The organism is Pseudomonas sp. GW823-FHT02E01 (assembly GCF_058797535.1).
Genome location: NZ_JBXAJS010000007.1, coordinates 252031 through 339887 on the forward strand (window position 1 = coordinate 252031; position 87857 = coordinate 339887).

At 59.3% G+C, this 87857-nt stretch carries 84 protein-coding genes, 4 tRNA genes and 1 pseudogene; 48 read left to right on the plus strand and 41 right to left on the minus strand.

The window, feature by feature from the left end; translation table 11 throughout:
- Positions 1 to 179 precede the first annotated feature (179 nt).
- Positions 180 to 2033: an Lnb N-terminal periplasmic domain-containing protein gene (locus AC1RDQ_RS19100; protein WP_492587884.1), complete on the minus strand. Its 1854-nt coding sequence runs from the start codon at positions 2031 to 2033 to the stop codon at positions 180 to 182.
- Positions 2034 to 2265: 232 nt separating this feature from the next.
- Positions 2266 to 2754 (minus strand): DUF3015 domain-containing protein, encoded by a 489-nt coding sequence (locus tag AC1RDQ_RS19105; protein WP_007970900.1) that lies wholly within the window; start codon positions 2752 to 2754, stop codon positions 2266 to 2268.
- Positions 2755 to 3174: 420 nt separating this feature from the next.
- Here AC1RDQ_RS19105 and AC1RDQ_RS19110 point away from each other — a divergent pair, with 420 nt between their 5' ends.
- Together AC1RDQ_RS19110 and AC1RDQ_RS19115 are read left to right on the plus strand one after the other, a co-directional pair.
- Positions 3175 to 5613 carry a Lon protease family protein gene (locus AC1RDQ_RS19110; RefSeq protein WP_057713231.1) on the plus strand — a complete coding sequence of 813 codons (2439 nt, stop codon included), beginning with the start codon at positions 3175 to 3177 and terminating at the stop codon, positions 5611 to 5613.
- Between the two features lie 240 nt (positions 5614 to 5853).
- Positions 5854 to 6195: a PA4575 family protein gene (locus AC1RDQ_RS19115; protein WP_008052055.1), complete on the plus strand. Its 342-nt coding sequence runs from the start codon at positions 5854 to 5856 to the stop codon at positions 6193 to 6195.
- A gap of 6 nt (positions 6196 to 6201) precedes the next feature.
- On the opposite strand, the gene AC1RDQ_RS19120 is transcribed toward AC1RDQ_RS19115, so the two are convergent.
- Complete coding sequence (locus AC1RDQ_RS19120) at positions 6202 to 8031, minus strand: hypothetical protein (protein ID WP_492587885.1); 1830 nt, start codon at positions 8029 to 8031, stop codon at positions 6202 to 6204.
- Between the two features lie 171 nt (positions 8032 to 8202).
- Here AC1RDQ_RS19120 and AC1RDQ_RS19125 point away from each other — a divergent pair, with 171 nt between their 5' ends.
- From AC1RDQ_RS19125 to bamJ, 3 genes are all read left to right on the plus strand, one after another.
- A complete protein-coding gene (locus tag AC1RDQ_RS19125) occupies positions 8203 to 8691 on the plus strand; it encodes a TIGR00645 family protein (protein ID WP_007990463.1) in 489 nt (162 codons plus the stop codon).
- A gap of 220 nt (positions 8692 to 8911) precedes the next feature.
- Positions 8912 to 9202 (plus strand): DUF6482 family protein, encoded by a 291-nt coding sequence (locus AC1RDQ_RS19130; protein ID WP_218497994.1) that lies wholly within the window; start codon positions 8912 to 8914, stop codon positions 9200 to 9202.
- A gap of 121 nt (positions 9203 to 9323) precedes the next feature.
- A complete protein-coding gene (gene bamJ / locus AC1RDQ_RS19135) occupies positions 9324 to 9941 on the plus strand; it encodes a BamJ family beta-barrel-assembly machinery protein (RefSeq protein WP_492587886.1) in 618 nt (205 codons plus the stop codon).
- A gap of 138 nt (positions 9942 to 10079) precedes the next feature.
- Here the strand turns inward: bamJ and AC1RDQ_RS19140 are convergent, their stop codons facing one another.
- The 3 genes from AC1RDQ_RS19140 to AC1RDQ_RS19150 all read right to left on the minus strand — a co-directional run bounded on the left by AC1RDQ_RS19140 (position 10080) and on the right by AC1RDQ_RS19150 (position 12050).
- Entirely contained in the window at positions 10080 to 10337 is a 258-nt protein-coding gene (locus tag AC1RDQ_RS19140) for a PA4570 family protein (protein WP_008052059.1), read from the minus strand.
- A 199-nt stretch (positions 10338 to 10536) separates the two neighbouring features.
- Positions 10537 to 10878, minus strand: coding sequence for a zinc ribbon domain-containing protein YjdM (locus AC1RDQ_RS19145; RefSeq protein ID WP_008154270.1), 342 nt, complete (start codon positions 10876 to 10878; stop codon positions 10537 to 10539).
- 203 nt (positions 10879 to 11081) lie between these two features.
- The gene (locus AC1RDQ_RS19150; protein WP_492587887.1) at positions 11082 to 12050 is read right to left on the minus strand and encodes a polyprenyl synthetase family protein; all 969 of its coding nucleotides are present in this window, start codon (positions 12048 to 12050) and stop codon (positions 11082 to 11084) included.
- A gap of 239 nt (positions 12051 to 12289) precedes the next feature.
- Between AC1RDQ_RS19150 and rplU the strand changes: the two genes are divergently transcribed.
- The 5 genes from rplU to AC1RDQ_RS19175 all read left to right on the plus strand — a co-directional run bounded on the left by rplU (position 12290) and on the right by AC1RDQ_RS19175 (position 16049).
- A complete protein-coding gene (gene rplU, locus AC1RDQ_RS19155) occupies positions 12290 to 12604 on the plus strand; it encodes a 50S ribosomal protein L21 (RefSeq protein ID WP_003176051.1) in 315 nt (104 codons plus the stop codon).
- 35 nt (positions 12605 to 12639) lie between these two features.
- The gene (gene rpmA / locus AC1RDQ_RS19160) at positions 12640 to 12897 is read left to right on the plus strand and encodes a 50S ribosomal protein L27 (RefSeq protein WP_003281574.1); all 258 of its coding nucleotides are present in this window, start codon (positions 12640 to 12642) and stop codon (positions 12895 to 12897) included.
- Positions 12898 to 13092: 195 nt separating this feature from the next.
- Positions 13093 to 14316 carry an Obg family GTPase CgtA gene (gene cgtA, locus AC1RDQ_RS19165; RefSeq protein WP_008052064.1) on the plus strand — a complete coding sequence of 408 codons (1224 nt, stop codon included), beginning with the start codon at positions 13093 to 13095 and terminating at the stop codon, positions 14314 to 14316.
- Positions 14317 to 14453: 137 nt separating this feature from the next.
- Entirely contained in the window at positions 14454 to 15572 is a 1119-nt protein-coding gene (proB, locus tag AC1RDQ_RS19170) for a glutamate 5-kinase (RefSeq protein WP_057713234.1), read from the plus strand.
- Between the two features lie 12 nt (positions 15573 to 15584).
- Positions 15585 to 16049 (plus strand): CreA family protein, encoded by a 465-nt coding sequence (locus tag AC1RDQ_RS19175; protein ID WP_492587888.1) that lies wholly within the window; start codon positions 15585 to 15587, stop codon positions 16047 to 16049.
- A 184-nt stretch (positions 16050 to 16233) separates the two neighbouring features.
- Here the strand turns inward: AC1RDQ_RS19175 and rpsT are convergent, their stop codons facing one another.
- Positions 16234 to 16512 carry a 30S ribosomal protein S20 gene (gene rpsT, locus AC1RDQ_RS19180; protein WP_007970922.1) on the minus strand — a complete coding sequence of 93 codons (279 nt, stop codon included), beginning with the start codon at positions 16510 to 16512 and terminating at the stop codon, positions 16234 to 16236.
- A 252-nt stretch (positions 16513 to 16764) separates the two neighbouring features.
- Between rpsT and murJ the strand changes: the two genes are divergently transcribed.
- The 6 genes from murJ to ispH all read left to right on the plus strand — a co-directional run bounded on the left by murJ (position 16765) and on the right by ispH (position 24282).
- A complete protein-coding gene (gene murJ / locus AC1RDQ_RS19185; RefSeq protein WP_057713236.1) occupies positions 16765 to 18303 on the plus strand; it encodes a murein biosynthesis integral membrane protein MurJ in 1539 nt (512 codons plus the stop codon).
- A 129-nt stretch (positions 18304 to 18432) separates the two neighbouring features.
- Complete coding sequence (gene ribF, locus AC1RDQ_RS19190) at positions 18433 to 19371, plus strand: bifunctional riboflavin kinase/FAD synthetase (RefSeq protein WP_057713237.1); 939 nt, start codon at positions 18433 to 18435, stop codon at positions 19369 to 19371.
- A 13-nt stretch (positions 19372 to 19384) separates the two neighbouring features.
- Positions 19385 to 22216 (plus strand): isoleucine--tRNA ligase, encoded by a 2832-nt coding sequence (gene ileS / locus AC1RDQ_RS19195; protein ID WP_492587889.1) that lies wholly within the window; start codon positions 19385 to 19387, stop codon positions 22214 to 22216.
- Positions 22209 to 22721: a signal peptidase II gene (gene lspA / locus AC1RDQ_RS19200; protein WP_007970932.1), complete on the plus strand. Its 513-nt coding sequence runs from the start codon at positions 22209 to 22211 to the stop codon at positions 22719 to 22721. Before ileS ends, lspA begins: the two co-directional genes overlap by 8 nt.
- A gap of 7 nt (positions 22722 to 22728) precedes the next feature.
- Positions 22729 to 23166: an FKBP-type peptidyl-prolyl cis-trans isomerase gene (gene fkpB, locus AC1RDQ_RS19205; protein ID WP_191622266.1), complete on the plus strand. Its 438-nt coding sequence runs from the start codon at positions 22729 to 22731 to the stop codon at positions 23164 to 23166.
- A 168-nt stretch (positions 23167 to 23334) separates the two neighbouring features.
- Positions 23335 to 24282: a 4-hydroxy-3-methylbut-2-enyl diphosphate reductase gene (ispH, locus tag AC1RDQ_RS19210; protein ID WP_090451485.1), complete on the plus strand. Its 948-nt coding sequence runs from the start codon at positions 23335 to 23337 to the stop codon at positions 24280 to 24282.
- On the opposite strand, the gene AC1RDQ_RS19215 is transcribed toward ispH, so the two are convergent.
- A complete protein-coding gene (locus tag AC1RDQ_RS19215; protein WP_492587890.1) occupies positions 24251 to 24790 on the minus strand; it encodes a GspH/FimT family pseudopilin in 540 nt (179 codons plus the stop codon). The genes ispH and AC1RDQ_RS19215 overlap by 32 nt on opposite strands.
- Before the next feature lie 130 nt (positions 24791 to 24920).
- On the opposite strand from AC1RDQ_RS19215, the gene AC1RDQ_RS19220 reads away from it, so the two are divergent.
- The 7 genes from AC1RDQ_RS19220 to thiO are packed head-to-tail and all read left to right on the plus strand — an operon-like array spanning position 24921 to position 29007.
- Positions 24921 to 25394, plus strand: coding sequence for a GspH/FimT family pseudopilin (locus AC1RDQ_RS19220; RefSeq protein ID WP_492587891.1), 474 nt, complete (start codon positions 24921 to 24923; stop codon positions 25392 to 25394).
- Positions 25391 to 25840, plus strand: a complete 450-nt coding sequence (pilV, locus tag AC1RDQ_RS19225; protein ID WP_492587892.1) for a type IV pilus modification protein PilV — start codon at positions 25391 to 25393, stop codon at positions 25838 to 25840. The genes AC1RDQ_RS19220 and pilV overlap by 4 nt, the downstream gene beginning before the upstream one ends.
- Positions 25837 to 26544 carry a PilW family protein gene (locus AC1RDQ_RS19230; RefSeq protein ID WP_340314587.1) on the plus strand — a complete coding sequence of 236 codons (708 nt, stop codon included), beginning with the start codon at positions 25837 to 25839 and terminating at the stop codon, positions 26542 to 26544. Before pilV ends, AC1RDQ_RS19230 begins: the two co-directional genes overlap by 4 nt.
- Before the next feature lie 10 nt (positions 26545 to 26554).
- The gene (locus AC1RDQ_RS19235) at positions 26555 to 27034 is read left to right on the plus strand and encodes a pilus assembly PilX family protein (RefSeq protein WP_492587893.1); all 480 of its coding nucleotides are present in this window, start codon (positions 26555 to 26557) and stop codon (positions 27032 to 27034) included.
- Positions 27021 to 27434, plus strand: a complete 414-nt coding sequence (locus tag AC1RDQ_RS19240) for a hypothetical protein (protein WP_492587894.1) — start codon at positions 27021 to 27023, stop codon at positions 27432 to 27434. The genes AC1RDQ_RS19235 and AC1RDQ_RS19240 overlap by 14 nt, the downstream gene beginning before the upstream one ends.
- Positions 27435 to 27448: 14 nt before the next feature.
- Positions 27449 to 27850: a type IV pilin protein gene (locus AC1RDQ_RS19245; protein ID WP_429522104.1), complete on the plus strand. Its 402-nt coding sequence runs from the start codon at positions 27449 to 27451 to the stop codon at positions 27848 to 27850.
- Positions 27851 to 27906: 56 nt separating this feature from the next.
- Positions 27907 to 29007, plus strand: a complete 1101-nt coding sequence (gene thiO, locus AC1RDQ_RS19250) for a glycine oxidase ThiO (RefSeq protein ID WP_090451471.1) — start codon at positions 27907 to 27909, stop codon at positions 29005 to 29007.
- A gap of 128 nt (positions 29008 to 29135) precedes the next feature.
- Here the strand turns inward: thiO and AC1RDQ_RS19255 are convergent, their stop codons facing one another.
- The 4 genes and pseudogenes from AC1RDQ_RS19255 to AC1RDQ_RS19270 all read right to left on the minus strand — a co-directional run bounded on the left by AC1RDQ_RS19255 (position 29136) and on the right by AC1RDQ_RS19270 (position 32195).
- Positions 29136 to 30473 (minus strand): sigma-54-dependent transcriptional regulator, encoded by a 1338-nt coding sequence (locus AC1RDQ_RS19255; RefSeq protein WP_429522102.1) that lies wholly within the window; start codon positions 30471 to 30473, stop codon positions 29136 to 29138.
- A pseudogene (locus AC1RDQ_RS19260) lies at positions 30470 to 30787 on the minus strand (hypothetical protein); the annotation flags it as partial. The pseudogene AC1RDQ_RS19260 and the gene AC1RDQ_RS19255, both read right to left, overlap by 4 nt.
- Positions 30788 to 30813: 26 nt before the next feature.
- A complete protein-coding gene (locus tag AC1RDQ_RS19265; RefSeq protein WP_057713250.1) occupies positions 30814 to 31047 on the minus strand; it encodes a PP0621 family protein in 234 nt (77 codons plus the stop codon).
- A gap of 125 nt (positions 31048 to 31172) precedes the next feature.
- The gene (locus AC1RDQ_RS19270; protein ID WP_057713251.1) at positions 31173 to 32195 is read right to left on the minus strand and encodes an outer membrane protein assembly factor BamD; all 1023 of its coding nucleotides are present in this window, start codon (positions 32193 to 32195) and stop codon (positions 31173 to 31175) included.
- A 151-nt stretch (positions 32196 to 32346) separates the two neighbouring features.
- On the opposite strand from AC1RDQ_RS19270, the gene rluD reads away from it, so the two are divergent.
- The 7 genes from rluD to AC1RDQ_RS19305 all read left to right on the plus strand — a co-directional run bounded on the left by rluD (position 32347) and on the right by AC1RDQ_RS19305 (position 37601).
- Entirely contained in the window at positions 32347 to 33309 is a 963-nt protein-coding gene (gene rluD / locus AC1RDQ_RS19275; RefSeq protein ID WP_008052092.1) for a 23S rRNA pseudouridine(1911/1915/1917) synthase RluD, read from the plus strand.
- Positions 33306 to 34025: a peptidoglycan editing factor PgeF gene (gene pgeF, locus AC1RDQ_RS19280; protein WP_429522101.1), complete on the plus strand. Its 720-nt coding sequence runs from the start codon at positions 33306 to 33308 to the stop codon at positions 34023 to 34025. Before rluD ends, pgeF begins: the two co-directional genes overlap by 4 nt.
- A gap of 296 nt (positions 34026 to 34321) precedes the next feature.
- Complete coding sequence (clpB, locus tag AC1RDQ_RS19285) at positions 34322 to 36886, plus strand: ATP-dependent chaperone ClpB (protein ID WP_349736306.1); 2565 nt, start codon at positions 34322 to 34324, stop codon at positions 36884 to 36886.
- Between the two features lie 300 nt (positions 36887 to 37186).
- A tRNA-Asn gene (locus AC1RDQ_RS19290) sits at positions 37187 to 37262 on the plus strand.
- Positions 37263 to 37271: 9 nt separating this feature from the next.
- Positions 37272 to 37348, plus strand: a tRNA-Pro gene (locus AC1RDQ_RS19295).
- A gap of 5 nt (positions 37349 to 37353) precedes the next feature.
- Positions 37354 to 37429, plus strand: a tRNA-Lys gene (locus tag AC1RDQ_RS19300).
- A 95-nt stretch (positions 37430 to 37524) separates the two neighbouring features.
- Positions 37525 to 37601, plus strand: a tRNA-Pro gene (locus tag AC1RDQ_RS19305).
- Between the two features lie 177 nt (positions 37602 to 37778).
- On the opposite strand, the gene AC1RDQ_RS19310 is transcribed toward AC1RDQ_RS19305, so the two are convergent.
- The 4 genes from AC1RDQ_RS19310 to AC1RDQ_RS19325 are packed head-to-tail and all read right to left on the minus strand — an operon-like array spanning position 37779 to position 40515.
- On the minus strand, positions 37779 to 39077 hold the full coding sequence (locus AC1RDQ_RS19310; RefSeq protein ID WP_090451465.1) for an NAD(P)/FAD-dependent oxidoreductase: 1299 nt from the start codon (positions 39075 to 39077) through the stop codon (positions 37779 to 37781).
- 60 nt (positions 39078 to 39137) lie between these two features.
- On the minus strand, positions 39138 to 39311 hold the full coding sequence (locus AC1RDQ_RS19315; protein ID WP_007970531.1) for a DUF3094 domain-containing protein: 174 nt from the start codon (positions 39309 to 39311) through the stop codon (positions 39138 to 39140).
- A 53-nt stretch (positions 39312 to 39364) separates the two neighbouring features.
- Positions 39365 to 39892: an MOSC domain-containing protein gene (locus tag AC1RDQ_RS19320; protein ID WP_492587895.1), complete on the minus strand. Its 528-nt coding sequence runs from the start codon at positions 39890 to 39892 to the stop codon at positions 39365 to 39367.
- Positions 39889 to 40515, minus strand: a complete 627-nt coding sequence (locus tag AC1RDQ_RS19325; protein ID WP_007970534.1) for a DUF1780 domain-containing protein — start codon at positions 40513 to 40515, stop codon at positions 39889 to 39891. The genes AC1RDQ_RS19320 and AC1RDQ_RS19325 overlap by 4 nt, the downstream gene beginning before the upstream one ends.
- A 219-nt stretch (positions 40516 to 40734) precedes the next feature.
- Between AC1RDQ_RS19325 and AC1RDQ_RS19330 the strand changes: the two genes are divergently transcribed.
- The 3 genes from AC1RDQ_RS19330 to AC1RDQ_RS19340 are packed head-to-tail and all read left to right on the plus strand — an operon-like array spanning position 40735 to position 44587.
- Positions 40735 to 42078, plus strand: a complete 1344-nt coding sequence (locus AC1RDQ_RS19330) for an aromatic acid/H+ symport family MFS transporter (RefSeq protein ID WP_053162496.1) — start codon at positions 40735 to 40737, stop codon at positions 42076 to 42078.
- Positions 42079 to 42081: 3 nt separating this feature from the next.
- Positions 42082 to 43302, plus strand: a complete 1221-nt coding sequence (locus tag AC1RDQ_RS19335; protein WP_492587896.1) for a benzoate/H(+) symporter BenE family transporter — start codon at positions 42082 to 42084, stop codon at positions 43300 to 43302.
- Between the two features lie 16 nt (positions 43303 to 43318).
- Positions 43319 to 44587: an OprD family porin gene (locus tag AC1RDQ_RS19340; protein ID WP_492587897.1), complete on the plus strand. Its 1269-nt coding sequence runs from the start codon at positions 43319 to 43321 to the stop codon at positions 44585 to 44587.
- 9 nt (positions 44588 to 44596) lie between these two features.
- Here the strand turns inward: AC1RDQ_RS19340 and AC1RDQ_RS19345 are convergent, their stop codons facing one another.
- A complete protein-coding gene (locus AC1RDQ_RS19345) occupies positions 44597 to 44839 on the minus strand; it encodes a DUF2790 domain-containing protein (protein ID WP_150813471.1) in 243 nt (80 codons plus the stop codon).
- Positions 44840 to 44960: 121 nt separating this feature from the next.
- Here AC1RDQ_RS19345 and AC1RDQ_RS19350 point away from each other — a divergent pair, with 121 nt between their 5' ends.
- Both AC1RDQ_RS19350 and AC1RDQ_RS19355 read left to right on the plus strand, forming a co-directional pair.
- Positions 44961 to 45893 (plus strand): LysR family transcriptional regulator, encoded by a 933-nt coding sequence (locus AC1RDQ_RS19350; protein ID WP_429522096.1) that lies wholly within the window; start codon positions 44961 to 44963, stop codon positions 45891 to 45893.
- A 71-nt stretch (positions 45894 to 45964) separates the two neighbouring features.
- Positions 45965 to 46654, plus strand: a complete 690-nt coding sequence (locus tag AC1RDQ_RS19355; protein ID WP_007990394.1) for an energy-coupling factor ABC transporter permease — start codon at positions 45965 to 45967, stop codon at positions 46652 to 46654.
- A 35-nt stretch (positions 46655 to 46689) separates the two neighbouring features.
- Here AC1RDQ_RS19355 and yacG read toward each other — a convergent pair whose 3' ends face one another.
- From yacG to AC1RDQ_RS19375, 4 genes are read right to left on the minus strand one after another with little or no spacing between them, the layout of a single operon-like run.
- Complete coding sequence (yacG, locus tag AC1RDQ_RS19360) at positions 46690 to 46890, minus strand: DNA gyrase inhibitor YacG (protein ID WP_102672246.1); 201 nt, start codon at positions 46888 to 46890, stop codon at positions 46690 to 46692.
- Entirely contained in the window at positions 46887 to 47510 is a 624-nt protein-coding gene (gene coaE, locus AC1RDQ_RS19365; protein WP_057713261.1) for a dephospho-CoA kinase, read from the minus strand. Before coaE ends, yacG begins: the two co-directional genes overlap by 4 nt.
- Positions 47507 to 48379 (minus strand): prepilin peptidase, encoded by an 873-nt coding sequence (locus tag AC1RDQ_RS19370; protein ID WP_492587898.1) that lies wholly within the window; start codon positions 48377 to 48379, stop codon positions 47507 to 47509. The genes coaE and AC1RDQ_RS19370 overlap by 4 nt, the downstream gene beginning before the upstream one ends.
- A gap of 1 nt (position 48380) precedes the next feature.
- Positions 48381 to 49598 (minus strand): type II secretion system F family protein, encoded by a 1218-nt coding sequence (locus tag AC1RDQ_RS19375; protein WP_154862184.1) that lies wholly within the window; start codon positions 49596 to 49598, stop codon positions 48381 to 48383.
- Positions 49599 to 49825: 227 nt separating this feature from the next.
- Between AC1RDQ_RS19375 and AC1RDQ_RS19380 the strand changes: the two genes are divergently transcribed.
- Together AC1RDQ_RS19380 and AC1RDQ_RS19385 are read left to right on the plus strand one after the other, a co-directional pair.
- Entirely contained in the window at positions 49826 to 50245 is a 420-nt protein-coding gene (locus tag AC1RDQ_RS19380; RefSeq protein ID WP_057713264.1) for a pilin, read from the plus strand.
- Between the two features lie 300 nt (positions 50246 to 50545).
- Positions 50546 to 50902, plus strand: coding sequence for a BON domain-containing protein (locus AC1RDQ_RS19385; protein WP_057713265.1), 357 nt, complete (start codon positions 50546 to 50548; stop codon positions 50900 to 50902).
- A gap of 199 nt (positions 50903 to 51101) precedes the next feature.
- On the opposite strand, the gene AC1RDQ_RS19390 is transcribed toward AC1RDQ_RS19385, so the two are convergent.
- The 16 genes from AC1RDQ_RS19390 to dksA all read right to left on the minus strand — a co-directional run bounded on the left by AC1RDQ_RS19390 (position 51102) and on the right by dksA (position 72167).
- Positions 51102 to 51395 carry a DUF2845 domain-containing protein gene (locus AC1RDQ_RS19390; protein WP_407516372.1) on the minus strand — a complete coding sequence of 98 codons (294 nt, stop codon included), beginning with the start codon at positions 51393 to 51395 and terminating at the stop codon, positions 51102 to 51104.
- Positions 51395 to 54352: a DUF748 domain-containing protein gene (locus AC1RDQ_RS19395; RefSeq protein WP_492587899.1), complete on the minus strand. Its 2958-nt coding sequence runs from the start codon at positions 54350 to 54352 to the stop codon at positions 51395 to 51397. Before AC1RDQ_RS19395 ends, AC1RDQ_RS19390 begins: the two co-directional genes overlap by 1 nt.
- A 93-nt stretch (positions 54353 to 54445) precedes the next feature.
- Entirely contained in the window at positions 54446 to 55462 is a 1017-nt protein-coding gene (locus tag AC1RDQ_RS19400) for a class I SAM-dependent rRNA methyltransferase (protein WP_492587900.1), read from the minus strand.
- A 193-nt stretch (positions 55463 to 55655) separates the two neighbouring features.
- Positions 55656 to 56528, minus strand: coding sequence for an oxygenase MpaB family protein (locus tag AC1RDQ_RS19405; RefSeq protein WP_492587901.1), 873 nt, complete (start codon positions 56526 to 56528; stop codon positions 55656 to 55658).
- 130 nt (positions 56529 to 56658) lie between these two features.
- Positions 56659 to 58596 (minus strand): acetate--CoA ligase, encoded by a 1938-nt coding sequence (acs, locus tag AC1RDQ_RS19410; RefSeq protein ID WP_492587902.1) that lies wholly within the window; start codon positions 58594 to 58596, stop codon positions 56659 to 56661.
- Between the two features lie 231 nt (positions 58597 to 58827).
- The gene (gene pgi / locus AC1RDQ_RS19415; protein WP_057713271.1) at positions 58828 to 60492 is read right to left on the minus strand and encodes a glucose-6-phosphate isomerase; all 1665 of its coding nucleotides are present in this window, start codon (positions 60490 to 60492) and stop codon (positions 58828 to 58830) included.
- A 224-nt stretch (positions 60493 to 60716) separates the two neighbouring features.
- Positions 60717 to 61097 carry an aspartate 1-decarboxylase gene (gene panD, locus AC1RDQ_RS19420; protein WP_003228271.1) on the minus strand — a complete coding sequence of 127 codons (381 nt, stop codon included), beginning with the start codon at positions 61095 to 61097 and terminating at the stop codon, positions 60717 to 60719.
- 234 nt (positions 61098 to 61331) lie between these two features.
- On the minus strand, positions 61332 to 62192 hold the full coding sequence (gene panC, locus AC1RDQ_RS19425) for a pantoate--beta-alanine ligase (RefSeq protein WP_492587903.1): 861 nt from the start codon (positions 62190 to 62192) through the stop codon (positions 61332 to 61334).
- On the minus strand, positions 62189 to 62989 hold the full coding sequence (gene panB / locus AC1RDQ_RS19430) for a 3-methyl-2-oxobutanoate hydroxymethyltransferase (protein WP_008050167.1): 801 nt from the start codon (positions 62987 to 62989) through the stop codon (positions 62189 to 62191). Before panB ends, panC begins: the two co-directional genes overlap by 4 nt.
- Before the next feature lie 364 nt (positions 62990 to 63353).
- Positions 63354 to 63839 carry a 2-amino-4-hydroxy-6-hydroxymethyldihydropteridine diphosphokinase gene (folK, locus tag AC1RDQ_RS19435; protein WP_492587904.1) on the minus strand — a complete coding sequence of 162 codons (486 nt, stop codon included), beginning with the start codon at positions 63837 to 63839 and terminating at the stop codon, positions 63354 to 63356.
- Between the two features lie 3 nt (positions 63840 to 63842).
- Positions 63843 to 65243, minus strand: coding sequence for a polynucleotide adenylyltransferase PcnB (locus AC1RDQ_RS19440; protein WP_056728631.1), 1401 nt, complete (start codon positions 65241 to 65243; stop codon positions 63843 to 63845).
- Positions 65244 to 65952: 709 nt separating this feature from the next.
- Entirely contained in the window at positions 65953 to 67386 is a 1434-nt protein-coding gene (locus tag AC1RDQ_RS19445) for a sigma-54-dependent transcriptional regulator (protein WP_057713275.1), read from the minus strand.
- A 22-nt stretch (positions 67387 to 67408) separates the two neighbouring features.
- A complete protein-coding gene (locus AC1RDQ_RS19450) occupies positions 67409 to 70363 on the minus strand; it encodes a sensor histidine kinase (RefSeq protein WP_167362842.1) in 2955 nt (984 codons plus the stop codon).
- Positions 70347 to 70523, minus strand: a complete 177-nt coding sequence (locus AC1RDQ_RS19455) for a hypothetical protein (RefSeq protein WP_003176118.1) — start codon at positions 70521 to 70523, stop codon at positions 70347 to 70349. The genes AC1RDQ_RS19450 and AC1RDQ_RS19455 overlap by 17 nt, the downstream gene beginning before the upstream one ends.
- A 77-nt stretch (positions 70524 to 70600) precedes the next feature.
- A complete protein-coding gene (gluQRS, locus tag AC1RDQ_RS19460; RefSeq protein ID WP_492587906.1) occupies positions 70601 to 71497 on the minus strand; it encodes a tRNA glutamyl-Q(34) synthetase GluQRS in 897 nt (298 codons plus the stop codon).
- Between the two features lie 229 nt (positions 71498 to 71726).
- Entirely contained in the window at positions 71727 to 72167 is a 441-nt protein-coding gene (dksA, locus tag AC1RDQ_RS19465) for an RNA polymerase-binding protein DksA (RefSeq protein WP_008053890.1), read from the minus strand.
- A 333-nt stretch (positions 72168 to 72500) separates the two neighbouring features.
- On the opposite strand from dksA, the gene AC1RDQ_RS19470 reads away from it, so the two are divergent.
- Both AC1RDQ_RS19470 and sfsA read left to right on the plus strand, forming a co-directional pair.
- A complete protein-coding gene (locus AC1RDQ_RS19470; RefSeq protein WP_489339233.1) occupies positions 72501 to 73673 on the plus strand; it encodes a pyridoxal phosphate-dependent aminotransferase in 1173 nt (390 codons plus the stop codon).
- A complete protein-coding gene (gene sfsA / locus AC1RDQ_RS19475; RefSeq protein ID WP_492587907.1) occupies positions 73673 to 74386 on the plus strand; it encodes a DNA/RNA nuclease SfsA in 714 nt (237 codons plus the stop codon). The genes AC1RDQ_RS19470 and sfsA overlap by 1 nt, the downstream gene beginning before the upstream one ends.
- Here the strand turns inward: sfsA and AC1RDQ_RS19480 are convergent.
- The 4 genes from AC1RDQ_RS19480 to AC1RDQ_RS19495 all read right to left on the minus strand — a co-directional run bounded on the left by AC1RDQ_RS19480 (position 74383) and on the right by AC1RDQ_RS19495 (position 77695).
- Entirely contained in the window at positions 74383 to 74700 is a 318-nt protein-coding gene (locus tag AC1RDQ_RS19480; protein WP_090451430.1) for a Rieske (2Fe-2S) protein, read from the minus strand. The two genes, sfsA and AC1RDQ_RS19480, sit on opposite strands and share 4 nt — an antisense overlap.
- Positions 74701 to 75181: 481 nt before the next feature.
- Entirely contained in the window at positions 75182 to 75454 is a 273-nt protein-coding gene (locus tag AC1RDQ_RS19485; protein ID WP_057713281.1) for a TfoX/Sxy family protein, read from the minus strand.
- A gap of 249 nt (positions 75455 to 75703) precedes the next feature.
- Positions 75704 to 76048 (minus strand): pentapeptide repeat-containing protein, encoded by a 345-nt coding sequence (locus AC1RDQ_RS19490; RefSeq protein WP_492587908.1) that lies wholly within the window; start codon positions 76046 to 76048, stop codon positions 75704 to 75706.
- A gap of 90 nt (positions 76049 to 76138) precedes the next feature.
- On the minus strand, positions 76139 to 77695 hold the full coding sequence (locus AC1RDQ_RS19495; protein WP_492587909.1) for a bifunctional aminoglycoside phosphotransferase/ATP-binding protein: 1557 nt from the start codon (positions 77693 to 77695) through the stop codon (positions 76139 to 76141).
- 116 nt (positions 77696 to 77811) lie between these two features.
- On the opposite strand from AC1RDQ_RS19495, the gene mrcB reads away from it, so the two are divergent.
- From mrcB to msrQ, 9 genes are all read left to right on the plus strand, one after another.
- Positions 77812 to 80130 carry a penicillin-binding protein 1B gene (mrcB, locus tag AC1RDQ_RS19500; protein ID WP_057713283.1) on the plus strand — a complete coding sequence of 773 codons (2319 nt, stop codon included), beginning with the start codon at positions 77812 to 77814 and terminating at the stop codon, positions 80128 to 80130.
- Positions 80131 to 80146: 16 nt separating this feature from the next.
- Positions 80147 to 80884 (plus strand): tetratricopeptide repeat protein, encoded by a 738-nt coding sequence (locus AC1RDQ_RS19505; RefSeq protein WP_492587911.1) that lies wholly within the window; start codon positions 80147 to 80149, stop codon positions 80882 to 80884.
- The gene (locus AC1RDQ_RS19510; protein ID WP_090451421.1) at positions 80884 to 81219 is read left to right on the plus strand and encodes a YqcC family protein; all 336 of its coding nucleotides are present in this window, start codon (positions 80884 to 80886) and stop codon (positions 81217 to 81219) included. The genes AC1RDQ_RS19505 and AC1RDQ_RS19510 overlap by 1 nt, the downstream gene beginning before the upstream one ends.
- Positions 81220 to 81702: 483 nt before the next feature.
- Complete coding sequence (locus AC1RDQ_RS19515; RefSeq protein WP_057716561.1) at positions 81703 to 83427, plus strand: acetolactate synthase 3 large subunit; 1725 nt, start codon at positions 81703 to 81705, stop codon at positions 83425 to 83427.
- A 2-nt stretch (positions 83428 to 83429) separates the two neighbouring features.
- Positions 83430 to 83921 (plus strand): acetolactate synthase small subunit, encoded by a 492-nt coding sequence (gene ilvN, locus AC1RDQ_RS19520; RefSeq protein WP_003205610.1) that lies wholly within the window; start codon positions 83430 to 83432, stop codon positions 83919 to 83921.
- 45 nt (positions 83922 to 83966) lie between these two features.
- On the plus strand, positions 83967 to 84983 hold the full coding sequence (gene ilvC / locus AC1RDQ_RS19525) for a ketol-acid reductoisomerase (RefSeq protein ID WP_003228216.1): 1017 nt from the start codon (positions 83967 to 83969) through the stop codon (positions 84981 to 84983).
- Between the two features lie 143 nt (positions 84984 to 85126).
- On the plus strand, positions 85127 to 85981 hold the full coding sequence (pssA, locus tag AC1RDQ_RS19530; protein WP_492587913.1) for a CDP-diacylglycerol--serine O-phosphatidyltransferase: 855 nt from the start codon (positions 85127 to 85129) through the stop codon (positions 85979 to 85981).
- A 58-nt stretch (positions 85982 to 86039) separates the two neighbouring features.
- Positions 86040 to 87053 carry a protein-methionine-sulfoxide reductase catalytic subunit MsrP gene (gene msrP / locus AC1RDQ_RS19535; RefSeq protein ID WP_492587914.1) on the plus strand — a complete coding sequence of 338 codons (1014 nt, stop codon included), beginning with the start codon at positions 86040 to 86042 and terminating at the stop codon, positions 87051 to 87053.
- A complete protein-coding gene (gene msrQ / locus AC1RDQ_RS19540) occupies positions 87053 to 87673 on the plus strand; it encodes a protein-methionine-sulfoxide reductase heme-binding subunit MsrQ (RefSeq protein ID WP_492587915.1) in 621 nt (206 codons plus the stop codon). The genes msrP and msrQ overlap by 1 nt, the downstream gene beginning before the upstream one ends.
- The last annotated feature ends 184 nt before the right edge of the window (positions 87674 to 87857 follow it).

Sequence of the window (87857 nt, forward strand, 5' to 3'; positions counted from 1 at the left end):
CATTTGGTTTCACTGGATGTCTGAAAGCGACTTACGGCGAGTGATAGCCTGTCTGCAACCGACGATTCTCAGTGGGAGCGAGCTTGCTCGCGATGAGGGACTGACATTCAACAAGTGTGCTGGCTGAAAGGCCGCCATCGCGAGCAAGCTCGCTCCCACAGGGTGGGAGGTGTGTCAGGTCAGTAGTGATACCACTTCAGCTCAAGCATCACTTCGTTCTCGGCCGTCGCCAAATGGCTGAATTCGCGCTGGGCGCTCAAGCGCAGTCCGAGATTGCGGGATATTTCCCATTGCTGATTCAGGCTCAGGCTACGGCGCACTTCACCATTGGTGAAAAAGTCGCCCTTGGCTTCCAGGCTCAAATTGCCCAGCGGGTTTTTCCACAGCACACCACTGTTGAACCCGGCGGCCGGGGCAATGAAAGCGGCGAAATCGTTGTTGTGCTCGATGCGCACAGTGCCCAGGGCAAATCCGAGCAGGTCATCGCCCAGTTGCCAGGTGCCACCGCCACCGCCGTTGACGTGGCTGACCAGGGTTTGGTCATCGTGCTTACCCGGCACTCGCTCCAGACCACCGGTGACTTGCCATGACAGCGGTTGCAGCAGCTCGTTACGCGGGGTCAGGGAGCGAATCGTTGCCAGGTCCAGTTGTTGCACTTGCCATTCATTGCTTTCGTACTGGCGCAGTTTCAATTGCAGGATTTCGATCTGCGCGCCAAGGGGAAAGCTTTCGTTGTTGTCGTTGAGGTCGTGATAAGCCATGCGCAAGCCGTACTCGCCAAAGGCTTTATCTCCACGGCTGCCGAGGCCGAGCTGCCAGGTGCGGGACTCATGACCGTCTTCAGGCAGGCCCGGTTGCGGGATATCCAGTGACGGCGCCGGGTTCTGGTTGATGGCCCGCAGCAGTTCGAAGCTGCGCTGGGCGCGTGCCGGGTCGCGTTCCTGGCCATTGGCGCGGTAACGCTCCAGACGATAGGCCGCATCGATGATCATTGCCTGACGGTCGCGGGCTTGCGCCTTGAACGCCGGGTCCTGCAATTGTTTCTGATCGGCGCTGACTTTCAGCACCCACTGTTGCTCTTCAGGGTCCAACGGCTCGGCGCGGCTGAGCAACTCGCGCTCCCGGGACGGACGATACTGGATCGATTCCACCAATCCGGCATCTTTCACGGCTTTGACGGTGTCGGTCGGGATGGCGGTGAGTGGGAATTGCTCGGTCAGGCGCAGGCCCGGTCGGGCCACTTGCAGCAGTTCCAGCAAGCGGTATGAGCAGTTTTCGTCGAAGAAGAAATAGTCGAACTTGATCTGCTTCAGCTCCCAGACGTGCTCGACCATGCGCGCGGTTTCCTGTTGGGTCAGGTTCAGGCGGTACTCCCACAGGTCGCGGTTTTCCAGGCTGCGGTATTCCGAGAGCTTTTCCTGATAGGGCACCATCGCGAACAGGCCGGGATAGCCGCCCATCAGGCCTTTCCAGGCATAGATGATGCTGTTGTCCGAGCCCTCGATGTAGGCGCCGAAGTTGATCGCGTAACTGAGCAGCGAAGTCTTGTCGCTCTTCACCTCGGCCTGGTCGATGCGCAACAGGGTATGGCCGAACATCGAGGACGGGCTGTTCAGGTAAGCCGCCGGGAAGATCATCACCGCGCTGTCGGGCGAGACGTCCTTGAACCATTGCTTGAACCCGGCGCAGTCCGGCGTCGGCAGTCCGGCCAGGCCGAGTTGGTCTTTCAGCCAGCGGGTGCGGGCCGGGTAGACGCATTGAGCGTGTGTTTCACCGGCACTGGCCGGGGCGTACAAGGCTTGTACAGTCGCCGCCAGTTCATGGTCTGGATGCTCATTGCCGTCAGCGGCGAGGAAGAACTTGCGGTCACTGACATAGCTGCGCCAGCCGCCGAGCTTGGCGGTTTCGTAATGGCCCAGGGATATCCAGAAAGGGTCGTTGGCCAGTTGCTGCAAACGTTGTGGTTCGATGTGAGGCGCGGCGGATAGCGGGGCGCAGACACACAGCGCCAGCCAGGCAAGGCGTTTGAGCATAGAAGGCAACTTAAACAGGGAAAAATAAAGACCCAACGAGGTTGATGCCGTTTGCCTGTAGGAGCTGGCTTGCCAGCGATGGTTTCAAAGGCGCTGTGTTTATCCAGTAAACACGCGTGATCGTTAACGACCATCGCTGGCAAGCCAGCTCCTACAGTCAGCGACATTACCCAAAGAGGGGCAGGTCCAAAAAACAAAACCCGCTTCCCGAAAGAAGCGGGGCGGGTCGAGCTTAAGCCTGAGTCGCGTACTTGGCCAGACGAGGGTCGGCTTTGAGCACGGCCAGGGTATTGGTATGCACGTCTTCTGCGGTCACGTCAGCCTTGCTGAAGATCTGCTGGAAGTGCTCGTGAGTGACGGCGGCGAAGTGCGCACGGTCTTCCGGCGCCACGCCCAGTACCACGGCATAGGTGGTCAGCGCTTCGCCCTGACCCTTGGCCATGTCTTCGGACAGCTCGTTCATCATGCCATTCATGGCAAACCAGGATTTGCCGCCATAGGTCAGCGACGCATTGGTTGCGCAACCGTTGGTGCCGGAGGTCATGCCGAAGGTTGCGTTGCCGGAGGTGCCGTTGGTGGTGGATGCCAGGAAGTGGGCTGGAGTACCACGCTGGCCTTCGAACAGCATGTTGCCCCAACCGCAATCCGGACCGCCAGGCGCTTGCGCCATGGCATTGATGGATACAGCGGTGAAGAGAGTACCAAGAAGAATCCGTTTCATAGCTTTGTTCTCTTTGTGTGCGTACCAATAGACAAGGGAGTCTGGCCTCGGCTCTGCATGCAAACTGCCTGCGCGACGATCATGCTGCGTTGAAAGCAGGCTCGGAATGCTCATGTAGGCCCCTACACTCCGCTTCCTCGCCTGCTTTCGCCTTGCCTGATCGCCGCTCGGCGAGTTTTCCTGCAGACCCTTCCGGTGCCAGTGGGCCGGTCATTAGTCCAGCCGCGCAGTTTGGAGTTTAGGCACGATCACAGGGTTCCGTGATTTTTTGCAAAACATTCATGGAAAACGGCCGCGCAAGCCCGGCCCGCCTGGGGTTGGCCGGTTGACGGTGATCAGGCCTGCGGCGCTCCTTGCCAGTCGGGCATGGGCGGCGCCAGAATGCTGCCATCTGCCCCGCCTGATTGTTAAGGAAGCCCGATGCCTGATCCTGTTGCTGCCAGCTTGCGTCTAGCGCCCGAAGCGCTGACCCGTCCGTTTTCCGCTGAACAGTTCAGCTTCTCTACCACCAATGATCTGGAGCCCTTTCGCGGTGTGCTTGGCCAGGAACGTGCGGTCGAAGCCTTGCAGTTCGGTGTGGCCATGCCACGCCCCGGTTACAACGTATTCGTCATGGGCGAGCCCGGTACTGGTCGGTTCTCGTTCGTCAAACGCTACCTCAAGGCCGAAGGCAAGCGCCTGCAGACCCCGGCGGACTGGGTCTACGTCAACAACTTCGATGAACCGCGCGAACCACGTGCCCTGGAGTTGCCGTCGGGCACTGCCGGTAACTTCATTGGTGATATCAACGGTTTGATCGACAACCTGCTGGCGACATTTCCGGCAGTATTCGAGCATCCGTCCTACCAGCAGAAGAAAAGCAGTATCGACCGCGCCTTCAACCAGCGCTACGACAAGGCCCTGGACGTCATCGAGCGTCTGGCGCTGGAAAAGGAAGTTGCGCTGTACCGCGACGCCAGCAACATCGCCTTCACCCCGATGAGCGACGGCAAGGCGTTGGACGAAGCTGAGTTCGCCCAGTTGCCGGAAGCCGAGCGCGAGCGCTTTCACGAGGATATTTCGGCACTGGAGGAGCGCCTGAACGAAGAGCTCGCCAGCCTGCCGCAATGGAAACGCGAGTCGAGCAACCAGCTGCGTCATCTGAACGAAGAAACCATTACCCTGGCCTTGCAGCCATTGTTGTCGCCATTGTCGGAGAAGTACGCCGAGAACGCGGCGGTATGCGGTTATCTGCAGGCGATGCAGGTGTACTTGCTCAAGTCCGTGGTCGAGCAGCTGGTAGACGATAGCAAGACCGACGCTGTCGCCCGCAAGTTGCTGGAAGAACAATACGCGCCGAGCCTGGTGGTCGGTCACTCGGCCAGCGGCGGTGCGCCGGTGGTGTTCGAGCCGCACCCGACCTACGAAAACCTTTTTGGCCGGATCGAATACAGCACCGATCAGGGTGCGCTTTACACCACCTACCGCCAACTGCGGCCGGGTGCCTTGCACCGGGCCAATGGCGGTTTCCTGATCCTTGAAGCGGACAAAATGCTCAGCGAGCCGTTCGTGTGGGATGCACTGAAACGCGCCCTGCAATCACGCAAACTGAAAATGGAATCACCGCTGGGTGAACTGGGCCGCCTGGCCACCGTGACCCTGACTCCGCAACACATTCCGTTGCAGGTCAAAGTCGTCATCATCGGTGCCCGTCAGCTGTATTACACGCTGCAAGACCTCGATCCGGACTTCCAGGAGATGTTCCGCGTCCTGGTGGATTTCGACGAAGACATCCCGATGGTCGACGAGAGCCTGGAGCAGTTCGCCCAGTTGCTCAAGACCCGTACTTCCGAAGAAGGCATGGCACCGCTGACCGCTGATGCGGTGGCACGCCTGGCGACCTACAGTGCACGTCTGGCCGAGCACCAGGGGCGCTTGTCGGCGCGTATCGGTGACTTGTTCCAGCTGGTCAGCGAGGCGGACTTCATCCGCCATCTGGCCGGCGATGAAAGGACCGACTCCGGGCACATCGAGCGCGCGCTCAAGGCCAAGGCTACCCGCACCGGTCGTGTGTCGGCGCGGATTCTCGATGACATGCTGGCCGGGATCATCCTGATCGACACCGCGGGCGCGGCGGTCGGCAAGTGCAATGGCTTGACGGTGCTGGAAGTCGGCGACTCGGCCTTTGGTATACCGGCGCGGATTTCCGCCACGGTGTACCCGGGCGGCAGCGGTATCGTCGACATCGAGCGCGAGGTCAACCTCGGGCAGCCGATCCACTCCAAAGGCGTGATGATCCTTACCGGCTATCTGGGCAGCCGTTACGCCCAGGAGTTTCCGCTGGCGATTTCCGCGAGCATCGCCCTGGAGCAATCCTACGGTTATGTCGATGGCGACAGCGCTTCTTTGGGTGAGGCTTGCACCCTGATCTCGGCCTTGTCGAAAACCCCGCTCAAGCAGTGCTTTGCCATCACCGGTTCGATCAACCAGTTCGGCGAAGTGCAGGCGGTCGGCGGAGTCAACGAGAAGATCGAGGGCTTCTTCCGTTTGTGCGAAGCCCGCGGGTTGACCGGCGAGCAGGGGGCAATCATTCCTCACGCCAACGTCGCCACCCTGATGCTCGATGAGAAGGTGCTGGCGGCGGTGCGTGCGGGTCAGTTCCATGTCTACGCGGTCCGTCAGGCCGACGAAGCCTTGAGTCTGCTGGTCGGCGAGCCGGCCGGCGAACCGGACGAGAATGGCGAGTTCCCTGAAGGCAGCGTGAACGCGCGGGTCGTGGAGCGCCTGAGGGTTATCGCGGAAATGATCAGCGAAGATGATCTCAAGGAAGCCGAGAAGGAGTTGGCGCAAGAGGCTTTGGCGGAAACCAAGCCGGCCTGATGCAGTAACTCATGTGGGAGCGAGCAAGCCCGCTCCCACATTTGTTTGTGTGAACCCTGGAAAAGCGTCGTCGAACTGACGTCAATATTCACACTATGACCATTCGGCGCCTTTCGGTCTTGTCTCGGCCTGCAAGGCAGACTTTTCTTCTATTCTCTGCTCAAGGATATCGACGTAATCACAGGATCGAAACAGCCTTCCCATGGGGGCTGAACACCGGATCTACCGAGGGTCGCCGCCATGTCGCGCAACCTCTGCCTCACCCGTCAATGCCTGGGCCTTGTGACCCGTATCGAATGTGCCATCCGTCCATTGGCGGGAGATACGGGCATGTGGACTTTGCTGTTCGCCGCCGGAATGGCCGGTGAACAACCTTCGGCCATCAAGGCCCAAGGCCCGTTCCACGGTCCGTTCGTCGCTGAATCAATCCTCGACACCATCGTTGAAAGCCTGACCCTGCACGGCTACGAGTTGGCCGACGATCCGCAAATCTGGTGCCTGCACCTGCAAGCCCAACTGCGGGAAATCAACGGTGGTCGCTGCCGGAACATGGGCGGCTTCGAGTTTCACCCCGAGCACTGAGTGGCACTATTGATCAAGGCGCGTCATGTCGGCCTTGTCGAGTTTGACTTCGAAACCATATTGCACGGTGGTGAGATCAGTGCGCTGATAGGTTTCCAGGCGCGTAGGCTGCCCGTAGAAGTAATGCACGGCAAACTGCGCCGGCCCCTGTGCGCTCGCGCCATGACTGACCGATAGAATCTCCTTCAAGTAACTACCGCTGTCGTCCTTGGCGAAAAAGCGCCAGTCCTGGGCGGGAAATACCTTCAGGTCCACTACCAGTGCATTGTCTTTGAGCGCGAGGCCCTTGGGCAGTTGACGGGCTTCGACGGTTTGCTTGTCGACCGTGGCCAGGAACATCGGCATCGAGCCCACCGCATAGGCCGGGGTTTGTGGAAACAGATTCATATCGTAAGTGATCGTGCCGCGCAGGGGATCGATCTGGTACGCCTCTGACGGCAGTTCGATCGGCTCGTCGCGATTGCCACGAGTGTCTTCGGTAAAGAAGCTCACCGGACTTTCACCGGGGTTGAACGATGTACCGAGCAGCTCATCGTTGAAGGTACGCAGGTGAGTGAATTCGATTCGCGCAGCGCTGGGGTCGTCGACCGACTGACTGATGCTGACGTTCTTTTTCAGCTGATCCTCACTCAGCGTTGCCCCTTTCAGCCAGCCCGCCGCCTGGTCGTCATAGACCACCACGGACAGGTTCAAGGGCTGGATGGACTTGTCCGTGGTATAGGCATCGAAGCGCCGGATCGGCAGGTCGAGGTCCTTTCGGGTGACCGTGACGGCGGAAAAATCCAGCATGCTGACTTCGAGAGTTTCGATCGTCCCGTTGAAGTACACCTTCGAATAATGTCGAGCCTGCTGTTTCTCAAAGTTGCGTTGTTCTTCATCGAGCTGTTTTTCCAGGGACTCGCTCCAGCTCTTTTGCTGCTGCATCTTGGCCAGTTGCTGCTGATAGAAGGCAATTTGTACCGAGGTTTCGTTGATTGAACCGGCGCGCGCGATGAATTGCCCGTTGCTGTCCCTGGCCTGGACGATCAGCGGGTTGAGCGGTGTTTCACTGACTTCGGAGGCCAGCGGCGTGCTGTTGTTGTATTCGATTTCCGCGTAGTTGTTCGTCAATGTGAGGAGGGTGACGCTCAGGTTGTCATTGGTGCGGGTCTGGCCTACGTCCTTTTTCGTCAGGTCGAAGCTGTAGAGGCGGCGTGGCGCGATGACTTCGACTTTACCTTGCAGGCTCACCGGTTGCGGTTGCTGCTTTCTGTCAATGTCGAGGCCTTCGATGAAGGGGTAGGCCACGGTCAGGTCATCGGGGTTGGTCAGGTTGGAGCTCGATGGGCTGAGCTGAATGCCGGGGTCGGTTTCCGACCATTCCGGCTGGAAGGGAATCACTCGTTTGTTGCTTAGCGTGACCGACTGCCATTCCAGGCCATGGGGAAACAAAAACGCGGCAGGAACGCTGAACGTGAAGGGGAACACTGGCTGCAGATCGATCAGATAGTCGGAACTGGAGTCCTTTTGCAGCACGAACAACCCGTTGATGTAGGTGTCGACCAGGGCCTGCGGGCTCGGGTAGTGCTTGAGCATGGCGAGGGCGTCTTCGCCGTATTCGGTTTCCACCGGCTTGCTGTCGAGCTTGAGTTGCGCGCGTTCGAGCAGCAGCAGTGAGCCACCCAGTTCCGACACGGCATCCTTGAGCTTCGGATCCTGAATGGCGTCCAGCGACTTTTCGAACTGCGCGGTTTTTTCTTCGAGGCTGACCTGGCGTTTTTCTTCGCTGGGTGAGCAGCCGCTCAGCAGCAGCGCCAGGCAAATTCCGGCACTCGTCAAAGGCAATTGCACATCCATTTCCAGTCTTCCTGTCCGACATCACTGAGCAGTCAATGATTTGGACACTAGCAGAAAAACTTTGATACACAGGCGCAGGTGGCGGATTTCTCGACGGTTTCTGGCTGCTTCTGGGTATGGACGGGGGGCTGGTATACTCGCCGCCATTTCCAGTCCAACGTGTGAGATTCAATGGAACGCTTTATCGAAAATACAATGTACGCCTCGCGCTGGCTGCTGGCGCCGATCTATTTCGGCCTGTCCCTCGGGCTGCTGGCGCTGGCACTGAAATTCTTCCAGGAAGTCTTCCACGTCATCCCGAACGTGTTTTCGATGGCCGAATCGGACTTGATCCTGGTGCTGCTGTCGCTGATCGACATGGCCCTGGTGGGCGGTTTGCTGGTGATGGTGATGATTTCCGGCTACGAAAACTTCGTCTCGCAACTGGACATCGACGACAGCAAGGAAAAGCTCAACTGGCTGGGCACCATGGACTCTTCGTCGCTGAAGATGAAGGTGGCCGCATCGATCGTGGCGATCTCGTCCATTCACCTGCTGCGCATCTTCATGGACGCCAAGAACGTCGATCCCGAGCATTTGCAGTGGTATGTGATCATCCACATGACCTTCGTGGTCTCCGCATTTGCCATGGGTTACCTGGATAAAGTCACCAAGCACTGATTTACCCATCTGCTGTAGGAGGGAGCTCGCTCGCGATGGACTCAAGATCGCCGCGGGGTGTCAGGTTTCCCGCGTCATCGTTGGCGACCATCGCGAGCGAGCTCGCTCCTACAGAGGGGCGCGATGAAACAGACGGGCGGCGTCGTTTGTGGCTTGTGCTTTGATGCGCCGAGGCCTATCCCTGTAAGTATGTTGGTTCGCCACTGCGTGAGGTGCGTTCATGACCCTGAATGAGTTGAATGCGTATGCCGTCGCCGGGAAGGTCGATGAGCTGAACCTGATCTCGATGGAGGGGGGCATCTACCTGTTGGAGGCGCGGATGCATGGCGCGGCGTATCCATTGAGCGATACCCACGGACACATGATGAGCCTGCGTTCGGTGGAGCATGCCCGTGATGTGCTGCGCTCCTTTCCCAAGTTGCACTTCAACCTTGTGCACACGGTCGTGCACGACGAAATGTGCGGTCTGGTTGCCGATGTTGAGGAAAACCTGAAGGTGCCGATCGCCTGAGGTCCCTCATCAAAGGCATGACATCTGTGCTAGTCTGCTGGCCCTTTTGGTTCCGGGCGCTCCGGGACGTGCTGTGCACGCATGGCAAGTTCCCGAGCCGTCCGCACAGCGGAGCAGTGTCATGTCCGAAGTAAATCTGTCCACCGACGAAACCCGCGTCAGCTACGGTATTGGCCGTCAGCTGGGCGACCAACTGCGCGACAACCCGCCACCGGGCGTAAGCCTGGACGCGATCCTGGCAGGTCTGACCGACGCATTCGCCGGCAAACCAAGCCGTGTAGGTCAGGAAGAAATGTCCGCCAGCTTCAAAGTCATCCGCGAAATCATGCAGGCCGAAGCTGCAGCCAAGGCTGAAGCGGCTGCTGGCGAAGGCCTGGCCTTCCTGGCTGAAAACGCTAAGCGTGAAGGCATCACCACTCTGGCTTCCGGCCTGCAGTTCGAAGTCCTGACCGCTGGCGAAGGCGCCAAGCCATCCCGTGAAGACTCCGTGCGTACTCATTACCACGGCACCCTGATCGACGGCACAGTGTTCGACAGCTCCTACGAGCGCGGCCAGCCTGCGGAATTCCCGGTTGGCGGCGTGATTGCTGGCTGGACCGAAGCCCTGCAACTGATGAACTCCGGTAGCAAATGGCGCCTGTACGTGCCGAGCGAGCTGGCATACGGCGCTCAAGGCGTTGGCAGCATTCCGCCGCACAGCGTACTGGTATTCGACGTCGAACTGCTCGACGTTCTGTAAGACCCGCTGATTACCTGTACCTGTAGGAGCGAGCTTGCTCGCGATGGGCGTTAACGATAACGCGGCCATCCTGAATGAACGCGGTGTGTTTGAGTTCTTCGCGAGCAAGCTCGCTCCTACAAAGTTTTGCAGCGTTTTTCATATTTCGATCTTGTGGTGCAGTTCACTGTGCGGGCGCAACGCCCGGGCATAGCAGAACAGAAACAGATTACGCACCAGTTCCTTGAGCACCACCGGCTCACTGGAACTCAGGCCATTGAGGTCAAGATCACCTTGGTCCTGCAGTTCGCTCAAGGCTTCTTCTTCAAGCACTGCACAGACTTCCCCGGTTTCCCGATGCAGGATCCTGAGGTAAGGGTGTGGGCGGTCCAGCCAGGCATCGATCAGATAAGTCATGGTTCTCATCTCCATTGAAGGTTTGATGAGAATAATTCTTATTCATAAAATAGCAAGGGCCTATTGGCGGTTTGCGCTTTTTTCCGGGTAAAGATTGCGTCAGGTCAAACCGACCGGCGTTTGGCTATTGCGAGGATTTATTGGGTGAAGCGGGGAGGGAGGGCATCCCGCGCCAGGCGCGGGATGGATAACAGCAGGCTCAGACTTTTCTGACGAACTCGGACTTGAGTTTCATCGGGCCGATGCCGTCGATCTTGCAGTCGATGTCGTGATCGCCATCGCACAGGCGGATGTTCTTGACCTTGGTGCCGACCTTGACCACCAAAGACGTACCCTTGACCTTGAGGTCCTTGATCACGGTGATGGTGTCGCCGTCTTGCAGGACGTTGCCGACCGAATCCTTTTTCACTGTGTCATCGGACACAGCTTCGGCTTCACCGCTGGCGGACCATTCGTGGGCGCACTCGGGGCAGATCAGCTGGGCGCCGTCTTCATAGGTGTATTCGGAATTGCATTTTGGGCAGGGTGGCAACGTGCTCACTAAGGCTCCTTGGATTCAGGATCGCTAAAAAGCGCACATTGTATAGGGTTTTAGCCGGGAGGGGTGCAGCGCAGGAAAACCTGTGGGGAGCAAACCTGTGGGAGCGAGCTTGCTCGCGATGGCGTCCTTTCAGTCAACAACAATGTTGAATGTAAGTGCCTAATCGCGAGCAAGCTCGCTCCCACAGGGGGCTTGCAGTGTTGTCAGTGCGTACGCGCGACCGCAAACTCGCTCAGTTCAACCAGTGCATCGCGGTACTCGCTGGCAGGCAGCGCTTCGAGACACTGGATTGCGCGTGCCACATAGTCGCGTGCCAGTTGCGCGGTGTACTCCAGCGAGCCCGAGGCTTCCACGGCTTCGCGGATGCTTTCCAGGTCTTCGATTCCGCCTTTCTGGATCGCCTTGCGCACCAGGGCGGCCTGTTCCGGCGTACCTTCGCGCATGGTGTAGATCAGTGGCAGGGTCGGCTTGCCTTCGGCCAGATCGTCACCGACGTTCTTGCCCAGGGTTTCGGCGTCGCCTTTGTAGTCGAGCAGGTCGTCGACCAGTTGGAAGGCCACGCCCAGATGATCACCGAATGTACGCAGGGCTTCGGCCTGTTCCGGCGTGGCCTGGCACAGGGCGGCGGCGCTGTGGGTCGAGGCTTCGAAAAGCATCGCGGTCTTGCCGCGGATGACTTCCATGTAGGTTTCTTCGGTGGTGCTGGCGTCCCGCACCTTCGACAGCTGCAATACTTCGCCTTCGGCGATGATGCGCGTGGCTTGCGAAAGGATCTTCATCACCGGCATCGAGCCAAGTTCGACCATCATTTCGAATGAGCGCGAATACAGGAAGTCACCGACCAGTACGCTTGGTGCGTTGCCCCACATGGCGTTGGCGGTCGAGCGGCCACGGCGCATGCCGGACATGTCGACCACATCGTCATGCAGCAGGGTGGCGGTGTGCAGGAATTCAATGGTCGCGGCCAGCAGGCGCAGGTCATCGCCTTCGCGGCCCAGGGCCTTGCCACACAGCAACACCAATAAAGGGCGCAGGCGTTTGCCGCCGGCCGAGGTAATGTAATCGCCGATTTTCGATACCAGCGGCACTCGGGAAGTCAGCTGCTTCTTGATGATGCCGTCGACGGCGCTAAAATCGTCCGCCACCGCGCGGTAGAAAGCTTGGGGTTGCATCAGCGACAGTCGCTCCAGAAGGGTTGCGCGGCATGCTAGGACCCACGCTTGCAGGTGTCAAGGCGCGATGGACGGCCTCTTGCAAGGCTAGCGTGGCTTGCGTACAATCGCGCACCCTGAACTTCCTGGGCAGCACCTGCCTTACGCAATTGCAAGCGGGCCTCCAGCCCCATGCAGCCATGCCAGCCAATACCTCTTCTTATAAAGAGCTGGGTGAGCAGGATTATCGGAGAAATACCATGTCTTATGCAGTAATCGTTACTGGCGGCAAGCAGTACAAAGTCGCCCCAGGTGAATACCTGAAGATCGAAAAACTGGAAATCGCTACCGGCGAATCCGTTACCTTTGATCGCGTTCTGTTGGTTGCCAACGGTGACGACGTGAATATCGGCGCTCCAGTTGTTGCTGGCGCTACCGTTGTGGCTGAAGTGATCTCCCAAGGTCGTCACGATAAAGTCCGCATCATCAAGTTCCGTCGCCGTAAGCACCACATGAAGCGTATGGGCCACCGCCAGTGGTACACCGAGATCAAAATCACCGGTATTCAGGCTTAATTACAGCCTAATTCCTCACTAGGAGAATTGAACTCATGGCACACAAAAAAGCTGGTGGTAGTACCCGTAACGGTCGCGACTCAGAAGCCAAACGCCTTGGCGTGAAGATGTATGGCGGCCAGGCTATCAAAGCAGGCAACATCATCGTGCGTCAGCGCGGCACCCAATTCCACGCTGGCTACGGCGTTGGCATGGGTAAAGATCACACCCTCTTCGCTAAAGTCGAAGGCGTGATCAAGTTCGAAGTAAAAGGCGCCTTCGGTCGTCGTTACGTGAGCGTAGTCGCAGCTTAATTGCGCGATCGCTGGAAAAGCCCTGTCTCGCGACGGGGCTTTTTCGTTTGTGGGGTGAGTCTCTTGCAAAGCTGTTTGTATGGGCTGTCGGCGTACGATGTAGGTATCGTGGTTCAGGGTCGCTGCGCTCATTTTTGCAAGAGTCTTATGTCTTGATTGTTTTTCGGCTCGTCCGTATGGCGAGAGGCGTTTGTTATGAAGTTTGTTGATGAAGTATCGATTCGCGTAAAGGCTGGTGATGGCGGCAATGGCGCCATGAGTTTCCGTCGGGAAAAATTTATCGAGAACGGTGGCCCGAACGGCGGTGATGGCGGCGACGGCGGTTCCATCTACATGATGGCCGACGAAAACCTCAACACCCTGGTGGACTACCGTTACACCCGGCACTTCGATGCCGAGCGTGGCTCCAACGGCGGCAGCACCGACTGCACCGGCAAGAAGGGTGAAGACCTGATCCTGCGTGTTCCGGTCGGCACCACGGTGATCGACTCCGCGACTCAGGAAGTCATCGGCGACCTGACCAAGGCCGGTCAGAAATTGATGGTGGTGCAGGGCGGCTGGCACGGTCTGGGCAACACCCGTTTCAAATCCAGTACCAACCGTGCGCCGCGCCAGACCACTCCGGGCAAGCCGGGCGAGCAGCGCGACCTGAAGCTGGAAATGAAAGTACTGGCTGACGTAGGTCTGCTGGGTTTGCCGAACGCCGGTAAAAGTACCTTTATCCGTTCGGTTTCGGCTGCCAAGCCGAAAGTTGCCGACTACCCGTTCACCACGCTGGTGCCGAACCTGGGTGTGGTCAGCGTCGATCGCTGGAAGAGCTTCGTCATTGCCGATATTCCGGGTTTGATCGAAGGCGCTTCCGAAGGTGCTGGTCTGGGCATTCGCTTCCTCAAGCACTTGGCGCGTACGCGTCTGCTGCTGCACCTCGTGGACATGGCGCCGCTGGATGATGCCAGCGCACCGGATGCTGCTGAAGTGATCGTCAACGAGCTGATCAAGTTCAGCCCGTCCCTGGCGGAGCGTGATCGCTGGTTGGTCCTGAACAAGTGCGACCAGATCCTTGATGAAGAGCATGATGCTCGCGTCAAGGAAATCGTTGATCGCCTGGAATGGACTGGTCCGGTCTACGTGATCTCGGCCATCTCCAAGCTCGGTACCGAGCGTCTGTGCCACGACATCATGCGTTACATGGAAGATCGTGCCGATCGCCTGGCCAATGACCCGGCCTACAAGGAAGAGCTGGCTGATCTCGATCAGCGCATCGAAGACGAAGCTCGCGCGCAACTGCAGGCGCTGGATGATAAGCGTGCCCTGCGTCGCAGCGGCGTGAAGTCGGTCCACGACATCGGCGACGATGACTGGGACGAAGAAGATGTGGATGACGAAGATGGTCCGGAAATCATTTACGTGCGTGACTGATTCGTTGCGATAAACTTAAGCGCCGCTCAATCGAGCGGCGTTTTGGTATCTGGAAATCGATTGTTGGCCACGAGTAACCACGAATAACGTCACGGGCAGTGCTAGGTCGCGCTGCCCTCAAGCTAAGGTTGAAGATGATGCGGAGCAAGGTGACAGGTGCGCAGCGTTGGGTCGTGAAGATCGGCAGCGCTTTGCTGACGGCGGACGGCAAAGGCCTGGATCGCGCGGCAATGGGTGTCTGGGTTGAGCAGATGGTGGCCTTGCATGAGGCGGGCGTCGAGCTGGTGCTGGTGTCCTCCGGGGCGGTGGCGGCCGGCATGAGCCGTTTGGGCTGGACCTCGCGACCCAGTGCGATGCACGAACTTCAGGCTGCCGCCGCAATCGGCCAGATGGGGTTGGTGCAGGCCTGGGAGTCGAGCTTCGCCAAGCATGGCCGGCATACCGCGCAGATTCTCCTGACTCACGATGACTTGTCCGACCGCAAGCGCTACCTGAACGCCCGCAGCACCTTGCGTGCGCTGGTCGAGCTGAAGGTTATCCCGGTGATCAACGAGAATGACACCGTGGTCACCGACGAAATCCGTTTTGGCGACAACGACACCCTGGCGGCGCTGGTGGCGAACCTGGTCGAGGCGGACTTGCTGGTGATCCTGACGGATCGCGACGGCATGTTCGATGCTGATCCGCGCAACAATCCGGATGCCCAGCTGATTTACGAAGCGCGCGCCGATGATCCGGCGCTCGACGCGGTGGCGGGTGGCACCGGTGGTGCGCTGGGACGTGGTGGTATGCAGACCAAATTGCGTGCTGCGCGTCTGGCGGCCCGTTCCGGTGCTCACACCATCATCGTTGGCGGGCGGCTTGAGCGTGTGCTGGATCGCCTCAAGGCGGGCGAGCGCATCGGCACCCTGCTGTCGCCGGAGCGCGGCATGTTGGCGGCGCGCAAGCAGTGGCTGGCCGGTCATCTGCAAACCCGTGGCACTCTGGTGCTGGATGCGGGTGCGGTGACTGCGTTGTCTCAGGGCAACAAGAGCTTGCTGCCGGTTGGGGTCAAATTGGTGCAGGGCAGCTTCCGTCGCGGCGAGATGGTGGTTTGCGTGGCGCCGGACGGTCGCGAGATTGCCCGTGGCCTGGCCAACTACAGTGCGCTGGAGGCGCAAAAAATCATCGGTCAGTCGTCTGAGGCGATTGTCGGTCTGTTGGGTTACATGGCGGAACCGGAGCTGGTTCACCGCGATAACCTGATCCTGGTCTGAAGGAATACCTGAATGCGCGTGGCAAAAGGATTGTTGGGATTGCTGGTGGCGATGCCGCTGCTGGCGTCGGCCGAAGAGATCGGTCAGGTGTCGACGGTGTTCAAGTTCGTCGGGCCGAATGACCGAATCGTGGTCGAGGCCTTTGATGATCCCAAGGTCGACGGCGTGACCTGCTATCTGTCGCGCGCCAAGACCGGCGGGGTGAAGGGTGGTCTTGGTTTGGCCGAGGACCGTGCCGAAGCGTCTATCGCTTGCCGGCAGGTCGGACCGATCAGCTTCAAGGGTGAGCTCAAGGATGGTGACGAGGTGTTCAAGGAGCGCACGTCCCTGGTGTTCAAGACCATGCAGGTGGTGCGCTTCCTCGACAAGAAGCGCAATACGCTGGTGTACCTGGTGTACAGCGATCGCCTGATCGAGGGCAGTCCGCAGAATGCGGTGACGGCGATTCCGATTTTGCCTTGGGCGCACGCTCAGTAATTTCACGCAAGTCAAACTGTGGGAGCGAGCCTGCTCGCGATGACGGATTAACATTCAGCATTTACATTGGCTGGATATCCGCTATCGCTAGCAGGCCCGCTCCCACATTTTTTTGTGTCGCGCTCATCAAATCGCAGGCAATAAAAAACCGACCCTGAGGTCGGTTTTTTAATGAACGAGTCGCTTAGGCAGCAGCGGCAACGTTCAGGGCCTTCACGTGGCCATTCAGGCGGCTCTTATGACGAGCGGCCTTGTTCTTGTGGATGATGCCTTTATCGGCCATACGGTCGATAACTGGCACAGCCAGAACGTAAGCAGCTTGAGCTTTGGCAGCGTCTTTTGCGTCGATGGCCTTAACTACATTCTTGATGTAGGTACGAACCATGGAACGCAGGCTGGCGTTGTGGCTGCGACGCTTCTCAGCCTGTTTTGCACGTTTTTTGGCGGAAGGTGAGTTGGCCACCGTCGAGCTCCTCGAAAGACTTTTTAGGAAATAGCAAACAAAATAGGCCGCGAATCATGCCGATGAGTTGAGGTCTTGTCAAGGGCGGTTGAGACGTTCCGCTAAGTGGTAGGCGCTACACCTCTGGATATTTCTTTCCAGCGTGCGACCTGTAAACTCGCGAGCTTTGGCTCTGTGCTGTTGCGGCGCGGAGTATCGCATAAGTGGGCGCGTAGTTCGCCTGCTGTTTATCGACAGGCACAAACTCTTTCAATGAATCTGCTCAAATCGTTGGCCGCCGTCAGCTCTATCACGATGCTTTCCCGGGTTTTGGGATTTGTTCGTGACACCCTAATTGCACGTGCATTCGGCGCGGGAATGGCGACCGACGCCTTCTTCATCGCCTTCAAACTGCCCAATCTGTTGCGGCGGATTTTTGCCGAAGGGGCGTTTTCCCAGGCATTCGTACCGATTCTTGCCGAATATAAAAGTCAGAAAGGGGATGAGGCGACGCGAACCTTCATTGCCTATGTTTCCGGCCTGCTGACGCTGGTACTGGCGCTCGTCACGGCATTGGGCATGATTGCCGCCCCGTGGGTCATCTGGGTGACCGCGCCGGGTTTCATCGATACGCCCGAGAAGTTCGAGCTGACCACGAGTCTGTTGCGGGTGACCTTTCCTTACATATTGCTGATTTCCCTGTCGTCGCTGGCGGGTGCGATCCTCAACACCTGGAACCGTTTTTCGGTCCCGGCATTCGTGCCGACGCTGCTCAACGTCAGCATGATTATTTTTGCGTTGTTCCTGACACCGTACTTCGATCCGCCCGTAATGGCGCTCGGTTGGGCGGTGCTGGTGGGTGGACTGGCACAGTTGCTCTATCAACTGCCGCACCTGAAAAAGATCGGCATGCTGGTGTTGCCGCGCCTGAACCTGCGCGACAGCGGCGTCTGGCGGGTGATGAAGCAGATGTTGCCGGCGATTCTCGGGGTGTCGGTGAGCCAGATCTCGCTGATCATCAATACCATTTTCGCTTCGTTCCTGGTCGCAGGTTCCGTGTCCTGGATGTACTACGCCGACCGTTTGATGGAGTTGCCATCCGGCGTGCTGGGCGTGGCGCTGGGGACGATTCTGCTACCGACTCTGGCCAAGACTTACGCCAGCAAGGATCGCCACGAATACTCGCGCATCCTCGATTGGGGCCTGCGTCTATGCTTCGTGCTGGTATTGCCTTGCGCCTTCGCGCTGGGGATTCTGGCCGAGCCGTTGACGGTTTCGCTGTTCCAGTACGGCCAGTTTGATGCCCATGATGCGGCCATGACTCAGCGCGCGTTGATCGCATATTCCGTCGGTTTGCTCGGAATTATCGTGATCAAAGTGCTCGCGCCAGGCTTTTATGCGCAACAAAACATCCGTACGCCGGTAAAAATCGCAATTTTCACGTTGGTCGTCACTCAGTTGTTCAACCTGTTGCTGATCGGTCCGCTGGCTCACGCGGGCCTGGCGCTCGCCATCAGCGCCGGTGCCTGCCTCAATGCAGGGCTGCTCTTCTATCAGCTGCGTAAACAGCAGATGTACCAGCCGCAACCGGGCTGGGCAAAGTTCGGCTTCAAGCTGGTGGTTGCGGTAGCGGTGATGTCTGGCGTGTTGCTGGCAGGGATGCATTTCATGCCGGCCTGGGGCGAGGGGCAGATGCTTGAGCGTTTCCTGCGTCTGGGTGCCTTGGTCGTTGCCGGTGTGGTGGCTTATTTCGGCATGTTAGTGTTGATGGGCTTCCGTTTGCGTGACTTCAATCGCAAGGCGCTGGGCTGAGGTTCTGGCCTTGATAAACACGGGCGAGCCGGCGGTTTTGTCGGCTCGATCACTTTGGGTTACGGTGTTGCCTGTCGTCGGCCGCCGGGTGTGGTTATAATCGACCACTTTATGAGCAAGAAGCGCGTTATGCAGCTGGTTCGAGGCCTCCACAATCTGCGCCCCCGGCATCGGGGCTGTGTCGCCACTATTGGCAACTTTGACGGTGTACACCGCGGCCACCAGGCTATCCTGGCGCGCCTGCGTGAGCGTGCGCTCGAGTTGGGCGTGCCCAGCTGCGTGGTGATTTTCGAGCCGCAACCGCGAGAGTTCTTCGCTCCGGACACCGCGCCGGCCCGTCTGGCCCGTCTGCGGGACAAGCTGCAATTGCTGGCTGCCGAAGGCGTCGACCGTGTTCTGTGCCTGGCTTTCAACCAGCGCCTGAGCAAGCTCAGTGCCAGTGAGTTCGTCGATACCATTCTGGTCGATGGTCTTGGCGTCCAGCACCTGGAGGTCGGGGATGACTTCCGTTTCGGCTGTGACCGCGCGGGAGATTTCGATTTCCTGCAACAGGCCGGCATCGTTCAGGGTTTTACCGTCGAGGCGGCGCAAACCGTTGAGCTGGATGGTCTTCGCGTCAGCAGCACTCAGGTCCGCAATGCCCTGGCCGCAGCTGATTTTGCCTTGGCCGAGCGACTGCTAGGTCGCCCGTTCCAGATTACCGGGCGGGTACTCCACGGCCAGAAGCTGGCTCGCCAGTTGGGTACGCCCACGGCCAACATACAACTCAAGCGCCGTCGCGTTCCGCTTTCCGGGGTTTACCTGGTCAACGTCGACATCGACGGCAAGACCTGGCCAGGCGTCGCCAATATCGGCGTGCGGCCTACGGTACAAGGTGATGGCAAGGCCCACCTCGAAATACATCTTTTAGATTTTGCCGGCGATCTGTATGACCGGCGTTTAACGGTGGTTTTCCACCACAAGCTGCGTGAAGAGCAGCGTTTCGCCTCTCTGGAGGCGTTGAAAACGGCGATCAACGCGGATGTCGCCGCCGCCCGTGCACTAGCCGCACCTAGCGCCCATCGCTAATGAAGAGCCTTAAATGACCGACTATAAAGCCACGCTAAACCTTCCGGACACCGCCTTCCCAATGAAGGCCGGCCTGCCACAGCGCGAACCGCAGATCCTGCAGCGCTGGGACAGTATTGGCCTGTACGGAAAGTTGCGCGAGATTGGCAAGGATCGTCCGAAGTTCGTATTGCACGACGGCCCTCCGTACGCCAACGGCTCGATTCACATCGGTCATGCGCTGAACAAGATTCTCAAGGACATGATCATCCGCTCGAAGACCCTGTCGGGCTTCGACGCGCCTTATGTTCCGGGCTGGGACTGCCACGGCCTGCCGATCGAGCACAAGGTCGAAGTGACCCACGGCAAGAACCTGGGCGCGGACAAGACCCGCGAACTGTGCCGGGCCTACGCCACCGAGCAGATCGAAGGGCAGAAGTCCGAGTTCATCCGCCTGGGTGTGCTGGGTGACTTCGCCAACCCGTACAAGACCATGGACTTCAAGAACGAGGCCGGTGAAATCCGTGCCTTGGCCGAAATCGTCAAGGGCGGTTTCGTGTTCAAGGGCTTGAAGCCTGTGAACTGGTGCTTCGACTGTGGTTCGGCCCTGGCCGAAGCGGAAGTCGAGTACGAAAACAAGAAGTCCTCGACCATCGACGTGGCCTTCCCGATTGCCGATGAAACCAAACTGGCTGCCGCTTTCGGTCTGCCATCGCTGGCCAAGCCTGCCTCGATCGTGATCTGGACCACCACCCCGTGGACCATCCCGGCCAACCAGGCGCTGAACGTTCACCCGGAATTCAACTACGCCCTGGTCGACGTCGGCGACAAACTGCTGGTGCTGGCTGAAGAGCTGGTCGAGTCGTGCCTGGCGCGCTACTCGCTGGAAGGCTCGGTCGTTGCGACCACCACCGGTAAAGCGCTGGAACTGATCAACTTCCGTCACCCGTTCTACGACCGTCTGTCGCCGGTATACCTGGCCGACTACGTTGAACTGGGCGCCGGCACCGGTGTGGTTCACTCATCTCCGGCCTACGGCGTGGACGACTTCGTGACCTGCAAGAAGTACGGCATGGTCAACGATGACATCCTCAACCCGGTACAAAGCAACGGCGTTTACGTGCCGTCGCTGGAGTTCTTCGGCGGCCAGTTCATCTGGAAGGCCAACCCGGCCATCGTCGACAAGCTGACCGAAGTCGGTGCGCTGCTGCACACCACCGTCATCGAACACAGCTACATGCACTGCTGGCGCCACAAGACCCCGCTGATCTATCGCGCTACCGCGCAGTGGTTCATCGGCATGGACAAGCAGCCGACCACCGGCGACACCCTGCGTCAGCGCTCGCTCAAGGCCATCGAAGAGACCCAGTTCGTCCCGGCCTGGGGCCAGGCGCGCCTGCACTCGATGATCGCCAACCGTCCGGACTGGTGCATTTCCCGTCAGCGCAACTGGGGCGTGCCGATCCCGTTCTTCCTGAACAAGGAAAGCGGCGAACTGCACCCACGTACCGTCGAGCTGATGGAAGTCGTGGCCAAGCGCGTTGAAGTCGAAGGCATCGAGGCCTGGTTCAAGCTGGACGCCGCCGAACTGCTGGGCGATGAAGCGCCGCAGTACGACAAGATCAGCGACACCCTCGACGTCTGGTTCGACTCGGGTACTACGCACTGGCACGTTCTGCGCGGTTCGCACCCGATGGGCCATGAAACCGGCCCGCGCGCCGACCTGTACCTGGAAGGTTCGGACCAACACCGTGGCTGGTTCCACTCGTCGCTGCTGACCGGTTGCGCCATCGACAACCACGCACCGTATCGCGAACTGCTGACTCACGGCTTCACGGTCGACGAGTCCGGCCGCAAGATGTCCAAGTCCCTGGGCAACGTGATCGCGCCACAGAAAGTCAACGACACCCTGGGCGCCGACATCATGCGTCTGTGGGTCGCTTCGACCGACTATTCGGGTGAAATGGCGGTTTCCGAGCAGATCCTGCAACGCAGTGCGGACGCCTACCGGCGTATCCGTAACACCGCGCGTTTCCTGCTTTCGAACCTGACCGGCTTCAACCCGGCCACCGACCTGCTGCCGGCCGAAGAAATGCTGGCACTGGACCGTTGGGCCGTGGACCGTACCCTGCTGTTGCAACGCGAACTGCAAGAGCACTACGGCGAATACCGCTTCTGGAACGTGTACTCGAAGATCCACAACTTCTGCGTGCAGGAACTGGGCGGCTTCTATCTCGACATCATCAAGGACCGTCAGTACACCACTGGCGCCGACAGCAAGGCCCGCCGTTCGTGCCAGACCGCGCTGTTCCACATCTCCGAAGCGCTGGTGCGCTGGATCGCGCCGATCCTGGCGTTCACCGCCGACGAACTGTGGCAGTACCTGCCGGGCGAGCGTAACGAGTCTGTCATGCTCAACACCTGGTACGAAGGCCTGAGCGAACTGCCGGAAGGCATCGAGCTGGATCGCGCTTACTGGGACCGGATCATGGCGGTCAAGGTCGCGGTCAACAAGGAAATGGAAATCCAGCGTGCAGCCAAGGCTGTCGGTGGCAACCTGCAGGCCGAAGTGACGCTGTTCGCCGAAGACGCGCTGACCGCCGACCTGGCCAAGTTGAGCAACGAACTGCGCTTTGTACTGATCACTTCGACCGCCAGTGTTGCGCCATTGGTGCAGGCACCGGCCGATGCAGTGGTCACTGAAGTCAGCGGCCTGAAGCTGAAAATCGTCAAGTCGAGCCACGCCAAGTGCGCCCGTTGCTGGCACTGCCGTGAAGACGTCGGTGTGAACCCGGAACATCCGGAAATCTGTGGCCGTTGCGTCGACAACATCAGCGGCGCTGGCGAGGTCCGTCACTATGCCTAATGCCGTTGGCCGTTTCGGACGGCTGAGCTGGCTCTGGTTGAGTTTGCTGGTCCTGGTCATCGACCAGGCCAGCAAGTTCTACTTCGAAGGCAAGCTCCAGATGTACCAGCAGATCGTAATCATCCCCGATTACTTCAGCTGGACCCTGGCCTACAACACGGGTGCGGCGTTCAGCTTCCTGGCTGACAGCTCCGGCTGGCAGCGCTGGCTGTTCGCGTTGATCGCTGTCGTGGTCAGTGCGGTGCTGGTGGTGTGGCTCAAGCGTCTGGGGCGCAACGAGACCTGGCTGGCGGTTGCGCTGGCACTGGTGCTCGGCGGCGCGCTGGGCAATCTGTATGACCGCATTGCCCTGGGCCATGTGATCGATTTCATTCTGGTGCATTGGCAGAATCGCTGGTATTTCCCGGCGTTCAACTTTGCCGACAGCGCAATCACGGTTGGTGCTGTCATGCTGGCACTGGATATGTTCAAAAGTAAAAAGACCGGAGAAACCGTTCATGACTGAACAGGTATTGGCTGAGCAACGCATCGGCCAGAACACGGAAGTCACCTTGCATTTCGCATTGCGCCTGGAGAACGGCGACACGGTGGACAGCACCTTCGATAAAGCCCCGGCGACCTTCAAGGTCGGTGACGGCAACCTGTTGCCAGGTTTCGAAGCGGCGCTGTTCGGTTTCAAGGCCGGTGACAAGCGCACGCTGAGCATCGAGCCGGAAAACGCTTTTGGCCAGCCCAACCCGCAAAACCTGCAGATCATCCCGCGTTCACAGTTCCAGGACATGGAGCTGTCGCCAGGTTTGCTGGTGATCTTCAACGATGCGGCCAATACTGAATTGCCGGGCGTGGTCAAAGAGTTCGATGACGCGCAAGTGACCATCGACTTCAACCACCCGCTGGCGGGCAAGACGTTGACCTTTGACGTAGAGATCATCTCCGTCAAAGCGCTGTAAGGCAGTACGGGGCAGCTTCTGTTGCCACCGGACCCTGTGGGAGCGAGCTTGCTCGCGATGAGTGCCTGACATTCAATTTTGATATTGACTGACACTCCGCCATCGCGAGCAAGCTCGCTCCCACAGTTTGTTTTTCATTGTTTTCGCGCGCAAGACACGAGGCACAGCATGCAAATCAAACTCGCCAACCCCCGTGGCTTCTGCGCCGGTGTGGACCGGGCGATCGAAATCGTCAACCGCGCCCTGGAAGTCTTCGGGCCGCCGATCTATGTACGCCACGAAGTGGTCCACAACAAATTTGTCGTCGAAGACCTGCGCTCCCGTGGTGCGATCTTCGTCGAAGAGTTGGACCAGGTACCGGACGACGTCATCGTGATCTTCAGTGCCCACGGCGTTTCCCAGGCCGTGCGCAGCGAAGCGGCTGGCCGTGGGTTGAAAGTGTTCGACGCCACGTGCCCGCTGGTGACCAAAGTCCACATCGAAGTGGCGCGTTACAGCCGTGACGGCCGAGAGTGCATTCTCATCGGCCACGCCGGTCACCCGGAAGTCGAAGGCACCATGGGCCAGTACGATGCTGGCAATGGCGGCGCGATCTACCTGGTCGAAGACGAGAAGGATGTCGCGGCTTTGCAGGTGAAAAATCCTGAAGCGCTCGCCTTCGTGACCCAGACCACATTGTCGATGGACGATACCAGTCGCGTTATCGACGCTCTGCGTGCGCGCTTCCCGGCCATCGGTGGACCGCGCAAGGACGACATTTGCTACGCCACGCAAAACCGTCAGGACGCGGTCAAGCAACTGGCCGACGAGTGTGATGTGGTGCTGGTGGTTGGCAGTCCGAACAGCTCGAACTCCAATCGCTTGCGCGAATTGGCAGAGCGCATGTCCACTCCGGCCTACCTGATCGACGGTGCCGAAGACCTGCAAAAGAGCTGGTTCGACGGCGTCGAGCGTATCGGCATCACCGCTGGCGCATCCGCCCCGGAAGTCCTGGTGCGCGGCGTGATCCAGCAGTTGCAGGCCTGGGGTGCCACCGGTGCCGATGAATTGGCAGGTCGCGAGGAGAACATCACGTTCTCTATGCCTAAAGAACTGCGCGTTCGTTCGTTGCTCTGAATTGATTCCTTTTTTCGCATAACGGCTGCCCAACCTTGTCGTTGCGCAGGCTGACGCGACCGGTCCGTGCCAACACCACTTGATGTTGGCTTACCGGTTCGCGAACGGCGCAAATGTATAACGTCCCTCCAAACAATGACTCGCCCTGACCTCTGAATCGTATGGAGCTTTCGACCCGATCGTTCCCCACAATCGACACGCGTGCGCCGCTCTGGCGTTCGGCCAGCAGTGGATTGTCGCTGTCCATCTCCCCCTTGCCGCTGATATCCAGAATCATCCGCCAGCCTTGGCTCCAGTCGCCATTGATGCCGTGAATCACCACGGCCTGGTTGCGGACGATGGCTTCGCTCCGGGCGGTGCGAATACTGCTGAAAAGGGCCTGCGCCGCTTGCTGTCTTTGGTTCGACTCGATCAGCGTTGCGAACGCCGGGCTGACCAAATGCAGAACAATTCCTGTAATTGCCAGTCCCATGAGCAGTTCGATCAGGCTGAAGCCTAGTTGCCGCATGACATCTCCCTCCGTGGTGTGCTGTGGCCCGCGCAATCCCTGCACGAGAAATGGCAACGCAAACGCACCGCATCGCTCGAATGTTGTGCTGCGCAAGAGCAGGTATAGCCGAAGGAAGCAGAAGGCCCCGATGGATCATCCTACAAAAGGTTTCACGCTGATCGAGTTGCTGGTCGCGATCGCGATCCTTCTGATTCTATTGACTCTGGCTGTCCCGGCGTTTACCCGCTCGATGCAAACAACGAGGGCGGATACTGAAATCGCTGACCTGCGACGAGCCCTGAATTTTGCCCGGCTCGAAGCCATCGATCGGGGCAATGCCACACGGGTGCGACCGACGGCCGGTGGGGTTGCCTGGAGTGGGGAACTGACGGTTTACGACGGTACTGGCGCTTTGGCCAATGTATTGCGGGTTGTTCCGGCGATGAGCGGCGGTGCAACTCTGGCACTAACCTCTGACGTCACTGCCATCGATTTCAACAGCATGGGCGGATTGTCATCACCGTCCTCAGAGGTGGTGATCAGCTATGGGCGGGGAGCACAAAGCAGGACGCTGACGGTGTGTTTGAACGGACGAATTCTATTGGGTGGAAATTGCGGATGAGGGCACGGAGGCAAGGCGCGCAGGAGGGCATGACGCTGGTCGAAGTCCTGGTGGCGTTAGTCATTCTGGGAGTGGGCCTGCTGGGGGCGGCGGCGGTTCAGCTCAATGCGCTGAAGTACACGGACAGTGCGCGCATGACCAGTCAGGCCAGTTTTATCGCCTACGACCTGATGGACCGCATTCGCGCCAACGCCGCAGCGGATTACACCATTGCGCCGCCGGCCTCGGGCAATCCGGACGTTACCCGGGATCAGGACCTGTTTGATTTCAACGCCAACATCGTCAGTTCACTCGGAGCCTCCGCGACGGGCAGTGTGACCGTCAACCGGCAGGTGTACACCATCACTATTACCTGGGACGACTCACGGGCCGCGAATACTGCCGATTCGCGACGCAGCTTCATCCTGAGCAGCCGCGCGGCCATTGATCCGATGGTGATCCCGTGAGGCGCCGCAGCAAGGGTTTTAGCCTGGTCGAGTTGCTGATCGCCATGGCGTTGAGCCTGATCGTGGTGCTGGGCGTGGTGCAGGTTTTCATCGCGGCCAAGAACACCTATCTCAGCCAGAATGCGGCCGCGAACATGCAGGAGGACGCACGTTTCGTTTTGAGCAAAATGATTCAGGAGATTCGCATGGTCGGCATGTTCGGTTGCCTGGAAAGGATCACTGATTCCAGCAAGAAAGGTGATTTCCATGCCAATCGTATAACGCCGATCCGTTGGGACAATGGCAGTCGCAGTTTGACGCTGGTTACGGCGGATGTCGGCAGCAATGGCGACAAGCCGGACTGGACCGTGCTTTCCGATTGTAGAACCAATTCGACGGCCTACAGTGAAGGTCGGACACCAGTGGCAGGGCAACTGGCATTTCCGATCCGGCGGCTGATTTACAGCTTCAACAACAACCAACTGCTCATGAAGGGCGGGGATGCAGCAGGCCAGGTATTGGTGGATAACGTCGGCGCTTTCGACGTGAGCTTCGGCCTGGCCAGCACGGCCACTGATCTGGCTGCTTCGCGCTACAGCAGCAACCCGCCGAACCCCGCGCTGATTCGTAGCGTTCGCCTGAGCCTGACCCTCACCGATCCGAATCACCGCGTGAGCGATCAAACCTTCAACGTGGTTGCCGCTCTGCGCAACCGCTTGCCATGAGAGGGTGCCAATGAATCGGTCTCCCATGACGTGTTACACCCAGCGCGGCATGGCCCTATTGGTCAGCCTGGTGTTCTTGCTCTTGCTGACGTTGATTGGCCTTTCATCGATGCAAAGCGCCACCCTGCAGGAAAAAATGGCCGGTAGTGTCGCCTTGCGCAACCAGTCGTTTCAGCGTGCCGAAGCCGCATTGCGGGTGGGCGAGAGTACAGTGCAACGAGACAGTTATGCGCTACCTGTTTGTAGCGGCACCGTTCAATGTGCGCCACCGTCCGAGTCTTCGACTATTACCGCTGCCGGTTTCAACGCTTCTTCCGGAGTGACCTGGATTACATCGGGCAACGGCTTTTATGGTGTGCAAAATATTGGTGACAGCCAAGGTGCGGTGAATGTGCCAATCAATACCCGGGCGATGTTGTATCGGGTAACGGCGGTCGGCATCGCGGGGCATTCGCGCAGTGTGGTGGAGAGCATCTATGCGAAGTACTGAGCGAGCTGTCAGGTTATGGCCACACCTGATTGGTGCCATCGTCGCGCTTAACCTGTCGGTGTCGGCGCACGCTGCCACATCAGCGGATTCGCCAGCGCTGAACCGGCCTACCTGTCTGGCCAATGGCAATTGGTACGGTTTTTACCATGGCAATCAGGGGTTGAAGGCCGTCTGCCTGAAGCTGCCCGATGCGATCAGCGTTAAGATGCTCGACAGCAACGCCGATGGAGTGGTCGACAACAGCGACACGCTATCCGATGGCGTGATCTTTATCGGGGAGCATTCGACCCAGGACGCCAGCGACAATGGCGGGGCCGTGAACGATTCCACTGGCGACGGTACTGCGGGGATGGAAAAATCCGGCGGCAGCCGTCGCATCATGTGGCGACAAATACAGTGAGTGAGAATTGAGGCATGCGTAGTTCCAACCGCGGTTTTACCCTGATCGAAATCATGATCGTGATTGCGATCATCGGTATTGTCATGACCATTGCTGCCCCGAGTTTCACCGAATACCTGAACAAGGGCCGTCGCGCAGAAGTAGCCGGTCTGCTCTCGGAGCAGGCGCAGCTCCTGGAGCGCTTCTACTCGCAGAAAAATGCCTACACCGATGCGACGGGCCTCAGTACCGGCAATGATTACTACAGCATCACACCGACCCTGACCGACCAGACCTTTCTGCTGACGGCGGTGCGCAAGGCTGACTCGAGCATGGCCTCTGACAAGTGCGGTGATCTGACCATCACCAACACCGGTGTGCTCGGTATGGTCAACGCGAAATCCGGCCTGACCAGCAAAGACTGCTGGGGACGCTGAGTTTCTATTTCGGGTGCCTTTTGTACCCTCTGTCTATTTAACGATTGGATCAGAACATGACCAGGCAACAGCAAGTGGTGATTGTCGGCGGTGGGGTGATTGGTTTGCTGACGGCCTTCAATCTCGCCTCCGAAGTGCAAAGTGTTGTGCTGCTGGATCGCTCGAGCGTCGGCCAGGAATCGTCCTGGGCCGGCGGCGGCATCGTTTCGCCGCTTTACCCGTGGCGATACAGCCCGGCGGTCACCGCGTTGGCTCACTGGTCCCAGGACTTTTATCCACAGCTGGGCGAGCGCTTGTTTGCCGCCACTGGCGTTGATCCTGAAGTGCACACCACCGGTTTGTACTGGCTGGATCTGGATGACGAGGCTGAAGCGCTGGCTTGGGCTGTCCGGGAAAATCGCCCGCTTAGCGCGGTGGATATTTCGGCAGCACACGACGCCGTGCCGGTGCTGGGCAGCGGTTTTTCCCGGGCGATCTACATGGCCGACGTCGCCAACGTGCGTAATCCGCGTCTGGTGAAGTCACTCAAGGCTGCGTTGCTGGCGCTGCCGAACGTGACGATCCATGAGCAGTGCGAAGTCAGCGGGTTTGTTCGTGAGGGCAATAAAGTGGTCGGCGTGCAGACCTCCACAGGTACTGTTCCGGGCGATCAAGTCGTCCTGACGGCGGGGGCCTGGAGCGGTGATTTGCTCAAGCTTCTTGATCTGACGCTGCCGGTCGAACCGGTGAAAGGGCAGATGATTCTCTACAAGTGTGCGGCGGACTTCCTGCCGAGCATGGTCCTGGCCAAGGGCCGTTATGCGATTCCCCGGCGCGACGGGCACATATTGATCGGCAGTACGCTGGAGCATGAAGGCTTTGACAAGACGCCGACCGGGTCGGCACTGGAAAGCCTGAAGGCGTCCGCGGTGGAATTGATCCCGGCGCTGGCCGATGCCGAAGTGGTGGGGCATTGGGCCGGATTGCGCCCGGGATCACCCGAGGGCATTCCCTACATCGGCCCGGTGCCGGGTTTTGATGGGCTCTGGCTCAACTGTGGGCATTACCGAAACGGGCTGGTGCTGGCGCCAGCGTCATGCCAGTTGTTTGCCGATGTAATGCTGGGCCGTGCGCCGATTATCGATCCGGCGCCTTATGCGCCTGCCGGGCGGCTCTGACTGCTGGATCGCTGTCGTTTACCCGGTCGCTATCGCGAGCAAGTTCGCTCCTGCAATGGTTCTGAGGTGTTCGCAGTTGTTGTGTTCACCAATGACCCTGTGGGAGCGGCTTGCTCGCGATAAGGGCCTCAATCCAATCCAAACTTCTTGAGCCTATAGCGCATCGACCTGAATGACAGGTTCAACCGCTGAGCCGCCGCCGTGCGGTTCCAGCGGGTTTCCTCCAGGGCCTGGAGCAGTAGTTGGCGTTCGATGTTTTCCAGGTAGGCTTCCAGATTGTCGATCCGGGTCAGGTCCGGCACGCCACCCTCAGCCCCACAGTTGCCTTCAGCCAGGCGCAGGTCGCCGGCTTCGATCTGTTTGTTCTCACACAAGGTGTGCGCCCGTTCGAGCATGTTTTCCAGTTCCCGCACATTGCCCGGGAAGCGATAGCTCTTCAGCGCATCGAGGGCTAGGGGGTGGAGTCTCGCCGCAGGTTGACCGGTATCGGCGGCCAGACGCTTGAGAATGTGGCTGGCTAGCATTTCGATGTCATCACGGCGCTCGCGCAAGGGCGGCACCCGGAGTTCGATCACGTTCAAACGGTAGTAAAGATCATGACGAAATCGTCCGGCGGCGACTTCGGTACCAAGGTCCTTGTGCGTGGCGCAGAGAATGCGCACATCCACCGCCACTTCCTGCTGCCCGCCAACGCAGCGTACGGATTTCTCCTGAATCGCGCGCAGCAATTTGACTTGCATGGACAGCGGCAGGTCGGCGACTTCGTCGAGCAGCAGGGTGCCGCCGTGAGCTGTCTGGAACAGGCCGGGCTTGTCTTCGATGGCGCCGCTGAAACTGCCTTTGCGATGGCCGAAAAACTCGCTCTCCAACAGTTCCGAGGGAATCGCCGCGCAGTTGATCGCAATGAACGGCTGATTGGCGCGAGGGCTTTGATCGTGGATCAGGCGCGCGACCAACTCCTTGCCGCTGCCGGACTCTCCGCTGATGTATACCGTCGCATGGCTGCCAGCCAGTTTGGTGATGTGTTCGCGCAGGTTGCGCATGGGCAATGAGTCGCCCAGCAAGCGACGATCGATGCCGACCCCGCGGGCAGGAACCAGCAGGGCGCTGGTGACCAGCTCACGCAGACGCGTAAGGTCCACCGGTTTGGTCAGGAAGTCGAATGCCCCGGCCTTGAGCACACTGATCGCGTTTTCGAGACTGTCATAGGCGGTGATCATCGCCACCTGGACCCGGGGGTGGCGTTGCTGGATGTGCTGCACCAGCTCCAGGCCGGTACCGTCCGGCAACTGCATGTCGGTCAGGCATAGATCGAAGGTTTCGCGTTTCAGCAAGGACTGCGCTTCGCCGACGTTGCGGGCGTTGAACGTCTCCAGCTTCATCCTTCCCAGGGTGATTTCCAGGAGTTCGCGAATGTCCGGTTCGTCATCGACAATCAAGACTTTTTGTCGTGGTCTGGTGTTCAACGTGGGTTCCGTCCGAGAGCAAAGGTCATGCAAAAGCAGCCGCTTTCCTGGCGTGCCTTGAAGTCTAGGCGGGACAGAATGCTTTCGCCCGGCTGGCCGGACAGATAAAGCCCCAGGCCTTTGATATGGCGGGCTGGGGCTTCATTTTCGAGTATTTCCAGTGATTTCAGCTCGAGCCGTAGCGGCGACATTTGCTCGCGGCGCTGCAGGTGCAGGACGTTTTCGATTACCCGGTTCATTCGCAGAGAGAGGTCTTGAATAATCTGTGTCAGACGTCGATCTGCGCCTTTCAGTTCCTTGGGTGCGCGCGATAGTCCTTAATCGGCCGCTAGGTGACGTGTCAGCGGCCGCTGGAATCCTTGTCTTGCTCGAGGTGAGCCTGGCTGCAATACCATCGTTGGTCGAGGCTCAGCGCGCGGTCACGGGGCAGGTGAACGCCACAATGGGCGCAACGGACCATGGGCGCCGCGTCCCGCTCGGCAGGGGGCCTGGGGGTGGAAGCCTGACCCTTGAACTTGCGCCAGAACCACACTGCAGCGGCAATCAGGGCAATCCAGAACAATAAACGAAGCATGGTGAGCTGCTTTTTGATTGATGAAGCGGCAGTTTAGCCAAGGACCTGACAGGCGCACAGTGTAATAAAGCGCCGAAATAAAAAAGGGAGACTCGAAAGTCTCCCTTTTTGCACAACTCGGGGTGTCAGTCGAACACGCCGAAGGTCATGTAGCTGAACCACGAGCGGTCACTGTTGTTGCCTTCCGCTTCGTGATTTTCTTCTTCGATCGCGTCGCCATTGTCGTCTTTAGGCTTGAGCTCGCTCGGGATGGCGTCCTTGGCATCCTGGAACTGCCTCTGTACGTCCTGGTTGGCGCGGGTTTCGCCTGGTGGCAGCGGCGGACGGGACTCGATCAGGCCCAGGGTCGCCTTGCTCAGCCACGAACGGTTGTCCGCTTCGGCGACGGTCGGTACGAACTGGCCGTCCACCAGCGTCGGGTGGTTCGGGTAGTTGAGCTTCAGGGTTTCCAGGCTGGTGGCAGCCAGTTCGTCCAGGTGCAGGCGCTGGTAGGCCTCGGTCATCACCGCCAGGCCGTCGCCGACCGAAGGGGTTTCCTGGAAGTTTTCCACCACGTAACGACCGCGGTTCGCGGCGGCGACATAGGCCTGACGGGTCAGGTAGTAGTCGGCCACGTGAATTTCGTAGGCCGCCAGCAGGTTGCGCAGATAGATCATGCGCTGCTTGGCATCCGGTGCGTAACGGCTGTTCGGGAAGCGGCTGGTCAGCTGGGCGAACTCGTTATAGGAGTCGCGGGCGGCGCCCGGGTCACGCTTGGTCATGTCCAGCGGCAGGAAACGCGCCAGCAGGCCGACGTCCTGGTCGAAAGAAGTCAGGCCTTTGAGGTAGTAGGCATAATCGACGTTCGGATGCTGTGGGTGCAGACGAATGAAGCGTTCCGCAGCGGACTTGGCCGCTTCTGGCTCGGTGTTCTTGTAGTTGGCGTAGATGAGTTCGAGTTGCGCCTGATCGGCATAGCGACCGAACGGATAACGCGATTCCAGAGCCTTCAGCTTGGCGATGGCACTGGTGTAGCTACTGTTGTCCAGGTCATTTTGAGCCTGTTGGTACAGCTCGACTTCACTGAGGTTTTCGTCTACGACTTCCTTCGATGAGCAAGCAGCGGTCAATGCGAGGATGGCGATCAGCAGCAGGTGTTTCACTTGCATGGCGGCTTGCGTCCCTATGACGGCCGCTGTCTTGGGCGTGGCCGTCCTGTTATGATGAGCGCCCCGTTGAATAGCCTCGGGGCAAAAGACGCCGTATTTAACCACAAGCGCGCAGCCGAAACCAAAGGCTGTGCCGACGCCTAGTCTGAGCATGTCCGATAAAATTGAACTTCGCGCAGAGGTGCCGTCCGAATTGGGCGGCCAACGCCTCGATCAAGTCGCCGCACAATTATTCGCTGAGCACTCGCGCTCGCGCCTTTCCGCCTGGATCAAAGACGGCCGCCTGACTGTGGATGGGGCGGTTATCCGCCCGCGAGACATCGTCCACGGCGGCGCCATCCTTGAGCTGACTGCCGAGCAGGAAGCTCAGGGCGAATGGGTCGCTCAAGACATAGCCCTGGATATCGTCTATGAAGACGACGACATCCTGGTGATCAACAAGCCTGCGGGCCTGGTGGTGCACCCGGCTGCCGGTCATGCCGACGGCACCTTGCTCAACGCCTTGCTGCACCACGTGCCGGACATCATCAATGTGCCCCGCGCCGGTATCGTGCATCGCCTGGACAAGGACACCACCGGTCTGATGGTGGTGGCCAAGACCATTCAAGCGCAGACGCAGCTGGTTACACAGTTGCAGAGCCGCAGCGTCAGCCGGATCTACGAGTGCATCGTGATCGGTGTGGTGACAGCCGGTGGCAAGATCAACGCGCCGATCGGTCGTCACGGCCAGCAACGCCAGCGCATGGCCGTGATGGAGGGTGGCAAGCAAGCCGTCAGCCATTACCGCGTGCTCGAACGCTTCCGCTCCCACACCCATGTGCGAGTGAAGCTGGAAACCGGTCGTACGCACCAGATTCGCGTGCACATGGCGCACATCAACTATCCGTTGGTCGGAGATCCTGCCTATGGCGGTCGTTTCCGTATTCCGCCGGCCGCCAACCCAACCATGGTCGAGTCGCTGAAAAACTTTCCGCGTCAGGCGCTGCATGCGCGTTTCCTGGAACTGGATCATCCGACCACCGGTCAGCGCATGAGCTGGGAATCGCCATTGCCGGAAGATTTCGTCTGGTTGCTGACCCTGCTCAAGCAAGACCGTGAGGCGTTCATCGGATGAGTGACTGGCTGATTCCTGACTGGCCCGCGCCGGCCGGGGTCAAAGCCTGTGTGACCACCCGAGCGGGCGGCGTCAGTCTGGCGCCGTTCGACAGCCTCAATCTCGGCGATCACGTCGACGACAGCCCTGAAGCTGTTGCCGAGAATCGCCGTCGTCTGACCGATCATTTCTCCATTCAACCGGCCTGGCTGCAGCAGGTCCACGGGATTGTCGTGGCCCATGCCAATCCAGGCCGGGTGGACACTGCCGATGCCAGTTGGACATCAACGCCGGGCGTCGCCTGCGCGGCGATGACCGCCGATTGCCTGCCTGCGCTGTTTTGCGACCGTGCCGGTACTCGCGTCGCGGCAGCTCATGCCGGTTGGCGCGGGTTGGCGGCGGGTGTGCTGGAAGCTACGCTCGACAGTCTGGCGGTACCGCCTGCCGAGGTATTGGTGTGGCTCGGTCCGGCCATTGGTCCACAAGCGTTTGAAGTTGGCTCCGAAGTGCGCGAAACCTTCGTGCAGCAACTGCCTCAAGCCGCAGAAGCCTTCGTGCCAAGTCAAAACCCCGGCAAGTTCATGGCTGACATCTATATGCTGGCGCGTTTGCGTCTGGCGGCTCGCGGTGTAACGGCTGTCTATGGTGGCGGTTTCTGCACCGTGACCGATCCTCGCTTCTTTTCTTACCGCCGTGCGCCCCGCACTGGCCGATTCGCCTCCCTGATCTGGCTGTAGCGCCCTGTCTCACGAATACTGTTCCTCTTTGGCGGCGTCTGTTGCCGTCATGCTGCGTTGCCGCTCCTCGCCATAGCGGGCTATGACTCGTCGCGGCGCCTTGCCTGACGACAGCAGCCACTCGCCAAAGAGGAACAGTATTCGTAAGGCAGGGCGCGACCGCTAGACTTGCCTGACCTGCATCAACGTCCCGACGCTTGAAACTCCCAGAATCGACCACATCTATTGTGGTATCTGGCAGGTTTCTTCATTCAGGATGTTTTATAGGTCCGGCCTGCTCAAAAGGAAGGTGACCCATGCGTATAGACCGTTTAACCAGCAAATTGCAGTTAGCGTTGTCCGATGCCCAATCCCTGGCAGTCGGCCTCGATCATCCGGCCATCGAGCCGGCGCACTTGATGCAAGCCTTGCTCGAACAGCAGGGCGGTTCGATCAAGCCCCTGTTGATGCAGGTGGGCTTCGACGTCAACAGCCTGCGTAAAGAGCTGACCAAAGAGCTCGACCAGCTACCGAAAATCCAGAACCCGACCGGCGACGTGAACATGTCGCAGGATCTGGCGCGCCTGCTCAACCAGGCCGACCGTCTGGCCCAGCAGAAGGGCGACCAGTTCATCTCCAGCGAGCTGGTGTTGCTCGCCGCCATGGACGAGAACAGCAAGCTCGGCAAGCTATTGCTCGGCCAAGGCGTGAGCAAGAAAGCCCTGGAAAATGCGATCAACAACCTGCGTGGCGGCGAAGCGGTAAACGACGCCAACCACGAAGAGTCCCGTCAGGCCCTGGATAAATACACCGTCGACCTGACCAAGCGCGCCGAAGACGGCAAGCTCGATCCGGTGATCGGCCGTGACGATGAAATTCGCCGGACCATCCAGGTGCTGCAACGTCGTACCAAGAACAACCCGGTGCTGATCGGTGAGCCTGGCGTGGGTAAAACCGCCATCGCCGAAGGCCTGGCCCAGCGCATCATCAATGGCGAAGTGCCGGATGGCCTCAAGGGCAAGCGCCTGTTGTCCCTGGACATGGGGGCGCTGATCGCCGGTGCCAAGTATCGCGGTGAGTTCGAAGAACGACTGAAATCCCTGCTCAATGAGCTGTCGAAGCAGGAAGGGCAGATCATTCTGTTCATCGACGAGCTGCACACCATGGTCGGCGCCGGCAAGGGCGAAGGCTCGATGGATGCGGGCAACATGCTCAAGCCGGCCCTGGCCCGCGGTGAGCTGCACTGTGTGGGCGCCACCACGCTCAACGAGTACCGCCAATACATTGAGAAGGACGCCGCTCTCGAGCGACGTTTCCAGAAAGTGCTGGTGGACGAGCCGAGCGAAGAAGACACCATCGCCATCCTGCGTGGCCTCAAGGAGCGTTATGAGGTTCACCACAAGGTGGCGATTACCGACGGTGCGATCATTGCCGCGGCCAAGCTCAGCCATCGCTACATCACTGACCGGCAGTTGCCGGACAAGGCCATCGACCTGATCGATGAAGCCGCCAGCCGCATCCGCATGGAGATCGACTCCAAGCCGGAAGTGCTGGACCGTCTGGAGCGTCGCCTGATTCAGTTGAAGGTGGAATCCCAGGCGCTGAAGAAAGAAAGCGACGACGCGGCGAAGAAGCGTCTGGAAAAATTGCAGGAAGAAATCGCTAGGCATGAGCGTGAGTACTCGGATCTCGAAGAAATCTGGAACTCGGAAAAAGCCGAAGTGCAGGGTTCTGCGCAGATCCAGCAGAAAATCGAGCAGTCCCGTCAGGAGCTGGAAACGGCCCGCCGCAAAGGCGACCTGAACCGCATGGCGGAGTTGCAGTACGGCGTGATCCCGGACCTGGAACGCAGCCTGCAAATGGTCGACCAGCATGGCAAACCCGAAAACCAGCTGCTGCGCAGCAAGGTGACTGAGGAAGAGATCGCCGAAGTCGTTTCGAAGTGGACCGGTATTCCAGTGTCGAAAATGCTCGAAGGCGAGCGCGAAAAACTGATGAAGATGGAAAGCCTGTTGCACCAGCGTGTGATCGGCCAGGACGAAGCGGTCGTTGCGGTTTCCAATGCGGTGCGGCGTTCCCGCGCCGGGTTGTCCGACCCGAACCGGCCAAGCGGCTCGTTCATGTTCCTCGGCCCGACCGGTGTCGGTAAAACCGAGCTGTGCAAGGCCTTGGCCGAATTCCTCTTTGATACTGAAGAGGCGATGGTGCGGATCGACATGTCCGAGTTCATGGAGAAACATTCCGTGGCTCGCTTGATCGGTGCGCCACCAGGCTATGTGGGCTACGAAGAGGGCGGTTACCTGACCGAGGCCGTTCGTCGCAAGCCGTATTCGGTGATCCTCATGGACGAAGTCGAGAAGGCGCACCCGGATGTGTTCAACATCTTGCTGCAAGTGCTCGAGGATGGTCGTCTGACCGACAGCCATGGCCGCACGGTGGACTTCAAGAATACCGTGATTGTCATGACCTCCAACCTGGGGTCGGTACAGATCCAGGAACTGGTCGGTGACCGTGAGGCGCAGCGCGCGGCGGTGATGGATGCGATTTCCAGCCACTTCCGGCCGGAGTTCATCAACCGGGTCGACGAAGTGGTGATCTTCGAGCCGTTGGCGCGGGATCAGATCGCCGGCATTACCGAGATCCAGCTGGGCCGTCTGCGCAGTCGCTTGACCGAGCGGGAACTGAAGCTTGAGCTCAGCCCTGAGGCGATGGACAAGCTGATCGCGGTCGGTTACGACCCGGTATATGGCGCACGGCCGCTCAAGCGCGCTATCCAGCGCTGGATCGAGAACCCTCTGGCGCAGTTGATCCTGTCCGGTCGATTCATGCCGGGCGATACCGCTCACGGTGTGGTGGAAAACGACGAAATCGTCTTCGTCTGATCCAGATCGGCAACAAAATTGAAAAGGCCTCGCATTGCGAGGCCTTTTTTTCGTTAGGCTGTTGAACTCAAAGGAAAAGGCTTGTAAAGTGCGCCCCGCAGTAAGTCACCCGCCAGGGTTTCCGCTCCCCAAGCAGGAATCCAAAATAAGTTGCAAATCATTAACTTGAAAGCAATTTAGGGGGTTGACAGAGGTGCTGAAGATTGTAGAATAGCGCGCCTCAGACACACGAACGCAGCGATGCGAACGGGTTGAAGAGAACGCAGTAAAGCTTCAAAGTTGTAAATTGAAATGTGTAGTTCCGTGATAGCTCAGTCGGTAGAGCAAATGACTGTTAATCATTGGGTCCCAGGTTCGAGTCCTGGTCACGGAGCCAATTTCAAACCGGGGTATAGCGCAGTCCGGTAGCGCGCCTGCTTTGGGAGCAGGATGTCAGGAGTTCGAATCCCCTTACCCCGACCATTTTTGGGTCGTTAGCTCAGTTGGTAGAGCAGTTGGCTTTTAACCAATTGGTCGTAGGTTCGAATCCCACACGACCCACCATTTTTGAAACCAGTTAGCGCTGGAATCGAATCTTAAGATCAGAGGCCAAAAGCGCTGATCGAAGAAGGCGCCTTTCAAAGGTGCCTTTTTTTTACCGGGGTATAGCGCAGTCCGGTAGCGCGCCTGCTTTGGGAGCAGGATGTCAGGAGTTCGAATCCCCTTACCCCGACCATATTAAAAATCCTCGTATCGAAAGATACGGGGATTTTTTTTGTCTGCAGGAAACTGAAGAACGCCGCAAAACCAGTGTGAGAGCGAGCTTGCTCGCGATGACGGCCTGACATTCAACACATGTACTGAATGCCAGACCGCTATCGCGAGCAAGCTCGCTCCCACAGTGGTTGAGGTGTTAGTGCAACTTGAGGCGCGGCTCGGTGCCGCGACCGATCTTGCTGCCCAGCATCAGCATCGCTGTGCGGAACGGCCCGTACAGCGCCATCTGGTGCATGCGGTACAGCGACACGTAGAACATCCGCGCCAGCCAGCCTTCGAGCATCACGCTGCCGGTGAGGTTGCCCATCAAGTTACCCACAGCCGAAAAACGCGACAGCGAGATCAGCGAGCCGTAGTCGGTGTACTTGTACTCCGGCAACGCCTTGCCTTCGATGCGCAGTTTCAACGATTTGGCCAGCAGCGAAGCCTGTTGGTGAGCGGCCTGGGCGCGTGGCGGCACATTGCGGTCGCTACCCGGTTGCGGGCAGGCGGCGCAATCACCGAACGCGAAGATGTTTTCGTCACGGGTGGTTTGCAGGGTCGGCAGCACTTGCAGCTGATTGATGCGGTTGGTTTCCAGGCCATCGATGTCCTTGAGGAAACCCGGTGCGCGAATCCCTGCGGCCCAGACTTTCAGGCTGGCCTTGATTTCGTTGCCGTCGGCGGTGATCAGGCTGTCGGCCGTCACTTCGCTGACAGCAGCATTGGTCATGACGTTGACCCCGAGTTTCTCCAGGGTTTTATGCACAGGCCCGCCAATGCGCTCCGGCAGCGCCGGCAGCACCCGTGGACCGGCTTCGATCAGGGTGATGTGCATGTTTTCCGGCTTGATCCGGTCCAGGCCATAGGCTGCCAATTCGTGGGCGGCGTTGTGCAGTTCGGCGGCCAGTTCGACCCCGGTGGCACCGGCGCCGACGATGGCCACGCTGATTTGCTCGATCGTGTCGGTCTGACCGGCGTGCGCGCGCAAATAGTGATTGAGCAGTTGCTGGTGGAAACGCTCGGCCTGTTTGCGGGTGTCGAGGAACAGGCAGTGTTGCGCCGCGCCCTGGGTGCCGAAATCATTGGTGGTGCTGCCGACGGAGATCACCAGCGAGTCGTAAGGCACTTCGCGGGCCGGCACCAGCTCCAGACCGGCTTCGTCATAAGTGGCAGCCAGCTGGATTTTTTTCTTCGCGCGATCGAGCCCGCTCATGCGCCCCAGCTGGAACTCGAAGTGGTTCCATTTGGCCTGGGCGACATAGTTGAGTTCGTCTTCGGAAGAGTTCAGGGAACCGGCCGCCACTTCGTGCAACAACGGTTTCCAGATGTGGGTCAGGTTCGCGTCGACCAGCATCACGCTGGCCGTACCGCGCTTGCCCAGAGTCTTACCCAGACGGGTAGCCAACTCCAGACCGCCGGCGCCGCCGCCGACAATGACAATACGATGGGACATGGGGATAACTCGCAAGGCTAAAGGAAATCGGTGCAATTACCCGAGCGAGCGCAAGGCAGCTCATAGCGTCAGGTAACTGATAAGTCGGCTCAACAGGCCCAGACCAATGGTCACTGCCAATACCAGTACAAGGAGCATCCACGGCCGGAAAGGCCGGCGCTCGACTTGGTGCTGGGACAACTGCAGGTACTCTTCGACATGCTTTTGGTCGTCGGGGTTCAGGCGGCTGGTCATATCGGGCCTCGTCAGGAGTAGACGTTGCTGAATGTGTAGAAGCTACAGTGTTTTTACCCAAGGTTGAACGCAGCATAGCCGCTGTCCGCAATGGGTTCGACGCTAACGATGTCGTCCAGGCGAATGATGCCACTTTGTAACACCCGGGCAGTGATTCCGCCATGTCCGCGCACGGCCTGAAAGGTGCCGATGCCCAGGTTGCTTTCCAGGCGCGCGCAGGGCTGGCACCAGCCGGTGGTTTCGAACGTTGCCTGGCCGATCCGGAAGCGGCGGCCCTTGAGGCTGAATAGATTGATGCCACTGATAACGAGATTGCGCCGCAGATCTTCAGGCCGGACCGGATGATCCTGTGCTCGCCCCATCAGTGAACTGATCACCGCCAGGTGCTCCCACTGAATCAGCGTTACCTGCCGCGCATTGCGCACGCCGGGGCGGGCGTGGTCGCCGGTCAGGCCGGCCTCCAGGCGCGCTTCCACGGCATCGAGTTCAAGCATCGCCGAACGTGATTGCGGGCGCACGCCGATCCAGCGTACACGACCCTGTTGTGGCACCTCGGCGATCAGCTCCTGCAGCGGGCTCACAGACTGATCCCGACGTCGAACACAATGCTGCGCCCCAGGTTGCTGCGCAAGAAGTCCGGCGCATCCGGGTGAGCGAACAGCACGCGGGCGAATGTCGGCCCAACCAATGACAGCGAGCGCCAGCCCTGGCGCAGGTATTCGGTCGGCGGCGGGAAATGGCTGTTGAGGTCCAGTACTTCGCGTTTGAGGCTGGCGAAGGCAATGATGTCCAGTTCACCCAGATCCATGCCGCGCTCTTTGTAGTTGTGCGCTTTTTTGCGCAAGGTCGGCGCCAATCGCAGCAAGAACTCGTTGGCGGGGATACGTCGTGGCTTGGCCTCGCGGCGCACCAGTTGGCTCAGGGAAAACGCGCTGCGTCGGCGCTGCAGTTCGTCGCGCCATTCATCGTTGAGGCGCCGGCCCTCGTCGAGCACGAAGAACACCTCGAAACTGGCATCGCGAAACAATACATCCGGCGGCTCCCCGGCGGGGGCGAACTCATCGGCGCGATAGGGAATGTTCAAGCCTTGCAGCAGGCGCTGGCAGACCCAACGCTCACGCTCCCACTTGCGGGCATTGGACAGGAACGCATTGGCTTGCTCGGCCGCGATGGTCAGCAGGCGTAAGTAATCTGAGTCATCCATAGGCCCAAGCTTAGCGTTCAAATGTGATCGCAAAGAAGACAATTTGTCGGAGAGGGTCAATGCCTCCCGCTCCCATGCCCGTTTCAGGGCCCTGCACAAAATGGATAGTGATCTGCGCGCACTGGATATTGCCACGTATCGGGCGGCTCTACCCTCGGCTGTACGGACGTAAGCCGTGTTACCGCCGCTCTAAAAAAACAACAACAAGAGATATATGCCATGCGCAAGATCGACGTACATGAGGTTATCGACAACGCTCGTTTCAACCGCTTTCACTGGATGGTGCTGTTCTGGTGTGCCCTGATCATCATCTTCGACGGTTACGATCTGGTGATCTACGGCGTGGTCTTGCCGATGCTGATGAAAGAGTGGGGGCTCAGTCCTCTGCAAGCCGGTGCACTGGGCAGTTATGCACTGTTCGGCATGATGTTCGGTGCGCTGTTCTTCGGTCCGCTGTCGGACAGGATCGGTCGCAAAAAAGCCATCACGATCTGCGTGATGCTCTTCAGTGGCTTCACCGTACTCAATGGTTTCGCCCGAAACCCCACCGAGTTCGGCCTCTGTCGCTTCATTGCCGGGCTCGGCATTGGCGGCGTGATGCCTAACGTCGTGGCACTGATGAACGAGTACGCGCCGAAAAAAATCCGCAGCACTCTGGTCGCGATCATGTTCAGCGGTTACTCGGTGGGCGGCATGCTGTCCGCCGGACTGGGCATTGTGCTGATCCCGAGTTTCGGCTGGCAGTCGGTGTTTTACGTGGCGGTCCTGCCGTTGCTGTTGTTGCCGCTGATCATGTATTTCCTGCCCGAATCGGTGGGCTTCATGTTGCGTCAGGGGCGTAATGAAGAGGCGCGCAATATTCTTCAGCGCATCGATCCGGCCTACGTCGCGCAAACCTCTGATCAATTGCACATGGCCGAAGTGAAAGGCACGGGCACCCCGGTGTTGCAGTTGTTCCGTGAAGGCCGTGCGCTGCGCACGCTGATGCTGTGGCTGGCGTTTTTCTGCTGCCTGTTGATGGTGTACGCGCTGAGTTCCTGGCTGCCGAAACTGATGGCCAACGCCGGTTACAGCCTGGGTTCGAGCCTGTCGTTCCTGCTGGTGTTGAACTTCGGGGCGATCTTCGGCGCGGTCGGTGGCGGGGTGCTGGGCGACAAACTCAATCTGCCGAGAGTGCTGGCGGTGTTTTTCGCCATGGCGGCGGTGTCGATCACGCTGTTGGGCTTCAACAGCCCGATGCCGGTGTTGTACTTGCTGATCGCCATTGCGGGTGCCACCACCATTGGCTCGCAGATTCTTTTGTACGCCTGTGCCGCGCAGTTTTACTCCATGACGATTCGGTCTACCGGTCTGGGCTGGGCGTCGGGCATTGGGCGCAACGGGGCCATCGTCGGTCCGCTGCTGGGTGGTGCCTTGCTCGGGATCAGCTTGCCCCTGCAACTGAACTTCATGGCGTTTGCCCTGCCCGGTGCGGTGGCGGCCCTGGCGATGACCGTGTTCGCCATCAGCAGCCGACGCAGCGCTGCGGGCGTCAACCCAGCGTTGTCAGCGACCGGTGCCTGAATCATGAAAGCGTTTTTCCAGGACTTCTCGTTGTCAGCCGCCGTGGCTGGATTCATTGCCACGGTGATTTCCTACGCTGGCCCGTTGGTGATCATCTTTCAGGCGGCAGAAGCGGCACATCTTTCGCGGGAAGTGTTGTCGTCCTGGATCTGGGCGATCTCCATCGGCAGCGCCGTGCTCGGTATCGGTTTGAGCCTGCGCTTCCGCGTTCCGGTGATCATCGCCTGGTCGGCGCCGGGCTCGGCGTTGCTGGTGACGCTGTTGCCGGACATCTCCATGGCAGAGGCCGTGGGGGCGTATCTGGTCAGCAGCCTGATCATTTTCGTGGTTGGCATCTCGGGCGCTTTCGACCGGATCATCAGCAAGCTGCCCGCCGCCATCGCGGCGGCGATGCTGGCGGGGATCCTGTTCAGTTTCGGCACTGGCTTGTTCGTGTCGATGCAGCGCAAGCCGTTGCTGGTCCTGGCGATGTTTGCCTGCTACCTGATCTGCAAGCGTGTGATGCCGCGTTATGCGGTGATGATGGTGCTGCTGATGGGCTGTTCGATTGCCGCGTTCACCGGTGATTTACATCGTGAAGCGCTGGTGATCGGCCTGGCCACGCCGGTGTGGATCACGCCCGAGTTCAGTCTGGGCGCGATCCTGAACATTGCCTTGCCGCTGGTGATGGTGGCGCTGACCGGTCAGTTCGTGCCCGGCATGGCGGTGCTGCGCGCCAGTGGCTATCCGACGCCAGCGAGCCCGATCATCGCCAGTAGCGCGCTGGGCACCGCATTGCTGGCGCCGTTTGGTTGCCATGGGCTGAATCTGGCGGCGATCACCGCGGCGATCTGCACCGGTCGCGAAGCTCACGAAGATCCTCGCAAACGCTACGTGGCCGGGGTCGTCGGCGGCCTGTGCTACCTGCTGCTGGGGATCTTCGGCGCCACGCTGGTCTCGCTGTTTTCAGCGTTCCCCAAAGAGTTGATCGCGGCGCTGGCCGGGCTGGCCTTGTTCGCCGCCATTGCCGGCGCGTTGACCGGCGCGATGGCGGTACCGAGCGATCGCGAAGCCGCGCTGGTGACCTTTCTGGTCACGGCTTCGGGCATGTCGTTGTTCGGTTTGTCCGCGGCGTTTTGGGGGCTGATTTTCGGCATGGTCACCCATGTGCTGTTGAGCGCCCGTCGTCCCGTTCCCCGTCGCAAATCCACTGCAACTGAAGTCCTTCAATCAGTCGATCAATAACAATAAGAGAAAAACGATGAAACAGATTCTCCCAACAACCGGTTCGGCGTTGTCCCTGGCTGTCGTCTCGGGTTTTTCCACAGGGGCGATGGCAGCTGAAACCGGCTTTATCGAAGACACCAGTGCGACGTTGCAGGCGCGCAATTACTACTTCAGCCGCGACTATTCCGACATCGTCGGCGCCAACCAGCAATCGAAGGCTGAAGAGTGGGCCCAGGGTTTCATCCTCAACGTGAAGTCTGGATACACCCAGGGCACCGTCGGGTTTGGGATGGACGTCATCGGCTTGCTCGGTCTCAAGCTCGACAGCGCTCCGGACCGGACCAATACCGGTTTGTTGCCGGTGCAGGACGACGGCCGCGCGGCAGACAACTACAGCCGTCTGGAAGGCGCGTTGAAGATGCGCTACTCCAAAACCGAGCTGAAAGTCGGTGAGTTGCAACCCAACCTGCCGGTGTTGGCATTCAGCGATATTCGCCTGCTACCTCCCAGTTATCAGGGCGCAAGCATCACCTCCAACGAGATCAATGGCCTGACTGTGCAGGGTGGTCACTTGAGTTCAACCAGCCTGCGCAACGAGGCTGGCGACGAAAAGATGCAAGCGATGCTGGGTCACGTGCCGCAGCGTCAGGTCAGCAGTGACGGTTTCAATTTTGCCGGCGCTGACTATGTCTTCAACGACAAGCGCAGCTCGGCCAGTGCCTGGTACGGGCAACTGGAAGATATCTACAACCAGCGTTTTCTGGGTTTAAAGCACAGTGAGCCGGTGGGCGACTGGATCCTCGGCGCCAACCTCGGTTACTACGATTCGCGCGAGGACGGCAAAAAACTGCTGGGCAACATCGACAACCAGGCGTTCTTCTCGTTGCTATCGGCCAAGCGTGGCGGTCATACGTTTTACGTCGGCTATCAGGGCATGTTCGGCGACAGTGCATTTCCACGGGTATTTGCCAACATCTCGCCACTGGGCAACGAGGTGCCGACCTATGAGTTCGCCTTCACCGATGAACGTTCCTGGCAGGCGCGTTACGACTACGACTTCGCGGCGCTCGGCGTACCGGGGTTGACCAGTACCGTGCGCTACATCAGCGGCAACAACGTCGATACCGGAAAGGGTTTCGAAGGCAAGGATCGCGAACGTGACCTGGACATCGGCTATGTGTTGCAGAGCGGCAGTCTCAAAGGTTTGGGCATTCGCGTGCGCAATGCGATGGCGCGTTCCAACTACCGCAGTGATATCGACGAGAACCGCTTGATTCTCAGCTACACGTGGACCTTGCTGTGAGCCAGGTGATCACAGGTTGCTGGTGCAATCACCCATGACGTTGTAGGTCACACGGTGGGTCTGGCCCTGATGATCGACATACACCATGGTCGCCGGTACGACCCCGCACGCAGTCGCGGTGTTCGACACAGAAACCACGCTGGCGATGTCCAGTGGCTGCGCCGGGTTGTACAGGACTGTGAGAGGCTCGTTGTCAGCGGCCATGGCCGAGGTGGCGATGACGGTCAGCAACAGGCTGATCAACGTTTTCATGTTGGCGTGCTCCGTGTCGGTTTTGATGTCTGAATTTTAGTCTTTGCCACCGACGGATAAAGGGGCGAACGGCGGATGCAGCCTTACATAAAACGTAACAGTCATCGCCCGAGGGGGGCTTATGGATGTGCTTAACAACTTGCGCGTATTCATCCGGGTGGTGGACTGCGCCAGTTTCACCGGGGCTGCCGATGCGCTGGATCTGTCGACCGCGCAGGTATCCCGATTGGTGGCGGATCTGGAGGAACATGTACAGGCGCGTCTGCTGCAACGCACCACGCGGCGCTTGAGCCTGACCGACGCCGGCGAGCGCTTCCTGCTGCGCAGCCGGCAAATCGTCGAGGCCATGGATGAGGCGACGGCCGAGGCCCGCGGCGCTCATATCAATCCGGCCGGACGCCTGCGGGTGCACAGCATGAACGGCCTGGGTGTGCTGCTCACGCCGTTGATCGCCCGCTACAGCGAGCTTTATCCCGATGTGGTGTTCGAGCTGACCTTGTCGCAGCGCAATCCCGATCCGCTGGAGGAGGGGCACGATGTGGTGATTTCGATCGCTCCGGAACTTGCCGATTCGCAAATGGTTGCGCAAGCCATCGGGCAGATCTACAGCGTGCCCTGTGCCTCCCCGGCCTATCTGCGACGCCGGGGTGTGCCGCAGCAGCCGCTGGCGCTGAGCGATCATCATTGCCTGCGCATGCTCGACCCGCTGTACGGCGATCAATGGCTTTTCCAGGACCAGGACGGCGAGCACGCCGTCAGCCCGGCCAAGACCTTTCAGTGCAATGTTGCCGAGTCGATGGTCAAGGCTTCGGAGGCGGGCATGGGTATCAGCCTGCTGCCGTTCTACACCGCGACGCGGCCCTTGAGCGACGGTACTTTGCTGCGTGTGTTACCTGCATGGCGCCTGCGCGAGCGCAATGTGTATGCGCTGTATCCTTCGCGACGCTTTCTCGATGCCAAGGTCCGCACCTGGGTGGACTTTCTCAAGTCTGAGCTACCGAAGCTGTTCGCCGAACATGACGCGGTGATGAACGATCCGCAGCATTGGGCTTGAAGTCGAAGGGCATGCGGGCGGCGGTGTAGACTGAGTGCCTGTTGTTCTTCGCCTGGGAGGCGCACGTAGCCATGATCGGTGCAGAGTTGCTGTCATCGCAAACCCTTGCGGTCGGCTGGCTGATCTATGTGCCGGTGTTGATCTGGGCGATCTGTCGCGCACCGTGGGTTGAACTGTTCACCGACAGCCGTCGTCAGCATCTGCTGTTTGGAACGGTGTTTGCGCTGTTTCTGTTGTGGCTGGTGCGGCGCGACTTTGATACCGGCGTGTCTTACCACTTCATCGGCATGACCGCAGTGACGCTACTGCTGGACTGGCCGCTGGCGCTGGTGGGTGGCCTGGTGGCGCAAACGGGGCTGGTGTTGCTCGGCCGACAGGACCTGGCGGCGGTCGGGGTCAATGGCGCGCTGTTGATTGCGTTGCCGGTGCTGGTCACCGAGTGCTGCGCCATTCTGGTGGAGAGGGCGCAGCCACGAAATCCCTTCGTGTATATCTTCGTTTCCGGATTTTTTGCCGCAGCGCTGTCGGCGTTGCTGTGTCTGCTGCTGGCGCTTTGGTTGTTATGGTTCGACGAGCGTTTTGCCATGCCGTACTGGCTGGAAGATTTTGTCGGATATCTATGGTTGATCATTTTTCCCGAAGCGTTTATCAACGGCATGATCGTCAGTGCGCTGGTCGTGTTTTGTCCGGAGTGGCTTGAGACGTTCAACCGCACACGCTACCTCTCGGCTCCCTGGAAGGACGACGACCCCAAGTCCTGATCCGCATCAAAACCTGGAATCGCCCACTCGATGGATCAATGGCGCGGGTCGAAGTCACCGCTGAACATCTCGTCCTCGGCATCGGGAGCCACTGGAATCTTGTGTTCTTCGGACGCCCAGGCACCCAGGTCGATCAGTTTGCAGCGGTCGGAGCAGAATGGCCGGAATTTGCTCTCGGCGGTCCATTCCACGGGGGCGCCACAGGTTGGGCAGTCGACGGTTGTTGGTTGGCTCATGACTGGCCTCCACGCAAAGAAAGATAAAAGTGATGCAGGCGTTCGACCTCGCTGTGCAGCCAGGCAAGGTCGCGGTCGTTGACCACGACGTCGTCGGCATGGTTCACGCGATCCTGGCGGCTGGACTGGGCCTTGAGGATCGCCTGGACTTGCTGCTCGCTGGTCTGGTCACGTTGCAGGGTACGTTCGATCTGCAATTGTTCGGGCGCATCGATCACCAGCACCCGTTGGGTCATGGCGTATTGCCCGGACTCGATCAGCAGCGGCGAAACCAGAATCGCATAAGGCGATTTTGCCAGCGCCAGGTGGTGAGCGATTTCTTCGCCGATCAGCGGATGCAGGAGGGCCTCCAGCCAGCGGCGTTCCTCTGGCACTTCGAAGATCAATTTGCGTAGCGCGGCGCGGTCCAGTTGCCCGTCGGCCTGCAACACGCCGGGGCCGAAGTGTTCGGCGATTTGTGCCAGTGCCGGGCGGCCGGGTTCAACGACCCAGCGAGCGGCATGATCGGCGTCGACCACATGCACGCCCAGATCGATGAAGTGTTGGGCGGCCGCACTTTTGCCGCTACCGATGCCACCGGTCAGGCCGAGAATCCAGGGTTTTTCCACAGGGCTATTCATTTCAAACCGACAAACTGCCAATAGAGGCCGGTTATTTGACCACCCCAGAGCAACGCAATCCAGCCGGCAATGGCCAGATAGGGACCGAAAGGGATCGGCGTCGAGGTTTTTGCATTGCGCCAGCGCAGCAGCATCAGCCCGATAATGGCCCCCACCAGCGAGGACAGCAGGATGGTCAGCGGCAAAATCTGCCAGCCACCCCAGGCGCCCAGCATCGCCAGCAACTTGAAATCACCGTAGCCCATGCCGTCCTTGCCCGTGATCAGCTTGAACAGCCAGAACACCGACCACAGCAGGCTGTAGCCGGCTATCGCCCCCCAAAGCGCCTCGTGCAACGACACGAACAGGCCGAAACTGTTGACGATCAACCCCAGCCATATCAACGGCAGCACCAGCACGTCCGGCAATATCTGATGTTCGGCGTCGATCAGGCTCATCGCCAGCAAACCCCAGCTAAGGACCAGCATCAGACAGGCGGGCCAACCGAAGCCGAAGTGCCAGGCAACAAATGCCGACAACAGGCCGCAGGCCAGTTCGGTCAACGGATAGCGCGGGCTGATCGCGGCCGCACAGGCTGAGCAGCGGCCGCGCAAAAACACATAGCTGAGCAGCGGGATGTTTTCCCAGGCGCGGATGCGGTGACCGCAGTGCGGGCACTGGGAGTGGGGCAGCAACAGGTTGTAGGTCGGCAGCGGCGTTTCGCCTGGCAGCCCGAGAATGTCATGGGCCTGCTCGCGCCAGTCGCGTTCGAGCATTTTTGGCAGGCGCCAGATCACGACATTGAGGAAGCTGCCGACCAGCAGGCCGGTGATGCCTGCGAGAAGGACAAAGGCCAGCGCAGATTGAGTCAGGATTTCATTCAAGGGCATGTCAGATCGCTGAGCCAAGTTGGAAGATGGGCAGGTACATGGCAACTACCAGTCCACCGACGATAACACCCAGCACCACCATGATGAACGGCTCCATCAGGCTGGTGAGGTTATCGACCATGTTATCGACGTTGTCTTCGTAGAACCCCGCGACTTTGTCGAGCATAGCGTCCAGGGTGCCGGACTCTTCGCCAATTGCAGTCATTTGTATCGCCATGTTCGGAAAGACGCCGCAGGTGCGCATGGCGAAATGCAATTGCATGCCGGTCGAGATGTCCTGCCGGATGCGCAGTACCGCGCGCTTGAACACGCTATTGCCGGTCGCACCGGCCACTGATTCCAGAGCCTCCACCAGCGGCACGCCGGCAGCGAAAGTGGTCGACAAAGTACGGGCGAACCGGGCCACGGCGGACTTATGCATCAGGGTGCCCACCAGCGGCAGTTTCAGCAGCCAGGTGTCCATCCGGTCACGCAAGGCCGGGGATGTCCTGAGGGCGTGGCGTACGCCGAAGGTCATCGTGATCAGCGTGACAAGGACCACCCACCACCAGGCTTGCATGAATTGCGAGAGGCCAATGACCATCACGGTGAAGGCCGGCAGTTCGGCGCCAAAGCCTTTGAACACCGATTCGAACTGCGGCACGACATTGACCAGCAGGATCCCGGTGACAATCGCTGCGACGAACACCACCACCAGCGGGTAGGTCATGGCTTTCCTGATCCTGGCCTTGAGGCTTTCGCTTTTTTCCTTGTAGGTCGCGACCCGCTCCAAAAGGGTGTCGAGGGCACCGGCCTGCTCGCCGGCATCCACCAGGTTGCAATACAGCTCATCGAAATACCGGGGCTTCTTGCGCAGGGCAGCGGCGAAACTGCTGCCTGCCGCAACTTCCTGTTTCAGTTCGTCCACCAGCTTGCGCATGGCCGGATTGTCGAAGCCCTCGCCGATGATGTCGAAGGACTGCAACAACGGCACGCCGGCCTTCATCATCGTCGCCATTTGCCGGGTGAACAGGGCAATGTCCTGGGCCTTGATACGCTTGCCCATGCTGAAAACCGAATGGTTTTTTTTGCGAACCTTGCCCGGACTGATGCCTTGCTTGCGCAGTTTCGCCTTGATCAGCGCCGGGTTTTGAGCGCTGAGTTCGCCGGTCACTTTTGTGCCTTTGCGGTCGATGCCTTCCCACGCATACACGCTGATTTTCGCTGCCTTGACCGCCATGTTCAGTCCTGGGTATTCCGATTGAATTGCTCTTATAGCCTAGTCAAAGGATGGGGCCAAACCCGCAAGGGTGATGTGACAAAAAACGTCAGATAGTACTGATCTTGGTAGTAAGTAAGGGCTTTGCGAACACCACGCCCCCGGCCAACAGGGGCTTCTGGCCTTGGCACAGGCTGTGCTGCCATGGGGCAGGTCATGAGCCTTCGACTCATGCATGGAGCTTGTACATGAACTATCAGAAAGGTTTTACCCTGATCGAGTTGCTCGTCGTGGTAGCGATCATCGGGATCCTGGCAACCCTGGGCCTGCCGATGTATTCCAAGTACCAGGCGCGGGCCAAGGTCACGGCGGCGATGGCCGAGCTGACTGCAATGAAGGTGCCGTTCGAGGATGTGATCAGCCAGGGGGAAACGCCGACAATTGCCAACGTGGCGCCCGCTGGCAAGACATCGACCAACCATTGCGCCCTGTCTGTGACGGCTACAACGCCGGGGGCGGGATCAATCGTTTGTACGTTGCACAATGCCCCGGGGGTGGTCCAGGGCAAAACCGTCACCCTGACACGGGACGAAGCCAAAGGCTGGTCATGCAAGAGCAGCGTTACCGAGGACTACTTGCCTAAAGGGTGTTCCGGTTCTGCGGCATGAATTGCTGAATCAAGTCCCCGCTTTTGCGGGGATTTTCCTGTTTGTCGACCCGTCGTCAAATGTTGCAGATAAAGCTCAGAAATTTCAGCATCTTAGGAACTTTCCATAAACCCGCAACTTGCATGCAGTGTTTGTGCTTCTCGTGCATTTTGCATGATTTCGAAAGTTGGCTTGTTTTGTAACTTATTGATTAATAAGGTTTTAGTTCCTTCTCCAAAGTTGGCACAGCGTTCGCAATATCCTTGGTAACCCTGCCGACAAGACATCCGGCAGACTTTCCGAAAAACAGGAGTTACTCGTATGAAGAAGTTCGCTATCACTGCCGCTGCTGCTACCGCGCTGACCCTGACCATGGCCAACGCCGCGTTTGCTCAAACCACCCAGGCAACCCAGTCGCCAATGGTGCTGGCTGCCGGTGAAATGACCGAAGTGAAAGAAGATACTTCCGATACCTGGATCACCACCAAAGTCAAGGCTGACCTGATGACTGAAAAAGGCATTCCAGGTAGCGACATCAAAGTTGAAACCAACAAAGGCGTGGTATCGCTGTCGTCGACCACCGCCGTGACCGATTCGCAAAAAGAAGCGGCTGTGGCCATCACCAAGAAAATCAAAGGCGTCAAGGCGGTCTCCGCTGACGGCCTCAAAGCCGAGTAAGGCAGGCTTCTCGCCTGGACCGGGAGAAGGCGCGACAGACGGGCAGAGTCATACGTCTGTTGCAACCTGAGTGTTCATGCGAAGGGCCATAAGGATGTGGCCGTCACAGGCCCCGCGCTTTTTTCCGGGGCCTGTTTTATGTGTAGTGCTGAAAATCAATTGTGGGAGCAAGCCCGCTACCACATTGGATAGTGGCTAATTAATTTCCGCGTTTGCTGGAGATCTGCTTCAGCCGATTACCTTCGAACCGCAAGTATTGATACATCCCGCCATTCGGTCCGTAGGTCCACTCCTCGACCTGAAACTCCTCGCGTCGATCGGCACTGCGCTTGTACCCCAGCAAGTCGCGGCTGACCGGCTCACCGCATTTCTGCACGACCTCACTCGAGCGATCGCCGACGCTGATCAACTGGCTGCCACAGCGCAGGGTATCGGCCGCCCAGGCCTGACTGACGGAGAGCGCCAGAGCCAAGCCTGCCAGCTGCCGATGCATCACTCGGCATCCAGATGCATCGGAGTCACCACGCGGCCGTCGCTTTGCGCCTCGCCCAGATTGGCATCGATGAAGTACACCCGGTCATCTTCCAACTGGGCCTTGTCGACCAGATAATCCTTGATGCTGCTGGCGCGTTCCTGGCCCAGTTGACGCAACAGTACGTCGCTGGCACTCCAGAACTTGATCACCTCGGCACGCATTTTCGCGGTGCGTTCTTCCTTGCCCAGGTCCTTCCATTCGGCAGGGGGCTGGGTTTTCAGGCGGGTGCGGTAGATACCTTCGAGCAGCGGGCCCTTTTCTCCGTCCGGCACTTCCAGCAACGAAGCCTGGGCCGGGACCTTGTCACCGCGGCGCTGGAGCATTTTGTAGTAGTTGTACTGGTATTCACGCTCCAGGCGTTGTTCGGCGATCAGCGGGCCATCGCTGCTCTGGGCGGCGGTGCCTTCGATTTCCAGGCGCAGGGCCGGGCGTTCCTTGAGCGCCTTGGACAGTTTGTCTAGGGCGCCTTCGGCGTCCTTGCTCAATTCGCTGGAACCGGCTGCGAATGAAACGCTGCCCAGGTCTTCCGAACCACCACCGTTGACCAAGCCGCCAATGAGTTTGAACGGTGCTGCCGCGGCCTTGACGATCAGGTTGCGCAGGGTCTGCCAGATAATCGGCATGACGCTGAACTGAGGGTTGTTCAGGTCGCCAGTGACCGGCAGTTCGATGGAGATCTTGCCGTCGACGTCCTTGAGCAAGGCAATGGCCAGTTTCAGTGGCAGGCTCACGGCATCCGGGCTGTCGACTTTTTCACCCAGTTGCAGTTGTTCGACCACCACTTTGTTTTCAGCTTTGAGCTGACCCTTGGTGATCTGGTAGTGCAGGTCGAGATTGAGCCGGCCCTTGCGGATACGGTAGCCGGCGAACTTGCCGGAGTAGGGCGTCAGCGTGGTCAGTTCCACGCGTTTGAAGCTGGTGGCGATGTCGAGGCTGGCCATCGGGTCGAACGGATTGACCGAACCCTTGATGGTCACCGGTGCGTAGCGATCGACCTTGCCCTTGACGTCGACACTGGCCGGTTTCGGCCGGCGGCTGTCGATGGTGCCGATCTGCCCGTTGAGTTGCTGGATGGCGGTGGCGAAGTTCGGGGTCAGGCTGAAGTCGGCAAAGTTGGCCGAACCGTCATTGATGAAAATGCCGCCGATGTGGATGCCCAGCGGTTTTTCGTTGCTGGCCGGTTTGTTCGCAGCCGGTTTTGCCCCGGAATCCGCTGGCTGTGGAATCAGCAGGTCATCGATGTTGGTGGTGCGATCATCGTTGATCATGAAGCGCGCATAGGGCTGGAACAGGTTGATCTTGTCGATCGACAGGCTGTCCCCATGCTGATAGTTCAGGCCTTCGACCACGACCTGCTGCCACTTGAGGAAGTCGCGGGTTTTCAAGGTGTCCAGGGTATGCAACTGATCGACCTGGGCACGGCCGGTGACGCCGAAGGCCAAGGGCTCGGTGCTTTTCAGGTCGACCGCCAGATCGCTGCCGAGCATGCCGCTGCGCAGTTCCAGGCGAATGAACGGCGTGATGTAGGACTGGGCAACCCGCAGGTCGATGTCCTTGGTCTGTACCTTCAGCCTGGCGCTGACCGGGGCCAGGTTGATCTCGCCGTCGGCCATGATCTTGCCTTGCTTGCCTACACCGGTATCGAGCTTGAGGGTAAAGGGGGAACCGTTGAGGCTGTCGAAATTTTGCAGGTCGAGGTTCAGCGGACTCAGTTCCAGGGCGACGACGGGTTGTGCCTTGCGGTCAGCCAGATGCACCTTGTAGTCGCGCAGTTGCACATCCTTGAGCAGCACCTGCCAGGGTTTGTCTGGCGCGGCCGGTTCAGGTTTCGGTGAGTCTGCCGCCGCCGGAGTGCCGGTCGGTTCGGCATCCGCCTTGGCTTTGGCAGCGGGTTTGGCCGGCTGGCTGGCGAACAGTTTCTGCCAGTCGAGTTGGCCGTCCGATTCCAGCGCGGCCCAGGTTTCCAGTTTGTGGCTGCGGATCTTGCCCACCACCACTTGCTGCTTGGCCAGGTCCACAGTGGTTTCGCTGACGTCCAGGCGCTCGAGCTTTACCAGCGGCCGGCCATCCGGAGCCTTGATCGCGAAGGGGGCGATGCTGACCGCTACATTGCTCAGTAGCAGCTCGGTTTCCTTGGCCAGGTTGAGTTTGTAGTCGGTGCTGATGCTCATGACGCCGTTTTCGAGATCCAGTGGCACGGCATCGCGCACATAGGGCCAAAAGGCTTTCATCTTGCCGTCAGTGATTTTCAGCTTACCTTCGGAGGCGATCGGGATCAGGCTGAAGTTGCCGGTCCAGTCGATCTGTCCACCATTGGGGCCGACGGCCACCAGGGTCATGTCGGCGCTGTCATCAGGCAGGGTACTGAGGTTCTTCAGTTCGAAATCGAGTGTGTCGTAGAGAAACTCGATGGGCTCGCTGGGCCGGGCATCTTCAAAATGCACGGAACCGCCCGCCAGTTTGATCCGCTCGATGCGCAGTGGAAACGGCTTGGCATCCGGGTCGGCCGGCGTGGGTTCGCTCTCTGGCAGTTTGAACAGCCCGAGCAGATTGAGTTTGCCGTCCTTGCTGAACAGGATTTCGGTCTTGGGCTTGGTCAGTTCGACATCAGACAGGTGCACCGCCTTGGTCCACAGGCTGTCGAATTGCAGATTGGCGTACAGGCGCTCGAAACCGACCTGCTCCTTGCCGGGTTCGCCGATGTTCAAGCCCCAAAGGGTCAGTTCAAGGCTGAACGGATTGAATTCGATCCGCTGGATGGTCGCGGGTGTAGTGGCGTAGTTGGCCAGTTGCTGGTTGGCAACGCGCAACGCGACACCCGGTAAAATCAGAAAACCCAGCAAGCTGTAGAGGGCCAGAGCAGTCAACAAGGCGCCGATGGCGCGAATCAATCCTTTGTACATGTGAGGCTTCATCTGTCTGAATCGGAGTGCGTTGGAGTATGGCACGCGTTTCCGGTTCCGAAGTGATTGGCCTGTTCATGAATTTTCAGATTTCTCCGACGACGGTCAGAGCTGCAGGATCAGGGTTTTCAGCGGTGGCTGTTGATCCATTGACGGAAAATCGGCGCCCGGTTTCATCACGGTCCATTCACGCACCGGCCGCCCGGCCTTCTCTGCACAACGCAAAACCTGTTCACGCCAGTCGTCCATGCTGACTTTCGCCAGGTTGTTGCAGCAGATCAGCACGCCGTTGTCGGCGGTGGTCAGCAAGGCCGGTTTGAGCAGGCTCTGGTAGTCGCGCAGCAGGTCGACGGTGCCGAATGCACTCTTGGCCCAAGCCGGAGGGTCCAGCAGCACCAGATCGTACTGGCGCTGTTCCAGGCGCTGATAGCTCGGAAGTTTTTGCCCGCGGCGCTGGCTGATCGGCAGGCCGGCCAGTTGGCGGATGGCCGGGAAGTAGTCGGACTGGATAAATTCCATGGTCGGCAACTGCGGGTTGAGCTGCCCGTTCTCCCGACCGACCGCCAGGTTGCCTTCGGCGAAGTCCAGGTTGCACACCTCGCGTGCGCCACCAGCGGCGGCACTGAGGCCGACACCACAGGTGTAGGCAAACAGGTTCAGCACGCTTTTGTTCTTGCTGTGATCCTTGACCCAGCCGCGGGTGTTGCGCAGGTCGAGGAACAGCAGCGGGTCCTGTCCTGCATGGCGACCGCGCACCCGATAGTTCAGGCCCCATTCGTGGCCGACCAGGTCTTGCAGGGCGGCATCGTCGGCGCGGTAGACGATGTCATCGCGATCGATGCGCGAGTTGCCACGGGAGCGGTCGTTGTAGACCAGCAGGGTTTCAAAACCCAGGTGTTGATTGATCGCTTCGTGCAGTTGCAGCAGCGTCTCGCGCTCCAGCGCCTGGTGGAAACTTTGTACCAGCAGCTGCGGGCCGTAGCGGTCGATGGTCAGGCCAGCGGCGCCTTCCTGGCTACCGTGGAACAGGCGATAGCAATCGGTGCCTTGCAGGTGCAGTTCGGCGAGCAGGTCCTGGCGTTGATCGAGGGCGGCGCGCAGCGCCTGATTCAAGGAAGACATGCTGGGCGCCTTGCAGGAGAGAATTGGGCGCGGGAGTTTAACACTGTGGCGAGAGGGCTTGCCCCCGTTCCAGTGCGTAGCACTGGCAAAATTTCGGAAACGCTCGAGAGCTTGGGGCCGCTTCGCAGCCCAACGGGGCGGTGCGGCGATCCGACAAGCCCCCTCGCCACAGAAAAAGTCGCAGCAATACCTGTTAGGTCAATAACCCCATCCGCCGTTTAGCCCGCTGCACCGAACCGTTACGCACCGCCCAGCGCAGCATCGGCGCACTGCGATTGACGCTGGCGCGGATCAGCTTGCGTTGCAGCGGGTTCTGGCTGACGCCGAGCATGTCGCTGGCCCAGTCCGGCAGCAGGTCGATCCCGGCCTGCATCATCAGACCGCCGAAAGGCTTGGCCAAGCGACTGGGAGAGGGGGCGTTCAGCAACAGGCGCAGGACTTCTCGACTGCGTTCGTCGCACAGCAACTGAGGGCGCATACGCTCAAGATAGTCGGCAATTTCCTGCCGCGTACGGGGTACATCCCTGGCTCCGAGCCGCTCGGCAACCAAGGCGATTTCAGCGTAGTAGCGATCCTGATCGACCGGGGACAGGTGCGGGTTGCGATAGCGCAAATGCGCGGCGAGGAAGTTGCTGACTTCCGCCACATGCACCCACGTCAGCAGTTCAGGATCGCTGGCGGCGTAGGCACGTCCGTCCGGCGCTGTACCGGTGATCTGCAAATGGATGGTGCGGACTTTTTCGATCAGCCAGTCGGCATCCTGTCGAGAGCCGAAGGTGGTGCCGGAGATGAACTGCCCGGTGCGGCGCAGGCGGCCGAGCATGTCTTCACGAAAGTTCGAATGGTCCCAGACCCCGGCCAATGCCAGCGGGTGCAGGGCCTGCAGCATCAGGGCACTGATGCCACCGATCAGCATGCTGCTGAAATCGCCATGGACTTGCCAGCTCACCGAGTCCGGTCCGAACAGGCCCGGGTCGCCCTTGGGGTTTTCCAGGTCGAGTTTGCCCAAAGACAAACCGGTCAGGCTCATGATCTGGGTTTCGATGCGGGTGCGGATGAATTCCATGGCCACTCTGTAATTTTCTGTAGGAGCGAGCCTGCTCGCGATGGACGTTAACGGTAACGCGTTTCTCCTGAATGTACGCGGCGCGCTTGAGTTCATCGCGAGCAGGCTCGCTCCTACAAAGGCCAGTACGTTATTGATTCAGGCGTTTATCGATCAAGCCTTGTACCACGCTTGGATCGGCTAAGGTCGAAGTGTCGCCCAGATTGTCCAGTTCGTTGCAGGCAATCTTACGCAGAATGCGCCGCATGATCTTGCCTGAGCGGGTTTTCGGCAAGGCCGGCGCCCACTGGATCAAGTCCGGTTTGGCGAAACTGCCGATTTCCTTGCTGACCAGGGCCAGCAATTCTTTTTTCAGTTCATCGTTGGTTTCGACGCCGTTCATGGGTGTGACGAAGACATAGATGCCTTGGCCCTTGATGTCGTGGGGATAACCGACCGCAGCGGCCTCGGCGATGCTCTCGTGCAGCACCAGGGCGCTTTCCACTTCGGCGGTGCCGATACGGTGGCCGGACACGTTGATCACATCGTCGATACGACCGGTAATCCAGTAGTCGCCATCTTCATCGCGCCGCGCGCCGTCACCGGTGAAGTAGTAGCCGGGGTAGGGCTTGAAATAGGTGTCGACCATGCGTTGCGGGTCGCGATAGACACTGCGGATCTGTGCAGGCCAGCTGGATTTTATGGCCAGTACGCCGCTGCCGGCGCCCTTGATTTCCTTGCCTTGCTCGTCGAGCAGCACCGGTTGCACGCCGAACATCGGTTGTGTCGCACAACCGGGCTTGATCCGCTGGGCACTGACCAGCGGGCTGAGCATGATGCCGCCGGTTTCGGTCTGCCACCAGGTATCGACGATCGGGCAACGCTCTTCGCCGACCTCATGGAAATACCATTTCCAGGCTTCCGGGTTGATCGGTTCGCCAACCGTGCCGAGTAGCCTGACGCTGGCGCGGGATGTTTGCTTCAACGGTTCCGGGCCTTCGCGCATCAATGCGCGCAGGGCCGTCGGGGCGGTGTAGAAAATGTTCACCTTGTGCTTGTCGATCACTTGCCAGAAGCGCGAGGTACTCGGGTAGTTCGGCACGCCTTCGAAAATCAGCGTGGTCGCGCCGTTGGCCAGCGGACCGTAGACGATGTAGCTGTGGCCAGTGACCCATCCGACGTCGGCGGTGCACCAGAAGACTTCGCCGTCGCGGTAGTCCAGCACGTACTTGAAGGTCATCGCTGCTTGCAGCAGGTAGCCACCGGTGGTGTGCAGCACGCCTTTGGGTTTGCCGGTGCTGCCGGAGGTATAGAGGATGAACAGCGGGTCTTCGGCGTCCATCGGCTCGGGCGGGCAATCGGCGCTGGCTTCGCGCAGGGCCTGCTGGTACTTGATGTCCCTTCCTTCGACCCAGTTCACCAGCCCCTTGGTGCGCTCGACCACCAGCACGCTGCTCACGTCCGGACAGCTTTGCAGCGCCTTGTCGACGTTCTGCTTGAGTGGCACGACCTTGCCACCGCGCACGCCTTCGTCGGCAGTGATCACGGTGCGGCAGTCGGCGTCGAGAATGCGGTCGCGCAACGAGTCCGGGGAGAAGCCGCCGAACACCACCGAGTGCACCGCACCGATGCGGGTACAGGCCAGCATGGCGTAGGCCGCCTCGGGAATCATCGGCATGTAGATGCACACGCGGTGGCCTTTTCTCACGCCACGGTTTTTCAGCACATTGGCCAGGCGGCAGACGTTTTCATGCAGTTTTTTGTAGGTGATCGATGTCGAGTCGGCAGGGTCGTCGCCTTCCCAGATGATGGCGACCTGATCGCCGCGTTTCTCCAGGTGCCGGTCGATACAGTTGTAGCTGACGTTCAATTGCGCACCGGCAAACCAGCTGGCTTCACCGGTTTTCAGGTTGTAGCGCTGGACGGTTTCCCAGGGCGCGCTCCAGTCAAGAAAGCGCGTGGCCTGTTCGGCCCAGAAGGTGCTGGGGTGTTCGACGGATTGGCGGTACAGGCGCTGATAGTCGTCTTGACTCAATTGTGCGGCCCGGCGGACGGCATCGGCTTTGGGGAACGTGCTGATATCGAACATGACGGTTCCTTGTGCTTGTTTTGCGACAAGGATAAAGATGCGCCGAGAGGTCAATGGGTTCAAGTCAGATACAAAACAACTGTGGGAGCGAGCTTGCTCGCGATGAGGGCATGGCGGTCAACATGGTTGTCGACTGACAGTCCGTCATCGCGAGCAAGCTCGCTCCCACAGGGAATTGTTTTTGCCCACAGGATTCGGGTTGATCCAAAGCCCGTGGGTTGTGCTATCAAATCACCCGCGGTGACGACCACGGAAGTAGTTGATCAGCCCTTGGGTCGAGGCGTCCTCGGCCGGGGTTTCTTCGCTGCCGACCAGGCGGTTGTAGACGCCTTTGCCCAGCTCCTTGCCCAGTTCCACGCCCCACTGGTCGAAGGCGTTGATGCCCCAGATCACGCTTTGCACGAAGACTTTGTGTTCGTACATCGCCACCAGAGCGCCGAGGCGACGCGGGCTGATGCGCTCGACCACCAGGGTGTTGCTCGGACGATTGCCCGGGATCACCTTGTGCGGCGCGAGTTTCTGCACTTCGGCGTCACTCATGCCTTTGTCACGCAGCTCGGTTTCGGCCTCGGCAAGGGTCTTGCCGAGCATCAGCGCCTGGCTCTGGGACAGGCAGTTGGCGTACAGCCACTGGTGGTGGTCGGACACTGGGTTGAAGCTGACGATCGGCACGATGAAGTCGGCCGGGATCAATTGGGTGCCCTGGTGCAGCAACTGGTGGTAGGCATGCTGACCATTGCAGCCGACGCCGCCCCAGATTACCGGCCCGGTGTCTGTGGACACTGGCTTGCCGTCCTGGCGCACGCTCTTGCCGTTGGATTCCATGTCCAGCTGTTGCAGGTGCTTGGTGATGTTACGCAGGTAGTGATCGTACGGCAGGATCGCGTGGCTTTGCGCGCCCCAGAAGTTGCCGTACCACACGCCGAGCAAGGCCAGCAGCACCGGCATGTTCTGTTCGAAGGGCGCGGTCAGGAAGTGCTGGTCCATGGTGTAGGCACCGGACAGCAATTCCTTGAAGTTGGACATGCCGATGGCCAGGGCAATCGGTAGACCAATGGCCGACCACAGCGAGTAGCGCCCGCCGACCCAGTCCCACATCGGGAAGATGTTCTCTTCGCGGATGCCGAACGCTACCGCGGCGGCGTTGTTGCTCGATACCGCGATGAAGTGGCGATACAGCTCGGCTTCCGAACCACCCTGGGCCAGATACCAGGCACGGGCAGCCTGGGCGTTCTTCAGGGTTTCGAGGGTGTTGAAGGATTTCGACGAGACGATGAACAGCGTGGTCTCGGCGCGCAGCTTCATGGTCAGTTCGTGGAACTCGCTGCCGTCGATGTTCGCCAGGTAATGGCAACGCACGCCTTTCTGGGCGTAGGACAACAAGGCTTCGGACACCAGCTCAGGACCGAGGAAGGAGCCACCGATGCCGATGTTCACCACGTCAGTGATCGGCTTCTCGGTGTAACCGCGCCACAGACCGTCGTGGATACGGCCGACGAGGTCGGTGATCTGGTTCAGTACCTTGTGCACTTCCGGCATCACGTTGACGCCATTGACCGACAGCTTGTCGCCAACCGGGCGGCGCAATGCCGTGTGCAGGGCCGGACGACCTTCGGAAGAGTTGACGATTTCGCCATCGAACAGCGACTTGATCGCGCCCTTGAGGTCGACTTCGTTGGCCAGGCCCACCAGCAGATTGCGGGTCTCGGCGTTGATCAGGTTTTTCGAATAGTCGAGAAACAGGCCGCAGCTGCTGAGGGTGAATTGAGTAAAACGCTGCGGATCGGCATTGAAGGCTTCGCGCATGCTGAAATCCTGCATGGCTTGGCGGTGGTCATTCAACGCTTGCCAGGCGGGCAGAGCGGTAACGTCGTGAGGAGTGCGGTAATACGCCATCGCTGCGGGTTTCCTTATTACTTGAACGGCCTTTTGAACACTAAAAATCCCGGAGCGCTGTGGGTGGGCGTTCCGGTCAACTGCGTCGACACGATTTCATGGCGCAGGGCGAATACAGTAAACCCCGCGCAATGATCTGTCTTGACTTTGTCTGACCTGTTTCCGGTACTTTTTTAACATCGAAGTTAGGAACGGCCCGACAAACGGAAGAGACAAGACTCGTATCAGGCAACCTGGACCGGAATGGCATTGCTGGTGTGGCTCAGTTCATTGCCCGGTGCCATGTAGAGCATGCGTGGCTTGAAGTTGAGCAGTTCGGCTTCGCTGTAATGAGCGTAAGCGCAGATGATCACGCGATCACCGACCTTGGCCTTGTGGGCAGCGGCGCCGTTGACCGAGATCATGCGCGAACCTTCTTCGCCACGGATGGCGTAGGTGGTGAAGCGCTCGCCGTTGTCGACGTTGTAGATCTGGATCTGCTCGTACTCACGAATGCCGGACAGGTCCAGCCATTCACCGTCGATGGCGCAGGAGCCTTCGTAATCGAGTACAGCGTGGGTGACTTCGGCGCGATGCAGCTTGGCTTTGAGCATGATGGCGTGCATGAGTATTTCCCAGGTCGGAATCGAACGGCGGGCAGTTTGCCCGAAGGGGTTGTGGGCGGCAATACGAATGAAGCGAAGGGTTTGAAGTGTACTTTTGTGGCGAGGGGGCTTGCCCCCGTTCCAGTGCGTAGCACTGGCAAAATTTCGGAAGCGCTCGAAAGTTTGGGACCGCTTCGCAGCCCAACGGGGGCAAGCCCCCTCGCCACAGACTCACTCCACAGAATTCGAGAGTGTTTAGATTGGCGCGTCGAGGTTCAGGTGCAGGTTGTCGATCAACCGCGTCGTACCGAGGAACGCCGCCACCAGAATCACCAGGTCACGATCCTGCGCCGCCGCCGGGCGCAAGGTCAGGGCATGGCGGATTTCCAGGTAGTCAGGACGCAGGCCGGCTGCTTCGAGCTGTTTGATCTGGGTGCCGATCAGCGCCGGGTAGTCGCGTTCGCCCTGCTTGATCGCTTCGCCGATCGCATTCAGCGTGCGATAAACCACTGGTGCCACAGCGCGTTGCTCTTCGCTGAGGAAACCGTTGCGCGACGACAGCGCCAGGCCATCGGTTGCGCGAACAGTTGGCTCACCGATGATCTGGATCGGCATGTTCAGGTCATGAACCAGCGCGCGAATCACCGCCAGTTGCTGAAAGTCTTTCTCGCCGAAAATCGCCAGGTCCGGCTGGACCATGTTGAACAGCTTGCTGACCACCGTCGCCACGCCTTCGAAATGCCCCGGACGGCTGGCGCCGCACAGACCTTCGGACAATTGCGGGACACTGACGCGGGTCTGGCCGGCCATGCCGTCGGGATACATTTCTTCAACGGTGGGGGCAAACAGCAAATGGCAACCGGCCTGGAGTAGTTTTTCCTGGTCGGCGGCGAGGGTGCGCGGGTACTTGTCGAGGTCTTCGCCAGCACCGAATTGCAGCGGGTTGACGAAAACGCTCGCCACCACGAAGTCCGCCCGTTGGGAGGCTTTGGTCACCAGCGCCACGTGGCCGCTGTGCAGGTTGCCCATGGTTGGCACAAAGGCGATGCGTTTGCCTTCGCCACGGGCTCGGGCCACGGCGGCCCGCAGTTCGCGTACGGTTTTTACGGTGTTCATGCAGAGAATCCGTGTTCGATCCCAGGGAAAGTTGCCGCTTTGACTTCAGTCACGTAGGCATTCAATGCAGCTTCAATGCTGGTCTGGCCAGTCATGAAGTTTTTCACGAATTTCGGCACGCGACCGGTAATGGACAGGCCCAGCATGTCGTGCAGAACCAGCACCTGGCCGTCGGTGCGATTGCCGGCGCCAATACCGATCACCGGAATCTTCACCGCCTGGGTGATTTCTTCCGCCAGTTCGCTCGGGACGCACTCGAGCAGCAGCATTGCCGCGCCAGCCTGTTCCAGAGCGATCGCGTCGGCACGCATCTGCCGCGCCTGGTTTTCATTTCGACCCTGGACCTTGTAGCCGCCAAGGATGTTCACCGACTGTGGCGTCAGGCCCATGTGCGCGCAGACAGGGATGCCGCGCTCGGCCAGCAGGCGGATCGAGTCGGCCAGCCACAATGCTCCTTCGACCTTGACCATGTGCGCGCCGGCCTGCATCAACAGGGCGCTGTTGGTCATGGCTTGCTCGGTGGTGGCGTAGGCCATGAAAGGCAGGTCGGCGAGGATCAGGGCATCGCTGTTACCGCGTTTGACGGCGGCCACGTGGTAAGCCATTTCCGAGGTGGTGACAGGCAAGGTGCTGTCGTGGCCCTGCAGAACCATGCCGAGGGAGTCGCCCACCAACAGCACTTCGACGCCGGCCTGATTGCAGGCGTGGGCGAAGGTCGCGTCGTAGCAGGTCAGCATGGTGATTTTTTCACCTTTTTGCTTCAGACCTTGCAGGGTGGTCAGGGTGATGGCTGGCATGAAAAGTTCCTCATTCAGGCGCTGTGGAAACTACTGCGAGTAACGCGCGTGATTCTTCGTTGAATACAGGCGCACGCTCTTTCGTCGTGCTTTTAAGGCCTGGATTGCGCCCTTGAACGCCGTGTAGGCGGCAGCGGGACGCCTATAGTCGTGAGGAGAACGAGGGAAGTCAATTGCGTGTGTTACCGCATTGTTACGGGTGGGGTGTTACCGGGGTAACTGATGCGATTCAGCAGCAGATCTTGTGCGCGACACAAAACCAATGTGGGAGCGGGCTTGCTCGCGAAGGGGGCATCAGATTCAACATTAATGTTGATTGATACACCGCTTTCGCGAGCAAGCCCGCTCCCACAGGGTATTTGTGTCACGTCGGGAGGAGGCGTTCCAGGCCGACGAACGGGCATGCCTTGAGCAGTTCGGCCAAGTTCCGGCCATCGGCCAGGCGCAGATCCACAGGGGCCAGTTCCGCCAGCGGGTACAACACGAAGGCCCGTTCCTGCATGTGGTAATGGGGAACCTTGAGGCGCGGTTCGTCGATCAGGCGATCACCGAACAGCAAGATGTCGAGGTCCAGCGTGCGTGGCCCCCAGCGCTCAAGACGCTCGCGACCCTGGCCGTTTTCGATGGCCTGCAAGGCATCCAGAAGATCCAGCGGCGCCAGTGTGCTGTCGAGAGCGGCGACTGCATTGGTGTAACGCGGTTGGCCGGGCAGAAGCGAGTCACTTTGGTAAAACGCAGAAACCCCGACCAACTCCGATTGCGGCAACTGCGCCAGCGCTTCGACGGCGCTGCGCAATTGTTCGGCGGGGTCAGCCAGATTGCTGCCCATGCCGATGTAGATGCGTTCCATGGATTACTCGCCCGTGGTGCTCGAAGCGCCGGCAGCGCGTTTGCGCTTGGAACCACCGCTGCGGCGACGCTTGCGCGGGGCGCCGGTGCCTTCGTCCTTGCCGCTGAGGTCGCGAATCATGTCGCGACGCTCGCTTTCGTTGGCGTCCTGATAGTCCGTCCACCATTCGCCCAGGCCATCGGTCTGCTCGCCGGCGCTTTCACGTAGCAGCAGGAAGTCGTAGCCGGCGCGGAAGCGCGGATTGTCCAGCAACAGATCGGCACGCTTGCCGCTGCGGCGGGGCAGGCGTTCCTGCATGTCCCAGATTTCGCGGATCGGCATGGTGAAGCGTTTCGGAATCGCAATGCGCTGGCACTGCTCGGCAATGAGTTCGTGCGCCGCTTCCTGCATCGCCGGAATCGGCGGCATGCCACGCTCCTGCAGGCGCAGGACGCGGGCCGGCAGGGCAGGCCAGAGCAGGGCTGCAAACAGGAATGCCGGGGTTACCGGTTTGTTCTGCTTGATCCGCAGGTCGGTATTGATCAGGGCTTCGCTGATCAGGGTGTGGGTGTACGTCGGGTTGTATTCCAGTGCTTCGGCGCTGGCCGGGAACAGTGGATCGAACAACTGCAGGTCGACCAGCATTTCAAACGTGTCGGCGGCATGGCCGGAGAGGAACAGCTTGAGCACCTCTTCGAACAGACGAGCCGACGGGATCTCGCGCAGCATCGGCGCCAGGCCGCGGATCGGCAGGGCGCTGTGTTTTTCGATGCCGAAGTTCAGCTTGGCGGCGAAACGCACGGCCCGCAGCATCCGTACCGGGTCTTCCTGGTAGCGTTGCGTCGGATCGCCGATCAGGCGGATCAGGTGATTGCGGATGTCGTGTACGCCGTTGGCGTAGTCGAGGATGCGTTCGCTGACCGGATCGTAATACAAGGCATTGATGGTGAAGTCGCGACGTTGCGCGTCCTCTTCCAGGGTGCCGTAAACGTTATCGCGCAAGATGCGCCCGCTTTCGTTGCGCGAAGACTGGTTGCTGTCTTCCTCGTCTTCGTTTTGCGGGTGATTGGCGCGGAAGGTCGCGACTTCGATGATTTCGCGGCCGAAGTGGATGTGCACCAGTTTGAACCGGCGCCCGATGATTCGCGCGTTACGGAATTCGGCCCGTACCTGCTCGGGTGTGGCGCTGGTGGCAACGTCGAAATCTTTCGGGGTGATACCCAGCAGCATGTCGCGCACGCAACCGCCAACCAGATAAGCCTGATAACCGGCGTTCTGCAGGCGTTCAACGATATTCACCGCGTAACGGCTGAATTGCGCCTTCTGCAGCGAGTGTTGGCCGCTGTTGAGCACTTCAGGCGTGCTGCGAATGTGTTGCGTAGGACGCTTGGGAGAACGGAATGACTGGAACAGCTTCTTCAGCATGGGATGCACTGTTTGAAGGAATATTCGGCCATAACAGAAGAATGACCGCATGATGGGCGGGGATTCTAGCATTTAGTCGGGGGATGGTGTAGGAGACAGCAGATATGAGATGTAGGAGCGGGTTATGGGGGGGGAATCGCAGAAACCACAAGGGGAGCCGAAGCTCCCCAAGAAGTAGTTGCATGCTCTATTTTTATTTTTGGTTTCGGGCTTCTTGTTTTTGTTGAGTGCCCTCGCCATGAAGCTTTCCTTCATGACCCTCCCAATCGGGAGCCAAGAGCAAACGGATTGCTTTGGTCGCTGAATTGCAGTGATCTTTCGATCCAACCAGTACAGGCTCTGTCTTAAGACAGTTTTTTGTTGTTCTCGGCCTGGTCGTGGGGCAAGCCCCAAATACAACGCCTCTCCAAAAGAATCAGTTAGCTGCGCCTCTCGCCGTCTTGTTTTTATTGTGCGTGAGTCGATTCGTCTTATTTTTATTGTCTTGTGCATTGCTTGTTATTGTTCTTGTACCAAACATATAGCAGGGTGCGTGCCAACTTTTGCGAAGCCCAATAAAACAAGGGGTTAGGCCGGTCGGCAGGCATTTCGAGGGCCAAAAAAAGCCGGGGCTTCGTTACCGTAAGCCCCGGCTTCTGTTACGTGAAAAAACTGAGGTAACAGTTTTTTCACAAAGTCATGTGTTACCCGCACATGAGACAGGTACGGTTCAGCTTTCGCTGGTCACCCCGGTCTTGCGACGTGGGATGCCCAGGCGCTGACGGCGCTCCCACAGGCATTTTCGGCTGACCCCGAGTTTGCGGGCCAGCTCGGTTTCGGTCATGTGGTCCTGATGTTCGAGGACGAAATGCTGGAAGTAGTCTTCCAGGGAGAGATCTTCGGTCGGTTCGTGGTTGCTGTTACTGGCGTTGCCCTGTTGTGGCGCCAGGCCAATGAATTCGTCGTCTTCCAGGTCGCCCAGTTCGATGTCGATACCCAGCAGCTCGGCGGAGATTTCCGGGCTTTCGCACAGGATAACGGCGCGCTCGACGGCGTTTTCCAGTTCACGAACGTTGCCCGGCCAGGAGTAGTGACGAATGGCTTGTTCGGCATCCGCGGCGAACTTCAGGTCGGTGCGGTTGATTCGCGCACTTTGCCGCGCCAGGAACGCATTGGCGATTTCGTTGACGTCCGCACCGCGTTCGCGCAGGGCTGGCAGCTTCAGCGCGATAACGTGGAGGCGGTAATACAAGTCTTCACGGAACTGGCCGATCTTCGCCAGGCTCTTGAGGTCGCGGTGAGTCGCGGCGATCAGGCGCACATCGACTTTTTGCGACTGCACCGAGCCCACGCGACGAATTTCGCCTTCCTGCAATACGCGCAGCAGGCGAGCCTGGGCTTCCAGTGGCAGTTCGCCGATTTCGTCGAGGAACAAGGTGCCGCCGTCCGCCGCTTCCACCAGGCCGGCGCGCCCGGCGCTGGCGCCGGTGAATGCGCCTTTTTCGTGGCCGAACAGTTCGGACTCGATCAGGCTTTCCGGAATGGCTGCGCAGTTCACCGAAATCATCGGCGCCTTGGCACGTTTGGACAGGTTGTGCAGGGCGCGCGCCACCAGTTCCTTACCGGTACCCGATTCGCCTTGGATCAGAACGTTGGAGTCGGTCGGTGCCACTTTGCGGATCTTGCCGTACAGGTCCTGCATCGGTGGGCACGAGCCGATAATGCCGATCTCACCGTTGCTGTTGTCGGTACCGGATTTCGCCGCACCGTTGGCGGCTTTGCCGGCAACCGCTTCACCGCCGGCTTGTACCGTTTGTCGGTCACGCAGGATTCGTGCGGCCGCTTGCAGCATTTCGTCATGGTCGAATGGCTTGGCAATGTAGTCCACCGCGCCCATTTTCATCGAGTCGACCGCCGAGCGCAGGCTGGCATAGCTGGTCATGATCAGCACCGGCGTGCCCTGGGCGAGCTTGATCAACTCCGTGCCAGGCGCGCCCGGCAGGCGCAGGTCACTGATGATCAGGTCGAACGAGGGAATGGTGAAGCGTTCTTGTGCTTCCTGCACTGATCCGGCTTCGCTGACCTGGTACTGGTTACGTTCCAGCAGGCGGCGCAAGGCGGAGCGGATAATGGTTTCGTCTTCGACGATCAAAATGTGCGGCATTGATTCGATACTCTCGACGGTCTCAGTTCACAGCGGACGTCGCTTCGACATGACGCGGCAAGGTAACCCTGATTCGGGTACCGCGTTGGCTTTGAACATCAGCCGGGCTGTCGATGGTGATTTGTCCATAATGCTCTTCAACGATGGAATAGACCAGTGCAAGGCCCAGACCGGTGCCTTCGCCAGGGTCCTTGGTGGTGAAGAAAGGTTCGAACAATCGGTCCATGATGCTCGACGGAATACCGCTGCCTTCGTCCTCCACGATCAGATCGACCGTGTGTTCGCCGGCTTCGCTCTTGACCCGTACCGCACTGCCGGGAGGCGAGGCGTCACGGGCGTTTGAAAGCAGGTTGATCAATACCTGAGCCAACCGTTGCGGGTCGCCTTCGACCCAGTGTTCGGGGTCGCACAGGTTGTAGAACTGCACTTCGAAATTGCGCCGGTTCAGGGCCAGCAGGCCGATGGCATCCTGAGCCACTTCGGCCAGACAGACGGGCTCGTCGTTGTGCTGATGGCTGCCGGCATGGGCAAAGCTCATCAACGACTGGACGATGCGCGACACGCGTTTGGTCTGCTCGAGGATCTGGCCGCTGATTTCCTTCAGCTCGCCGTCTTCTTCACGTTCTTCGCGCAGGTTTTGCGCCAGGCACGCGATACCGGTGATCGGGTTGCCGATTTCATGGGCCACGCCGGCCGCCAGTCGACCGATGCTGGCCAGGCGCTCGGAGTGCACCAGTTTGTCCTCGAGCATCTGGGTTTCGGTCAAGTCTTCCACCAGCAACACCAGGCCACTGTTGCCCGGCGCGAGGGGTTCGTCGATCGCCGCTTTGTGCAGGTTCAACCAGCGTGTCTGGCCGTCGAGGGCCAGGTGCTGTTTGTGCAAGTGCTCGTCCGGCAGATTGATGAAGCCTTGCAGCAGGTCTTTCCATGGGTCGGCAATGGTACTCAGGCGCGAACCGACCACGCGCTGCGCGGCGATGCCGGTGAGTTCCTCCATGGCCTTGTTCCACATGAGGATCTCCTGATCCTTGGCCAGTGAGCAAACGCCCATCGGCAATTCCTGAAGGGTCTGGCGGTGATAGCGGCGCAAGGCATCGAGCTCGGCGGCCAGGCCGGTCAGGCGTGAGTGGTAATCCTCGAGGCGGCTTTCGATGAAGTGAATGTCTTCGGTGACGTAGTTTTCGCCGCCAGCCTTGTACGGCAGGAACGTCTCGACCATGTCCTGGGCCACGCTCGGGCCCATCAGGCCGGAGAGATTGGCTTCGATGCGGTCACGCAAGCGACGCAGGGCATAGGGGCGGCGCTCGTCGAAAGGCAGATAGAGGTCGCGCAGTGCCTGTTCCACTTCTTTCTGCGCCGCTTTTGCACCCAGTGGCTTGGCCAGTTGCGTGGCGAACTCCTGGGGCGAGGCGGCGTGCAGTTCCCGACGTTGCGGGCGGCGAACGTTATCCACAGCGCAGGCTTCGGCAGCGCTGGCCTCTTCGGTGCTGGCGTTGGTGAACAGCGAGATCAGCGTGAACATCAGCACGTTGGCCGCCAGCGAGGCAATCGCCGCCATGTGCCAGCTGGTGTCGTCCAGCACGTAGATCATGTTCAGCAGTGGAATGTAGAAGCCTTGCAGGTTGCCAACCAGCGGTAACAGCATGGTCACCAGCCACACCAGGATCCCCGCCAGCAAGCCGGCGATGAAGCCGCGACGGTTGGCGGTCGGCCAATACAGGACCGAGAGCACGCCCGGCAGGAACTGCAACGTGGCGACGAAAGCGACAATGCCGAGGTTGGCCAGGTCCTGCTCGGCTCCGAGCATCAGGTAGAAGCCGTAGCCGGCCATGATGATCGCGACGATCAGCGCCCGGCGAGTCCACTTCAGCCAGCGGTAGATGTTGCCTTCGGCTGGTGGTTGATACAGCGGCAGGACCAGGTGGTTCAAGGCCATCCCGGACAGCGCCAGCGTGGTGACGATGATCAGGCCACTGGCGGCGGACAGCCCGCCGACATAGGCCAGCAACGCCAAAGCCTTGCTGTTGGCGGCGATACCGATTCCCAGGGTGAAGTATTCCGGGTTGGTGGTGGCGCCCAGTTTCAGGCCGGCCCAGAGAATCAGCGGCACTGCCAGGCTCATCAGCAACAGGAACAGCGGTAGGCCCCAGCTCGCACTCACCAGCGAACGCGGGTTGAGGTTCTCGGTAAAGGTCATGTGATACATGTGCGGCATCACGATCGCCGAGGCGAAGAACACCAGCAGCAGCGTACGCCACGGGCCTTCCTGCAACGGTGTGTGCAGGGCGGCGAGCGCGGTCTGGTTTTGCAGCAGCCACAGTTCAAGCTGTTGCGGGCCGTCGAACACGCCGTAAAGCGCATACAGCCCGACACCGCCGAGGGCGATCAGCTTGATCACCGACTCGAAGGCAATCGCGAACACCAGGCCTTCATGCTTTTCGCGGGTGGCGATGTGACGGGAACCGAAGAAAATCGTGAACAGCGTAATCAGTGCGCAGAAGCTCAGGGCCACGCGATGCTGTACCGGCTCTCGGGTGAGGATGCTGATGGAGTCGGCGACCGCCTGAATTTGCAAGGCCAGCAGCGGCAGTACGCCGACCAGCATGAAAATCGTGGTCAGCGCACCGGCCCAGGTACTGCGGAAGCGGAAGGCAAACAGATCCGCCAGCGACGACAGTTGATAGGTGCGGGTGATCTTCAGGATCGGGTAGAGCAGCACCGGCGCCAGCAGGAATGCCCCGGAAACGCCCAGGTAGCTGGACAGAAAACCGTAGCCGTATTGATAGGCCAGGCCCACGGTGCCGTAAAACGCCCAGGCACTGGCGTAGACGCCCAGTGACAGGGTGTAGGTCAGCGGGTGGCGAATGATCGCCCGAGGAATCATGCCCCGTTCGCTGATCCAGGCCACACCGAACAGCACCGCCAGGTATGCGGCGCTGATCAGGATCATCTGGGTCAGGCTAAAGCTCATCGGCATCTTTTTGGCTCTGCAGGATGAAGGTCACGACGATCAGAATCAGCCAGAGCAGATAAGGGCGATACCAGGCGCCAGTGGCGTCGATCCACCAATCCATGATGGCCGGGGAAAACAGGTAAATCCCCACTACCAAAAGCAGGACCAAGCGATAGATGTACATCCCGGCCTCTCTTTTTTATGCGCGTGCCCGAAAACGTGCGGCGATGGTAACGGATGGGGGCGCCACTGCAAGTGCGATCACAATCGCTGTGCCTCGGGCAGGCTCAGTGTGCGCGGGATCAGCGAGGCATCCCAGTGGGCAATGCCCCAATTGAGCACTTCCCGTGGCGTGGCGTACGTCAGTTCGGTTCCCGGGTTCTGTCCCAGCGCCCGTAGCGCCCGCAGCAGCAGGGGCGTTGCCTGATCCTCGGTCAACGGCGGCGAACGGTAGGATTTACCGAGTTTGTTGCCATCAGGCTGGGTAATCAGCGGGATATGCAGATAACGAGGTTGAGGCAGGCCGAGCAGTTCTTGCAGGTAGAGCTGGCGGGGCGTGGAGTCCAGCAAGTCGGCACCGCGAACGATATCAGTGATGCCCTGCCAGGCGTCGTCCAAGACCACCGCCAATTGATAAGCGTAGAGCCCGTCGCGGCGGCGGATCACGAAATCGCCGACTTCCCTCCCCAGATGCTGTCGGTATTGGCCCTGCACCCGGTCAATGAAATGGTATTCCAGTTCCGGTACGCGCAGGCGGATGGCCGCATCTTCAGTGCCGTGGCCGGCATTGCGGCACAAGCCCGGATAAATTCCGTGATACGGCTCCAGCTGTTTGCGCGAGCAGGTGCAGGCGTAGGCCAGGCCTTGATTGAACAGGCGATCGATCACCTCGGCGTAGGCATCGTGCCGCTCGCTTTGGCGAACCAGGCCGCCATCCCACTCAAAGCCATAGCTTTCCAGTGCCTTGAGTATGGCCGCCTGGGCGCCGGGTACTTCACGGGGCGGATCAAGGTCTTCCATACGCATCAGCCAGCGTCCGCCCACCGAGCGCGCGTCAAGGTAGGAGGCCAGCGCGGCGACCAGCGAGCCGAAGTGCAGATGGCCGCTGGGCGTCGGGGCGAAACGCCCGATGTAGGTGGGGGAGGTGGTGGCGGTCATCAGGGCAAGGCTACTTATTCCAGGCTGTCGTCAGATTCCTGCAGGAGCGAGCTTGCTCGCGATTGCCGTCAACGATAACGCCGGGAGCCTGGTACCCCTCGGCGTTCTCAGGTTCATCGCGAGCAAGCTCGCTCCTACAGTGATGGCGATTTTAATCGCAACGGGCATCAGCGAATTTTGGAAACAAAAACGGAGCGTTCGCACGCTCCGTTCTTCGTTCAAGTCGCAATTATTTGCCGACTTGCTTTTCCTTGATTTCCGCCAGGGTCTTGCAGTCGATGCACAGGTCGGCGGTAGGGCGCGCCTCGAGGCGCTTGACGCCAATCTCGATGCCGCAGGACTCACACCAGCCGTACTCTTCGTCTTCGATCAACTGAAGTGTCTTGTCGATCTTCTTGATCAACTTGCGTTCACGATCGCGGGCACGCAGTTCGAGGGCGAATTCCTCTTCCTGGCTGGCACGGTCTGCCGGATCAGGGAAGTTGGCCGCTTCGTCCTTCATGTGGTCCACGGTCTTGTCGACACCTTCCATCAGCTCTTTCTTCCACTGATTCAGAACCTTGGTGAAGTGCTTGCGCATGGGCTCGCCCATGTACTCTTCGCCGGTTTTCTGAACATAGGGCTCGAAGCCGCTGATCGTCTGGTTTTGCTGCTTTGCTTGGGTGGACATGAAATAGACCGCCTCTACTCTTGTAATCCATCTGCGCAGGATTGCTCCATCACCGACACCTGCCGGCCCTGCGGCTGCAAGCGGGCGAACTTACCAGATCAACTCGGGCCGCGCTACTCCCGGATGTCGAGCTCGCGGCACAGGGTGCTTGCAAATGATGACAAACCGTTGTCTGGTGGCTCTGGAACCCTGCTCAATTATTGATTTTAGTCAAACCTTGCGCGCGCGCCTGAGTCGTTTGTGATCGGCCTTACAAGGCCTCTGACCGCTTTAGGTTCTCGCTCGTTCCTGCGCTTGGGTAGAATCGGTTTTTTTTCCGTTGAAGGAAGGCCAATGGCTCAGCCCTACAGTGCCCGCAGTCGCGCGATCGAACCTTTCCATGTCATGGCGCTGCTGGCGCGGGCCAATGAATTGCAGGCCGCCGGCCACGATGTGATCCACCTGGAAATCGGCGAGCCGGACTTCACCACCGCCGAACCGATCATCCGGGCCGGCCAGGCTGCGCTGACAGCGGGAAAGACCCGCTACACCGCCGCACGCGGCATTCCAGAGCTGCGCGAGGCCATTTCGGGCTTCTATCAGCAGCGTTATGGTTTGAACATCGATCCGCGGCGCATCCTCATCACGCCTGGCGGGTCCGGCGCGTTGCTGCTGGCCAGCGCTTTGCTGGTCGACCCCGGTAAACACTGGTTGCTGGCGGATCCGGGCTACCCGTGTAACCGGCATTTCCTGCGGCTGGTCGAAGGCGCGGCACAACTGGTGCCGGTCGGTCCGGAGGTGCGCTATCAATTGACGCCGGACCTGATCGAGCGTCATTGGGACCACGACAGCGTCGGCGCATTGGTGGCGTCGCCAGCCAATCCAACCGGCACGATCCTGACCCGCGACGAGTTGGCGAAGCTGTCTGTCGCGATCAAGGAGCGCCACGGTCATCTGGTGGTCGACGAGATTTATCACGGCCTGACCTACGGCACCGATGCGGCCAGCGTGCTGGAAGTCGACGACAGTGCATTCGTTCTGAACAGCTTTTCGAAGTACTTCGGGATGACCGGTTGGCGGCTCGGCTGGCTGGTGGCCCCCGACGCGGCCGTCGGTGAGCTGGAAAAGCTCGCCCAGAACCTCTACATCAGTGCTCCAAGCATGGCGCAGCACGCTGCGCTGGCCTGTTTCGAGCCGGCAACCATCAGCATTCTCGAAGAGCGTCGCGCCGAATTTGGCCGGCGTCGGGATTACCTGTTGCCGGCCTTGCGTGAACTGGGCTTCGGTATTGCCGTGGAGCCGGAAGGGGCTTTCTATTTGTACGCCGATATCAGCAAGTTCGGCGGCGATGCCTTCGCGTTCTGCAAACACTTTCTCGAAACCGAGCACGTGGCATTCACCCCGGGGCTGGATTTCGGGCGTTATCAGGCCGGGCATCATGTGCGGTTTGCCTATACGCAAAATCTCGAGCGTTTGCAGGAGGCGGTCGAGCGCATTGCCCGTGGGTTGCGGAGCTGGCAAGGCTGATGCGTTTTCATCCTCCCCTCGAAGAAGGGCGCCTGATCCGACGTTACAAGCGATTTCTCGCCGATATCGAAACCGTTGGCGGCGAATTGCTCACCATTCACTGCCCGAACACTGGCTCGATGCTCAATTGTCAGGTCGAAGGCGGGCAGGTCTGGTTCAGTCGCTCCAACGACCCGAAACGCAAGTTACCTGGCACCTGGGAGGTCGGTGAAACCCCGCAAGGGCGGCTGTTTTGCGTGAATACCGCCAGAGCCAATGGTTTGATCGAAGAAGCGCTACGGGCGGGCGTCATTACCGAATTGAACGGTTTTACCGGGCTCAAGCGTGAAGTGGCTTATGGTCAGGAAAACAGTCGTATCGATTTCCGCCTTGATTACCCCGAAGGGCCGGCCTACGTCGAAGTCAAAAGCGTGACCCTGGGCTTCGACGGTACGGCGGTGGCGGCGTTTCCCGATGCGGTCACCCAGCGTGGCGCCAAGCACTTGCGGGAGCTGGCCCACCTGGCGAGGGACGGTATTCGCGCGGTGCAGTTGTACTGTGTTTGCCTGACCGACATCGAGGCTGTGCGCCCGGCGCAGGAAATCGATGCCGCTTATGCGCAAGCCTTGCGTGAGGCGATTGCCTGTGGTGTCGAGGTGTTGGCTTACGGTGTGCGGTTGAGCCACGAAGAAATGCTGGTCGACCGACGTCTGGACGTGTTGCCTGGTAGCTAAAGGCTGATCCAGATCCCTTGTTCATCCTCGCGGCAGACCACGCTGGTCAAGGCTTGCCCTGCGCAAGGGCCGGCGACGCATTCACCGTCTTCGATCAGGAACAGTGCGCCATGGGTGGCGCACTGGATCAGGCTGTTGCTGGGGTCGAGAAACTGGTCGGGATGCCACTCCAGGGCAACGCCCCGGTGCGGGCAGCGATTGATGTAGACGTAAACCTGTCCGCTGCGGCGCACTGCAAAAAACTTTTGGTCATCGATGTCGAACCCGCGGCTGCTGTCATTGACCAACTCGGCGCCTGCGCAAAGCAACTTCATGTCTATCCTCGGTCCCGCAACTCGTGACGGGATATGTCCGAGCTGGGCGGTTAAATGCTATCAAATGGCGGTCTTGCCCGCCGGGGACAAGTGCCTGTCGTCGAGGATACTTGGCCTGATCATTCGATGCCCGGGAAACCTTCAAAGAAAGCTGTTTATGCGCCTGACCACCCGCGTCGTCGTGATCTGCATGGAGCATCCATCGCGGCATCCTGTCAGTACTTTTCCACAGGCAAAAAAAGACCCGGCAAGAGCCGGGTCAAATAACCGTGATTAGCCTGATGAGGAGATAATCCGAGAGTCCGAACCAAGGGCTTTTCAGAATATCGACCAGTCTCGCGACCAGTTGTGATAATCATATCGATTCTCATTACCAAGTCAACCGCTGTTTTTCGATTTCCTTGCGATTTGCCGGATTTGTGTCTGCAGGCCCCGCAATCATTGGGTTCCAGGTTGCAAAACTTCAGAAATAGTTGTCGGATCAATTCTTGTTGCGTGTAGAGATGGCTTCCAGTTGTTTGTTCAGGGCTTCCTTGCGCTCGGCAGGAATATCATTCCAGTGAACGTCCATCAGGGCGCCTTCAATTGCGTACAACAACACCTTGGACGCCCGAAAACCGCGCGTGCGCACGGCCCGATAAGCATCCACCGCCCCGAGGCGACGCAAGTCCGAAGCGCTATGGATGCCCACGGCATGCAGCCATTGCGCTGACGTCTTGCCAAGATTCTTCAGGTGTTGCAGTTCATCATTCATCAAGCCTCCTTGCGATGGCCGAATGGAGAGCGTGGGCAATCTTCTGAGGAGTGTAGCCATCAGTAGGAAAAGCGTGATTGTTTGCTCGTTTACGACGCAAATGCTTCTAAGAAACGAGCATTGGCAGTGCATGAACAAGTCTATGAGCGCAGTGGAGAGAGAGGCGGGGAAGAATCTGGAAACAAAGGGCGAACATCCCCACCGTCCAGCGCAACGAGAGGCGCCGGACGTGTCAGTCAGCGACGATGATCAGCGGGTGCGATAGCGCAATCGCGTGCCGAAGTTCATCGACATCAGGATTTCGTCGGCACTGAGTTCCACTGGAAAGTACGTACCGGAGATCTGCGCGTGGGCCAGGCTCGCGCCTTTCAGGTTCGCTTTGCGAAAATCGATGCCACGCAAGTCGGCGGAACGGAAGTAGGCGTCGCTGAAATCCACGCCGTCGGCATTCAGTTCGCGCAGGTCCAGCCCCCGGAAATCTCCACCCACCATGTCGATGGGGCCATCCTTGGGGCGTTCACTGTTGAAGCCTTTGATGTCGTCTTTGTGCAGCAGGGCATATAGCGGTGTGTCGAGAAGTTTTGGCTGGCTCATGTCGCATCACCTGATGTTTTTATGACGCCAGTATAGTGCCACTATTTGACAGTCGTGAAGCCAGCGAGGGCCTCACGACTGAAATAGTTCTTACAGCCCTGGCAGGCGCTGGCGAATTTGCTCCACAACGGTATCGAGCGTCCCGCTTTCATTGGTCTGGACACGCTTGCTGCAGAGGATTTCTGCGGGTGTCAGCGCTTCACGGCTGGCTTGTTGGGCTGCGATAACAGCCAGGGTGGCGTCGGACGGGTCTTTCTTGTCTGCCTGGCGAACGGCCAGCCAGCTTTCGATCACGGCCTGTGGCGCATTGCAGTCGAGGATCAGGAACGGTGCGCCGGTGGCTTCGGCCACTTTCGCGGCGCTGTCACGCTGATCACGCTTGAGGTAAGTGGCGTCGACCACCACCGGGAAGCCTGCACGCAAAATGACGTCGGCGATTTCATGCAGGCGGGCATAGGTCGCTGCGCTGGCGTCGGCACTATAGATGCCGGCCTGCACGTCATTCTCGACGGTTTGCTCGCCGAACAGGCGCTTGCGCTCGACATCGGAACGCAGGCGAATCGCGCCCAGGGCTTCGACCAGGCGCATGGCGACATGGCTCTTGCCGACAGCGGAAACACCGTGGGTAATGGCCATGAAGCGTGAAGGAATGGTGCTGTAGCTTTCGGCCAGGTTGGCGTAGTTGCGGTACTGGCGTAAGGTCGTGGCGCGCTGCACCGCAGTGGCGTCGGCCGGCATGCTGAACAGGGCAACCTTGGCGCGAACCAGTGCGCGGTAGGCTTTATAGAAGTTCAGCAGTTCGAGACCGCGATAGTCGCCGGTCAGCTCCAGGTACTGGCTGATGAAGCGACGTGCCAGGCACTTCAGGCCGCGATCTTCCAGGTCCATCGCCAGGAAACCGGTGTCGGCATAAACGTCGGTAAAGCGAAACGGTTCGTTGAATTCGATGCAGTCGAAGATCACGACCTTGCCGTCGATCACGGTTGCATTGCCCAGATGGATATCACCGTGGCATTCACGAATGAAACCTTCGGCCTTGCGCTGGGCGAGCAGCGGTTTGAGGCGCTCGAAGCTGCTTTCGGCCCAGGCTTGCAGGGCGTCGAGTTGCAACAGGTCGGCTTTGTCGCTGAGGAACGGACGAATCTGTTCGAAGTTCTGCCGCACCGGCGCCATGACGCTGTCCGGGGTGCCGGCTTCGTGCCCGGCCGGCACTTTCGGCGCGCTGAGGTGGAAGCGGGCGATTTGCTCGGCCATCTCGTCGATGTGCGCGGTGGTCAGTTCGCCATTGGCTTGCAGGGTGCTGAGCAAGCCGTTTTGCGGGAACTGACGCATCTTCAATACATATTCGATGGCTGGGCCTTCACCGCCCAGTTGCGGAGCCTCGGCGCTGCCGGTGACGGGCAGCACTTCGAGGTACAAATCGTCGGTCAGACGCTGGTTCAGGCGCAGTTCTTCAGCGCAAAAGTGTCCGCGAGCCTCAAGGCTGGTGAAGTCGAGAAAACCGAAATTGACCGGCTTCTTCACTTTATAGGCATAGGGGCCGGTAAGCAGTACCCAGGAAATATGGGTCTCGATGACCTGGAATCCCTCTACAGGATGCGGGTAGAGGGCAGGGTTGTGCAGGGCAGCGATCAGGGACTGGCTCACAGGCGATCCTTCAGAGTCTGGGAAATTCAAGGCCGTCATTATGGCCGCAAGTCCGCTTGACGCAAACCTCGGAGCGCTCCTGTTGAGGATGAATAAAGTGCGTATAATCCGCCGCCATGACTCGTACTCGAACTCCCCGTACCCCGAAAAAACCACCCTCCAGGGGCCTGCGCCCGTGGCTGGGCTGGGCCATTAAACTCAGTCTGGTCGCCCTTGTGGTGCTGGCCGGATTCGCCGTTTACCTTGATGCGATCGTCCAGGAGAAGTTTTCCGGCAAGCGCTGGACCATCCCGGCCAAGGTTTACGCGCGCCCGCTCGAGCTGTTCGTCGGACAGAAGCTGAGCCGGGATGATTTCCTGACCGAACTCGATGCCTTGGGTTATCGCCGCGAAAGCGTGGCCAACGGTCCGGGGGCGGCGTCGGTCAACGGCAATACCGTTGATCTGAATACCCGTGGCTTCCAGTTCTATGAAGGCATGGAGCAAGCGCAACCGGTGCGGGTGCGTTTCTCCGGCGATTACGTGGCCGAGTTGGCGGGGGCTAAAGGCTCGAAACTGTCGGTGGTGCGCCTGGAGCCGCTGCTGATCGGCGGCCTGTACCCGAAAAACCTCGAAGACCGGATTCTGATCAAGATCGATCAGGTGCCACCGTACCTGCTTGAAACGCTGGTGGCGGTCGAGGATCGCGATTTTTATCATCACTTTGGTGTTTCGCCGAAGTCGATCGCCCGTGCCATCTGGGTCAACGGTTCGTCCGGGCGCATGCGTCAGGGCGGCAGTACCCTGACGCAGCAGTTGGTCAAGAACTTCTACCTGACCAACGAGCGCAGCCTGAGCCGAAAACTCACCGAAGCGATGATGGCGTTGCTGCTTGAACTGCACTACGACAAGCGCGAAATCCTTGAGGCTTACCTCAACGAAGTGTTTGTCGGGCAGGACGGTCAGCGTGCGGTGCACGGTTTCGGTCTGGCCAGCCAGTTCTTCTTCAGCCAGCCGCTGGCCGAGCTCAAGCTGCATCAGGTCGCGCTGCTGGTGGGCATGGTCAAGGGGCCTTCTTCCTATAACCCCCGTCGTAATCCGGAACGTGCCCTCGAGCGGCGGAACCTGGTACTCGATGTGCTGCAAGAGCAGGGCGTCGCGACCGCCGAGCAGGTTGAGGCAGCGAAGAAAATGCCGCTGGGCGTGACCAAGCGCGGCAGTCTGGCGGACAGCTCGTTCCCCGGCTTCCTCGATCTGGTCAAGCGTCAGTTGCGCGAAGACTATCGCGACGAAGACTTGACCGAAGAAGGGCTGCGCATCTTCACCAGTTTCGACCCGATCCTGCAGATGAAGGCTGAGGCCTCGGTCAACGACACCTTCAAGCGTCTGGCAGGACGCAAGGGTTCCGATGACGTCGAAGCGGCAATGGTCGTGACCAACCCGGAGACCGGGGAAGTGCAGGCCATGATCGGCAGTCGCCAGGCCAGTTTTGCCGGGTTCAACCGGGCGCTGGATGCTGTACGACCGATCGGCTCGCTGATCAAACCGGCTGTTTATCTGACCGCACTGGAGAAACCGAGCCAGTACACATTGACCAGTTGGCTGTCGGACGAGTCCTTCTCGGTCAAAGGCGCGGATGGTCAGGTCTGGAAGCCGCAGAACTACGATCGCCGTTCTCACGGTACGGTGTTCCTCTATCAAGGCCTGGCGCATTCCTACAACCTGTCGACCGCGCGTCTTGGTTTGGCGGTCGGTGTGCCGAACGTATTGAAGACGGTGGCGCGCCTGGGTGTGACGCGTGAATTCCCGGCCTTCCCTTCGATGTTGCTCGGGGCCGGCGGCATGACGCCAATCGAAGTGGCGACCATGTACCAGACCCTCGCCAACGGCGGCTTCAATACGCCGATGCGCGGGATTCGTAGCGTGCTGACTGCCGAGGGCGAGCCACTCAAGCGTTATCCGTTCCAGATTCAGCAGCGTTTTGATCCGGCCTCCATTTACCTGATCCAGAGCGCCATGCAGCGGGTGATGCGTGAGGGTACCGGCAGTTCGGTTTATAACGCGTTGCCAAGGACGCTGACCCTGGCGGGCAAGACCGGTACCAGTAACGATTCGCGAGACAGTTGGTTTGCCGGTTTCAGCCAGGACTTGCTGGCGGTGGTCTGGCTGGGTCGCGACGACAACGGCAAGACGCCATTCACCGGCGCAACCGGGGCCTTGCAGGTCTGGACCAGCTTTATGCGCAAGGCCGACCCGTTGCCGCTGGACATGCCGCAGCCGGATAATGTCGTTCAGGCCTGGGTGGACTCGCGAACCGGGCAAGGTTCTGACGCCGGTTGCCCGGGTGCCGTGCAGATGCCGTATATTCGCGGCAGCGAACCGCCTCCCGGTGCCGCTTGCGGTGGTGAAAACCCTGCCGAGACGGTGATGGACTGGGTCAAGGGCTGGATGAATTAAGCAAAGAGGGTTTCAAGTGAACAAGTGGTTGATTCCAGCGGTTGCCGCCGTAGCTTTGCTCAGCGGTTGCTCTAGCGTACAACGTGGCTCGATTCCGGTTGTGGATTCCGGCACCGCCGTGTCCAACAGTGAGCGGATCTCGGCCAATGGCGGTTTCCGCCAGACGACCGTCAAGCGCCCTGCGCAGGGTCAGTCGCAGACCCAGGCGATTCCGCAAGGTGACAGCGGCGTAGTGGTGATGGTGCCAGGCGCGGCAACGACTTCGACGCCGATCAGCACCACGCCGATTACCCCGGGTCCGATCACGCCGGGGCCGATTGACACGTCGCCGGTCCAATCGGCGCCGATCAATCCGGGCAGCTACAGCATGCCGTCGTCGCCAAGCGGGATTCCATCGGCCAGTTCGGGCGGGCTTTCTGCCGACGAGCAATTGGACGGCCCGGTATTGGCTTTGCTGACCACCGCTCAACAGCAACAGGTGAGCGGTGATCTCAATGGTGCCTCCTCCAGCCTCGAACGCGCCCAGCGCGTTGCTCCGCGTGAGCCGCAGGTGCTTTTCCGTCTGGCCCAGGTACGCATGGCTCAGGGCGATGCGGCCCAAGCCGAGCAGTTCGCTCGCCGTGGACTGACCTTTGCCAATGGCCGTCCGGCCCTTCAGGCGAACTTGTGGGAACTGATTGGCCAGGCGCGTGAAAAACAGGGTGACTCCCAAGGCGCGGCATTGGCTCGACAGAAGGCCAAGGTAACGCTGTGATGGATGTGCGCTTTCTGAAAATCGCCGATCAACTGTTGTTGATCGAGCGCGAGTTGCGGGTGCAAGGGTGGTGGGATGAAGTCCCGCCCTCTGCCGAAGCGCTTTCCAGTGTCGAGCCGTTTTCGGTCGACACACTGGATTTCGAGCAATGGCTGCAATGGATCTTCCTGCCACGCATGAAGATGATCCTCGAGCAGGATTTGCCGCTACCCAATGCTTCGGGCATTCAGGAAATGGCTGAAATGGTCTTTGCCGGGCGCAATGTCCAGGGTAGGGATCGGCAGTTACAGGTGCTGCTCAAAGAATTCGATCAACTGATCACCGCGTCTCGCTGAGCCAGAAGCTGCCAGTGTCCGCTGGCAGTTGTTCACAATATCTCTCTATTTTGTCGGCCGTTTCAGGGTAAGTGCATTCGCGTGCCAATTTTTTGCCAAAAGTTGCGCAATCAAAGCTAACACGGGGTGGATTTACGGGTTTTTTCTTGCGTTCTCATGTGCTTAGTAGAATAAAGCACATAGACGACTTGACTTGCGAAGGCCGAAACAGAAGAATCCAAAGTCCGCTGTACAGGGACTGCCAGAAGCAGACCCTCTCAGCAGATCATGAGGCGCATATCCGCGTCGACCTGTTACACCCGCAACGCGTTACCTCGCGCTGGGTGGGAAAGCCCCGCAACACTTGGGACGATCCCAATACTTGCTCAGTCAGTGCTGACGTAGTCGGCGACCACCGTCGCTCATGCTCTGCCGAGAAGTAAACCTATTAAGACCCGTCCCATTTTTCGTGGGCGGTATTCTGGCGTTTTAGAGGTGAGCAACGTGGAGCTTTTATCTGGCGGTGAGATGCTCGTCCGCTTCTTGCGTGACGAAGGCGTCAAATATATCTACGGGTACCCGGGTGGTGCTCTTCTTCATGTCTACGATGCCCTGTTCAAAGAACCGGAAGTGACCCACATCCTGGTTCGTCACGAGCAAGCGGCTACCCATATGGCTGACGGCTACGCCCGTGCCACCGGTAAAGCCGGCGTGGTACTGGTGACTTCCGGTCCTGGCGCAACAAACGCCATCACCGGTATCGCCACCGCCTACATGGACTCCATTCCAATGGTGATCATTTCCGGCCAGGTGCCTAGCACCATGGTTGGCACCGATGCGTTCCAGGAAACCGACATGATCGGTATCTCCCGGCCGATCGTGAAGCACAGCTTCATGATCAAGCACGCGTCGGAAATCCCGGAAGTCATGAAGAAGGCGTTCTACCTGGCGCAATCCGGTCGTCCTGGCCCGGTCGTTGTCGATATCCCGAAAGACATGACCAACCCGGCCGAGAAGTTCGAATACGTCTTCCCGAAAAAAGCCAAGCTGCGTTCCTACAGCCCGGCTGTTCGCGGTCACTCCGGTCAAATCCGCAAGGCGGCAGAAATGCTCCTGGCGGCCAAGCGTCCTGTGTTGTACTCGGGCGGCGGCGTGATCCTGGGCGGTGGTTCCGCACCACTGACCGAACTGGCGAAGATGCTCAACCTGCCAGTAACCAATACCCTGATGGGCCTCGGTGGCTACCCTGGCACCGACCGTCAGTTCATCGGCATGCTCGGCATGCACGGCAGCTACACCGCCAACCTGGCGATGCACCATGCTGACGTGATCCTCGCTGTCGGCGCACGTTTCGACGACCGTGTCATCAACGGCGCGTCGAAGTTCTGCCCGAACGCTAAGATCATTCACATCGACATCGACCCGGCTTCGATCTCCAAGACCATCAAGGCCGACGTGCCTATCGTGGGGCCGGTTGAGAGTGTCCTGACCGAAATGGTCGCGATCCTCAAGGAAATCGGCGAGACCCCGAACAAGGAGTCCGTTGCCAGCTGGTGGAAGCAGGTTGACGAGTGGCGCGGTGATCGCGGCCTGTTCCCGTATGACAAGGGCGACGGCAGCAAGATCAAGCCTCAGACCGTGATCGAAACCCTGTGCGAAGTGACCAATGGCGATGCCTTTGTGACCTCCGACGTGGGTCAGCACCAGATGTTTGCTGCGCAGTACTACAAGTTCAACAAGCCGAACCGCTGGATCAACTCCGGTGGCCTGGGCACCATGGGCTTCGGTTTCCCGGCGGCCATGGGCATTCAGTTGAGCTATCCGGATGCCGACGTCGCCTGTGTGACGGGCGAAGGCAGTATCCAGATGAACATCCAGGAGCTGTCCACCTGTCTGCAATACGGTTTGCCGGTAAAAATCGTCATTCTGAACAACGGCGTTCTGGGTATGGTTCGTCAGTGGCAGGACATGAGCTATGGCAGCCGTCACTCGCACTCCTACATGGAGTCGTTGCCTGACTTCGTCAAGCTGGCTGAAGCCTATGGTCACGTTGGCGTGCGCATCACTGAATCGAAAGATTTGAAGTCGAAGATGGAAGAAGCGTTCGCCATGAAAGATCGCCTGGTGGTGATCGATATTTCGGTCGATACCAGCGAGCACGTCTACCCGATGCAGATCAAAGACGGCTCCATGCGCGATATGTGGCTGAGCAAGACGGAGCGTACCTAATCATGCGGCACATTATTTCCTTGCTTCTGGAAAACGAACCCGGTGCTCTGTCTCGTGTGGTTGGCCTGTTCTCGCAGCGCAACTACAACATCGAAAGCCTGACTGTGGCACCAACCGAAGACCCGACCCTGTCGCGTCTGACGCTGACCACGGTCGGTCACGATGAAATCATCGAGCAGATCACCAAGAACCTGAACAAGCTGATCGAAGTGGTAAAACTGGTCGACCTGTCGGAGAGTGCTCACATCGAGCGCGAACTGATGCTGGTCAAGGTCAAGGCCACCGGCGCCCAGCGCGCCGAGATCAAGCGCACTACCGATATTTACCGTGGACAGATCGTCGATGTCAGCGCCAGCGTGTATACCGTTCAACTGACCGGTACCAGCGACAAGCTCGACAGCTTCATCCAGTCCATTGGCACCGCCTCGATTCTGGAGACCGTCCGTAGTGGCGTGACCGGCATTGCCCGCGGCGACAAAGTACTCAGCATCTAAACCAAATTAGCGAACGGCCTGAACGGCCTGATATAGGGGAAATTCATGAAAGTTTTCTACGATAAAGACTGCGACCTGTCGATCATCCAGGGCAAGAAAGTTGCCATCATCGGTTACGGTTCCCAGGGCCACGCTCAAGCGTGCAACCTGAAAGACTCCGGCGTTGACGTGACTGTCGGCCTGCGTAAAGGTTCGGCTACCGTTGCCAAGGCTGAAGCCCACGGCCTGAAAGTGACCGACGTTGCTTCTGCTGTTGCAGCTGCCGACCTGGTCATGATCCTGACCCCGGACGAATTCCAGTCCTCCCTGTACAAGAACGAAATCGAGCCGAACATCAAGAAAGGCGCAACCCTGGCCTTCTCCCACGGCTTCGCGATCCACTACAACCAGGTTGTGCCGCGCGCTGACCTCGACGTGATCATGATCGCGCCGAAGGCTCCAGGCCACACCGTACGTTCCGAGTTCGTGAAGGGCGGCGGTATCCCTGACCTGATCGCTATCTACCAGGACGCCTCGGGCAACGCCAAGAACGTCGCCCTGTCCTACGCTGCCGGCGTTGGCGGCGGTCGTACCGGCATCATCGAAACCACCTTCAAGGACGAGACTGAAACCGACCTGTTCGGCGAACAAGCCGTTCTGTGCGGCGGTACCGTTGAGCTGGTCAAGGCCGGTTTCGAAACCCTGGTTGAAGCTGGCTACGCGCCGGAAATGGCCTACTTCGAGTGCCTGCACGAACTGAAGCTGATCGTTGACCTCATGTACGAAGGCGGTATCGCCAACATGAACTACTCGATCTCCAACAACGCCGAATACGGCGAGTACGTGACCGGCCCTGAAGTCATCAACGCCGAATCCCGTCAGGCCATGCGCAACGCCCTGAAACGTATTCAGGACGGCGAATACGCCAAGATGTTCATCAGCGAAGGCGCTACCGGCTATCCTTCGATGACCGCCAAGCGTCGTAACAACGCCGCTCACGGTATCGAAATCATCGGCGAGCAACTGCGCTCCATGATGCCGTGGATCGGTGCCAACAAGATCGTCGACAAAGCTAAAAACTAAGTCACGCGCTTGTACGAAAAACGCGGCTTAGGCCGCGTTTTTTCGTTTGGGGGGCCGGTTCTGGTATAAAGCTGCATCGTTTGCGGCCGAACCGTCGTCCCAGACACCTGTCCAAACTTTCCACCCGTTGCAAGGTAATGTCCATGAGCGAACGCCCCGAAGAGCCAAACCAGGCTTCTGACGCCGAAAGCCTGCTGCCCATCGATGAACATGTCGAGGAAGGGCATGACGCCGAAGGTCGTAAAGTCCGGCATCGTGGTATCTATCTTCTGCCGAATCTGTTCACCACTGCGAATCTGTTCGCAGGGTTCTATTCCATCATCAACTCAATGAGCGCCCAGGCGGCCTTGAGTGCCGGTGACACGGCCAATGCGAGCAAATATTTCGCGTTCGCGGCCATCGCGATCTTCGTCGCAATGGTGCTCGATGGTCTTGATGGGCGCGTGGCCCGCATGACCAATACCCAGAGCGCCTTCGGTGCCGAGTACGACTCGCTGTCGGACATGGTTGCCTTTGGTGTTGCCCCGGCATTGCTGGCCTTCGGTTGGGCCTTGGGTGACATGGGCAAGGTTGGCTGGATGGTCGCCTTCATCTATGTGGCGGGCGCGGCCTTGCGCCTTGCGCGCTTCAACACCCAGGTCGGTACGGCGGACAAGCGCTACTTCATCGGTCTGGCCAGTCCTGCCGCTGCGGGTGTGGTTGCAGGTATCGTCTGGGCGTTCAGTGACTACGGCATTCAGGGTTCCAAGATGTCCTTCCTGGTTGCGCTGATGGTTGCGGCGGCCGGCATGCTGATGGTCAGCAACATCAAGTACAACAGCTTCAAGGAACTGGACCTGAAGGGGCGAGTGCCTTTCGTGGCGATTCTCGCCGTGGTGCTGGTGTTCGCAGTGGTGTTCAGTGACCCTCCGCGCATCCTGCTGCTGGTGTTTCTCGCCTATGCAGCCTCCGGCCCGGTTCAATATCTGTTACGTCTTCGCCGTAACAAGAGCGCGTAATTTCCCTCATACTCCGCAGTCTATGGGTGCATCTGTCCTCCAAAGCTGCGGAGTAACCATGCTGATCAAAGTCCCCGGAACGTCCGACTGCCTCGAGTCGGACGTCACGCCTGAATCCCTCTATCTTTCTCGACGCAAAGTGCTCGGCGCCACGGTTGCGGGCTTCGCTCTGGGCAGCCTGCCGCAATGGGCCAGCGCTGGCGATGCTGTGCGTTATCCGGATGTCGAGCCCGGCAAGGCGCCTTCCTGGTTCAGCGAAAAACTTCCGGCTACCCAGTGGGGAGCGATCAGCGTCAAGGATGAGGCGATCACGCCGTTCAAGGATGCGACCCACTACAACAACTTCTACGAGTTCGGCACAGACAAAGGTGATCCGGCCGCCAATGCCGGCACGCTGAAGACGGAGCCGTGGTCGGTAGTGGTGGACGGGGAGGTGGGCAAGCCTGGGCGGTATGCGCTGGAGGACTTCATGAAGCCCTATCGGTTGGAGGAGCGAATCTACCGGCTGCGTTGCGTGGAAGCTTGGTCGATGGTCATTCCCTGGATCGGTTTTCCGCTCTCGGCCTTGCTCAAGGAAGTCGAGCCGACCTCGAAAGCCAGATTCATCCGCTTCGAAACCTTGCAGGATCCCAAAAGCATGCCGGGGCAGCGCTCCGGTTTTGCCTTGATCGACTGGCCCTATGTGGAAGGGTTGCGACTGGATGAGGCCATGAATCCGTTGGCGATTCTCGCAGTGGGGATGTACGGGCGTGAATTGCCTAATCAAAACGGCGCGCCGTTGCGTTTGGTGGTGCCTTGGAAATATGGCTTCAAGAGCATCAAGTCAATCGTGCGCATCAGTCTGGTCAGCGAGCAGCCGAAAACCACCTGGCAGAGTATTGCTGCGGATGAATATGGCTTTTATGCGAACGTGAATCCCACCGTTGATCATCCTCGCTGGACTCAGGCGCGTGAACGCCGCCTGCCCAGTGGCTTGTTCAAGCCCAATGTGCGCGACACGCAAATGTTCAACGGCTATTCAGAGGAGGTCTCCTCTCTATATACGGGGCTCGACCTGAGGAAGAATTACTGATGCGCTATCCGTTTTGGCCTATCGGTGTCTTTGTCGTGGTGCTGGTGTGGCCGCTACTGTGGCTGTACCAGGCCTGGGAAGATGTCCTCGGGCCGGATCCGGGCAAGGTGCTGGTCGATCGATTGGGTTTGGGGGCGCTTGTTCTGTTGCTTGTAACCTTGAGTATGGCGCCTTTGCAGAGACTCACCGGTTGGGCGGGGTGGAATGCCGTGCGGCGACAGTTGGGATTGTGGTGCTTTGCCTATGTGCTGCTCCACCTCGGTAGCTACTGCGCATTCATTCTTGGTTTTGACTGGTCGCAGTTGGGTGTCGAGTTGCGCAAGCGGCCTTACATTATTGTCGGGGCGTTGGGTTTTTTTGGTTTGCTGGCATTGACGGTGACTTCCAATCGATACAGTCAGCGACGATTGGGTGTCCGTTGGAAAAAGTTGCATCGCCTGGCTTATGCCATTCTCGGGCTTGGATTACTGCATATGCTCTGGATTGTTCGCGCCGACCTGAAAGAGTGGGTGATCTATGCATCTATAGGTGCGTTGCTGTTAATGCTGCGGCTACCGCCTGTGGCTCGTCGAATCCCGCGTCTAATGGCTAAAAAGGCCTCTTCTGCCAAAAAGGCGTAAATAGTGGTTGACGGCAGATTCCAGGTGTCTATAATTCGCCCCACTTCCGGCGCAGTCGAAACGGAAAACTCCTTGATAAACAAAGAGTTACGCAGTTTTCGATAGCGGGTTGCTTCAGTTCATCGAAGCCGAAAGGGAGTTGAAAAAGAGGTGTTGACAGCAGCGTGTAACGCTGTAGAATTCG

What these genes read in the sequence shown, in the direction of transcription:
- AC1RDQ_RS19100 (WP_492587884.1), bottom strand. Translation starts at nt 2,033, where the DNA reads ATGCTCAAACGCCTTGCCTGGCTGGCGCTGTGTGTCTGCGCCCCGCTA.
- AC1RDQ_RS19105 (WP_007970900.1), bottom strand. Translation starts at nt 2,754, where the DNA reads ATGAAACGGATTCTTCTTGGTACTCTCTTCACCGCTGTATCCATCAAT.
- AC1RDQ_RS19110 (WP_057713231.1), top strand. Translation starts at nt 3,175, where the DNA reads ATGCCTGATCCTGTTGCTGCCAGCTTGCGTCTAGCGCCCGAAGCGCTG.
- AC1RDQ_RS19115 (WP_008052055.1), top strand. Translation starts at nt 5,854, where the DNA reads ATGTCGCGCAACCTCTGCCTCACCCGTCAATGCCTGGGCCTTGTGACC.
- AC1RDQ_RS19120 (WP_492587885.1), bottom strand. Translation starts at nt 8,031, where the DNA reads ATGGATGTGCAATTGCCTTTGACGAGTGCCGGAATTTGCCTGGCGCTG.
- AC1RDQ_RS19125 (WP_007990463.1), top strand. Translation starts at nt 8,203, where the DNA reads ATGGAACGCTTTATCGAAAATACAATGTACGCCTCGCGCTGGCTGCTG.
- AC1RDQ_RS19130 (WP_218497994.1), top strand. Translation starts at nt 8,912, where the DNA reads ATGACCCTGAATGAGTTGAATGCGTATGCCGTCGCCGGGAAGGTCGAT.
- bamJ (WP_492587886.1), top strand. Translation starts at nt 9,324, where the DNA reads ATGTCCGAAGTAAATCTGTCCACCGACGAAACCCGCGTCAGCTACGGT.
- AC1RDQ_RS19140 (WP_008052059.1), bottom strand. Translation starts at nt 10,337, where the DNA reads ATGACTTATCTGATCGATGCCTGGCTGGACCGCCCACACCCTTACCTC.
- AC1RDQ_RS19150 (WP_492587887.1), bottom strand. Translation starts at nt 12,050, where the DNA reads ATGCAACCCCAAGCTTTCTACCGCGCGGTGGCGGACGATTTTAGCGCC.
- rplU (WP_003176051.1), top strand. Translation starts at nt 12,290, where the DNA reads ATGTCTTATGCAGTAATCGTTACTGGCGGCAAGCAGTACAAAGTCGCC.
- rpmA (WP_003281574.1), top strand. Translation starts at nt 12,640, where the DNA reads ATGGCACACAAAAAAGCTGGTGGTAGTACCCGTAACGGTCGCGACTCA.
- cgtA (WP_008052064.1), top strand. Translation starts at nt 13,093, where the DNA reads ATGAAGTTTGTTGATGAAGTATCGATTCGCGTAAAGGCTGGTGATGGC.
- proB (WP_057713234.1), top strand. Translation starts at nt 14,454, where the DNA reads ATGCGGAGCAAGGTGACAGGTGCGCAGCGTTGGGTCGTGAAGATCGGC.
- AC1RDQ_RS19175 (WP_492587888.1), top strand. Translation starts at nt 15,585, where the DNA reads ATGCGCGTGGCAAAAGGATTGTTGGGATTGCTGGTGGCGATGCCGCTG.
- murJ (WP_057713236.1), top strand. Translation starts at nt 16,765, where the DNA reads ATGAATCTGCTCAAATCGTTGGCCGCCGTCAGCTCTATCACGATGCTT.
- ribF (WP_057713237.1), top strand. Translation starts at nt 18,433, where the DNA reads ATGCAGCTGGTTCGAGGCCTCCACAATCTGCGCCCCCGGCATCGGGGC.
- ileS (WP_492587889.1), top strand. Translation starts at nt 19,385, where the DNA reads ATGACCGACTATAAAGCCACGCTAAACCTTCCGGACACCGCCTTCCCA.
- lspA (WP_007970932.1), top strand. Translation starts at nt 22,209, where the DNA reads ATGCCTAATGCCGTTGGCCGTTTCGGACGGCTGAGCTGGCTCTGGTTG.
- ispH (WP_090451485.1), top strand. Translation starts at nt 23,335, where the DNA reads ATGCAAATCAAACTCGCCAACCCCCGTGGCTTCTGCGCCGGTGTGGAC.
- AC1RDQ_RS19215 (WP_492587890.1), bottom strand. Translation starts at nt 24,790, where the DNA reads ATGCGGCAACTAGGCTTCAGCCTGATCGAACTGCTCATGGGACTGGCA.
- AC1RDQ_RS19220 (WP_492587891.1), top strand. Translation starts at nt 24,921, where the DNA reads ATGGATCATCCTACAAAAGGTTTCACGCTGATCGAGTTGCTGGTCGCG.
- pilV (WP_492587892.1), top strand. Translation starts at nt 25,391, where the DNA reads ATGAGGGCACGGAGGCAAGGCGCGCAGGAGGGCATGACGCTGGTCGAA.
- AC1RDQ_RS19235 (WP_492587893.1), top strand. Translation starts at nt 26,555, where the DNA reads ATGAATCGGTCTCCCATGACGTGTTACACCCAGCGCGGCATGGCCCTA.
- AC1RDQ_RS19240 (WP_492587894.1), top strand. Translation starts at nt 27,021, where the DNA reads ATGCGAAGTACTGAGCGAGCTGTCAGGTTATGGCCACACCTGATTGGT.
- AC1RDQ_RS19245 (WP_429522104.1), top strand. Translation starts at nt 27,449, where the DNA reads ATGCGTAGTTCCAACCGCGGTTTTACCCTGATCGAAATCATGATCGTG.
- thiO (WP_090451471.1), top strand. Translation starts at nt 27,907, where the DNA reads ATGACCAGGCAACAGCAAGTGGTGATTGTCGGCGGTGGGGTGATTGGT.
- AC1RDQ_RS19265 (WP_057713250.1), bottom strand. Translation starts at nt 31,047, where the DNA reads ATGCTTCGTTTATTGTTCTGGATTGCCCTGATTGCCGCTGCAGTGTGG.
- AC1RDQ_RS19270 (WP_057713251.1), bottom strand. Translation starts at nt 32,195, where the DNA reads ATGCAAGTGAAACACCTGCTGCTGATCGCCATCCTCGCATTGACCGCT.
- rluD (WP_008052092.1), top strand. Translation starts at nt 32,347, where the DNA reads ATGTCCGATAAAATTGAACTTCGCGCAGAGGTGCCGTCCGAATTGGGC.
- pgeF (WP_429522101.1), top strand. Translation starts at nt 33,306, where the DNA reads ATGAGTGACTGGCTGATTCCTGACTGGCCCGCGCCGGCCGGGGTCAAA.
- clpB (WP_349736306.1), top strand. Translation starts at nt 34,322, where the DNA reads ATGCGTATAGACCGTTTAACCAGCAAATTGCAGTTAGCGTTGTCCGAT.
- AC1RDQ_RS19310 (WP_090451465.1), bottom strand. Translation starts at nt 39,077, where the DNA reads ATGTCCCATCGTATTGTCATTGTCGGCGGCGGCGCCGGCGGTCTGGAG.
- AC1RDQ_RS19315 (WP_007970531.1), bottom strand. Translation starts at nt 39,311, where the DNA reads ATGACCAGCCGCCTGAACCCCGACGACCAAAAGCATGTCGAAGAGTAC.
- AC1RDQ_RS19325 (WP_007970534.1), bottom strand. Translation starts at nt 40,515, where the DNA reads ATGGATGACTCAGATTACTTACGCCTGCTGACCATCGCGGCCGAGCAA.
- AC1RDQ_RS19330 (WP_053162496.1), top strand. Translation starts at nt 40,735, where the DNA reads ATGCGCAAGATCGACGTACATGAGGTTATCGACAACGCTCGTTTCAAC.
- AC1RDQ_RS19335 (WP_492587896.1), top strand. Translation starts at nt 42,082, where the DNA reads ATGAAAGCGTTTTTCCAGGACTTCTCGTTGTCAGCCGCCGTGGCTGGA.
- AC1RDQ_RS19340 (WP_492587897.1), top strand. Translation starts at nt 43,319, where the DNA reads ATGAAACAGATTCTCCCAACAACCGGTTCGGCGTTGTCCCTGGCTGTC.
- AC1RDQ_RS19345 (WP_150813471.1), bottom strand. Translation starts at nt 44,839, where the DNA reads ATGAAAACGTTGATCAGCCTGTTGCTGACCGTCATCGCCACCTCGGCC.
- AC1RDQ_RS19350 (WP_429522096.1), top strand. Translation starts at nt 44,961, where the DNA reads ATGGATGTGCTTAACAACTTGCGCGTATTCATCCGGGTGGTGGACTGC.
- AC1RDQ_RS19355 (WP_007990394.1), top strand. Translation starts at nt 45,965, where the DNA reads ATGATCGGTGCAGAGTTGCTGTCATCGCAAACCCTTGCGGTCGGCTGG.
- yacG (WP_102672246.1), bottom strand. Translation starts at nt 46,890, where the DNA reads ATGAGCCAACCAACAACCGTCGACTGCCCAACCTGTGGCGCCCCCGTG.
- coaE (WP_057713261.1), bottom strand. Translation starts at nt 47,510, where the DNA reads ATGAATAGCCCTGTGGAAAAACCCTGGATTCTCGGCCTGACCGGTGGC.
- AC1RDQ_RS19370 (WP_492587898.1), bottom strand. Translation starts at nt 48,379, where the DNA reads ATGCCCTTGAATGAAATCCTGACTCAATCTGCGCTGGCCTTTGTCCTT.
- AC1RDQ_RS19375 (WP_154862184.1), bottom strand. Translation starts at nt 49,598, where the DNA reads ATGGCGGTCAAGGCAGCGAAAATCAGCGTGTATGCGTGGGAAGGCATC.
- AC1RDQ_RS19380 (WP_057713264.1), top strand. Translation starts at nt 49,826, where the DNA reads ATGAACTATCAGAAAGGTTTTACCCTGATCGAGTTGCTCGTCGTGGTA.
- AC1RDQ_RS19385 (WP_057713265.1), top strand. Translation starts at nt 50,546, where the DNA reads ATGAAGAAGTTCGCTATCACTGCCGCTGCTGCTACCGCGCTGACCCTG.
- AC1RDQ_RS19390 (WP_407516372.1), bottom strand. Translation starts at nt 51,395, where the DNA reads ATGCATCGGCAGCTGGCAGGCTTGGCTCTGGCGCTCTCCGTCAGTCAG.
- AC1RDQ_RS19395 (WP_492587899.1), bottom strand. Translation starts at nt 54,352, where the DNA reads ATGAAGCCTCACATGTACAAAGGATTGATTCGCGCCATCGGCGCCTTG.
- AC1RDQ_RS19400 (WP_492587900.1), bottom strand. Translation starts at nt 55,462, where the DNA reads ATGTCTTCCTTGAATCAGGCGCTGCGCGCCGCCCTCGATCAACGCCAG.
- AC1RDQ_RS19405 (WP_492587901.1), bottom strand. Translation starts at nt 56,528, where the DNA reads ATGGAATTCATCCGCACCCGCATCGAAACCCAGATCATGAGCCTGACC.
- acs (WP_492587902.1), bottom strand. Translation starts at nt 58,596, where the DNA reads ATGTTCGATATCAGCACGTTCCCCAAAGCCGATGCCGTCCGCCGGGCC.
- pgi (WP_057713271.1), bottom strand. Translation starts at nt 60,492, where the DNA reads ATGGCGTATTACCGCACTCCTCACGACGTTACCGCTCTGCCCGCCTGG.
- panD (WP_003228271.1), bottom strand. Translation starts at nt 61,097, where the DNA reads ATGCACGCCATCATGCTCAAAGCCAAGCTGCATCGCGCCGAAGTCACC.
- panC (WP_492587903.1), bottom strand. Translation starts at nt 62,192, where the DNA reads ATGAACACCGTAAAAACCGTACGCGAACTGCGGGCCGCCGTGGCCCGA.
- panB (WP_008050167.1), bottom strand. Translation starts at nt 62,989, where the DNA reads ATGCCAGCCATCACCCTGACCACCCTGCAAGGTCTGAAGCAAAAAGGT.
- folK (WP_492587904.1), bottom strand. Translation starts at nt 63,839, where the DNA reads ATGGAACGCATCTACATCGGCATGGGCAGCAATCTGGCTGACCCCGCC.
- AC1RDQ_RS19440 (WP_056728631.1), bottom strand. Translation starts at nt 65,243, where the DNA reads ATGCTGAAGAAGCTGTTCCAGTCATTCCGTTCTCCCAAGCGTCCTACG.
- AC1RDQ_RS19445 (WP_057713275.1), bottom strand. Translation starts at nt 67,386, where the DNA reads ATGCCGCACATTTTGATCGTCGAAGACGAAACCATTATCCGCTCCGCC.
- AC1RDQ_RS19450 (WP_167362842.1), bottom strand. Translation starts at nt 70,363, where the DNA reads ATGCCGATGAGCTTTAGCCTGACCCAGATGATCCTGATCAGCGCCGCA.
- AC1RDQ_RS19455 (WP_003176118.1), bottom strand. Translation starts at nt 70,523, where the DNA reads ATGTACATCTATCGCTTGGTCCTGCTTTTGGTAGTGGGGATTTACCTG.
- gluQRS (WP_492587906.1), bottom strand. Translation starts at nt 71,497, where the DNA reads ATGACCGCCACCACCTCCCCCACCTACATCGGGCGTTTCGCCCCGACG.
- dksA (WP_008053890.1), bottom strand. Translation starts at nt 72,167, where the DNA reads ATGTCCACCCAAGCAAAGCAGCAAAACCAGACGATCAGCGGCTTCGAG.
- AC1RDQ_RS19470 (WP_489339233.1), top strand. Translation starts at nt 72,501, where the DNA reads ATGGCTCAGCCCTACAGTGCCCGCAGTCGCGCGATCGAACCTTTCCAT.
- sfsA (WP_492587907.1), top strand. Translation starts at nt 73,673, where the DNA reads ATGCGTTTTCATCCTCCCCTCGAAGAAGGGCGCCTGATCCGACGTTAC.
- AC1RDQ_RS19480 (WP_090451430.1), bottom strand. Translation starts at nt 74,700, where the DNA reads ATGAAGTTGCTTTGCGCAGGCGCCGAGTTGGTCAATGACAGCAGCCGC.
- AC1RDQ_RS19485 (WP_057713281.1), bottom strand. Translation starts at nt 75,454, where the DNA reads ATGAATGATGAACTGCAACACCTGAAGAATCTTGGCAAGACGTCAGCG.
- AC1RDQ_RS19490 (WP_492587908.1), bottom strand. Translation starts at nt 76,048, where the DNA reads ATGAGCCAGCCAAAACTTCTCGACACACCGCTATATGCCCTGCTGCAC.
- mrcB (WP_057713283.1), top strand. Translation starts at nt 77,812, where the DNA reads ATGACTCGTACTCGAACTCCCCGTACCCCGAAAAAACCACCCTCCAGG.
- AC1RDQ_RS19510 (WP_090451421.1), top strand. Translation starts at nt 80,884, where the DNA reads ATGGATGTGCGCTTTCTGAAAATCGCCGATCAACTGTTGTTGATCGAG.
- ilvN (WP_003205610.1), top strand. Translation starts at nt 83,430, where the DNA reads ATGCGGCACATTATTTCCTTGCTTCTGGAAAACGAACCCGGTGCTCTG.
- ilvC (WP_003228216.1), top strand. Translation starts at nt 83,967, where the DNA reads ATGAAAGTTTTCTACGATAAAGACTGCGACCTGTCGATCATCCAGGGC.
- pssA (WP_492587913.1), top strand. Translation starts at nt 85,127, where the DNA reads ATGAGCGAACGCCCCGAAGAGCCAAACCAGGCTTCTGACGCCGAAAGC.
- msrP (WP_492587914.1), top strand. Translation starts at nt 86,040, where the DNA reads ATGCTGATCAAAGTCCCCGGAACGTCCGACTGCCTCGAGTCGGACGTC.
- msrQ (WP_492587915.1), top strand. Translation starts at nt 87,053, where the DNA reads ATGCGCTATCCGTTTTGGCCTATCGGTGTCTTTGTCGTGGTGCTGGTG.